This is a genomic window from Phaeobacter sp. JH20_29, from assembly GCF_048056175.1.
Classification (GTDB): Bacteria; Pseudomonadota; Alphaproteobacteria; order Rhodobacterales; family Rhodobacteraceae; genus Phaeobacter; species Phaeobacter bryozoorum.
Genome location: NZ_JAYMWO010000012.1, coordinates 1 through 111,895 on the forward strand (window position 1 = coordinate 1; position 111,895 = coordinate 111,895).

Here is a 111,895-nt window from a genome sequence, read left to right on the forward strand (position 1 = left end):
CGGTTTTTTGACATTTTCATGAAGTTTCCGGCAAAAAGTCATATTATCAAGCAATATCAGACTGTTACACATCCATATTCGACAGATTAACCCAGCTTCCGTGATCCATTCTGCCCGCAACCGCTGGGACGATCACCAAAGATCCCCCCGCTCATATCTATATATAGAGGTACGCACGCCCGGGACCACTAAACGCCTGCCGACTCGCGCTCATCCGACTCGGTGTCTCAGCGCGTCACGCGCCCCGAGCACGGGACTCTCAGCGTAAAAAGTCCACGCAGCGGCCCCCGGCTCGCAAAATCGACCCGCGCCGCGAGGTCACTATAAAGACTATGGCTTGTGTCGTCGCACCATCATAGGCTTTGGTGGAGCCGCAGCCGGGGCGGGGCGGCATCGGTCAGAACACTGGTCAATGTCCTCCTCATCGCCCGCCGACTGCGATGGAAGGCACGACCCGCCCGGGCCCGCTGATGCCTGGGCTGCCACGGAAACAACAGCGCAATCGCGGAACCACGACAAGAGACGATGAGAGACCTTCCCCAACCCCAGTCCGCGCAGCGAGCGGCGGAGAGCCGTGCGTCAGCAGCCCCCCCGGCACCTGCCCCCGGCCAAGACGGAGCGCGTGCGACGAATGACGGTTTCCGCCACATGCTGCGCCGGATCACCCGTATGGAACATGACGCGGCAGAGCGGGCCTTTGCCCCGTTTCACGAAAGCCCCCTGCCCCATCTCGCCTGGTTTCTCAGCTGTCAGCATACTGCGCTCTACGCACTATCGCGGAACAGCGGCGGCCAGACCGGTCGCGCCAGCCCGCTGCTGGCAGCGCTGATCGACGCCCTGCGCGCGGATTGCGCCGCCATCGGGCGACAGCCGGCCGTCATTGCAGAGGATACGCCAGAGCTGCACCCCACAGCCGTCGACTATCTGGTGCTTGGCTCGCGCATGGGCAATGAGGTGCTGCGCCGCCGCCTGAGCGATGCCGCAGGACCGGGGGAGCTGCCTGACTATTTCAGACCGCGCGACCATCTGGCGCCATGGCGGGCAACATGCGATGATCTGGATCATCTCCCCCCCGATGGCGCGCTGGCGCATCGGATCGTGGCGGATACCCGCAAGGGGTTTGACCTTTTCCAGACCGCCGCCCGGCTTACACCGTTCGGCACCACGCCGATTGAATTACCCGCTTGATATATAAGACTGCTGAGAAGACTGCGCGGATCGGACAGCGCGCATGATATTGATAACATCCCAATAAAAAGGGCCTGTATAATGGCTTTGGAACAAACCGTTTCCACCACGACCCTGACCAACTGCGATCGCGAACCCATTCATCAACTGGGCCGGGTGCAATCCTATGGCGGGCTGATCGCCTTATCGACCGATTGGATCGTGCAGCATGCTTCGGAGAACCTGCAGGAAATCCTGGGCATCGCGGCTGAGGAGGCCATCGGCCAATCGCTGGCAGGGCTGATCACCGAGGCGGCCTTCAGCCGCATTCGCCGCAATCTGGGCGCCTTGGAAGCCCCGGACAGCAGCCTGCGCTTTTTTAACATCCCGCTGAAGACCGGCGTTCAGGCCTTTGATATCAGCATCCATCAGAGCGGGCGCCATCTGGTGGTGGAGTTCGAACCGAAGTTCGACCGCAGCGAGCGCGATGTGATGTCGGAGATCTATCCGCATTTCTCGCAGCTGCGCCGCGATGAGGGTATCGCCCGACTGGCGCAGGGGGCGGCACGGGGGCTGCAGGCGCTTTCCGGTTTCGACAGCGTGATGGTCTATCAGTTCCAGCCCGATCAGTCCGGCCAGGTCATTGCCGAGGTGCGCAGCGACCGGACCAAGAAATACGAAAACATGTTCTTTCCCGCCTCCGATATCCCGGTTCAGGCACGCGCGCTCTACAAACGCTCGCTGCTGCGGCTGATTGCGGATGTGGATGATGCCGGATCACCGATCACCCCCGCCTTCAAGATCGACGGCGCCCCGCTGGACCTGTCGCTGGCGGTGACGCGCGCCGTGTCGCCGATCCATCTGGAATATCTGCGCAACATGGGCGTGCGTGCCTCGATGTCGGTGTCGATCATGAAGGATGGCGAGCTTTGGGGGTTGTTTGCCTGCCACCACAATCGCCCGCGCTACATTGATTATGAGCGCCGCACCGCGATCGAGATGTTTGCCCATGTCTTCTCCTATGAGCTGAGCCAGTTCGAGACCAAGCAGCGCAGCCGCGAAGAAAAGAACATGAACCGACTGCAAACGCAGCTGATGGCGATGCTGGCGGATGGCCGCCCGTTCAAGGACAGCCTGATATCGGTGTCCGAGGATATTCAGGACGTGATCCCGCATGACGGGCTGGTGCTCTACTCAGATGGCGACTTCCAGGCCACCGGCCTCACCCCGACCGCCGAGGAAACCCGGTCGCTGGCGCGGATGCTGGATCTGACCATCGGCACAACCGCCTTTTCCACCAACCAGCTGGAGAGCCTTCACGAACCCGCACGCGACTACATCGACCGCTGCGCAGGCATTCTGGCGATCCCGATCTCCAAACGCCCGCGCGACTATCTGATCCTGTGTCGGCGCAAGATCTCGCAGACCGTGGAATGGGCGGGGGATCCGACCAAACCGATGGAGGTCGGCCCCAATGGCGTGCGCCTTACCCCGCGCAAGAGCTTTGAGGCCTGGCAGGAAACCGTGGAATGGCGCAGTGTCCCCTGGGCAGAGGAAGCCCTTCACAGTGCCAATCTGCTGCGCACCGTGCTGCTGGAAATCTTCCTCAAGGTGACCGAGGCCGCCAATGCCGAACGGGCGCGGGCCGAGGAACAGCAGCAATTGCTGATCTCCGAACTCAACCACCGGGTCCGCAATATCCTCAACCTGATGCGCGGGCTGGTCACCCAGACCAAGGGAACGGCGCGCACGCTGACCGAATTTACCGACAATCTTGATGGCCGCATCCATTCTCTGGCACGCGCCCATGACCAGCTGACCAGCGAACAATGGGAGCCCGCCTCTCTGCGCGCCCTTATAACCTGCGAGCTGGAGGCCTATACCACCGGGCGTCCTGATGAGGTGGTGATCAACGGTCCTGACGCGCTGATCTTGCCGACGGCGTTCACCACGCTGGCGCTTGTCCTGCATGAGCTGACCACAAACTCCGTCAAGCACGGCGCGCTCAGCAACGGGGTGGGCCGGGTCATCATCACCCTGAAGGAAGAAGACAGCGGCGCGCTTCTGATCGACTGGGTCGAACGGGGCGGGCCACCGGTTGCCCCTCCCTCGCGGCGCGGATTTGGCTCCTCGATCGTGGAGAATTCCATCCCGCATGAGCTGAAGGGCGATGCCAAGATCCAGTACAAGACCACAGGTCTTGAGGCATCGTTCCGCATTCCCACCCTCTACCTGCACAAGATCGTCGATGAGACAACTGTCGCCAAGACCACCATCACGGTGGATCCGGCCCAACAGGCCGCGCAGCTTCAGGGCAAGGCGCTGGTGGTTGAGGACAGTTTCATCATCGCCATGGATCTTACCGCAATGCTCGAAGATATGGGTTTCTTCGAGGTCGCCAGCGCCTCCTCCGTCGGCAAGGCGCTGGACGCACTGGCGGAGGGCGGCTTTGAATATGCGGTGCTGGACGTCAATCTCGGCTCCGAACAATCGGTGCCGGTGGCCGAGGAGCTGGCCCGGCAGGGCATCCCCTTTGTGCTGACCACCGGCTATGGCGAGGTGCAGGATATCGTCGATATCTACCCGCCCTGCCCGATTGTGCAAAAACCGATCTCCGAAAGCGCGCTGGCCACGGCCCTGATCCGCGCAGGCGAGATGAAGGCCGCAAGGGATAGCTAAACCGCGACCTACCAGCACGATACGGGCCGCGCGATGTCACGCGCGGCCCGTTTTACTTGCGGTCGGCTGACGCCTCCGCGCAGCGCTCAGAGATCCACCTCGATCACGCCGCCCTTTTCTGCGGCCCGTGACTGGCACAGGATCACCGCGCCCTTGCGCTGCGCCTTGGACAGCACGAAATCGCGGTGTTCCACCTCGCCTGAAACCAGCCCGCATTTGCAAACACCACAGATGCCGTCGGAACATTTCACATCAATATGAATGCCGTTCTCCGCCAGCACATCGGTGGCGTTTTTCTCCGCAGGCACCAACACCTCACGCCCCGAGCGCGCCAGCTTCAGCGTGAAGTCGTGGTTTTCATACTCCGGCACCTCCGGCACCGAGAAATACTCAAGATGGCGCGCCTCCTCAGGGAAGCCCTGCCGCTCTGCCGCCTCCATCACCCCACTCATGTAGCGATCCGGCCCGCAGGTGTAGACATGCCAGCCGTCCTGATACCCTGCCAGCAGCTGGTCCAGATCGGCGCGGCTGCCCTCATCCGAGACATGCACCCGCACATTGTCCGCCCAGCGCATCGCTGCAAGATCGTCGAGATAGCCTGCATCCTTGCGCGAGGGGACGGAGTAATGCAGCTCAAACGGCTGTCCCAACTCATGCAGACGATGCGCCATCGCAATCATCGGCGTGACACCAATTCCGCCCCCCATCAGGAAACTGCGGCTGGCCTCCTCCACCAGTGGGAAATGGTTGATCGGTTTGGAGATAAAGACCCGCCGTCCCTTAGTGAAAATCCGGTGCAGCAGCTTCGATCCACCTCGCCCCACATCCTCGCGCAGCACACCGATCTGATATTTCGAGCGGTCCGCCGGGTCACCGGACATGGAATACTGGCGCAGGAACTCCGGTGCCACCACGATGTCCAGATGCGCGCCCGCCGTCCATTCGGGCAGGGGGCTGCCGTCGAGGCTCTTGAATTCGTATTTGGTGACGCCATCGCTCATTACCTCGACATTCGACACCTCCACCCGCAGAACCGGGCTGTCGCTGTCATTGGTATAAATGTGATCCCAATCGCCGGTCTCGCCGCGGGCGCGCCGGGCCTTGTATTCCTCAGCGGTGATCATCGCCTGATAGGCCTCAATCCCCGCCTCCCGGTCCATAGGAAACGGATAGGGCCAGGGATGCGGCGCCAGATGCGCGGGGTAAACCGCCAGCGTCTGATCCTCATAGCGCAGATCCAGATCCTTTTGCAGCGCGCGCGCATTGACCGGGTGGCGCGTCGGGCGATAGCCGCCGTCCTCTTCCAGCTCCAGATCCCACCACCATTTCTTGGCCGGGTTCATCTCGCCATTGCCAACCATATCGTCAAGCTTGGCCAGCGCAGGCGCCGCCGCTGGCAAATTCATCGCCGCCCAGCGGAAGGGTTTTTCCTTGAATATCCCCTCCAGATTCCAGGGGCAGGTTTTCATACACCGCCCGCACATCGCCCCACCGGGCGTGGTGATCCGGTAGGTGGTGCATTTCTGACTGTCCGACTTCCAGATTTCATAGCCATTGAACATCAGCTTCGGCCCAGCCGTGATCGCCCCCGACGGGCATTCGCGCGCACATTTGTTGCAGGCCTCGCAAAACGCCTGCAGGCCAAAATCAATCGGCTTGTCATGCGCCATCGGCATATCGGTGGTCACAACCCCAGACTTCAGGCGCGGTCCGAGGAAGGGATTCAGGATCACCTCACCAATCCGGCTCACCTCCCCCAGCCCCGACAACAGCAGCAGCGGCGGTTGCAACACCTCACCATCCATCACCGTATGGGCCTTCGCCTTGTAGCCGAGGTTGCGGATCTGCCGCGCAATCACGCCGCCCAGCAGCGAAAACCGCAGATAGGCCCGCATGGACTGCGCCACTGCAATCCAGTCGTCCCCCGAGGTGCCCTCGGTGGTGTCAAAGCCTTGATCGACAATCATCGAAATCGCCTGATCATGTTCCGGGTGGATCTCGGCGCCGGTGGCGTCATGGCTGTACCAGGTCCACTCCGGGCAGCGGCTGATCCCCACCGCATCAATCCCCAGCCAATAGCTCGCCGCCTTGATGTTGGCCGCATTGCGCTCCGCATCCGTGGGGCGCGGTGCCTGCGTGGCCGGCGCACCATCCTGCAACAGCACAAAGGCCCCCAGCATCCGCCGCTGCGCCATCGAAGGCGCGGCCTTGCGCACGTAGAACCCGCCGGTTGCGGCCTGCTGGTTGGTCTTGCCCATGTCACCGAACTGGCTGCGGGCAAACATATCGGCGCGTTTTGGCACCCGCGCCACACGGGCCTCGTCGATATAGGTGGTGGGATCCTCCACCCGCTTCAGCGTTTCAAACGGATGCGGGCCATCGCGGAAATCGCGGCGGGCAAAGGGGTCGCCATTCAGCGCTGAGCGTTCCGACCCGATCCCCAGCCACCATTTCGGCCCCTTCACCTGCATCACCGGTTGCAGATCCTGCGGCAACAGCGGCTTGTCCTGCGCCATGTCGAAATCGGTGGTTACAACCGCAACGCCAAACCGTGTCCCCAGATAGGGGTTCACCAGCTTGCCATCCTCAACCGTCGCAAGCCCCGCCGCAACGGTCAGCTGATTGAGATCCACATCCGCCGACGTCCCGGTATGCGCCTTGGCATCCCAGCCCAGCAGACGGATGTAATTCGCCAGCACCACCGCCGTCTCCGAGGCCCGCAGACAGGCGCGGTGCCGCTCGGCCCCCTCCAGCCAGTCGCAGCCCACCTCCTCCGGGCGCGGGTCGCGCGGCATGTCGTACAGGAACACAATCGAATGGGTGTGATCGCCGATGGTGGTCGGCGGCGCCTCCATCGCATCGCGCAGATCCGCCATGATCATGTCGATGCCAGAGGCCAGCGTCTTGGTCTGGCGGGTCTTCAGGTCGTGGGCCAGACGGTCGATATCGGGGTTGCGATAAGGCACGTGCAGCCGGGCAGAGGCAGGCATCGGCCCGATCCCCACCATCGCCGCATCGCTGAAATAGCCAAAGGCCTTGATATGATCGGCCCGCTCCTGCGGATCGCTCGGGCAGTCAGCCTGCGCCTTGTTGACCAGCCCGTCGCGGATCGCATCCATCATCGCCTGATATTCGCCCATCGCATTGACGATAGAGGCAGGCATATCGGGCCGGGCAAAACTCAGCCGTTGAAATGGCGGCACCGCCGTCAGATCCGGCATCACCCCGGGCTGCAACCGCTCCATCGGAAAGGGGCCCAGATGTATGGGGCGTGAGCGGGTCGAGAACAGACGAAGAGGCATGGCAGGGACCTGATACAGGGATGGGCTGCCACAGGTTTACTCCAGAAATCGGAGATTGGAATAGGCTCCAACATCCAATTTATATACTCAGCGGTACAAACTACTGATATACATCAAAATTATTCACATCCAATTTCACATCACCCTGCCTAACCGCGGCGGCCCTCAAAGGCACGGATAGCGATTCCACCGTCAGAGAGCGACTGGCGCACCGAACGGGCCAGCTGCACCGCCGTGGGCGTGTCGCCATGCAGGCAGATGGTGTCGATGGCCGTGGGAATGCGGGCGCCACTCTCCGTGATGATCGCACCTTCCTCGACCATCTTCAGGATCCGCGGTCCCGCAATCTCCGGGTCATGGATCACCGCGCCGGGCAGCGACCGGTCCACCAGCGTGCCATCGTCATTATAGGCCCGGTCGGCAAAGATCTCACCGCACCAGTTGCAGCCCAGCTCGCGCACCACCTCCTCCATGGCGGTGGCGGCCAGCACCATGATGATCAGATCCGGGTCCAGATCCAGCGCCGCCTCATAGCAGGTCCGCGCCATGCCGTGATCGACGCAGGCCATATTCGACAGGGCGCCGTGCAGCTTCAGATGGCGCACCTCGGCGCCCGCTGCCCGCGCCATGCCCTGCGCTGCGCCCAGCTGGTAGCGGATCAGATTGGCCAGCGTATCCTGCGGCACCTGCATCTTGCGGCGGCCAAACCCCTGCAAATCATCGAAACCGGGATGCGCGCCGATCCCGACGCCATGATCCCGCGCCAGTGCCATGGTCGCGGCCATCACATCCGGGTCGCCCGCATGAAACCCGCAGGCAATATTGGCCGAGGAGACCACGTCAAGCAGGGCTGCATCATCGCCCATCGTCCAAGGTCCAAAGCTTTCGCCCATATCGGCGTTCAGATCGACGGTTTTGCTCATGTCTCGGCTCCAGGCTCATCTCGGGGTTCAAAAGGATCCGCTGCGGCGGAAACCATGCCACCAATCAACTGATAGGACAGAAGGTCAGCCATATCAGCCGGATCGCGCAGCAACGGTCGGCAGGCAGAGGGAAGCCGCGCCAGCGCCGCGTCATGCGCCGCCTGCTGCGCCAGCCCTTCGGCCAGCGAGACCCAGCGAAACCGCAGCACAGCCCCAGCCGCCGCCTGAACCGCCCGCGACAGATCGCAGGGCAGAACCGTACCGATCCGGGGATAGCCGCCGGTGGTCTGCGCCTCGCGCAGCAGCAGGAACGGGCGGCCATCGCCGGTCATCTGCACATCGCCCGGCACGATGACCTCCGACAGCACGTTCAGCTGCCCCGCTGCGGCAAATCCCTCGCCCTCGGACATCAGTTGCAGCGCCATGCGGCTGGCGCGCCGCCCCGGCGTGAACGGCGTCTCGGCAAAGCGCCGACGCACCGCCGGGTCAAAAAGATCGGACTGGAAACTCTCGACCAGCCGCAGCTCGCCGCCGGAGAACCGATCCGCCACATCAAGGCAAAGCCCGGTCACCCGCCGCGCCGCCGGCGTCGTCTCCTCGCCAACCGGCAGGATATCGCCCTCGGCCAGCGGCGCGCCAAGGGCTGCCACCAGATGCGTCGACCGTCCGCCCAGCCGCTGTGGTGTGGCCAATCCGCCGCCCAGATGCAGATAGCCATAGACGCCGCGCCGGGCCGCGCCGATCTCCAGCCGCTGCCCCGGTTCAATCCTGTGCGAGCCGTTCCAGACCAGCGGCGCACCATCCAGCGTAGCCTGCATCTCGGCGCCGGTCAGAGCAATCCGCATGGGTTCGGTTGCCTCGAACAGCCCGCCCATGCCGGCCATCTCCAGCGCCGCCAACCCGGCATCCTGCCGCAGCAGCGCCGCGCCCTCGGCGAGCGCCAGCCGATCCGCCGCGCCGCCCTGCGACAGCCCCTGCCCGATATAGCCAACCCGTCCGCCGTCCTGCACCGTGCAGGAGGGACCGATCCGCAGAACCCGCAGCGCTCTCATGATGTGACCTCGCTGACAATGGCCCCGCCCTGCGGCGCACCGGTCTCGCGCAGACGCAGGAACTCGGCCGTTCCGACCGGCTCGAACTGCAACTCATCCCCCGCCCGCAGCGCAAATGGATCGGCGGCTTCGGGTTGAAACAGCGTCAGGCCAGTCTGCCCGACATGGCGCCAGCCGGTCGGTGACGCGGTCGAAAACAGGACGAACTGGCGGATCGCAAGCACCAGCGCCCCGACCGGCACCTGAGGGGTGACTTCGCTCTGGCGCGGGATGTCCCAATGTTCGCCCAAAGTGCCCAGATAGGGCTGCCCGGGGGCAAATCCGATGGTCAGCACCCTGACCCGCGCCGCGCCCAGCTCGTCAATTGCCGCCTGTTCGCTCAGGCCCGCCAGATCCGCCGCCTCGGCCAGCTGCGGCGCAAGCTCGGTCCCATAGACCGTGGGCACCCGCCAGAACCGCCGCCCCTGCGGCAAGGGCGCTTGGCGCCAGTCCCGTGTCTGCAACAGATCCGCCAGCGCCGCGTGCAAACGCTCATGCGGCAGCTCTGCCGGGTCAAACCGCACAAAGACCGAGGCCAGCGATGTCGCGGTTTCCACCACGCCGCTCAGCGCCAGATCGTCGACCGCACCGCGAAACGCCAGCGTGGCGCGATTGGTGGCCTCATCCAGCTGATCGCCAAAGCTGACCAGCATACCGGACAGCCCGACATTTCGGATCAACGGGTAGGTGGGTGATCCCTCACGCGACATGGTTCCTCCGACACAGGTCCGGGCGCCGGACCACCCCTGCCGGGCGGCTCAGCTATCCCCGTCCATTTTCGCCACAGGGTTGCGCTGCATCGTAGGGATAGTCAACCGGCCTCTTCCCGCGATCCCCCTGATATATCGGAGGGCGGGCAGAGGCCCAGTTTAGGGGCCAGTCAATAGCCCGGTCAAAGGCTCAGTTACAGGCAAGATCTGAGACCCGTCAGAGCCCCCGCTCTGACCCGCCCGGATGGCTACGCCGCCAGCGCCGCCGTGAACGGCAGCTCGACAACCCGCCCCCCTTCGACGACCAGCGCACGGTTCGGCTGCACCTCGATCCAGTTCCGGGTGTCGCTGTCCAGCGGCTCGGAGGTGACAATCACCCCCTCATCGTAGATCCGGTAATAGAGGCTCGGTGCGTATTGATCAGAGGCATAGCGCGCCGCAAAAAGCCGGGTGCCATCGGACCAGCAGGCGCCAAACCGCATATGCGGCGTGGTGCCATGATCGCGCGACACCGCTTCGACCTGCTGTACCGCCGCCGCCACCGCGCCAATCGGGTCCTCATCAAGCCCAAGCCCAAGCGCGATCAGGAAAATCGCCTCACTCTCGGTGCCGCCCAGACGGTGATCGTAGAAAGCATCCGGGATCATCGTATCCAGCCGCTTGCGGAACATCATATGCCCACCGGCCTGACCATTGTGCATGAAGCTCCATTTGCCACTGGCAAACGGATGGCAGTTGTTGCGCGAGGTCGCCGTCCCGGTCGAGGCGCGCACATGCGCCAGAAACAGCCCGGTCTTGGTGTGGCGCGAAATCTGCGCCAGATTTGGATCGGACCAGGCCGGATGCGTATCCTTGTACAGACAGGGTTCGGGCCGGTCCGAATACCAGGCCATACCAAACCCATCAGCATTGATCGGCGTCTTGCAGATCAGCGCGTTACGGCACTGATGCACCAGCGAATGTTCCGGTACGAACACCAGATCCTCAAGATAGCGCGGGGCCCCGTTCCAGGCGAGCAGACGGCACATTATGCCACCTTCGGCGCAAAGCGCGCGGTAGAGACATCGACGTTATAGCCCTCGCAGAACCGCTGCGGATCCTGCGCCAGGTCCCGCACCGCATGGATGATCGCGTCGGCTTTCTCATCGCTCAGCGTGGCGGAGAAGTTGAGCCGCGTCCAACCCGGCTTCTCGATCTCCTTGCCACCCAGGATGGCCGCCCGCATGGCGCGGGACTGCACCTGCCCGATGTTCAGCAGCCGATGCGCATAAGGTCCGGCACAGGCGCAGCCGCCGCGGGCCTGAACGCCATAGTGATCCGACAGCATCCGGGTGAACAGCTGCTGGTGGATCGGCGCGCCGGTCTCCGGGTCCTGCACCTGAAACGAAAAGATCGGCAGCTTCTGCTTAGCGTTCGGATTGCCAAGGATTTGCAGATTGGGCAGATCCTGCCAGGCCGCCAGCGCCCGCTGGCGCAGCTCTTCCTGCCGCCGGTCCATAAACGCCTGACCCATCGCCTCCTTGACCAGCAGGCAGAGCGCGACGCGGATATCGCCCACCACATTGGGCGTGCCGGCCTCTTCTCGGGCGGCAAGATCCTCGGCGTAGTCATGCTGCCAGGGCGAAACGAATTTCACCGTGCCGCCACCGGGCAGCGTCGGGCGTGTGCTGGCCACTGCCGCCTTGCGCAGGATCATCACGCCGGATGCCCCCGGCCCGCCCAGGAATTTATGGGCGGAAAATACAATCGCATCCTTCTCGGCATCGGTGCCCGCCGCCATATCCATCGGCAGATAGGGGCCACCGCCCGCATAATCCCAGACCACCCGCGCGCCGTACCGGCGCAGCAACCGGCTGACCGCATCGGTGTCGGTGACAATCCCCGTCACGTTGGAGGCCGCTGAAAACGCCCCCACGATCAGCCGGTCGCCGCCTGCCGCCCCCTGCAAGACCGCCTCCAGCTCCGCCATGTCCGGCCCACCCTCGGCCGCTTCGGCAATCTCCACCACCTCGGCGCCGCTTTCGCGCCAGGGCAGGATGTTTGAGTGATGCTCATAAGGGCCAAGGATCACCAGCGGCCGCTGCCCCGCCGCCACCGCGCCGGACACCCCCAGCAGATGCACCAGCCGGTTCAGACCCGCCGTTGCACCCGATCCGGCAAACACCGTGGCAAAGCGATCATCGGCGCCGCAGATCCGCGCAATCGTCTGCCGTGCCGCGCCACGCAGCCGGGTCATGAAGCTGCCGCAATAAGACGCCTCGGTGTGGCTGTTGGCATAGAACGGCAGCACCTCCGTCAGAACGAAGTCCTCAACCTGCCGCAGGGCGCGGCCAGAGGCGACATAATCGGCGTAGATCATCTTGACCGGCCCATTTGGCCCCGGCAGCTCGGCCCCCTCACCAATGACACCCGCACGCAGGCGCTCCAGACAATCCGCCCCGGCAAGTGATGCGCGAAAGCGATCAAGAAGGTTGGCAGGGGCGATATCTGTGGTCATTTGATCGGTCCTCTTGGAGTTATGCAGAGATACTACCAAGAAGATATGAAGAAACATCACTCATATACTGCGTGAGCACATCATTCTTTTCACATAATGATCTCAAAACCTGCCAGTCCGCCGATCAAAACCTGCGCAATCCGGCTACGACCCACCAACGTGATCGCCAAACGACCGAGTCGCCCGCGATCTCACCTGGTTCCAGAGCCCGAAGCAGGCAGAACCTGCGCCAGCGCAATCTTCAGCTTGTCAGTGATCTCGCCGATCTGATCCTGCGTCAGGATGAAGGGCGGCGCGAGCAGGATATGATCGCCGTTGCGCCCATCCCGCGTGCCCGCCATCGGATAGCAGATCAGCCCGGCCTCGAACGCGGCCTTCTTCAGCTTGCCCGCAATACCGAGGCCGGGATCAAAGGGCGTCTTGCTCTCCCGGTCGGCCACCAGCTCGATCCCGCGGAACAACCCGCGCCCGCGCAGATCGCCAACATGAGGATGCTGGCCAAAGGCCTCGACCAATGCGCCATGCAATGTCTCGCCCATCTCGGCGCTGCGCTGCACCAGCCCGCGATCCAGCAGCGCCCGCACCACTGCCAGCCCCGCCGCCGTTGCCACCGGGTGCCCGATATAGGTGTGGCCATGTTGGAAAAACCCGCTGCCGCCTTCAATGGCGTCATAGATCCGGCGGCTGCACAGCATCGCGCCAATCGGCTGATAGCCAGCGCCCAGCCCCTTGGCGATACAGAGGATATCGGGCGCAACACCATCCGCCTCGCAGGCAAACAGATGCCCGGTGCGCCCCATGCCGCACATCACCTCATCCAGAATGAGCAACACGCCATATTGGTCGCAGATTTCGCGGATACGCTTGAAATAGCCCTCAACCGCAGGCACCGCGCCGGATGTCGCCCCCACCACAGGCTCCGCCATGAAGGCCATGACCGTCTCAGGCCCAAGCCGCAGGATCTCCGCCTCCAGCTCATTGGCGACACGCTGGCCATAGTCATAGCTGCTCTCGCCGTCGCCCCGGTCAACATATTCATAGCAGGGCGCGATATGCGAAATATCAATCAACAGCGGCGCAAACTGCTGGCGTCGCCATTCATTGCCGCCCGCCGCCAGCGCCCCCAGCGTGTTGCCGTGATAGCTCTGCCTGCGCGCGATCACATGACGCCGCGCGCTGTCGCCGCGCTCCAGATGATACTGCCGCGCCAGCTTGATCGCGGCCTCGGTCGCCTCGGATCCGCCAGAGACGAAATAGACCCGGTCCAGATCCCCCGGCGCCTGTGAAATCAACAGATCCGCCAGCGCCTCGGCCGGTTCCGAGGTCATGAACCCGGTATGGGCAAAGGCCAGCTGGCCCACCTGCGCCTGCACGGCGGCAATCACCTCGGCATCGGAATGCCCCAGACAGGACACCGCCGCGCCGCCGGAGCCATCGAAATAGCGTTTGCCATTGGCATCAATCAGATAACAGCCATCGCCCCCAACGGCAGTGGGCAGATTGGCCTTGGTGTGGCGCGGAAAAACATGGCTCATGGCTGAGCTCCTTGATCATTGAAAACAGAGCGCGCACAAGGCAGATGCCCCGCCGCACCGGCACGTTCGACAAAAGCCGCGACAGAGGCCGCGTTGTCAGAATACTCCGAACCGTCCGCAGCCTGGGTATTGTTTTCAAACCCGATCCGCAGCCGCCCCCCGGCCTCAAGCCCCGCCAGCAGGCAATCATGTTCCCTATGGCCAAAAGCGCAGAGCCCCCAGTCCAGATCCAGATCCGCAGTTGCCGCCAGAAACGGGCGCAGCTCCGACGGATGGGCCAGACGCGGCGGCGCGTAGCGTCCCAGAACGAATATCGCTGACCGCATCGCTGCGGGAATCCGCCCCGCAGCATAGCCCGCCCGCAGCAGGGCCACACAGTTCAGGTCATAAAGGATATGCTGCACCTGTGTCCCGGCCTCGGCGCAGATCGCATAGGCCCGCGCCGCCAGATCCGCATCGCGTGCCAGCTCCCGCACCGAGATCGAGGCCGCCGCCGGACGCAGCGCCTCCAGACAGGCCAGCTGATCGGCCACTGCAAAAATGCCGGCACTCTCGGTGGTGATCTGGATCGTCATGCCCGGCGCGGCCTCGGCCACCGCCGCCATCGCCGCGCGGTAGCGCCCGGCATCCAGCGAATGCCCCCCGTCCCGGTCGCGCACATGCAGATGCAGCGCATCCGCCCCGGCGCGCTGACAGGCCGCCGCCGTCGCGGCAATCTCCGCCGTACGCAGTGGCAGACCTGCATGATCCGCCTGCTGCCGCCGTGCCCCATTGGGGGCCACCATCAGATGATATGTCGTCAACGCGTCGCTCCGCCTGTGTCCTGCACCGATCTGGCGCAGAACAACACACGTTCTCAATCCGGCAATTCCAGAACATATGTTTTTTACAGAACTCATCCGCCAGCTCCGCGTCTGGAGCTAAATTGCGCCGACAACTGGACCTAGAGCAAAACGTAAATATAGCGTTTCGTAGTGACAGGGCGAGTCTGGCCAGCCGACCGGTGGCGGATCGCATTTTCGAACAACTTGGAAAGGGCATGTCATGGATGGCACGTTCAATGAAAACGACCTGAGCCGGGTCATCGCCGCCGACAAGGCCAACGTCTGGCATCACCTGATCCAGCACAAACCGTTTGAGGAAAACGACCCCCGCATCATCGTCGAGGGCAAGGGCATGCGGGTCTGGGACCAGAACGGCAAGGAATGGCTCGATGCCGTCTCCGGCGGTGTCTGGACCGTCAACGTCGGCTATGGCCGCGAGGAGATCGCCAAGGCGGTCTACGATCAGCTGATGAAACTCTGCTATTTTGCCCAGTCGGCAGGGTCCATCCCCGGTGCACTGTTCGCCGAGAAGCTGATCTCGAAAATGCCGGGGATGAGCCGGGTTTATTACAACAACTCCGGCTCCGAGGCGAATGAGAAAGCCTTCAAGATGGTGCGCCAGATCGCGCACAAGAAATACGGCGGCAAGAAAACCAAGATCCTCTACCGCGACCGCGACTACCACGGCTCGACCCTCGCGACGATGTCCGCAGGCGGTCAGGAAGAGCGCAATATGCAATACGGCCCCTTCGCGCCCGATTTCGTGAAGGTTCCCCACTGCATGGAATACCGCAAGCACGAGCTGGGTCTGGAGCATCTCTCCGGCAAGGAGTTCGGGATTGCCGCCGCCAACCTGATCGAAGAGGTCATCCTGCGCGAAGGCCCCGACACCGTCGGCGCGCTCTGCCTTGAACCGGTGACCGCAGGCGGCGGCGTCATTGAGGCGCCCGAAGGCTACTGGCCGCGCGTGCAGGAGATCTGCAAACAGTACGACATCCTCTTGCACATCGACGAAGTGGTCTGTGGCGTTGGCCGCACCGGCACCTGGTTCGGCTATCAGCACTACGGCATCCAGCCTGATTTCGTGACCATGGCCAAAGGTGTGGCCTCCGGCTATGCCGCGATTGCCTGCCTTGTCACCACCGAGGAGGTCTTCAACATGTTCAAGGATGACGCCAGTGATCCGATGAACTACTTCCGCGATATCTCCACCTTTGGCGGCTGCACCGCCGGTCCTGCGGCTGCGCTGGTCAATATGCAGATCATCGAGGATGAGAACCTGCTCGACAATTGCACCGCCATGGGCGCGCGGATGAAGGCCAACCTCGAGGCGCTGATGGAGAAACATCAGGTCATCGGCGATGTCCGCGGCAAGGGTCTGTTCCTCGGCGCCGAACTGGTCGCTGACCGCGAGACCAAGGAACCGGTGGACGAGAAACTGGCGCAGGCGGTTGTGGCTGAATGTGGCAATCAGAACGTCATCATCGGCGTGACCAACCGCTCCATTCCGGGCAAGAACAACACCCTGTGCTTCAGCCCCGCGCTGATCGTCACGCCGGAAGACGTGGACAAGATCACCGACGCGGTGGATGTGGCCCTGACCAAGGTGTTTGGCTGATCACCCCCCATCAGGCCTGATAAGTCAGGCCTGACAGACCGGTCCAATCTGGCCTGATCGAAAAATCCAAAGGTGGCCCTTACCACAGGGCCACCTTTTCTGCATCTCTGGGTCGGATGTTTCAGATCAAAGGTGCGCAACCATGTGGGCGTCTCCCCTGCCGCTGACGGGCAAGACCGTCAGCCTCACCCCGCTTCTGCCCGATCACGCCAGCGATCTGGCAGAAGCCGCCGCCGACGGTGACCTGCACCGGCTGTGGTACACGACAGTGCCCGCACCGCAGGATATCGGGGCCGAAATCAGCCGTCGTCTTGCCCTGCAACAGAGCGGCAAAATGGCCCCCTTCGCCGTGCTGGATCAGACAGGTCGCGCGGTCGGCATGACCACCTATATGAACATCGACGCCGCCAACCGCAGGCTGGAAATCGGCTCCACCTGGTATCGCAGATCGGTGCAGCGCAGCGGGATCAACACCGAATGCAAACGGCTGCTGCTCACCCATGCGTTTGAAACGCTCGGGGCCATCGCAGTGGAGTTCCGCACCCATCGTCTCAACCGCCAGAGCCGGGCCGCCATCGAACGGCTCGGCGCACAGCTCGACGGGATCCTTCGGGCGCATATGATACTGGCCAATGGCACCCTGCGCGACACCGCCGTCTATTCCATCACCGCCGCCGAATGGCCCACGATCCGCGCCCACCTGCAACATCTGTCAGACAGGTAACCCGGCCCAGTACGGAAGATCCGCTTTCTCACCATCACCATCATCACGGGCAAGATGCGGCATCACGGGCCAGACGCGGCGGCTGGGTTTTCCTCCGCAAGCGTGCAAAAAACACGTAAGTCCAGATTGCACCCCATTTATGTCCAGCCTACAGTGATTCATGGCTATCTCTGTCGACACCTTCTTTCTGAACCCCGACGCGCAAGGCACCCTGCAGGCGCAAATCCAGGAAATGATTGCCGAGGGCATTCTCTCCGGCCGCCTGCGGGTCGGGGAAAAACTGCCGTCCTCGCGCAAACTCGCCGCGCATCTGGGCATCAGCCGCATCACCGTGACGCTGGCCTACACAGAGCTGCTGGCCAATGATTACCTGATCTCCAGAGGGCGGTCGGGCTATTATGTCTCTGAAAACGCGCCGGTGCCGCCCAGCTATGCGCCCTCGCAGAAATCGGCCGATACGGTCGACTGGGCCTCCACCATCGTCGGCAACTACTGCGGCGGCGATACGCCCCGCAAACCGCAGAACTGGCGCGACTACCGCTATCCCTTCATCTACGGGCAGGCCGATGCCACGCTGTTTGACCACGCCAACTGGCGGCTCTGTGCCCTGCGCGCGCTGGGGCAAAAGGATTTTGCGGCCCTGACCAACGACTATTTCGATCAGGACGACCCGCTTCTGGTGGAATATATCGCCCGCCATACCCTGCCCCGGCGCGGCATCTCTGCCCGGCCCGAGGAGATCCTGATCACCCTTGGCGCCCAGAACGCGCTCTGGCTGGTGACCCAGCTGCTGCTGGGACCGGGCCGCAAGGCCGCGCTTGAGGATCCGACCTATTACACCTTGCGCGATCAGCTGGTCTATCGCGGCTGCCAGATCGACTGCCTGCCGGTGGATCACGACGGGCTGCCCCCGGATGCCATTCGCGATGACACCGATGTCATCTTCACCACCCCCAGCCACCAGAGCCCGACAACCGCCACCATGCCGATGGCGCGGCGCAAGCAGCTGCTGGAACGCGCCCGCGAGATCGACGCGGTGATTGTCGAAGACGATTATGAGTTTGAAATGTCCTTCCTCGGCGCGCCCTCCCCCGCGCTGAAGTCGCTCGATGCCGATGGCCGGGTGGTCTATGTCGGCAGCTTCTCTAAATCGCTCTTTCCGGGGCTGCGCCTTGGCTATCTGGTCGGCTCCGAGCCATTTATCCGTCAGGCCCGCGCGCTGCGCGCCAATGTGCTGCGCCACCCGCCCGGCCATGTGCAGCGCACCGTGGCCTATTTCCTGTCGCTCGGCCATTACGACGCCCAGATCCGCCGCATGGCCAAGGTGCTGCATGACCGCCGCTGCGTGATCGAAACGGCGGTGACCGATCACGGGCTCAGCGTCGCCGGGGTCGGCGTCTACGGCGGCTCTTCCCTCTGGATGCGGGCCGAGGATCACGTGGACACTGCGGTTGTTGCCCGATCGCTGGTTGAAAAAAGCGTCCTGATCGAACCCGGCGCGCCCTTCTTTGCCGCCGAACACCGCAAACAGAACTATTACCGGCTGGGCTATTCCTCGATCCCGTCCAGCCGGATCGAGCCGGGTCTGGCGCTGCTGGCCGATGCCCTGCGCCCCTGCCGCGCAAAGGCAGGCTAGCCCTGCAAGGCAATCCCACCCGGACCGCCCCAAAGCCTGCCCGGTGCCTGCCCCAAGCGTGCCTGAAGCGCCATCAGGCCGCGATCAGAACGCGCTCGGGACGTGCCGTGCCTGCGCCCCGTTTGCCGCCGCAGCGCAGCATTCGGCACGCCCTGGAATACTGGTCTTAATCCAGCCCGCGAACTGGCCCTAACCGCCCCTCGCGCGGCGGAATACACCAGAGTCATCCCGGCCTTTGTGCCGGCCCTATTGGCGTCTCATCAGGAGAACACGCGATGAAAATGACCACCGAGGAAGCATTTGTAAAAACACTGCAAATGCACGGCATCCAACATGCGTTTGGCATCATCGGCTCGGCCATGATGCCGATTTCCGACATCTTCCCCGAAGCCGGCATCACTTTCTGGGACTGCGCCCATGAAGGCTCCGGCGGGATGATGGCCGATGGCTACACCCGCGCCACCGGCAAGATGTCGATGATGATCGCCCAGAACGGCCCCGGCATCACCAACTTCGTAACCGCCGTCAAAACCGCCTACTGGAACCACACGCCGCTGCTGCTGGTCACCCCGCAGGCCGCGAACAAGACCATCGGTCAGGGCGGTTTCCAGGAAATGGAACAAATGCGCATGTTCGCCGACTGCGTGGCCTATCAGGAAGAGGTCCGCGACCCCACCCGCGTGGCCGAAGTGCTGAACCGTGTGATCATGAACGCCAAACGCGCCTCAGCACCTGCGCAGCTGAACATCCCGCGCGACATGTGGACCCAGGTCATCGACATCGAACTGCCCGCCATCGTCGAATTCGAACGCCCCTCCGGTGGCGAAACCGCTGTCAGCGATGCGGCCAAACTGCTCTCCGAAGCCAAGAACCCGGTGATCCTGAACGGTGCCGGTGTTGTCCTGTCCAAGGGCGGCATCGCCGCGTCGAAAGCACTGGCCGAGCGTCTGGATGCTCCGGTCTGCGTGGGCTACCAGCACAACGATGCCTTCCCCGGCAACCACCCGCTGTTTGCAGGTCCGCTGGGCTACAACGGGTCCAAGGCCGGCATGGAGCTGATCAAGGACGCCGACGTCGTCCTCTGCCTCGGCACCCGTCTGAACCCGTTCTCCACCCTGCCGGGGTACGGCATGGAATACTGGCCGGCCAATGCCAAGATCATTCAGGTCGATATCAATCCCGACCGCATCGGCCTGACCAAGAAAGTCTCCGTCGGCATCATCGGCGACGCCGCCAAAGTGGCCAATGGCATTCTGGCGCAGCTGAGCGACACCGCCGGTGACGCGGGCCGCGACGAACGCAGGAACCGCATTGCGGAAACCAAATCCCGCTGGGCGCAGCAGCTGACTGAAATGACCCACGAGGACGACGATCCGGGCACCACCTGGAACCAGCGCGCCCGCGACGACAAACCCGACTGGATGAGCCCGCGCATGGCATGGCGCGCCATCCAGCAGGCCCTCCCCCGTGAGGCGATCATCTCCTCCGACATCGGCAACAACTGTGCCATCGGCAACGCCTACCCCTCCTTTGACGAAGGCCGCAAATACCTCGCCCCCGGCCTGTTCGGCCCCTGCGGCTATGGTCTGCCCGCTGTCATCGGCGCCAAGATCGGCTGCCCGGACACCCCTGTCGTCGGCTTCTCCGGCGACGGCGCATTCGGCATCGCCGTGACCGAGCTGACCGCCATCGGCCGCGAGGAATGGCCCGCCATCACCCATGTCGTGTTCCGCAACTACCAGTGGGGCGCGGAGAAACGGAACTCCACCCTGTGGTTTGACGACAACTTCGTCGGCACCGAGCTGGACGAGCAGGTCTCTTATGCAGGCATCGCCAAGGCCTGTGGTCTCAACGGCGTTGTGGCCCGCACCATGGACGAGCTGACCTCGGCACTGGCGCAGGCCATCGAGGACCAGAAAAACGGCAAGACCACCCTGATCGAAGCCATGATCAACCAGGAACTGGGGGAACCGTTCCGCCGTGACGCCATGAAGAAACCGGTCCGCGTGGCAGGCATCGACAAGGCCGACATGCGCGAACAGCAGGTTTGACGCAAATGCCCCTGCCTTTTGATCTCTCAATGGGCGCGGGCGCCTTTCTGGCCGCCGCATTGTTTGCGGCGGCCTTTATCCGCGGTTACTCCGGCTTTGGCTTTTCCGCGATCTTCATCATCCTTGCCGCTCTCATCACCAACCCGCTGCCGCTGATCCCTGTGGTCTTTGCCTGCGAGATTGCGATGACCGTCTTTCAGGCGCGCGGCATCCGCCCCCATATCGACTGGCGCAGATCGGCGGCCCTCTTGGCAGGTGCCGCCGTTGCCACCCTGCCCGCCGTGGCCGTGATGGCGCGCCTTGGCCCGGATCAGGCCCGGCTGGTGATCTCGGTGCTGATCTTTGCGCTCAGCCTGCTCCTGCTCAGCGGCTGGAGCCTCGCGCGGCCCATCGGCACCACCGGTCATGTCGCCGTGGGTATGGCCTCCGGCATGGCCAATAGCGCAGGTGTCGGCGGTCTGCCCGCCGCCGCCTTCATGACCGCGCAGCCGATCCCGCCTGCGGTGTTTCGCGCCACGATGATCGTGTTTCTCACCGGCATCGACCTGATGGCCCTGCCGGTGATGTCCGCCCATGGGCTGACCGGGCCGGACACGCTCTGGGGGGTTCTCCTTGCCTTTCCGATCCTTGGCGCGGGCGTCTGGGTCGGTTCACGCGGCTTTGCGCTCGCCGCGCCGCATCTGTTTCGTCGCTATGTCGTCACCCTGCTGGCGGCTCTGGCCGCCCTCAATATCGCGAAGGTTGCGCTATGAGCCCCCGATCCGCCGCTGATATCCTGATCCTCAATGCAGGATCCTCCTCGATCAAATTCGCGATCTTCGACGCCGACCTCACTCAGCGGCTCGCCGGTCTGGCCGAGGGGATCGGCACGCCGCAATCGCGCCTGCGCATCGCGGGCGACAGCCGGGACAGCCAGTTCCCCACCCATGCCGAGGCGCTGGCGGCCATTCTGGCAGCGCTGCCGGACCATGGCATTGATCCCACAGATCTGGCCGCCGTGGGCCACCGGGTGGTGCATGGCGGGCGCAAGCTGACCAAGCCGGTGCGGATCACCCCCGATATCCGGGCCGAGATCGCCGACTGCACGCCGCTTGCCCCGCTGCATAACCCCCATAGCCTTGCCGCGATCGACACCATGGCCGCCACCGCACCCGATCTGCCGCAGTTTGCCAGCTTTGACACCTCGTTTCACGCCACCAACCCTGAGGTCGCAACGCGCTATGCGATCCCCCGCGTGGAAGAGACCAAGGGCATCCGCCGCTACGGGTTTCACGGTCTGTCCTACGCCTCGCTGGTGCGGCGCCTGCCGGAGATTTCCGGCGCCGCCCTGCCCTCGCGCCTGCTGGCGTTTCACCTCGGCAATGGCGCGTCGCTCTGTGCGATCCGCAATGGCCAGTCCGTTGCCACCACCATGGGCTATTCGCCCCTGGATGGCCTCACCATGGGCACGCGGTCAGGCGGGATCGACGCCAATGCGGTGCTGCGCCTGGTCGAGGACAACGGCCTCGACCGCACCAAAGCGATCCTCAACAACGAAAGTGGCCTGCTCGGCCTGTCCGGCGGCAAATCCGACATGCGCAACCTGATGCTCGACCCCAGTGCTGACAGCGCCTTTGCCATCGAACATTTCTGCTATTGGAGCCTGCGTCATGCGGGCAGTCTGATTGCCGCAATGGAGGGGCTTGATGCCATCGCCTTCACCGGCGGCATCGGCGAAAACGCGGTGGGTGTGCGCGCCCGCATCCTGCGCGGTCTGGAATGGATCGGCGCGCGGATGGATGTGGATGCCAACCACGCCCGCAAATCGCGCCTACATGCGGCCAGCTCCAAGGTGGCGATCTGGGTGGTCGAGGCCGAGGAAGAGCGCCAGATCGCCATGGATGCCCAGACCCTGATGGGGACGCCATGATCGCCGCCCCCGCCCTCCTGTCATCTCACGCGCCGGATCAGATCTGCGCCACCGTCAGAACGGTCGCCGCCACGATATCCTCGACCGAGGCGCCCCGGCTCAGATCGCAGACCGGCTTGGCAAAGCCCTGCAAGAACGGCCCCAGCGCCTGCGCGCCACCCAATTCCTGGCAGAGTTTGTATCCGATGTTGCCCGCATCCAGCGTCGGGAAGATTAGCACATTGGCCTTAACCGGGGCGATGCCCTTCTTCTCGGCAATCCCAGGGTTCAGCGCCGCATCCGCCTGCACCGGACCTGCAAACCCGCTGGCCTCTGCCGCCGCGCGCACCAGCGCCACACTGTCGCCATCGCCCGAACTGCCGGTGGAAAACGACAGCATCGCAACCCGCGCAGCCCCCAATAGCGCCTCGGCAGAGCGCGCAGAAGCCCGTGCAATATCAGCCAGTTGCGCGGCATCCGGCGCCACGTTGACGGCACAGTCGGCAAACACCAATTCGCGCCCATCGGGAAAGATCATCAGGAAAAACGACGAGGCGGTGCTGACCCCTGCATCCAGCCCGATGCCGATGCTCGCAGCTTCGATCACCCGGCGCGTGGGCACATCCGCACCCGCCACCATCGCATCCGCTTCGCCCGCAGAAACCATCGCGGCCGCGCGGTACAAGGGTTTTGCGAGCATCCGCTTGGCAATCCCCTCTTTCATGCCGCGCGCGGCCACCAGCACCTCCACATGCGCGTCAGACAGCGGCGCCAAAGGCACCGCCTCCACCAGCCCCGCGCGGGTCAGCTGGTCGACGGCGGCCGCCACTCTGGGATCGTCCATTTCGGGGAACACCACCCGCGCCTTGCGGTTGCGGGCCTGCGCATATGCCTTTTCAAGTACAGTCATTTTTATCTCCCTTGCGGGGAAAGGAGCCAGCAATGAGCGATGACGTCAAGATCAACCGGGGCCTCAAGGGGATCTACTTCGAACGCTCCGGGGTCTCCGACATTGATGGCGCCAAGGGCGAGCTGAGCTATCGCGGCTATTCGATTCACGATCTCGCCACCCACTCCACCTTCGAGGAAGTCTGCTACCTGCTGATCCACGGCGAGCTGCCCACTGCCGAGGAACTGGCCGGTTTTGACGCCGCGCTGAAATCCGCGCGGGTGCTGCCGCCGACGGTGCTCGATATCATCCGCGCCACCAAGGATGGCCATCCGATGGACGTGCTGCGCACTGCCGTCTCCGCCCTCGCCGCGCTCGAACCAGATAGCCAGCAGGTGGGCGAAGACGCCTTCGTTGCCAACGGGATCCGGCTGATTTCGCAGGTGCCAATCATCATCGCCGCCCATGACGCGATCCGAAATGACCGCGAAGTGGTCGCGCCCGACATGGATCTCAGCCATGCGGGCAACTGGCTGTGGATGCTGAAGGGTGAAAAACCCACAGCCGAGGCCACCCGGCTGGCGGATGTGGATTTCATCCTGCACGCCGAACATGGCGCCAATGCCTCCAGCTTTGCCGCGCGCGTCACCATCGGGACCGAAACCAATCTGCACGGCGGCATTGTCACCGCGCTCTCCACCCTTGCAGGTCCGGCCCATGGCGGCGCTGCCGAAGACGTGATGAAGATGGTGCATGAGATCGGCACCCCCGACAAAGCCGCCGCCTACGTGAAGGCCAAGCGCGCCGCCAAGGAGGCCGTCACCGGATTTGGCCACCGCGTCTACCGCAAGGAAGACCCCCGCGCGCGGCACATGCGCGACGGCGTGCGCCAGCTGGGTGCGGAAATGGGCGCGCCGGAATGGTATGAAATCCTGCAAGCCGTGGTCGAGGCGATGCAACCCTACGCGCGCCATGGTCTCAACGTGAATGTCGATTTCTACTCCGGCGTGATCTACCAATTGCATGGTATCGCGATGGATCTCTACGTGCCGATCTTTGCCATCGGGCGGATGCCCGGCTGGATCATCCAGTGCATCGAACAGCAGCGCGGCAATATCCTGATCCGCCCGCTGACCCTTTACAACGGGCCGGAACCCCGCGCCTATATTCCGATAAATACGCGCTGATCCGCGACACTCCGCGCCATATCACATAACGCCGCCCGGCCCATGCAGGCCCGGCGCATCATCAAACAGGGACACCATGGCACATACCCAGCCCCAGCTAGACACCTCGCCGCCCGTGTCGGACGAGATCCGCCAGACCACCTGCTACATGTGCGCCTGCCGCTGCGGCATCAACGTCCACATGAAAACCGGCGAGGACGGCCAGAAGAAAGTCGCCTATATCGAAGGCAACCGCGATCACCCGGTGAACAAGGGCGTGCTCTGCGCCAAAGGCTCCGCCGGCATCATGCAGCACAACGCGCCCTCGCGTCTGCGTGCGCCGATGAAACGCGTCGGCCCGCGCGGCTCCGGCGAGTTCGAGGAAATCTCCTGGGACGAGGCGCTGGACATCGCCGCGGGCTGGCTGGAACCGATCCGCGAGGATAACCCCGAAAAGCTGGCGTTTTTCACCGGCCGCGACCAGTCCCAGAGCTTCACCAGCTTTTGGGCGCAGAACTTCGGCACCTGCAACTATGCAGCCCATGGCGGTTTCTGCTCGGTCAATATGGCCACCGCCGGCATCTACACCATGGGCGGCGCGTTCTGGGAATTCGGCCAGCCCGACTGGGACCATACCAAGCTGTTCCTGCTGTTCGGCGTCGCCGAAGACCATGACAGCAACCCCATCAAGATGGGCATCGGCAAGATCAAGGCGCGCGGCGCGCGGGTCATCGGGGTAAACCCGATCCGCTCCGGCTATAATGCCGTGGCCGACGATTGGGTCGGCATCACGCCGGGCACCGACGGGCTGTTCATCCTGTCGCTGGTGCATGTGCTGATGAAGGCTGGCAAGATCGACCTCGACTACCTCGGCCAGTTCACCAATGCGCCGGTGCTGGTCAATCAGGATCCCGCCAGCCCCGACTATGGCCTGTTCCTGCGCGACGATCACGGCGCGCCGCTGGTGATCAATCGCACCACCGGCAAGCTGGCGCCCTTTGACATGCGCGGCGTGCGCCCCGATCTGGGCGGCTCGTTCGAACTCGATGGCATCACCCATGTGTCGGTGTTCCAGCTGATGGCCCAGCGCTATCTCAGCGACGATTACGCCCCCGAAGCGGTGGCTGAGCGCTGCGGCATCCCCGCCAAACGCATCCGTGCCATCGCCGCCGAACTGGCCCGCGTCGCCTTTGACGAGGCGTTTGAGCTGGATCAGGAATGGACCGATTTCCGCGGCGAAACCCATAAAACCATGAAGGGCCGCCCGGTTGCCATGCACTCCATGCGCGGTGTCTCGGCCCATGCCAACGGGTTCCAGACCTGCCGCGCCCTGCATGTGTTGCAGATCCTTCTGGGCACGGTCGAAGCCCCCGGCGGCTTCCGTTTCAAACCACCCTACCCCAAACCGGTAGAGGCGCATCCCGCCCCCCATTGCCGCGTCACGCCGAACAAACCGCTGGATGGCCCGCATCTGGGCTTTGTCCATGGGCCGGAACATCTGGCGCTGAAAACCGACGGCAGCCCGGCGCGCATCGACAAGGCCTTTACCTGGGAAAACCCGATGTCCAGCCACGGGCTGATGCATATGGTGATTTCCAACGCCCATGCCGGCGATCCCTACAAGATCGACACGCTGTTCATGTATATGGCGAATATGTCGTGGAACTCCTCGATGAACACGCGCGGCGTGATGGAGATGCTGACCGATACCGACGACAATGGCGACTATGTGATCCCCCGGATCATCTATTCGGACGCCTATTCCTCTGAGATGGTGGCCTATGCCGATCTGATCCTGCCCGACACCACCTATCTGGAGCGCCACGACTGTATTTCCCTGCTGGACCGCCCGATCTGCGAAGCCGATGGCGCAGCGGATGCGATCCGCTGGCCTGTGGTCGAACCCGACCGCGATGTGCGGGGTTTCCAGAGCGTGCTGGTGCAGCTTGCCAACAAGATGAAACTGCCCGGCTTCACCCATGAGGATGGCACCGCCAAATGGCAGGACTATGCCGATTATATCGTGAACCACGAACGCAAACCCGGCATCGGTCCGCTGGCTGGCTTTCGCGGTGAAAATGGCGACAAGGTTGGCCGGGGCGAGGTGAACCCCGAACAGCTGAACAAATACATCGAAAACGGCGGTTTCTTTGTCGAACATATCCCGGCAGAGGCCAGCTATTTCAAACCCTGGAACATGGCCTATCAGGACTGGGCGGTGAACCTCGGTCTGTTCGACAGCCCGCAGCCCTATCTGTTCCAGCTCTATGTCGAACCGCTGCGCAAATTCCAGCTGGCCGCCGAAGGCCACGGCGAACGTCAGCCGCCCGACCATCTGCGCGACCGCATTCGCCAGACCATGGACCCGCTGCCGATCTGGTACGAGACCGATCAGCAGGGCAACGAAGGCTTCACCGTCAATGCCCTGACCCAGCGTCCAATGGCGATGTATCACTCCTGGGGCACGCAGAACGCCTGGCTGCGCCAGATCCACGGGCGCAACCCGCTTTATGTGCCGACCAAACTGATGCGGCAAAACAATCTCAGCGATGGTGACTGGGCCAAGGTCACCTCCCCCCATGGCGAAATCACCGTTCCGGTGATGGAGATGGCCGCGCTCAATGAAAACACCGTCTGGACCTGGAACGCCATCGGCAAGCGCAAGGGCGCCTGGGCGCTGGAGGAAAACGCCCCCGAAGCCACCAAGGGCTTCCTGCTGAACCATCTGATTCACGAATTGCTGCCGCCCAAGGGCGACGGCCTCCGCTGGGCCAACTCCGACCCGATCACCGGTCAGGCCGCATGGTTCGACCTCAAGGTGAAGATCGAGAAAGCCGCCGCGCCGGACGATCTGAGCGAAAGCCAACCCGCCATCCCAGCGCAGGCCTCGCCGGTGGGCACCGGCCCCAAAGACCTCACATGGAAGGTGGGCAAATGATCGACCCAATTTTCTTCGAGGAAAATTGCCAAGAAAATACCCGTCTTCTTGGTTCCGCAACTTGTACTGAGGGTATGCAATGACCGAGCTTCCCACCAGGACCGACCGCAAGATGGGTCTGGTCATTGACCTTGATACCTGCGTCGGCTGCCATGCCTGTGTGATCTCCTGCAAGGGCTGGAACACCGAAAACTATGGCGCGCCGCTCAGCGATCAGAACGCTTATGGTGCTGATCCCTCGGGTACCTTCCTCAACCGTGTGCATTCCTATGAGGTGCAGCCCTCTCCCTGTGCGAGCCAGCCCAACCCGGCAGCCCAGCTGGTGCATTTCCCGAAATCCTGCCTGCATTGCGAGGACGCTCCCTGCGTCACCGTCTGCCCCACCGGCGCCAGCTACAAGCGGGTGGAAGACGGTATCGTGCTGGTGAACGAGGACAATTGCATCGGCTGTGGCCTATGTGCCTGGTCCTGCCCCTATGGCGCGCGCGAGCTGGATCTGGCCGAAGGGGTGATGAAGAAATGCACCCTCTGCGTCGACCGGATCTACAATGAGAACCTGCCGGAGGTGGACCGTGTGCCGTCTTGCGTGCGCACCTGTCCGGCAGGCGCGCGCCATTTTGGCGATCTGGGGGATCCCGACAGCGATGTCTCCAAACTGGTGGCCGCGCGCGGCGGCATGGATCTGATGCCGGAAATGGGCACCAAACCAGTGAACAAATACCTGCCGCCCCGCCCCAAGGACCAGATCGAGGATCAGATCGACATCCTCGCCCCGCTGCTGGCCCCCGTCGCCGAAGATCCCAAAGGCTTCCTTGGCTGGCTGGACAAGGCGCTTGATAAGCTTCCGGGACAGACCACAGGGGGGGCGAGCTGATGCATCCGGCACCATCCGTTATCATCTTCACCACCCTCTCCGGTCTGGGCTTTGGCCTTCTGGCCTTCCTTGGCCTCGGCAAGCCCGAGGTCACCGGCTGGGTTGCCTTTGTGTTCTATGCCATCGCCTTTGGCTTTGCGGTGGGCGGGCTTCTGGCTTCGACGTTTCACCTCGGCCGACCGGAACGGGCCTGGCGCGCCTTCACCCAGTGGAAAACCAGCTGGCTCAGCCGTGAAGGCATCTGCGCAGTTGCAGCCCTCATCGTGATGGGGCTTTTTGCCTTTGGCGCAGTGTTTCTGGACACCCATTGGCGGGCGCTTGGCTGGCTCGGTGCGGCGCTGTCGCTGGCAACGGTCTTTACCACCTCGATGATCTACACCCAGCTGAAGACCATCCCGCGCTGGAACATGTCCCTGACGCCGGTGATGTTCCTGTCCTTCAGCCTTGCGGGCGGATCGCTGCTGGCGGGGGCCGAGGCGCTGGCGCCCTGGCTTCTGGCCATCGCAGGCTCGGTGCAGCTGGCCTATTGGGCCAAGGGCGATCAGGCCTTTGCCAGCTCCGGCACCAATATGGGCACCGCCACCGGCCTTGGCGATCGCGGCACGGTCCGCGCGTTTGAGCCGCCCCATACCGGCTCCAATTATCTGCTGCGCGAATTCGTGCATGTGGTCGGGCGCAAACACGCGCAGAAACTGCGGGTCATTGCCTTTGCCCTTGGCTTTGCGCTGCCCTTGATCTGCCTGATCCTGCCAGTTGAGGGGCTGATGCTCAAACACCTGCTCGCAGGCGTCGCCGTGCTGCTGCATATCGCCGGTATTGCCGTGTCGCGCTGGCTGTTCTTTGCCCAGGCCGAACATGTGGTCGGGCTTTATTACGGCAAACGCTGATCACCACCAAAGACCACAATCAGGGCGCCCCAGAGGCGCCCTTTTTTCGTTGAATGCGCATCCTTTTTCAAAAAATCGCGCCGGTCATGTCACAAACCCGCCCGCTGCCTCGTCCTGTTTCTGAACCCATCAGAAAGGACCAAACCCATGACCCAACGTCTCGATTATTTCTCCGTCGCCGGTGATCTCTTCAAACCGATGCTGGAGCAGGAGAATCTGTTCAAGAACAGCACATTGGAATTCAGCGTTGTGGAGCTGGTGAAGCTGCGCGCCTCGCAGATCAACGGCTGCGCCTTCTGCATCCACATGCACACCCATGAGATGCGCGCCCACGGCGAGAGCGAGGATCGGATGCATCTGCTGAACGCCTGGCGTGAATCGCCGCTCTACACGCCCCGCGAACGCGCCGCCCTGGCGTGGTGCGAGGCACTAACGCGGGTGGAGGCCACCGCCGCACCGGATGCCGATTATGACGCCATGGCAGACCTGTTTGAGCCGCGCGAACAGGTGATGCTGACCCTGCTGATTGGCGCCATCAACAGCTGGAACCGCATTGCAATCGGCTTTCGCAGCGCCCACCCTGTGAACGAGGACCAGACCACAGGGGCCAACGCCGCGTGACAGCACCGATGAAAGACACCGGAACCAATGCGTTCCTGACCGCGCGGCCGCGATTGTTTGCGGCCGCCTACAGGATGCTCGGCAGTGTGACGGACGCCGAGGACGTCTTGCAGGATGCCTATCTGCGCTGGCAATCCGCACCCCAGGGCGAGATTCTGGATACCACCGGCTATCTGATGCGGATCACCACGCGGCTGTGCCTTGATCAGCTGAAATCGGCCCGCAAACGGCGCGAGACCTACCCCGGTGAATGGCTGCCGGAACCGGTGCTCACCGATGACGCCACAGAGCAGCTGGACCATGACGTCTCGGTTGCGCTGCTCCTGGCGCTGGACGCGCTGTCGCCGCTCGAACGCGCGGCCTTTTTGCTGCATGATATCTTCGACAGCTCTTACGGGGATGTGGCCGCCGCCCTGAACCGCTCGCCCGAGGCCTGCCGCCAGCTCGCCACCCGCGCCCGCCGCAAGGTGCAGGCGCTGCGCCCCCAGCGCCCCGGCAACCCGGATGAGGGGCGCGCGCTGACCGAGGCGTTCTTTCGCGCCTCCAAGACCGGTGACACCGCCGCCCTGACCCGGCTGCTGACCGAAGATGTGCAGCTGATTTCTGATGGCGGTGGCAAGGCGACTGCGGCGCTCAACCCGATCTACGGGCGCGACAAGGTGCTGCGGCTGCTGGCGGGGCTTGCCCGCAAGAGCAATCAGACAGCCCCCGAACAATCGCGGTTGTGCCAGCTGAACGGGTTGCCTGCGATGCTGACCCGGGCCGAGGACGGCATCCTGCAAGCCACCTCTCTGGATATCCGCGACGGCCGGATTGCCCGCATCTATGTCACCCGCAACCCGGACAAGACCCGGCATCTGGCGGCGGCTCTGCCGTGATGGGCAGCCCCCCGTTGCGCGGCGGCGCGCGCAGCGTTTACCGGGCCTGCACGCCGATTGGCTAAGCTGCTGGGGATCGCGATCTGCTCCGGGATTTACGACCCCGGACACCATGGAAACCGACCCTGTTGGCAGTGATGCCGCCAGGGTTCGTGCAAAACAGTTTGGCACCGGGGCAGTGACGCGCCCCGCAGCTTCCAGCCTTTCCCGGGATCCTTCCTCGGGGCGGCGCCGCCTTTTTATTCTCGACGGATCTGGCGCTGGGGATGTGACCCTGAACCGCCAGTTAGAGACAGAAGACAGCCCAAACGAAACAGACCGGAACGCAGCAGCGTCCCGGTCCGAAAAACCATGTCTATGGTCGGTGTTCTGCGCTTACAGCAGGCCCGCGTGTACCATCGCGGCATCAATCGCGGCCTTGGTGCTGTCGGTCAGACCGGTCAGCGGCAGGCGGATCTCCTCGCTGCACAGACCCAGTTTCGACAGGCCGTATTTCGCCCCGACCAAACCCGGCTCAATGAAAATCGCCTCATGCAGCGGCATCAGTTTGTCCTGATACTCCAGCGCCAATGCGTAATCACCCGCCAGCGTCGCCGCCTGGAATTCCGCGCAGAGCTTCGGCGCCACATTGGCCGTCACCGAGATGCAGCCGACGCCGCCATGGGCATTGAACCCCAGCGCCGAGGCATCCTCGCCGGACAGCTGCACAAAATCCGCACCACAGGAGGCGCGCTGCTGCGACACACGGGCGATATCGCCGGTTGCATCCTTCACGCCGATGATGCGCTCCAGCTTGGCCAGTTCCCCCATGGTGGCGGGGGTCATATCGACAACCGAGCGACCGGGGATATTGTAGATCACGATCGGAATATCGGCGCAGTCATGCAGCTCGGTGAAATGCGCAATCAACCCGCGTTGCGTCGGCTTGTTATAATAGGGCGTCACCACCAGCGCGGCATCGGCACCGACCTCGGCGGCGAATTGCACAAACCGCTTGCCCTCAACCGTGTTGTTGGAGCCCGCACCGGCAATCACCGGCACCCGGCCAGCGGCGGTTTTCACCACCTCGGCAATCACGGTTTCATGCTCTTCATGGGTCAGCGTCGGGCTTTCACCGGTGGTCCCGACCGGGACCAGCGCCGTGGAACCCTGGTCAATGTGCCATTCGACCAAGCGTTTGAGCGTATCCAGATCCAGCTCGCCGTTGGAAAACGGGGTGACGAGGGCTGGCATAGAGCCTTTGAACATGGGCACGCTCCCTTTGCTGTTCGTGCAGGCGCGATTGCGCCGCCTTGGGTGATGGACATGCCGGGGATTTGAGTTGATACCGGCAGGTCACGGATTATCGTCATTGGCTCTATCCCCGGAACGTTGGAAAATGCAAGAGATGACACGCATTCTGGCCTTCATTGCCCTCATTTCCGCCAGCCTGAGCGGCCAACCTGCCATGGCGGTCGACCTTGGTCGCGCGCTGGAGCTGATGCGCTCGGAAAAATGGAGCGAGGCGGGGCGCAGTGCCGGGCGCGAAACCACCGTGGCCCGCGACGTCATAGAATGGCACCGCCTGCGGGAGGGCATGGGGTCGATCTCTGATGTTGTGGCCTTTCTGGCGCGGCGTGCCGACTGGCCGGGGCTGGACCTTCTGCGGCGCAAGCACGAGCCGCAGATCGCCGAAGCCAGCCGCGACACCATTCTGGCCTTTTACCGCGACCATCGCCCGCAGACCGCGGAGGGCGCGCTGAGCTATGGGCGTGCGCTGATCGGGGCCGGGCAAAAGGGCGAAGGCGAGGCCGAGCTGGTGCTGGCCTGGCGTACAATGCCGATGGGGTCGGTGATCCAGGACAACTATCTGAAAGACCACGCCAAGCTGCTCTCAGCGCATCACGCGGCCCGGCTCGACCAGATGTTGTGGGACAATCACAAGGTCAGCGCGCGGCAGATGCTGTCCCTGGTCAGCGCCGATCAGCGCAGGCTGGCGGAGGCGCGCCTCGCCCTGCAAGACGCCGAGCCGGGCGTTGACGGCAAAATCGCCGCCGTCCCCGACGCGCTGAAGGATGACGCGGGTCTCGCCTATGACCGCTTTGCCTGGCGCGACCGCAAGCGGCGGCAGGAGGATGCCATCAGCCTGATGATGGACCGCAGCACCTCGGCCAAGAAACTGGGGCAGCCCGAAAAATGGCTGCGCCGCCGCCGGGATCTGGCGCGGCAGGACATGCGCGACGGCAACCACGAACGCGCCTATCAGCTGGCCGCCCATCACTTTGCCACGGCGGATGCAGGCTATGGCTATTCCGACTGCGAATGGCTGGCCGGCTATATCGCCCTGCGCAAGCTCAACGACCCCGAGCTGGCCGCCTATCACTTCGAACGCTTCCTCGCCTCGGTCGAAAGCCCGATCTCAATCGGACGCGGCGGCTATTGGCTGGGTCAGGCCTATGGTGCCCACGGCGATATCGAAAAAGCCCATGCCGCCTATGCCAAGGCGGCAGATTATCAGACGTCTTTCTACGGGTTGCTGGCGGCAGAGGTTCTGGGCCGCCCTTTTGATCCCGATCTGATCACCCCGCCGCAGCTGCCCGACTGGCGCGCGGCCAGCTTTTTGAACTCCACCGTCGCAGAGGCCGGCCTGCTGCTGTTGCAGGCTGGCGATCTGGCCCTGGCGGAACGCTTCCTCACCCATCTGGTTGAGGGGCTGGGCCCGGTCGAGGCGCGGCAGCTGGGCGAGATGGCGGTGGCCATGAACGAACCGCATCTGGCAGTGATGATCGCCAAACGCGCCGCGCAGACCGGCGAAGAGCTGGAAGCGGCCTATTTTCCGCTGCATCCCGTGGCCGAGAAAGATCTGCCAATGGCGCGGGAGATGACCCTTGCCATTGCCCGCCGCGAGAGCGAATTCGACCCCATCGTGATCAGCCATGCCGGCGCGCGCGGATTGATGCAGGTGATGCCCGCCACCGCCAAGCTGGTGGCCTCGAACATGGGTCTTCTGGCCGATCACACCACCGGGCGGCTGATCTCCGACTGGTCCTATAACGCGCTTCTGGGGAGCAATTACCTGGCCGATCTGGCGGGTGATTTTAACGGCAATGTGGTGATGATGGCCGCAGGCTACAACGCCGGCCCCCATCGCCCAAAGGCCTGGATGGAACGCTACGGCGATCCGCGCGATGGCACGCCGGGGATTGTCGACTGGATCGAACACATCCCCTTCAACGAGACCCGCAACTACGTGATGCGCGTCACCGAGAGCCTGCCGGTCTATCGCGCGCGCCTTGGCAAACCGCCGCTGCCGGTGCCGTTTTCCAAGGAACTGGCCGGATCAACTCTTGACGCGTTCGCGCCATAGGGTGAACAGGCCGGCCGCCACGATAATGGACGCACCGATGGCGACATTGGTGCGGATCACCTCGCCAAAGACAACCACCCCAAGTGCCGCGGCCCAGATCAGGTGGAAATAGGCAAAGGGCTGCACCGCGCTGGCCTCGGCCATCTCATAGCATTTGATCAGCAGCCAATGCCCGGTCACACCCGTGAGGCACAGGACGGCCATCCACATCCAGTCGCCCTGGCTCATCGACTCCCAGTACCAGATGCCGACAAGGGTCATCGCCACCATGCCCGCAACCCCGGTCCAGAAGAAACTGGTCGCCGTGCTGTCGCGCCGCGCCGCATAGCGGGTGATCAGACCATAAAGCGCAAACATCAGCGCCGAAACAAACGGGATGATCGCCAGCGGATCAAAGACACCGACGCCCGGTTGCAAGATGATCAGCACGCCAATCAGCCCCACCGAGATCGCCGCCCAGCGCCGCCAGCCGACCTTCTCGCCCAGCACCGGCCCGCTCAGGGCTGCCACCAGCAGCGGATAGCAGATAAACACCGCCACGCTTTCGACCAGCCCAAGCACGGTGAAGGCATAGACAGCCACGCAGATTTCCGCCACCAGCAGCACGCCGCGAAAAACCTGCAACCCCAGCTGATCGGTGCGCGCCGTGGCGCGAATACCTCCCGGTGCGCGCGCCGCAAGTGCAATCACAAACAGCGCAAAGAACCAGTAACGCACCATGATCACCATGAAGGTGTTGTACTGCCCCGCCAGATGCCGCGAGATGCCATCCTGCAAGGCAAACACAATGGTTGCCGCAATCATCAGAAGCACGCCGGCGGTGACGTTGTTCTGCTGGATGATCCGGGGCGGATGAGGCTCCAGCATCTTGGCGTCGGGGCGCATGGTCATCGCAATATTGCCTTTGTCATATGCCGCTTGCGCCCGAAACCGGGCGTGCGTGTTACGTCAAATCCGGCAGCCTCCAGCCCGCGACGGACGAATCCCGCCGCCGTGTAGGTCGCCGCCGTGCCGCCTGCCGCCGTGTGACGGGCAACCTCTTCCAGCAGGTCGTCCTGCCACAGCTCCGGGTTCTTTGCCGGGGAGAACCCGTCCAAGAACCAGGCATCCGCCTTGCCTGTCCACTCCGGCAGCGACACGCGGGCGTCGCCGGTGAGGACAGTGACACGCAGGTTGCCGAGATCGCAGAGGCCCGCCCCGCCCCAGACCGCCAGAAACCGTTCGGCCCAGGGCGCCACCTCGGGAAAGGCCTGAAGCGCACGGGCCATATCGTCCCTGACCATCGGAAAGGCCTCGAAACTGGTGAAATGCAGCACCGCTGCGGCGTCATGTTCAGCCTGCGCCGTCTCCCAGGCCCGCCAGGCAGCCAGCAGGTTCAACCCAGTGCCAAAGCCAAGTTCGGCAATATGGAAATCCGCACCCGCCTCCGCCGCAGCGGCAAAGCGATCAGAAAGACCATTGCCGCCCAGAAACACATGCTCCGTCTCGGCCAGCCCATCATGGATGGAGAAATAGGGATCGTCGAACTGATCCGACACCGGAATGCTGCCATCCCGCCAGCTGAGCCGGGCCTGCTGGTCTGCCATGCGATAATCCCCTAAGTGATGTGGTGAACGACGCGACACTGGCGAAAGGGTGCAGGAATGGCAATGGCGGATATCACCATACGCGGGGCCGGGATCTTTGGCCTGTCGATTGCCTGGGCCTGCGCACGGCGCGGCGCCAAGGTCCAGATCATTGATCCCTTTGGCGCCGGGTCAGGCTCCAGCGGCGGTCTGGTCGGCGCGCTGGCGCCGCATGTGCCGGAGAACTGGAACCCAAAGAAACAATATCAGCTGGAAAGCCTGCTGATGGCCGACGCCTTCTGGGCCGAGGTTGAGGCAACCGGCGGGGTGTCTCCCGGCTATGGGCGCACCGGGCGGCTGCAACCGATCAATGATCAGCGGACATTGGATCTGGCCCATGACCGCGCAGAAAGCGCCCGGACGCTGTGGCGGGGACTGGCGGACTGGTCCGTCATCGCCGCCGCCGACGCAGGGCCTTGGGTGCCGCCCAGCGCCAGCGGATATGTCATCCACGATACGCTGAGCGCCCGGATGCACCCGCGCCGCGCCTGTGCCGCGCTGGTGGCAGGGTTGTCCGTCATGGGGATCGAGGTGCAGGCAGAGGGCGCCGATCAGGGGCAGGTGATCCATGCCAAGGGCTATGCAGGACTGCTGGAGCTGAACGACAGGCTGGCAGGCCCCGGCGGCCCGGCCGAGGGCAAGACGCTGGGCAATGGGGTCAAGGGTCAGGCGGCGCTGCTGCGCTTTGCCGAGGGGGATGTGCCGCAGCTTTATGCCGACGGGCTGCACATCATTCCCCATGCCGATGGCACCCTCGCGATTGGCTCCACCAGTGAACGCACGTTTGACGACCCGACCAGCACCGACAGCCAGCTTGACGATCTGATCGCGCGCGCCTGCGCCGCCTTGCCGGTGCTGCATGGTGCCGAGGTGATCGAACGCTGGGCCGGGGTGCGGCCCCGCGCCCGCTCACGCGCGCCGATGCTGGGCGGCTGGCCCGGCAGGAATGGTCATTTCATTGCCAATGGCGGCTTCAAGATCGGCTTTGGCATGGCGCCAAAGGTGGCCGGGACAATGGCAGATCTGGTTCTGGACGGAAACGACGATATCCCGGACGGGTTCCGGGTCGAAGATAACTTCTGAATGTCAGGCGAAGGGGCAGAGCAATGATCGCCTATATCACCATCGGTGCCAATGACATGGCAAAGGCGAAGGCCTTTTACACCGCGTTTCTGCCGGTGCTTGGCTATGGTCTCAGCGAGGGGCCGGAAGGGCTGAGCTTTGCCCTGCCAGTGCCGGAGGGAGAGCTGCCGACCCTGCCCGATTTCTATGTGAAGCCGCCGTTTGATGGCGCTGCCGCCTCGGCTGGGAATGGCGTGATGGTGGCGTTTCAGGCCCGCGATCAGCAGCAGGTGCGCGACCTGCACGCGGCGGCGGTTGCGGCGGGCGGATCTGATGACGGCCAGCCGGGGTTTCGCGCGGCCTATAGCGCCGGGTTTTATGTCGGCTATCTGCGCGACCCTGACGGCAATAAGATCGCGCTGTTTTCCAACTCTCCCGACGAGCCGGGCCGCGACGGGTGATCAACGCGGCAGACGCCGACACAAAGACAGCCCCGAAGCGGCGGTTGCGCTGCGGGGCTGGTTGATCTCTGGTCTGGGCCAGCTCAGCGCGCGATTTCGGCCCGCAGCGCCGTCATCAGCGTTTCCAGCGTTTTGACATACATCTCGCCTTTCAGGCGGCCGCCTTCGTCGAATTCGGACTGCGATGCCGCCACATGCACCTGCGGTGCGGTCAGCACGCGGGGCTGAAACGGCACCAGGAATGTGCGCAGCAGCATCTGCGACTTCTCCCCACCGGCGCGGCCCGCAGCGGCGGACATGACGGCCACCGGTTTGTCCTGAAACGGTTTGTTGCTGGTGCGGCTGACCCAGTCGAGAGCGTTCTTCAACACGCCAGAGGGCGCGCCGTTATATTCCGGGGTGGAGATGATCACCGCATCCGCCGCCTCGATCTGATCCGCAAGCCGCTGAACCGCTGCGGGAATGCCATTGGCCTGTTCGTCGTCACCGTCATAAAGCGGCAGATTGAGATCGGCCTCGCTCACCTCGGCGGGACCAAACAGGCGCAGGGCCTCGGCCAGCAGTTTACGGTTGGTGGCGCCCGCACGCAGCGAACCGGAGATGGTCAGGATTTTGGGATCGGACATGGTGTGATGCCTCTTTCGGTTTTGAATTTCTGTCTCGGACAAACCTATGCCGGCAGGCCGGTAAGAAAACCCCGACGCCTGCGCAGCCGATGTGCAGTCATCCACACAACGCCACGCAGTCTGGAATAGTTACATAACTGCGCAGAAAAAAGACCGCACCCTGCGGCGCGGTCTTTCTGCTCGGACGGGGCAACACCCCGGATATGGCTGCGTCAGGAGGCTCAGGCGCCCTGCGGGATCACGACGATTTCCACGCGGCGGTTGCGCGCCTTGCCATCGGGTGTGAGGTTCGACGCCACCGGCTGGCTTTCGCCGCGGCCAATGATCTGCACGCGGTTGTAGGGCACACCACCGGCCTGGATCTGATCGGCGACCGCATTGGCGCGACGCTCCGACAGGCCCTGGTTATAGGCGGCATCGCCATCGCTGTCGGTATGGCCGATCACCTGAACCTGACTGTTGGGGTAGCGCACCAGGCTGGCGGCTACCTTGTTCAGGTCAGAGCGCACCGCGGGCGAGATCGCCGCGCTGTCGGTGGCAAAGGTGAGGTCATTGGGCAGCGACACGATCAGACGGTCGCCGGTGTTGACGATGGAGATGCCATCATTGGAGATCGACTGGCGCAGCTCGCGCTCCTGCGCGTCCAGCTGGTTGCCGATGACGCTGCCTGCGGCGGCACCGACCAGCGCGCCGGTGACAGCACCCAGACCCCGGTCGGAATCATTGGCAGCAGCGCCAACGCCCGCGCCGATCAGGCCCCCGATCAGAGCGCCGCTCTGGGTCTTGCTGCCGGGGGTGCCGACGGTTGCGGGATCGGTACAGGCGGTCAGGCCCAGGCCTGCGGCCAGGATGGCTGCGGTGGTAAGTTTCATCTGCATCATCAAAAATCTGCCTTTTGCTTGCTCAATCCGGGCGGGGCCCGTGCTGCGGAGAATATCGTGTTGCGGTGCCGTCATCACAAGGTAACGTCTTTTTGGCTCGGCGAAAACCTGCCCAAGCTCTGCTTTAGGCTGAGGTGATCCGGGCCGCATCCTCCTCAAGTCCGCCGCCCTGCTCCATCCAGAGTTTGCGCAGCAGATCGGCCTCTGCCGCAAAGCTGTCCGCCAGCAGATCGGCGCAGAGCATCCGGTCGGCGCGAAAATGGCGAAAGCCGCCGCGCAGTTCGCACCAGGCCGCCAGCAGCGTGGTTTCGACGTTGTAGATCAGCGCCAGCGGGCGCAGGACCCGCAGGGTTTCGCCGCTGTCGGGACAGAGATAGGTGAGCCGCAGTTTGCGGCTTTCCCGGACCGCCTGTCGCAGCAGCCCCTTTGACACGCAGCCCCGCTCGGGATCATCCAGCGGCGCGCCGCCCCAGGGGGCCACCTGCAACCGATCTCCGGGCGAGCGGCATTCCATGACTTTGCGACAGACCCTTTTGGCCGCCTCCTGCAAGGCGCCGTCGCCGGTTCGCATCAACAGGGACAGGCCGACATAAAGCGCCTCCAGCTCTTCTTCGTCGAAGTTGAGCGGCGGCAGATCATAGCCCTTGCGCAGCACATAGCCGATACCCGCCTCCCCCTCGATCGGGGTGCGCATCCCCTGAAGCGCGGCGATATCGCGGTAGACGGTGCGTTTTGAGACCTCCAGCTTTTCCGCCAGATCCTCCGCCCGGATCGGGGCGGAGGCGGCGCGCAGGATTTGGATGACTTCGAACAGGCGGCCGGTGCGTTCCATGGTCTCTCTCCACTGACAGGCTGCTGACATCATAGCACAGGCCGCTGACAAAGCGTGTCAGCAGCGTTGTGGTGTTCTGACTTCAGACAGAAGGAGAAACACCATGCTGACCTATGACTGGATTGTTCTGATCACGCTGGGCAAAGACAAATGGGAGGCCCAGCGCCAGTTTTCCAAATCCTACGAAGTGGAGCGGGAGGCCGCTCAGATCCGGGGCGCGGCAAAGGCCGCCGCAATGGCCGCAGCGCGGGCCGAGGCCGAGATCGCGCCGGGTGGCAAGCGCCCCGCCCTGCTGCGGCGGCTGTTTGCGCGGCGCGCGGGTCAGGACAGGGTGCGCGCGGATCAGGCCGCGCCGTCCTGCTGCCCCTCCTCCCGCGCCGCCTCATAGGCCAGCATCGCGCGTTTGACCGGCAGCCCCCAGTGGTAGCCGCCAAGAGCGCCGGATTTGCGCAGGGCGCGGTGGCAGGGGATCAGCCAGCTGACCGGGTTGCGCCCCACCGCCGTGCCGACGGCGCGCACCGCACGCGGCGCGCCGATGGATTGGGCGATCTCGGAATAGGTGGTGACCTGCCCGGACGGGATGCGCAGCAGCGCCTCCCAGACCTTGATCTGCAAGGGGGCGCCGATCATATGCAGGGCAGCCTCGCCGCGCTGTGCAAAGATCGCCTCCGCCTGCGGCCGCAACAGCTCCGGGGTTTCGGCAAACGCGGCCTGAGGCCAGCGTGACCGCATATCCGCCATCGCCGCCTCCGGCCCGGTTTCCGCCGCGAAGGCCAGCCCGCAGATGCCTTTCTGCGTGCCCATCACCAGCGCCAGACCGAAGGGGCTGTCAAACCAGCCCCAGTGGATTGTCAGACCGGCCCCCTTGCGGGCGTATTCGCCGGGGCTCATCGCCTCCCAGCGCAGGAACAGATCGTGCAGCCGGCCACTGCCCGAAAGACCCACGGCATGGGCGGCCTCCAGCGTGGTGAAGCGATCCTCCAGCAGGCTCTTGGCATGGCCCAGCCGCAGATATTGCTGGTAGCGTTTGGGGGAGACGCCGACCCAGGCCGAGAACAGCCGCTGGAAATGCGAGGGGCTCATCCCCATCGCGGCAGAGAGTTCGGCCAGCGTCAGATCCTCGCCGCCATCGTCAATCAGCGCAATCGCCCGGCGCATGACGCCGTAATGATAGCTCTCCTCGCGCGTCTGCAATGTCATGGGTCGCACTCCCGCCTGTGGTCCTGTGCTCCAGTATATGGCGCTGGCCGGGCAGTGCGACCCGGATCTTGCGCGATGGGCCTGCGCGAGACCGGCAAGCCGCAGTGTAACGCTTCGCTCACCCTGACCCGCTTTTCTGTTTGCGCCGACTGTTCCTGCGCGGCATTAAGGGCCGCGATGGCAAAGCAACTCGATTATCACACGCTGCGTGAGATCTTCACGCGGTTTCAGGCAGCGGATCCAGAGCCGAAGGGCGAACTGGATCACGTCAACGTCTATACGCTTGTGGTAGCGGTGGCGCTGTCGGCGCAGGCCACCGATGCGGGCGTGAACCGGGCAACACGCGAGCTGTTCAAGATTGCCGACACCCCGCAGAAGATGCTGGATCTGGGCGAAGAAGGTCTGATCGAGCATATCAAGACCATCGGATTATATCGCCAGAAGGCCAAGAACGTGATCAAGATGTCGCGGATTCTGGTCGAGGAGTATGACGGCATCGTGCCCAATTCCCGCGCGGCGCTGCAATCCCTGCCCGGTGTCGGGCGCAAGACCGCAAATGTGGTGCTGAACATGTGGTGGCGCCAGCCCGCACAGGCGGTGGACACCCATATCTTTCGCGTTGGCAACCGGGCGGGCATTGCGCCGGGCAAGGATGTCGATGCGGTCGAACGTGCCATCGAAGACAATATTCCGGCGGATTTCCAGCTTCATGCCCATCATTGGCTGATCCTGCACGGACGATACCATTGCAAGGCTCGCAAGCCGATGTGCCCCACCTGCATCATCCGCGATCTCTGCCAGTTTGAGGACAAGACTCTATGAAAACCTACCAGCTCGTCGGGATCGGCAATGCCGTTGTGGACGTGATCAGCCAATGTGACGACAGCTTTCTGGAGCATATGGGCATCGAGAAAGGCATTATGCAGCTGATCGAACGTGATCGCGGCGAGGTGCTCTATGCGGCGATGCAGGAACGGGTGCAGACGCCCGGCGGTTCGGTGGCGAATACCATTGCGGGCGCGGGTGCACTGGGGCTGGATGCGGCCTTTATCGGGCGGGTGCATGACGATGCGCTGGGGCGGTTCTACGCCAAGGCGATGGCGGATGACGGCGTGGATTTTGTGAACCCGCCGGTTGCGGGCGGCGAGCTGCCGACCTCGCGGTCGATGATCTTTGTCTCCGGCGATGGCGAGCGGTCGATGAACACCTATCTGGGCATCTCCTCCGAGCTGTCCTCGTCGGATGTGCCGGACACGGTGGCCGGCAAGGCGCAGCTGATGTTCCTTGAGGGCTATCTGTTCGACAAAGACAAGGGCAAGAGCGCCTTTATGGAAGCGGCGCGGGACTGCCGCAACGGCGGCGGCAAATGCGGCATCGCGATTTCCGATCCCTTCTGTGTGGAACGCCACCGGGCCGACTTCCTGTCGCTGATCGAACACGACCTCGATTTCGTGATCGGCAATGAGGCCGAGATCAAATCGCTGTTTGAAACCGACGATCTGGAAGAGGCGCTGGCCAAGACAGCCGCCATCTGCCCGCTGGTGGTCTGCACCCGCTCCGGCGATGGCGTCACCGTGGTTGAGGGCGACACCCGCGTGACAGTGCCGGTTGAGCGGGTGGTGCCGGTGGATGCCACCGGGGCCGGCGATCAATTTGCTGCCGGGTTCCTGTTCGGCATGGCCAAGGGGCTGGATATCGAGACCTGCGCCAGGATCGGCAATGTCTGCGCCGCCGAGGTGATCAGCCATATCGGCCCCCGCCCCAAGGCGGTGATGAATCAGGTGCTGCGCCGCGAAGGGCTGATCTGAGCCGGGGCGTGCCCGCGGCCACTATTGCACAGCCGTCCCCGAGCAATCGGGGGCGGCTTTTTTCATCGGTGACCGGCCCTGACGGTCGTGGGGGGCTTCAGGCGGTTTCTGCCGCGTTCAGCGCCTTGGACAGAAGCTGTGTCAGGCTGCGCTGTTCGGTGTCCGACAGATCGCCGAGCAGGCGGGCCTGAGTGGCGACATGGGCCTCGACCACCTCGTTGATCAGCTTCAGCCCCTCTGGCGTCAGCTCAATCAGGAAGCCGCGGCTGTCCTCGGGGTTGACGCTGCGCGCCACCAGACCGGCGTCCACCAGCCGGTCGATGCGGTTGGTCATGGTGCCGGAGGCGACCATGGTGGCCTGCAACAGATCGCCCGGTGACAGCCGATAAGGCGCGCCTGCCCGGCGCAGGGTGGCCAGCACATCGAACTTGGCCGCGTTCAGATCATAGCGCGCCCAGGTTTTCTGCATTTCTTTCTGATAGGCTTGCGCCAATCGTCCGACCCGCCCGATGACGGCCATCGCCGATACATCAAGGTCGGGGCGCTCTCGCTCCCATTGCTGGGTCACAAAATCCACATGGTCCATGTGGGAAGGTTTTATCGCCTGATATCTTGACGTCAAGAAAAACCGATATATCTTGATGTCGAGAAATAAAGGAATCTCTGCCATGCAAAGCCGCGATCTGATCCTTACCGCGCTGGCCCCCGTGATCTGGGGCAGCAGCTATATTGTCACCACCACCCTGCTGCCGGGGCAGTCGCCGCTACTGGTGGCACTGCTGCGCGCGCTGCCTGCGGGGCTGTTGCTGATGCTGATGGTGCGGCAACTGCCGCCGCTGAGCTGGGTGCCGCGGTTGTTGGTGCTGGGGGCGCTGAACTTCTCGATCTTCTGGAGCCTGCTGTTTGTGGCCGCCTATCGCCTGCCCGGCGGGGTTGCTGCGACCCTTGGCGCGGTGCAGCCGCTGGTGGTGGTGTTCCTGTCGGCGCTGATGCTGAAGACGCCGGTGCGCACGGCGGCAGTGCTGGCGGCGGCCCTGAGCATTCTGGGCGTGGCGCTGCTGGTGCTGACGCCGAGTGCGCAGCTGGACGGGATCGGTGTTCTGGCAGGGCTCGCCGGGGCCATTGCGATGGCGGCCGGCGTGGTGCTGAGCCGCAAGTGGCAGCCGCCTGTGTCGCTGCTGACCTTCACCGCCTGGCAGTTGACGGCGGGCGGGCTGCTGCTGATCCCGGCCACCCTGTGGTCGCTGCCATCGCTGCCGCAGCTGAGTGCCGAGAACCTGCTCGGCTTGGCCTATATGAGCCTGATCGGCGGCGCTGCGACCTATGTGTTGTGGTTTCGCGGCATCGCCCGGCTGGAACCATCGGTGGTGTCGCTTCTCGGGGTGCTCAGCCCGCTATCAGCGGTGGTGCTCGGCTGGGTGTTCCTTGGCGAGGTGCTGACGGCGAAACAGGCGATTGGCGCGGGCCTTGCGCTGTTCAGCCTGTGGCTGGGGCAAAGCGGTTTGCGCTGGCGGAGGCGGCGGGTGGCTAGCATCTAGTCTCCCAAACCGGGTCCGGGTTAGCGTTCAGACCAAGGGGTGCAGGATGTGCCCGCGTGGCAGGCCAGCACCTCCTCTCGGGCGGCACCATCGGTGCCCCCGAAGCCAAAGCCGCCACAGGGATCCATACGCAGCACGTAATCGCCTGCGCGCTGCTCCAGAAAGGCCAGATAGTCCACGCCATCCGCAGCGCCAGCACACCACGGCCCAAAGCAGAGGAGTTCCAGCGTGATGTCCAGATCGACGTCTTTTGAAAAGCCGTCCGGGGTCATCACCTTACCGTTGATCCGCGCGGGGATCAGGCTGCGCGGCGGCGCATCATTGGGATTGTCCTGCGGCGGTTTCGGCAGGGCGGTTTCATCAAAGCTGAGCTTACCCTCGACCACGACGTAGTTTTTGTCGGATTTCACCGCCTCCAGATAGGCGTCCGACGGTCCCCAAGGCAGGCAGCTGAGGGCGGATGCGGGACCGGCCAGCGCAGACAGGAGGGCAACGGGCAGAAAAAGCGTGCGAAGCGGCGACATCAGGACATCCTTTGTCAGACGGGGGGCAGTCCGAACCATCATAGATGGTCCTGAAACTCCTGAATAACCCGTTCGTAGACCTCGCGTTTGAATGGCACGATCTTGCCGACCAGCTGATCGACCGGCTGCCAGCACCAGGCGGAGAATTCCGGGTGGTCGGTGGCGATATTGATCTGATCGTCGCGCCCGAGAAAGCGCATCAGATACCATTTCTGTTCCTGCCCGCGATATTTGCCGCCCCAGAAATGCGGCACCACCTCGGCGGGCAGATCATAGGGCAGCCAGCCGTTGCTTTCGGCGATGATCTCGACCAGATCGGCGGTGACGCCGGTTTCTTCCTCCAGTTCGCGCAGCGCCGCCAGCCTGGGATCTTCGTCTGCGTCGATACCACCCTGGGGCATCTGCCAGGCGTCCTTGTGCCGGTCCATGCGCTGGCCGACCCAGACCTCACCCGCTGCATTGACCAGCATCACGCCGACATTGGGCCGGTACGGCAGGGTTGCGATATCTTCGGGGGTCATCCAGTCTCTCCTTGGTTGGATGCACCCCTTGTGCACCTGTGCCCCAGCGTCGTGCAAGAGGTTGACGCCGCGTCCAAAGTGACAATCCCTTTCAGGCCGGGCCATTTTCGCGCAAACGAAGACCAAAGACTTATCAGAGAACTACCAGGGAGAGTGTCATGACTGCGTACCCGAAAATGTTGGCGCCGCTGGATCTCGGCTTTACCACGTTGAAAAACCGCGTGCTGATGGGATCCATGCACACCGGGCTTGAGGAAACCAAGGACTGGAACCGGGTGGCCGAGTTCTATGCCGACCGGGCGCGCGGTGGCGTGGCGCTGATGGTCACCGGTGGCATTGGTCCGAACCTTGAAGGATCGGTTCTGCCAGGGGCGGCGATGATGGCGAGCGAGCAGGATGTGGCCAACCACAGCATCGTCACAAACCGCGTGCATGAGGCCGGGGGCAAGATCGCGATGCAGATCCTGCATGCCGGGCGTTATGCCTATGGTCCGAAATGCGTGGCGCCAAGCCCGATAAAATCGCCGATCTCGCCCTTCCCGCCGCAGGAGCTGGATGAAGAGGGTATCGAGAAGCAGATTTCCGACATCGTGAATGCCGCAGTGCTGGCACAGCAGGCGGGCTACGATGGCGTTGAGATCATGGGGTCGGAGGGCTATTTCCTGAACCAGTTCCTCGTCACCCATACCAACAAGCGCGAGGACCGCTGGGGCGGGTCCTATGAGAACCGGATGCGCCTGCCGATCGAGGTGGTGCGCCGCACCCGTGAGGCGGTGGGGACGAATTTCATCATCATCTACCGCCTGTCGATGATCGATCTTGTGCCCAATGGCTCCACCTATGACGAGGTGGTCGAACTGGCGCAGGAGATCGAGAAGGCCGGTGCCACCATCCTGAACACCGGTATTGGCTGGCATGAAGCGCGTATTCCGACGATTGCCACATCTGTTCCCCGCGCGGCCTTTGCCTGGGTCACCAAAAAGCTGATGGGCAAGGTTGGCATTCCGGTGATCACATCGAACCGGATCAACACGCCGGAGGTTGCCGAGCAGGTGCTGTCCGAGGGCTGCGCCGATATGGTGTCGATGGCGCGGCCAATGCTGGCGGATGCGGATTTTGTCGCCAAGGCGGCGGAGGGCAAGGCCGATCAGATCGCACCCTGCATCGCCTGCAATCAGGCCTGTCTGGACCATACGTTCAGCGGCAAGCTGACCTCCTGCCTGGTGAATCCGCGCGCCTGCCACGAGACCGAACTGGTGCTGACGCCTGCGGAGAGCGTGAAGACCGTCGCCATTGTCGGCGCGGGTCCTGCGGGTCTGTCCACCGCGCTGGCGGCAGCGGAGCGTGGCCACAAGGTGACGCTGTTTGATCGCGCAAGCGAGATCGGCGGCCAGCTGAACATGGCCAAGCAGGTGCCGGGCAAGGAAGAATTCTGGGGGCTGGTCGATTGGTATCGCACCATGCTGGCCCAGAGCGATGTGACGCTGGAGCTGAACCGCGAGGTGTCGGCGGGCGATCTCAAGGGCTTTGACGAGGTGGTGATTGCCACCGGTGTGGTGCCGCGCGATCCGCAGATCCCCGGTCAGGACCGTGACAATGTGGTCGATTACATCGACGTGCTGCGCCACAAGGCCAAGGTGGGCAAGCGGGTGGCGGTGATCGGCGCAGGCGGCATCGGCTTTGATGTGTCGGAATTCCTGCTGCACGAAGGTGAAAGCGCCACCGAGAACCTGCCCCTGTGGATGAAGGAATGGGGCGTTGCGGACCCGGCCGAGCATCGCGCCGGTCTGGCCCCCGAAGGCCCGCAGCCCGAGGCCCCGGCCCGCGAGGTGACGCTGTTGCAGCGCAAGGCGGAGCGCCACGGCAAGCGGCTGGGCAAGACCACCGGCTGGATCCACCGCGCCACGCTGAAGATGAAGGATGTGAATTTCGTCGGCGGCGTGAACTATGAGAAGATCGACGACGACGGGCTGCATGTCAGCTTTGGCGAGGCGCGCGAGAATCCAACCGTGATCGCGGCGGATACCGTCGTGCTGTGCTCTGGCCAGCTGTCGGAGCGGTCGCTGGCGGATGCGCTGGAGGCACAGGGCACATCCTGCCACGTGATCGGCGGCGCCGATCTGGCGGCCGAACTGGACGCCAAACGAGCCATTAATCAGGGCACACGGCTGGCGGCCAGCCTCTGATCCGGCACCGTCTCGCCGCTGTGTAAATCTTGCGACCCTCGCCGCCTGTGGTGGCGGGGGTCGTTTGCGGTTGTGGAACCTCCGGCGCCCAGTGGCGTTTTGTCCGTGAACGGCGTCGCCCCGGTGGCGCGATTACCGCCACGACAGACAGGAGAGTTTCATGCCCCGTATCACCGACGCCAAGATCCTGATGATTGCCACCCATGGGTTCGAGCAGTCCGAACTGGAATTCCCGCGCGATCAGCTGCGGGTCAAGGGCGCTGAGGTCTCTGTCGCCAGCCTCGATGGCAAGGCGATCAAGGGCTGGGAAGGCGATGACTGGGGCCGTGAGGCCAAGGCGGATCTGGCGCTGGAGGCGGTCCGTGTCGAGGAGTACGACGCCCTGGTCCTGCCCGGCGGTCAGATCAACCCGGATCTGCTGCGCATCAATGACGATGTGATCGAGCTGATCAACGGTTTCTACGATCAGGGCAAGGTTGTCGCCGCAATCTGCCATGCGCCCTGGCTGCTGATCGAGGCCGGTCTGGTCAAGGGCCGCACCATGACCTCGTTTCAGTCGATCAAGACCGACATGATCAACGCGGGGGCCGATTGGCAGGATGCGGAGGTCGTCGCGGACAACGGGATCGTGACCAGCCGCAACCCCGATGATCTGAAGGCATTTGTCGGCAAGATCGTGGAAGAGATCGAAGAAGGCCGCCACCCGCGCTGAAGCTGCGACCGGTTAATGTGTCTATTTCCACAACGGCCCCGGTTCGCAACCGGGGTCTTTGACGTAACGATCAAGGGCGGCGCAAACCGCCACAGGCGAGGCAGTTCTTGTCGTCCGGCAAGGTGATCCGGTCAACAAGCACGGTGATAGCCTGACCGCTGACGGCGGCGCCCATCTGGCGCACGTCGAGTTCGTGGACCCCTGTTGGCACATCCAATGTCAGGCGGATGTCGCCCATGGGCAACCCATCAGAACCGACAGGGTCGCCATCGACATAGAGGTGATATGCGCCCTTTGCGGGTACGCGGATACCAACTGTGATGGGCGACGCGACGATATCGCCATCTCGGGGCGACAGGATCGCCGCGCCGGGTATTCGCGCCTCTTCCGCCCCAACAAGAGAGGTGAAGAGGGCCATACCGATCACGGCAAAGCCCCAGAGGTGTAGCCTGCGTCCCTCGTGTTTCACGTGGCAACAGGGTCGTGGGCCGCGCGGGCATCGGCGGGGGCTTCGTCGCGCCGCTCCATGCCGTAGTCGCGCAGCACGCCTGCCACCCGCAGGCGGTAATCCCTGAACACATGGTCCCTGCCCTCTTTCTGCCCCGCGCGGTGGGCGCTGAGCTGGCGCCAGTTGGCCACGGCGTCCTCGCTCTCCCAGAAGGACAGCGACAGGAGTTTGCCCGGCGTGGTGAGGCTCTGGAACCGTTCGACGGAGATGAAGCCTTCGATCTGTTCCAGAAGCGGCTTCAGACTGGCTGCGATCTCAAGATAGCGGTCCTTGGCGCCATCCTTGATTTCAACCTCGAATATGACTGCGATCATCCTGTGGATCCTTCTTGGTCGGAAACTTTTTTCAGCCAGGTGCGATCCTCGCGCAGGATGAAGCGGCGCTCCTGGGCGAAGGCGTAGTTTTTGCGGCCCAGTGGGTCGGCTGCGAGACGCGCGCGGTAGGCTTCGTATTCAGCAAGGTTTGCCACATCATAGATGCCATAGGCCAGCGTTGATGAGCCTTCATGCGGGGCATAATAGCCGATCAGATCGGCGCCGCAGCGGGGGATCGCCTGCCCCCAGTTGCGGGCGTAGGTGGCGAAATCCTCACGTTTGGTGGGGTCGATATGGTAGCGGATGACACAGGTGAGCATATGGGGCGTCCTTCGTTGAGAAATACGCCCCTGATCTAGCAGCCGGCCCGACGGCGATGCTTCGCCCTGCGCCGAAGTATCGCCGCCCGTTGCCTCGCCTATTCGACCGTGATGGTGATCACCTGCGATACCACCGGGGTGGAATGCGGCACATGGCCGTAATCGCCCATCACCAGTTGCAGCGTATGTTCGCCCGGTGCCAGATCCAGCGTGGTTTCGGTCTGGCCGCCGCCAAAATGGATGTGGTTTTCATCCGATGGCAGACCGTAGGACAGCTCATCCGCGCCATCCTCGCCCTCGCCCAGCGGCGGGCGGTCGATCAGCAGGTGATGGTGACCGGTGTTTTCCTTTTCGGTGCCCGCCGGGGCCACCCCCATGCCGCGCAGGCCAAAGACCACGGTGACCGGGGATGAGACGGTATCGCCATCCCTGGGCATCGCGAAGTAGACCTCCGCCCCCTCCGGCGACGGGGTTTCGCCGCCGGCCAGGGCTGCCGAAACCGGCAGGGCACAGGCGATGAGGGCCGCCAGCGCGGTTCTCATCGTGGATCTGATGATCGCAGTCATAAGTTGTCCTCCCATTGATGTAAGCCCTTCTCAACATAGTGGCTTTGACTGCTATTGCGATCTTCGGGCCGAGCCGCAGGTGTTTCCAGCTGGTAAACTATGGGTGAATAACCCTGCAATTATCCCATCCTCGCCCCGTTCTTGCCCGATTTGCCCGCGACATTTGAGGCAACACGGGTAAACAAGGACGCGAGTGCTATGGACCGACTGACCGAAATGGAGGCCTTTGCCAATGTGGTGGACCAGGGCGGATTCACCGATGCGGCAAAGAAGATGGGGATCTCCAAATCGGCGGTGTCCAAACATGTCTCAAGCCTTGAGGCCCGTCTGGGCGCGCGGCTGCTGAACCGGACCACGCGGCGGGTCTCGCCCACAGAAATTGGGCTGGCCTACTATGACCGCGCCCGCCGTGTCCTGAATGATGCCGGTGAGGCGGATGCGCTGGTCACCTCCATGCAATCGGCGCCATCGGGGCTGCTGCGGATTTCAGTGGCGACGGATTTCGGCGTCAATCACCTGTCGCCGGTGCTGTCGGACTTCCTGCGCGACTATCCCGATATCACCGTCAACATGGTGCTGAACAACCGCTATGTGGAGCTGATCTCCGAAGGGTTTGATATGGCGCTGCGGATCGGCGAGCTGGAAGACAGCTCTCTGCGTGCGCGCAAGCTGACCGAAACCACCAAGCGGATGATCGCCTCCCCCGCCTATCTGGAGAAATTCGGTCGTCCACAGAAGATCGACGATCTCAACATGCACAAGCTGCTGCATTATTCGAACCAGTCCAGCGGCAGCATGTGGAAAATCACCGCGCCGTCGGGCGAAAAACGGCAGGTGCGGACCTCTGGCTGGCTGTCGGTGAATGACGGGCAGTCGCTGCTGAATGCGGCCATTTCCGGCCTCGGGATCGCCTATCTGCCAAGCTATCTCTACTCAGATGCCATGGCCGAGGGGCTGGTCGAGGACGTCATGCCCTCGCTGCCGATGGAAACCCAAGGCATCTATGCGGTCTACCCTCCTGGCCGCTTTACCCAGCCCAAGGTGCGGGCGTTCATCGACTTTCTCGCTGAGGCCTTTGCCGATAAGGATGGCATCACCTGGTGAGCCGCGCGCCCCGTTGGAACTGGAGAGGACCCGGCCATTGTGCCGGGTTTTCCCGTTCCGGGCCTCTGGGCGGTGGCCATGGGAGATCTGCGGGCTTCCTGTGGGCTTCCTGAGGGCGACCTGTCAGCGTCCTGTCAGCGGGCGATCAGAACCACCTCGACCCGGCGGTTGGCCTCGCGCCCCTCGGGGCTGAGGTTGCTGGTCAGCGGCGCCATGAAGCCCGCACCTGCCACCGACACGCGACCAGGCTCCAGATCGCCCTCCTCCAGCAGACGGGTCCGCACCGCATCGGCGCGCCGTTCGGAGAGCGCGATATTCTGGCTAAGACTGCCGACGGTATCGGTATGGCCCACCAAGAGCACGGAATAGTCGGGGTTCTGGCTGAGGAACTCTGCCAGCGCCGCCAGACTGGCATAGGGTTTGGCCCCCAGCGCCACCGCGCCGGTTTCAAATTCGAGATCCGCCAGAACCGCGCGCCCATTGCGGCGCAGGCGCTCGATCAGCTCTGCCGCGCCCACCAGCGGCGGTGCCATGATCGGCGCCTCCTCTGGCTGGCTGGCGATGGCGGCGGTGTCGTCGCGCGGTGCCGCGCTGGCGGTTTCCGCGGGGCGAACTTCGATCATCTGCACAAAGGTTGCATTGCCGGAGCGGGAAACCAGCAGGGTGACGATCCGCCCGTCGGGATGTTCGGCAGAGAGGAAGCTGAAGTTGCTGACATCCACCGTCATATCCGGCGCCGGGATCACCTCGATATCAAAGCGGAAATCAAAGCCGCCGCAGCTCCGCGCCGGACATTGAAACAGCAGGTCATAGCCGGCATCGACCAGCTGCGCGCGCAATGGCGCCAGCACCTGCAAAACCGTGGAATCGCCGGAAATCCGCCAGCTGCGGCGCAGAATCTGACCTTCGACCTGGCGTTCGGGCACGCCGTCGTCGCTGGCCGCACCTAGCGGTACCGCGTAGCTGCCAAGGGCGGTTGGCCGTTCGGCCAGCTGGCGCGCGCCGGGCGGCAGCTCGATACCCTGGGCTGCCACAAGGGACGGCAGGGCCGCACAGAGCAGCCCCGCCACCGCAGGCGTCAGCCGCCGGGCGGCAAGGACAGCGCGACGGATCACCGGTGCTGCGCGTGATAGGCGTCGTTGGGGACCATGCCGGTGGCACTGGCAACCCGATTGGACATGTTAAAGAAGCCGGTGACATTGGCGATATCCCAGATATCGCGGTCGCTGAAGCCGTGGTCGCGCAGGGTCTGGCGGTCGGCCTCTTCGATTTCGGCGCTGGCCTTGGTCGCCTTGGCCGCGAAATCCAGCATGGCGCGCTGGCGCGGCTCCAACGGAGCAACCCGGTAGTTCATCACCAGCATTTCGCCCAGCTTGGGATCGCCCGACAGCTGACGCACCGCCGCGCCATGGGCTGCGAGGCAGTAGAAACAGCTGTTGATGGCGGAGACCACCACCGCGATCATCTCGCGCTCCAGCTTTGACAGGCCGCTGTCCGCCAGCATCAGGTCGTTATACATCGCGGTAAAGGCGTTGAGCTTGTCGATATCGAAGGCATTGGCCCGCAACACGTTGGGCACCATGCCGAGTTTGTCCTGGCAGATGTCGAAATATTTCTGCGTCTCTGGCGGCAGCGGGTCCACCATCGGCAGGTCTAATGCGGTTGGGGCATCAGCGTCGCGGGTCATCGGTTACACTCCCTCTGGGTTGTGGCGATAGTGGTAACGCCCGGCGCGCAGCATGCCAAGTGAGGCATATAGACCGTTTGCCCCGGCGTTGGCTTCGGTGCAGAGAACCGCCAGTTCGCGCGCGCCCTGATCGGCGGCCCATTGCGCAGCGCGGTGCATCAGCCAGACGCCCATGCCCTTGCGCCGCTGGTGCGGCAGGATTTCCAGCGCGTGCACCATGGCGGTGCCGTCGTGGATCGCCACAAAGCCGGTGCCCGCGGGGGAATCATCGCAGCGGCCCAGCAGCGAGGTCTTGGACCCCGCCGTGCGCTGCATGACCGCAAAGCGCTCGGGACCGATGCCACCGGCGGCCCAGATTTCATGCTGGATCGCAAGGGGTTCCCAGACGCAGAAGGCGGTCACGGGCGGGATTTCAACATGGCAGAGCTGTTCGACAGGACAGGTCCAGAGCACCACGGGATCCTTGATCACGTAGCCGCGTGCCGCCAGCTGCGCATCAAGGGCGTCCTGACCGTCGCGGATCATGAACAGATGATCCTGCCCCATCTCCGACATGGCCCGTTCGGCGGCGGTGATTTCTGCCTCGCTTGCGTGGCCTGTGATGACGGTTGCTGCGGAGACCCGGCTGCCGCCGCCATCGCCCCGGCGCAGGGTGACCGGACCCAGCTGGCGGACCTCGGCGGCAGGCCAGGTGTGGTCGGTGACGTCATAGTATTTCGGGTCGGTCAGCGACGGCGTGGCAGTCAAAGATCAAGATCCCGCGCCAGCGCGGTAATCGCCGCATCCACCCTCGCGCCATCGGCACCGCGCACCACCACATTGGCGCCAAAGGCACCATTCTGCTGGAACGGGTAACAGCCGATGGAAAGATCATCATAGGCCTCGGCAATGGCGGTCAGGATAGGGGCAATGTCGCCCTCGCCCCGCTGCACTCGCAGGGTCTGCGACAAGAGCGGCGCACCGCCGGTGAGCGTCGGCAGGACCGAGGCGACCATGGCCTGAAACACGCTGGGCACCCCGGCCATCACATGCACGTTGCGCAGGGTGAAACCGGGCGCGGTGGAGACCGGGTTTTCAATCAGCGTCGCACCATCGGGGATCCGGGCCATGCGCAGGCGGGCCGCGTTCAGCTCCTGCCCGGATTTGTCGTAATGGGCCTGCAACAGCGCGCGCGCATCCTCGCGCACGTCCAGATGCACATCAAAGGCCTTGCTGATGCAATCGGCGGTGATGTCGTCATGGGTGGGGCCGATACCGCCGCTGGTAAAGACATGGTCAAAACCATCCGAGAGCGCCCTGACGGCGGCGATGATCGCGGCCTCATTGTCGCTGACGACGCGCACTTCCTGCAGGTCGATGCCATGTTTGCTCAGCTCGCCGGCGAGGTAATACATATTGGCATCGCGGGTGCGCCCGGACAGAATCTCGTCACCGATGACAAGCATCGCTGCGGTTGGCATGGCGCCGGTTGGGGTGGCCATCTGCGCTCCTCCTCTTGAACCAATGATAGCGCAGGTATAGGCCCTGTCACATGCGCTTTCAAACCCCTCTGCTGCCCGCCACGCTGATCCGACGCTACAAGAGGTTTCTGGCGGACTGCCAGTTGCCGGATGGGCGCGAAATAACCGCGCATTGTGCCAATCCCGGCTCGATGATGGGGCTGGCGGAACAGGGCAGCACGGTCTGGCTGGAGCCGAATGACGATCCGAAGAAGAAGCTGAAATACGGCTTGCGGCTGGTCGAGGTTGCCGGTGGCACCCTGGTGGGTGTGGATACATCGGTGCCGAACCGCGCGCTGAAATCGGCGCTGGAGGCGCGCCAGATCGCAGCGCTGTCGGCCTATGAAACGGTCCGGGCCGAGGTGAAATATGCCGAGAAGAGCCGCATTGATTTCCTGCTGAGCCAGCCCGGCCTGCCCGATTGCTATGTTGAGGTCAAAAGCGTGACGCTGTCACGCCAGCCCGGTCTGGCGGAGTTCCCCGACAGCGTAACCGCGCGCGGGGCCAAGCATCTGGGCAACCTGGCCGACATGTGCCGGTCCGGTCACCGGGCGGTGCTGCTCTATCTGGTGCAGCGCAGTGATTGTGAGCGGTTTCAGATCGCCGGCGATATTGACCCGACCTATGCCGCCGCCTGGGATGCGGCGGCGGCTGCGGGGGTGGAGCGGCTGGTGATCGCCACCCGCATCACCCCGGAGGGTGTTGCAATTGCGGGCGCGATTGGCGCAGGCGCGGGCTGAGCGCTGCGGGGCGCCTGTCAGGCTGCTTCGCTCTGCGTGTCGGTGGCGCCACTTTTGCTCTGCTCGGCGCTATCCGAGCTGTCCGAGCTGTCGGGGCTGGCCTGCACCAGCGTCCGGGTCGGGAAAGGAATATCTATTCCGGCCGCGTCCAGTGCTTCCTTCACCCGGCGTTTCATATCCGCCTGATACTGGAAATATTCCGCCGCATCGACCCAGACACGGACCAGGAAATCCACCGAGCTGCTGTTGAGATTATTGACCTGGATGAAGGGTTCCGGCTCTGCGTGCGAGCGGCTGTCGGACATGATGGCGTCGCGGATGACCTGCTCGGCGGTGGCAAGATTGGCCCCGTAGCCGACGCCGAAGGTCCATTCCGCGCGGCGGGTGTCATATTCGGAGTAATTGGTGATCGTGTTGCCCCAGACTTCGGAGTTGGGGATGATCACCTTGAGGTTCGACAGGTCGGCGATCACCGTGTTGTTCAAGGTGATTTCCTTGACCGTGCCCATTTCGCCGTCCACTTCGATGAAATCACCCAGTTTGAACGGGCGGAACAGGATCAGCATGATGCCAGCTGCCACATTGGACAGCGCGCCCTGCATGGCCAGACCGATGGCCAGACCCGCGGCACCGATGGCCGCGATGATCGAGGTGGTCTGAACCCCGAAGGTGTTGAGAACAAAGAGCACCGCAAAGGCAAGGATCACATAGCGTGCCAGATTGCCGAGGAAGTGGAACAGCGTCACATCAAGGCTGGCATGGCTGTCGCCGATCTGAACGATCCGTCGTTTGACCCAGCCCGCGACGATGAAGCCAGCCATCAGGATCAGCATGGCGGCGAGCACGCTGCCCATGGCCTGAGCCAGAAATTCTAGCGTGATCAGATCGGCCAGCGCTTTTCCGTTGTAGATTTCGGTCTGCATCAGGGCGTTCATGCTGTCCATGGCTGCGGGTTCCTCCGTGGTGCGATTGCAATTCGTCAGGGAGGGGAACGCATCCGGGTGGTAAAAAGTTCCCGGCAGGCGGTGGTGCCGGCTCTGGCCCTTTTGGCGCGGAGCGCGTAGATAGCTATGTCAAAGACACCCGATGGAGCCTCATCTGATGAGATCGAAAGACGGCCGCACCACCAAAGACGGCATTCGCATTTATGAGCCCGGCGATTTTGCCGGAATGCACGCTGCCGGGGCGCTGGCGGCACGGATCCTTGACGATATCGCTACCCATGTCGTCCCCGGTCAGACCACCGGCGAGCTGGACCGGCTGATCACCCAGATGGTGGAGGACGCAGGCGCGACCTCAGCCACCATCGGCTACAAGGGCTATCAGCACGCCAGCTGCATCAGCGTGAACCATGTGGTCTGTCACGGGATTCCCGGCGACAAGAAGCTGAAGGATGGCGATATCCTGAATATCGACGTCACCGTCATCGTCGATGGCTGGTTCGGCGACACCAGCCGGATGTATGTGGCAGGCAAGCTGTCGCGCAAGACCGAGCGGCTGATCCAGGTGACCCATGACTCCCTGATGAAAGGGATCGAGGCGGTGAAACCCGGCAATACCTTTGGCGACATTGGCCATGCGATCCAATCCTATGTGGAAGCGCAGCGCATGAGCGTGGTGCGGGATTTCTGCGGCCATGGTCTGGGTCAGGTGTTCCACGCGCCGCCCAACGTGCTGCACTATGGCCGCCCGGGCACCGGCCCGGTGCTGGAGGAAGGCATGTTCTTCACCATTGAACCGATGGTGAACCTTGGCCGCCCGGAAACCAAGATCCTGGCGGATGAATGGACCGCTGTTACCCGCGATAAATCGCTGTCCGCGCAGTTCGAGCATTCGGTTGGCGTTACCGCTGATGGGGCCGAGATCTTTACCCTGTCGCCCGGCGGGAAGTTTCACCCGACCTACGGCTGATACCGTATCATTTAACAAAGAAGGGGCGTGCCTTGTGGCGCGCCCCTTTGTCGTTCTGCGATACGGGTTGCCCCGTACCGGTATCAGAGCTTGCAGCGTTTGCGCTCTGCCAGGGCTACCAGAACCTCGTGACGCTCGTTCGCGGCTTCTAGCGCCTGCTTGGCGTTGGAATGGTTGCCGATAACAGCCGGCCAGAACAATAGCGCGGCGGCGATATTCTCGCCGGACATGCTCTTGCCCTTCTTGGCTTCTTTGCGGATCTCTTCCAGCTGGTTCAGCTGCACCGCGATTTCGGTGCAGGTCAGCTTGGCATCCCCCACCTGCGTTTTGGTGACAACATCAGGCGACACGCAGGCCGACAGGGCCAAGGCGCTGGCGAGCGCCAGGCCAATACGGAGATTGAATTTCATATTGTGTCCTACGTCAATTTTGAGCATCTGAAATGAAGTGCTGAACGAAACGATTGATCGTCCGTTTCACAGGCCGAATATTGCCTGCATCGAACGGTGTAAATCCTGCGGTTGGATCGTGGGGTTTTCGCTGAACAAAGCGTATAGATTGCTGTGAAAATGTCGCACTCTACCTGAGGGTGCCTTTAGGGAATATGTCCAATCAGGCGCGGAACCTCTGACATAGCGGTGATATGTTCGGCATTATGCCGCTTCAGGCGCGTGCCCTTGCCATGGGGGTCAAAGCCAAGGCAGCGCATCCCGGCGCGGGCGGCGGCGAGGGCGCCGTTTTCGCTGTCTTCGATCACCAGACAGTCGCGCGCCTGCACGTCGAAATGACAGGCCGCCGCAAGAAACAGATCGGGATCGGGTTTGCCGGTCTTCAGCGTCTGGGCCGAGAACATGGCATGGGGATGGAACAGGTCCCAGAGGCCGTTCTGACCAAGGGTGATCCGCATCTTTTCCTCGCTGCCGTTGGAGGCGACGCAGAAGGCGATGCCGCGGGCTTGTAACAGCGCCAGCAAATCCGGGATACCCGGCACCAGATCCACACCCTGCCGCAGCCTTGCGTAGGTTTCATCATAGACCTGCGCCACCCAGTTCTCGGGCAGATCCGCACCGCGCGCGATGGCCTTGGTTCGGACATCCGCCATGGTGCCACCAACAAAGAGGTCCATGCACTCCGCCAGCGACAGTTGCAGACCATACCGTCCAAGATTGTCGACCAGCACCTGATTGCTAAGTGTTTCACTATCGACCAGCACACCGTCGCAATCAAAAATCACCAGTTTCGGCGTGGGATATGTAATCGGCATGGTGCTGTCCTTTTGGGCTGATGCTCAGCTCTCGCGCCACAGAAGGGTGACATGGGTGTCCCCGTATTTGCGGCTGTCGTGCAGAGTGAATCCTTCGGGGGGCTGCATGGGGCTGCTTTCTTCCCAGACGACCAGCGCCTCCTCGGCCAGCCAGCCGCCTTTTGTCACCGCCGCCAGCGCCTTTTGCCCCAGCGACTTGCCGTAAGGCGGATCGAGAAAGACCACATCGTAAGGCGCAGCGTCATTGACCGGCAGGCGGGTGGCATCACGGCGGATGAGGCGGGCGCGGTCCTTGATGCGCAGCAGGTCGATGTTCTTGGTGATCAGCCCCTGCGACACCCGGCCATCATCCACAAACACGGCCTCGGCCGCGCCGCGCGACAGCGCCTCAAGCCCCAGGGCACCTGTGCCTGCAAAAAGATCCAGCACCCGCGCGCCGTCGAAATCGACGATATGGCCCAGCACGTTGAACAGGCTTTCGCGCACACGGTCGGTGGTGGGGCGCAGATGCGCGCCCGCGTCGCCCTTGCCTAGGCTGGTGAGCGCGCGGCCACGAAACTCGCCGGCGATGATCCTCATGTGCGCAGCAGCGGCTTCAGATCCGCGTCAGCGTCCGCCACGACGGATTTGTCAGCGGTGCGCCCGGCCTCGATCAGACGTTTGGCAACCATATAGGCGCGCGGATCATTCATTGCGTCCACCGCCACCAGCTGATCGCCGGTATAGTACCAGAACGACATGGTGCCATCGCTGCCGGTGCGGGTGACCACGTTGTCGTAGCCTGTGTTGAGGCCCGCGATCTGCAGTTTGATGTCGTATTGATCGGACCAGAACCAGGGTTTGGCCACATAGGTTTCATTCGCGCCGAGCATATTGCGGGCGGCGACTTCGGCCTGGTCAATGGCGTTGGGCACGCTTTCCAGCCGGATGCGGCTGCCGCGATAGGGGAAGGACGCACAATCGCCCGCCGCCCAGATCGACGGATCCGAGGTGCGGCCCTGTTCATCCACCCGGATGCCATTCTCCAGCGCGAGGCCTGCCGCCTCTGCCAGATCGGTGGCCGGGGTGATGCCGACGCCGACAATGACGAAGTCCACCTCGACCGTGCTGCCATCGCTGAGCACTGCGCGTTTGACGGCGCGGCCCTCGCCTTCCAGCCGCACAAGACCCACGCCTTCGCGCAGATCAACACCGTGGCCTGTGTGAAGCGCGCGGAAATAATCCGAGGTTTCGGGAGCTGCGACCCGTTGCAGGATGCGCTCGGCCATCTCGACCAGCGTCACGGCAACCCCGCGTTTGGCGCAGACGGCTGCGGCCTCCAGCCCGATGTAGCCACCGCCGACGATAAGTGTGCGCGCGCCATCCGTGACCGCCGGGGCCATGGCATCCACATCCGCCAGATCGCGCAGGACGTAGACCCCGCCCAGATCGCCGCCGATGGCCGCAGGCAGGCGGCGGGGGGTGGAGCCGGTGGTGAGCGCCAGCTGATCGTAGTGCAGCACCTCATCCGCCAGCGTCACGGTTTTCGCCGCCGGGTCGATGGCCTGCACCTGCTGGCCAAGTTTCAGGGAGATATTGGCCTCGGCATAAAAACTCTCGGGCCGCAGGAACAGGCGGTCCATCTCCATCTCCCCCAGGAGATAGGCCTTTGACAGAGGCGGGCGCTGATAGGGCACAACGGGTTCGCCGCCAATCAGCGTAATCTCTCCGTCAAAACCCTGCTTGCGCAGCTGCGCCACCAGCGAGGCCCCCGCCTGGCCTGCCCCGATCACGACAAAATGGGTCATTTGCTATTGTGCCTTCTGCTGTCTTTCGGAAATGCCATTGCCAGTTTGCGTGCTGGTCAGGCTGTTGCCGAACCCTATATGTGGGGGAACATAAAACACAATCAGCACGGAGAGGAACACAGCATGATTTCACAAGGGGACAGCCTGCCGGAGGCGACATTGACGCGGATGGGCAAGGACGGGCCGGAGCAGGTCGCGATCAGCGATCTGACAAAGGGGCGCACGGTGGCGATCTTTGCGGTGCCGGGTGCGTTTACGCCGACCTGCCATTCCGCCCATGTGCCCAGTTTCGTGCGCAACGCCGAGGCGCTGGCGGCCAAGGGCGTGGATGAAATCATCTGCATTGCGGGCAACGATCCCTTTGTGATGCAGGCTTGGTCAGAGGCGACCGGTGCCGGTGCAGCGGGGATTACCATGCTGTCGGACGCCGAATGCGGCTTTACCGATGCGATCGGGATGCGGCTGGACGCGCCTGCGGCGGGGCTGGTCGGGCGCTCTCTGCGCTATGCGATGCTGGCCCGCGACGGCAAGGTCGAGATCATGAATGCCGAGGATTCGCCCGGCAAATGTGAGCTGTCGGCAGGCGAGGCCCTGCTGGAGGCGATGGGCTGAGCCCCTGCCCCAGACCAAGATCGGGACACCAGAAGCACCAAGAGAGGCGCGGATACCCGTGCCTCTCTTGTCATTCTACCGCGGATGAAGACGGCGCCTGTCAGACAAGGCTCTCCATCTTGCGCGCCAGCTTGGCGTCCAGCGCGCTGATACCGCCGACATCATGGGTGGTCAGGGTCACTGTAACGGTATTGTAGACATTGCTCCATTCCGGGTGGTGGTCCCATTTTTCGGCCCAGATCGCAGCCCGCGTCATCCAGCCAAAGGCATCGACGAAGCTGGCGAATTTATAGGTCTTGGTGATGGCGTCGCGGCCCTCGACCACCTCCCATCCGGCGCTGAACAGCGGGTCCAGCAGCGGGCCACGGGTGGCTTCAGAAAGTTTCTCGGTCATTGTTGCTCCTCCACATGGGGTTTGCGGAACGGACCGTAGTCCGTCAGGATCTCGATCTCTTCCTCGATGACGCCGCGTTCGGCGTCCAGATAGCGGGCAATTGCATCGGCAAAGCCGGGATCGCCCACCCAATGCAGGCTGTGGGTCTGCCGGGGCAGATAGCCGCGCGCCAGTTTATGTTCACCCTGCGCGCCTGCTTCGACGGCCGTCAGGCCACGCGCAATCGCGTGTTCAATAGCCTGATAGTAGCACAGTTCGAAGTGCAGACAGGGGTGGTGTTCGGTGCACCCCCAGTAGCGACCGTAAAGCGTCTCACGGCCTAGGAAATTCAGTGCACCGGCCACCGGTATCCCGTCGCGTTCGGCAAGAATCAGCAGCATGTCGTCGGCCATGGTGTCATGGGCGATGTCGAAGAACGCCCGGCTGAGATAGGGCGAGCCCCATTTGCGCGCGCCGGTGTCCTGATAGAAGGTCCAGAAGGCATCCCAGTGTTCGCGGCGCAGATCGCTGCCGTGGTAACAGCGGATCTCGCCGCCGAAGCCCTGCGCCTGAGCGCGTTCCTTGCGGATGGTCTTGCGTTTGCGCGACGCTAGCGCGGCGAGGAAATCGTCAAAGCTGCGGTAGCCGTCGTTCAGCCAGTGAAACTGCTGGGTGACCCGCGCCATCAGACCCATTTCCGCGCCAATGGCGGCCTCATCCTCGGTGCAGAAGGTGACATGCAGCGAGGAGACGCGGTTATTGGCGGCAAGCTGCACGGCGCCCTGTACCAGCGCGGACTGGCCCACGCCTTCATACCCGGGCCTGACCAGAAAGCGGCGGCCTGTCGCGGGGGTAAAGGGGGCCGCGATCTGAAGTTTGGGATAGTAATGCCCGCCTGCGCGTTCATAGGCATGGGCCCAGTTGTGGTCGAAGATATATTCGCCCTGGCTGTGGGATTTCACATACATCGGGGCGCAGGCAATCAGCAGGCCGTCGCGCCGCGCGGTCAGATACTGCGGCTGCCAGCCGGTGCCCCGCCCCACCGATCCGCTGTCCTCCAGCGCGGACAGGAACCGGTAGGTGGTAAAGGGGTCGAGCGGTGGGCCGCCATCAGCGGCCTCGGGACAGGCGCAGGCGTCCCATTCCGCAGCCTCCAGCTGCGACAGCGCAGCCAGCACTTCGATTTCGATCTGCGCCTGTTCCATTCAAAGCCTCCGCGACAGACAGTATCTGTGTCCGTCGCGGACGGGTTCAACCCGGAATATCAGAAAGATAGCGCTCGAAGGTGACATTATGCGCAATTTTGCGTGCCTCGGTTTCCATCGCGGCAGAGGTCACCGTCCAGCACAGGATCGGCACACCCTGATCACGCAGCTGCGTGACGCGATCCCGGCCGAGGTCCTGCACTTCGTGACTGATGAAACTGGCTTCGACGCGGTCGAAATCGGGGATCGCGCGCAGGTGGTCGCAGGTCGGCGTGCTCAATTCGCGCCAGCTGACCGGATCATAGGCGCTGGTGGTCAGTCCGCGCGGCACCTCGGGCGCCAGCCGTGCCAGCTCTGCCACGGAATGCGGGTTGAAGGACATCAGGGCGACATCGCCCTTGTAGCCCTGCAACTGGCGCAGGGTGTCTGCCTCCAGCGCGCCGATGTTGGGGCCCATATCGCCGTCCTGATCCTTCAGCTCGATCAGCAGCGGCGCGCGGCCTGCCACCAGATCAAGGATCTCTGCCAGATCGGGGATACATTCACCGTCGCCGCCCTTGAGCGGGATCGCGCGCAGCTGATCGCGGGTGTGATCCGCCACCAGACCGGTGCCTTCGGCCAGCCGGTCCAGGGCGTAATCGTGAAACACCATGGCGCAGCCGTCCGAGGACAGCTGCAAATCCATTTCGATACCATAGCCAGCCTCGATCGCGGCGCGCATGGCGGCGCGGCTGTTTTCCGGGCGGCCATCGCGCACATCATGCAGCGCGCGATGGGTTATGGGCTGGCGCAGGAGTGCGGCAGGCAGGTCAGCTCTCATGAGATCTGGAACACGCCGTCGATTTCCACAGCGACCCCCAGCGGCAGCGAAGGCGAACTGACGGCGGCACGGGCATGACGGCCGGCATCGCCCAGCACTTCGACCATCAGATCGGAAGCGCCGTTCACCACCTGCGGCTGGTCGGTGAAACTGTCGGTGGAATTCACAAAGGCGCCGAGTTTGACGACGCGCTTCAGGCGATTGAGGTCGCCGTCACAGGCGGCTTTCAGCTGCGCCAGCAGCGCGATGGCACATTGGCGGGCGGCTTTCTGACCTGCGGCCACATCCATGTCGGCGCCCAGTTTGCCGGTGATCAGCCCTTCGGGGCCGGCCGAGATCTGGCCGGAGATGTAGACCATATCGCCGACCACGACATAGGGGACGTAATTGGCAGCCGGGGCCGGTGCGCTCGGCAGCTGAATGCCCAGTTCTTTGAGTTTGGCTTCGATATCCATGGGTGCAGTCCTTTGCATCAGGTTTTGCGGAACGCTAACCGGGAAGCGGCAGGGCGGAAAGCAAAAAACCGCCCCGGGTGGGGCGGTTTTGCGACGTGTCCGCGGCTTCGCGCTGCTCGGCCCCGTCAGCTTTCCCTGAAGGCTTTGACGAAGTAGTCGGCAAGGGGTTTCACGAGATAGGCCAGCGGCGTGCGCTCGGCGGTGCGGATGTATCCTTCGACCGGCATACCGGGGATCAGCACCGTGCCCTCGGGCAGGGTTTCCAGCTGGCCGGGATCCAGTTCGATCTCGGTGCGGTAGTAGGAGAGCTTGCTCGCCTGATCCTCAAACGCATCGGCAGAGACCTGTTTCACCGTGCCGAAAAGTTCCGGCGTCAGGCGCTGATCCAGAGCCGGGAAGCGCAGGGTTACCGGCTGACCGACATAGATCTGATCGACATCGGTGGGGGCCACCTGCGCGGCAATCACCAGCGGCCTGTCCTGCGGCACCAGATAAAGCACCGGCTCCGCCGCCCGGATCACCGAGCGCGGCGTATGGACCTGCAGACCATAGACGATGCCGGAGACCGGTGCAGTGATATCGAGCCGCGCCAGACGTTCCTTCAGCGCGCGGCGGGTCTCGGCCAATTCCAGCTCCTGATAGCGCAGATCGCGCAGCCGGGTGATGGCCTGCTCGCGCTGCTGGGTGCCCAGTTTGAGGATTTCGATGTCGATTTCGGTGATGCGCCCCTCGGCCTGGGCCTCGGTGGCAATCAGCTCGCCCAGCGAACCTTGCAGGTCGGCCTCGGTCCGGCGCAGGTTCAGAACCGTGCCGGCCTGCGCCAGCCCGCGATCCAGCAGCGACTGCTGGTTTGCCAGCTCCTCCTCGATCAGCTCGAGCTGGGTGCGGCGCGAGGCCTGCTGCGCCAGAACGCCTTTGATCTGATCCTGTATCTGCGAGCGTCGTTTTTCCAGCTGGTCGATTTCGCGCGCCACCGAATCCTTGCGCGCCTGAAACAGGCGGAGCTGGCCCTGCATCAGATCGGCCACCTCTGGCCGGGTTTCGGCCAGTTCGGAAAGCTCGGCGTCGAACTCAACCGTCTCGGCGCTGTCCCGCTCGGCATCAAGGCGCGCGCGGCGTGCCATCAGTTCAAACAGCTGACCTTCGGTGATGACCAATTGCGAGTGCAGCTCCTTGGCATCCAGCCGCAGCAGCACCGCGCCCTCGGCCACGGTGTCGCCCTCTTCCACCAGAATGTCCTGCACGATGCCGCCGTCGAGGTGCTGCACAACCTGCCGGTTGCGGTCGACCTCAATCCGGCCCGAGGCCACGATGGCACCGGCGATGGAGGTGGCAACCGACCAGGTGCCAAAGCCCCCGAGCAGGATCACAACGCCGAACAGGCCGATCAGCAGCGGACGGCGGGCGGACCAGGATATGGCCCCGGTATCGGTCTGGTTCATCGCACACCTCCTGGCGCTGCCTGTTGAATGCTCTGGTGGTTCGAAACCATTTCCCGCAGGACCTTGTCCTTGGGGCCAAAGGCGGTCTGGATCCCCTGATCAATGACCAGCAAAAGGTCACATTCCTGAATGGCCGCCGGGCGATGGGCCATGATCAGCACCGATCTGCCATCGGCCTTGAGCTGTTTGATCGCCCGGTTGAGCGCCACCGACCCGTCGTTGTCGAGGTTCGAATTCGGCTCATCCAGAATGACGATCACCGGATCGTCATAAAGCGCGCGCGCCAGGGCGACACGCTGCATCTGACCGCCGGAGAGCCGCCCGCCCCCAGCCGTGATCCGGGTGTCATAGCCATCGGGCAGATGCACGATCATATCATGGGCCGCAGCCTTTTTCGCGGCGGCGACGACTTTTTCGGAATCCGGGTTGGACGACAGCCGGGCGATGTTCTGGGCAATGGTGCCCTCGAACAGCTGCACGCGCTGCGGCAGGTAGCCGATGTTCTGGCCCAGCACCTCGGGGGCGTATTGCTCCAGCGAGGCGCCATCCAGCCGCACCGTGCCCGCCGCCGGGCGCCAGGCGCCGGTCAGTGCCCGCGCGAGGGTGGATTTGCCGGAGCCTGAGGGGCCGATCACGCCGATGGCCTGACCCGGCTGCACCCGGAAGCTGACATTGCGCAGCTGCGGACGGCTGTCCCCCGGCGGCACCACCGCCAGCGCCTGTACTTCGAGATTGGCGGAGGGTTTGGGCAATTCGGTGCGCTGCGGCTCTTCCGGGACTTTCTCCAGCAGCTCGGCGAGATTGCGCCAGCCCTTCAGCGCGCGCTGCACCATCGCCCATTGACCAAGCGCCAGTTCGATAGGCGCCAGCGCCCGGCCCATCAGGATCGAGCCTGCGATCATCGCGCCGGCGGTCACCTCGTTCTGCAGCACCAGATAGGCGCCCAGACCCAGCATCGCCGACTGCAGGAACAGACGCAGGGTTTTGGTCAATGTGGTGAAGCCGCCGCCGACGTCGCTGGCGGCGACACTGTCCACCAGTGCGGCATCGCGGCCCGCTTTCCAGCGCTGAAACGCGGCGCGGCGCATACCCATAGACTGGATCATCTCCGCTTCGGTGCGGATTTCCTCGGACATCAGATTGGCCCGGTGGCCGGAAATGCCCGCCTGCATCTGCGGGCGGCGCGACAGGAACTGGTTCAGCACCGCGATGGCGATGAGAACCGCACCACCACCAAGCGCCAGCAGCCCGAGCCAGGGGTGGAACAGAGCGATGCCAAACAGGAAGATCGGCGTCCAGGGCAGATCGAATGCGGCACCGAGCACCGGCGAGGCGATCAGACGTTGCACCGATTCCAAATCGCTGAGACCGGTCTGCGCCACCGGATCCTGAGCCACCGCGGAACGGCGGATCATGGCATCAAACACGCGCTGGTCCAGCCCGGCCTGAAACCGCGCGCCGGCCCGCGACAGAATGCGCCCGCGCGCATAATCCAGAATACCCATTGTGCCGTAGAGAAACACCACCAGCAGTGACAGCGCGATCAGCGTCGCCACCGACCGGCTGCCCAGCACCCGGTCATAGACCTGCATCATGTATAGCGGTCCCGTCAGCATCAGCATATTCACGAAGAAGCTGAAGATACCGACCGACCAATAGAGACCACGACTGCGGCGACGATGCGCACGCAGCTCATCGAAGCCGGATTTATTAGTAGTTTTCGTCATGAGAGGTCTGCAATTCCCTGTCAATATGCCCTATGTATCAGCCACGCGCGCAGAAAACCGGACCACATATGTTCCAAATCTGCCACAACTGTGTAAACAAGCCCAGTCTCTGACTAGGCAGAGCTGAGAAACACCCTAAGTGGGTCCAACGCGCCCACAGCAGACAGATTGGACACCGAAGCGAATGACCTTCCCGCTGCGACCTTTTTTGATTATGGCCCTGGTAACTGTTACGTCGACACTGGCAGGCTGCGCAACCCAAGATAGTGTCTCGCGCGCGTCGGGTGAGGTGTTCGATCCTTACGAGAACACCAACCGGTCCATTCACAATTTCAACCGTGGTGTTGACCGCTTTGCCTTTCGCCCCGCTGCCAAGGGTTATGTCGCGATTGTGCCGCCGGATATGGTGACCAGTTTCAACAACTTTGCCGAGAACCTGTCGATGCCGGGTCAGGCGGTGAATGCGCTGTTGCAGGGCAATTTCAAGGAATCGGGCATCGCTGTATCGCGCTTTGTGATCAATACGATCTTTGGCATCGGCGGCCTTGGCGATCCGGCCTCTGACTTCAACGTGCCGCGTGTGGACACCAATTTCGGCGAGACGCTGCATGTCTGGGGTGTTGGCGAAGGCGCCTATGTCGAGCTGCCGTTCTTTGGCCCCTCCACCGCCCGCGACGGGGCTGGCATCGTGGTGGATTTCTTCACCAATCCGATCAGCTACGCTCGGCATAATCCAGCCGACAACATCGGCATCTATGCCGAGGTGGTGCGTCGTCTGGGGGATCGTGGCACATATTCCGACACCATCGACTCGATTTTGTATGAGAGCGCCGACAGCTACGCGCAGGCGCGGCTGATCTACCTTCAGAACCGCCGCTTCGAGTTGGGCGGCGATCAAAGTGAATACGAAGGGGTCTATGGCGATCCCTATTCAGATCCGTATGAGGACATCTATGCCGAGTAATTTTCTGACCCGCCGCAGTTTCCTGGCCACTGGCGTTGCCTTTCTCGGGCTGGCCGCCCTGCCCGGTAAAGTGCTTGCCCTGAGTGAAGCCGCCGCGCGCAGCCTTGTCGGCAGCGTCGTTGGCGACATCAACAAGGTCATCGCCTCCGGCAAGTCCGAAGGTGCGATGATCCGCGATTTCGAGAAGATTTTCGTGCGCTATGCGGATGTGAACATCATGGCGCGCTATGCGCTGGGTGTGGATGCCCGCCGCGCCTCGGGCGCGCAGATGAACGCTTTTGCCGATGCGTTCCAGGGCTATATCTCCCGCAAATACGGCAAACGGTTCCGCGAGTTCATCGGCGGTTCGGTCGAGGTGCAATCCGCGCGCAAGATCAAGGCGGGTTATGAGATCAAATCGCTGGCCAAGCTGAAAGGTCAGGCGCCGTTTGAGGTGACCTTCCTCGTGTCCGATAAATCCGGTCGCGACAAATTCTACAACATGTTCATCGAAGGCGTGAACCTGCTGTTGACCGAACGCACCGAGATCGGGGCCATCCTTGACCGCAACAAGGGTGATATCAACAAGCTGATCGCCGAGCTGAAGCGGCTGAGCTGAGTTCAGCCACCGCAGCGTCAGACAGATCACGAAGAAGGGGCCAGACGGCCCCTTTTTCTATTTCAGGATTGCAGTTTGTGCGCCGCGCCCGGTCAGCGCGCATAAGGTCGCGCGATGATCCCCAGCGCGGTGCGACACCAAACGGGGCTACCGGCGGTCACCAAACGGAGTGACTGAACGCCACCGCCCGCGCCGGAACGCTGCACGGTGACAGCGCAGAGACATGCGGGACATATGACCCATATTGGCCCGGCTTGGTCCGGCGTGATGCGCTATCGGTTGCCGAAGATGTCACGCAGCAGACCGTCCACCGCGCGCCCCAGTTCCTGCCCGACGTTGGGCCGCTGGCGACGCTGTGGCTGCGGTTGTGGCGGTGGTGCGATGGGCTGCGGTGCGATCATCGGCAGCGGTTTGGGTGTCAGACCGTCATGCACCCGCACCATGACCTCGCGCCAGATATCGGCGGGCAGACCGCCACCGGTCACGCCGGAGAGCGGCGTGTTGTCATCATAACCCATCCAGACGCCCGCGACATAATCGGCAGTGAAGCCCACAAACCAGGCATCACGGGCCGCCTGTGTCGTGCCGGTCTTGCCGGCCGCCTGCCAGCCGGGGATCTGCGCCCGCCGACCGCTGCCCTGCGACACCACCTGTTCCATCATCCAGATCAGTTCCCGTGCCGCCTTGGTCTGGATCACCCGCTCGCCCAGACCGCCGCTGGCGCCCATCAGAGGGGTGTTGTCGCCAATGATCGTCAGCTCCGTCACGCCATATGGGGTCACCGAGGAGCCACCATTGAGAATGCCCGCATAGGCTCCGGTCATATCAAGCAGCGTGCTTTCCGATGCGCCAAGCGCCAGCGCCGGGCCGGCGGCCAGTTCACTGTCCAGTCCGAAATCACCGGCCACGCGACGCACCAGATCGCGACCCACCGCCTCGGACACTTTCACAGCCGGGACGTTCAGCGAATCCCGCAGGGCCTGCGCCAGGGTGACCTCGCCATAGAATTTCCGCGTATAGTTCTTTGGACACCACTGGCCGGACCCCGGAACATCAAGGCAATATTGCGCGTCCAGCACCCGGTCGAGCGGCGAATACCCCAGTTCAAGCGCCGTGGCATAGACAAAGGGTTTGAAGGCCGAGCCGGTCTGACGCTTGGCCTGGGTCGCGCGGTTGAACACACCGGAGACACGGGATTTGCGCCCACCCACCATGGCCCGGACCGCGCCATCCGCGCTCATCACCACAATGGCGGCCTGCGCCTTGGAGCCTTCGCGGACCTTGGTGTCAAAGACATGGTTCAGTGCATCTTCGGCTGCGCGTTGCAGGCGCTGGTCGATGGTGGTGCGGATCACCACATCCTCGGTTGTCTCATTGCCAAAGAAATCCGGGATGGTGTCCATCACCCAATCGGCGAAATAGCCACCGGCGCGGGCGGCGGCGGCCTCGCTCAGGACCGCAGGCGTATTCTGCGCCGCGCGCATTTCAGCGGTGGTCAGATACCCCTGCTCCTGCATCAGGCGCAGCACGGTGGCGGCGCGATCCTGCGAGCGTTGCAGATTATTGGTCGGTGCCAGCGTTGAAGGGGCTGTCAGCAGACCCGCCAGCATCGCCGCCTCTGCGGCATCCACCTGATTGGCGGATTTGCCGAAATAGCGCTGCGCTGCGGCCTCGGCCCCATAGGCGCCACCGCCCAGATAGGCGCGGTTCATATAGATCGAGAGGATTTCATCCTTGGTGTATTTGGCCTCCATCGCCATCGCGAAGATGGCTTCCTTGGCCTTGCGCCACAGCGACCCCTGGCGGCAGTCGCGTTCATAGGCGCGCTCGCTCTCCCATTCGGTCGGATCATAGACCACGCCGAGGCACAGCAGCTTGGCGGTCTGCTGCGTGATGGTGGAGCCGCCATGGCCGGACAGCGGGCCGCGCCCTTCGCTCAGGTTGATGCGGACAGCGCTGGCAACGCCGCGCGGCGATACACCGAAGTGGCGGTAGAACCGTTTATCCTCGGTCGCGACGATGGCGTTCTTCAGGTAGGGCGAGACGGTTTCGCTGGTGACCACGCCGCCGAATTGATCCCCCCGCCAGGCAAAGACCTCGCCGTTGCGATCGGTGAGCGTGACAGAGCCGCGCGCGCGCCCGTCCAACAGTTCAGCAACCTCGGGCAGTTTCATGTAGTGGTAGCCCACCGCCAGCGCCACCAGCGCGGTCGAGATCATGCCGATCCGCCAGGCAAATCCCCAGGCCAGCCGGAACGCCCAGCGAAATGGTGCCAGCAGCAGCGCGAGGATCTTGCCCAGCAGGGTCTTTGGTTTCTGCGGTTTGCGCGGGCCTCTGCCGCCGCCCCCGGTGCCAGCCGTTTTGCGACCGCCGCCGAACAGGCCAAGCCAGCCCGATTTACGCGGCCTTGCGGTTGATTTCGGCCGTGGTTTGGCCTTGCGCGCGGGCGCTTTGCCCTGCGTGCCGCGCCCCGCTGTCGCGTAGCGCTTGTCTGCGACCAGAGGTCGGCGCCGCGGTCCTTGTGCCATCTTCCAGATCCTGCCCGGTTTGCCCGTTTTGCGGACCATACCGTGTCTGCGACGGTTTGTTGAGGGGCAGTTTCACGACATTTCCCCTCTGAAAGTCGGGTGTTTTTTAGGCGGACTGGCAAAAGATCGCCTATTTTTTAGCCGTCCCGCCGCAACCGCCCTCAAAACCCGGCCCCGAACGTTCCACCGACTCGGCTCTGCGGATTTGCTGCACCTGCAAACAGTTCAGGCGCTGTCACCACGCGCCGCCATCATCACAGGGGGTCGGGCATGAAAATGATCATAGCAACCATCAAGCCGTTCAAGCTGGAGGAGGTCCGCGAGGCGCTGACATCCATCGGCGTGTCCGGGCTGATGGTCACGGAAATCAAGGGGTTCGGCGCCCAGTCCGGCCATACGGAGATCTATCGTGGGGCGGAATATGAGGTGAATTTCGTGCCCAAGATGCGGCTGGATCTGGTGGTGCCCTCCGGGCTGGCCGATCAGGTCGTCGACACCATCACCCAGACCGCCCGCACCGGCAAGATCGGTGACGGTAAGATTTTTGTTCTCGACGTTGAGCAGGCGATCCGCGTGCGCACCGGCGAAACCAATCACGACGCGCTGTGAAAACGCGCAAAGGAAGGAAATCAGTTATGCGTAAATCAACCCTTTCCCTTGCAGCGGTGGCGACGCTGGCCCTGCCCGGCCTCGCCCTCGCCCAAGAGACCGCCGCTGCGGCCCCGGCGCCCGGAGCGGCGGCCACTGACACGGTGTTTATCCTCAACTCGCTGCTGTTTCTGGTCGGCGGCTTCCTCGTGTTCTGGATGGCGGCCGGTTTTGCCATGCTGGAAGCGGGTCTGGTGCGGTCGAAAAACGTCACCATGCAGCTGACAAAAAACGTTGCGCTGTTCTCTCTGGCGGCCATCTTCTATTACCTGATCGGCTATAACCTGATGTATCCGCTGGGCACCTGGTCGATTGAGGGCGTCCTCTCCGGTGTCTGGGGTCCGGGCGTTCTGGAGGCGGTGGGCATCACCGCCGAGCAGGCGGATGATTACTCCTATGCCGCCACCGGATCGGATTTCTTCTTCCAGCTGATGTTCTGTGCAACCACGGCCTCCATTGTCTCCGGCACCCTCGCCGAGCGCGTGAAACTCTGGCCCTTTCTCGCCTTTACCATCGTGCTGACCGCAGTGATCTACCCGCTGCAGGCCAGCTGGAAATGGGGCGGCGGCTTCCTGGACGAAATGGGGTTCCTCGACTTTGCAGGCTCCACCGTGGTGCATTCCGTTGGGGGCTGGGCGGCTCTGACCGGCGCGCTGATCCTTGGCCCGCGCATTGGCAAGTACAAGAACGGCAAGACCGTCCCGATGCCCGGATCCAACCTGGCGCTGGCCACCATTGGGACGTTCATCCTGTGGCTGGGCTGGTTCGGCTTTAACGGTGGCTCGCAGCTGGCGATGGGCACTGTCGGGGATGTCGCGGACGTGAGCCGGATCTTTGCCAATACCAACGCAGCCGCAGCTGGCGGCGCCGTGGCCGCGCTGATCCTGACGCAGCTGCTGTTCAAGAAGCCCGATCTTACCATGATCCTGAACGGCGCGCTGGCGGGTCTGGTGTCGATCACCGCAGAACCGCTGACGCCCGGTCTGGGCATGGCAACGCTGATCGGGGCTGCTGGCGGCATAATCGTGGTCTTTGTGGTGCCACTGCTGGACAAGCTGAAAATCGACGATGTGGTCGGCGCCATCCCGGTTCACCTGGTGGCCGGTATCTGGGGCACCATCGCGGTTGTGCTGACCAACCCCGAAGCCAGCCTGATCACACAGCTGACCGGGATCGTGGTTGTCGCGCTCTTCGTCATTATCTCTTCCGCCGTGGTCTGGCTGATCCTGCGGGCGGTGACCGGTATCCGGGTTGGCGAAGAGGACGAAGTCAACGGTCTGGACATGGCGGAACTGGGTATGGAAGCCTATCCCGAATTTTCCCCCAGCTGATCCGAACCCGGCTTGAAACTGAACGCGGTTCCCGGTGCCTCCGGGGGCCGCGTTTTCATTTGGGTGCCCCCCGGGCGGCAGCCAAAAGTCTTTGAAGGCTTTTGCCCAGACGAATTGAGAAAGTCTGGTGAGCCGTCGCAAAAACGCCCCGCCGAAGCGGGGCGTGATCATCGGTTCTGACAGCCTGAATCAGACAGGCGGGATCAGACGCCAGCGTCGACAATCGCCTGGGCGAGGATCGGCACCGTCTGGGTGTTCAGACCTGCGATATTCATGCGGCTGTCGCCGACCATGTAGATGCCGCTGTCGGCGCGCATCTTCTCGACCATTTCAGGCGTGGTGCCGAGCAGTGAGAACATGCCGCGATGCTGGGCCAGAAAGGCAAAGCGGTCAGACCCGGTCAGGCGCTGCAGCTCATCCGCGAGCTGCTGGCGGAGTTTCAGCATGCCAAGGCGGGTCTCTTCCAGTTCCGCCGCCCAATCGGCGCGCAGCGCGTCGTCATTCAGGATCATGGTCACCAGACGCGCGCCATGATCCGGCGGGAAGGAATAGTTCTGCCGGTTCAGGAACGCCAGCGTGCCCTGGTTCAGCCCCTGTGCGCCTGCATCCTGCGATACTGCCATCAGCAGGCCGGTGCGTTCGCGGTAGATGCCGAAGTTCTTTGAACAGCTGGCCGCGATCAGACATTCCGGCGTGTTGGCCGCCACGTAGCGCACGCCCTGCGCGTCCTCTTCCAGACCATCGCCAAAGCCCTGATAGGCAATGTCGATCATCGGAATGAGACCGCGTTCGTTCAGCAGCGCCACCACTTCCTGCCACTGCACGATGTTGAGGTTGGCACCGGTCGGGTTGTGGCAGCAGCCATGCAGCAGCACCACGTCGCCTTTGTTGGCGGTTTTCAGATCTTCAATCATGCCATCGAAATCAACGCCGCAGGTCTCGCGGTCGAAATAGCGATAGGCGACGGTTTCGATGTGCAGATAGTTCAGGATCGAGATGTGGTTGGGCCAGGTCGGGTTCGACACGAACACCCGCGCGCCGGGGTTGGCCATCTTGATCAGCTCAAACGCCTGACGCACGGCACCGGTGCCACCGGGGGTGGCGGCTGCCGCGACATTGCCCCGCTCGACGCTATCCGCAAGGATCAGCTTGATCATCGCGTCGGAATAGGCCGGATCACCGGCCAGGCCGACGTAGGATTTGGAGGTCTGCTCTTCCCACAGTTTATGTTCTGCCGCCTTGATGGCGCGCATCACCGGGGTCACCCCTTCGGCGTTCTTGTAGACGCCGACGCCAAGGTCGATCTTGTCATCGCGCGGGTCGTCGCGATACGTCTGCATCAGCATCAGGATCTTGTCCGCCGGCTGGGGTTTCAGGGTTTCGAACATCAGGTCTCTCCGGTTGCAACGGGAAGGGTTGGGAAGGCGCCCCACTCAGTCCAGGAGCCGTCATAAAGCGAATGATCGGTCTTGCCGATCCGCTCCATGGCGAGGCTGAGGACTGCGGCGGTCACGCCTGACCCACAGGTGGTGATGGCAGGCTTGCTGAGATCGACACCAGCCCGTTCAAAGGCGGCACGCAGCGCGTCCGGCGCTTTCATCGTCTGGTCAGCGTTCAGCAGTTCGGTATAGGGCAGGTTCTTGGAGCCGGGGATATGACCCGACCGCAGACCCTCGCGGGGTTCGGCAACCGTGCCCTGAAACCGCGCGGCCGCACGGGCGTCGATGATCTCGTGATCGCCGAGCTTGGCGGCGGAGGACACTTGCGTCACATCACGCAGCAGATGGTTCTGCACCCGCACGGTCATATGGCGGTCGCGGATGACCGGCGGCAGATCTTCGACCGGGTTGCCCTCGGCCTGCCATTTCGGCAGACCACCGTCCAGCACCGCAACATTGGTCTGCCCCATCAGGCGGAACAGCCACCACACCCGCGCCGCCGACCGCAGCCCAGTGCCGTCATAGACCACGACCTGATGGCCGTCACCGACCCCCATCGCGCGCAGGCGGGACATAAATTTCTCCACCGGGGGAACCATATGCGGCAGCTCGGAGCGATTGTCGGCGATATCGTCGATATCAAAGAAGCGCGCGCCGGGAATATGAGCTGCGTCATACTCCGCCTTGGCGTCTCGCCCTTCGTGCGGCATGTACCACGAGGCATCAAGGAGCCGCAGATCAGGGTCCTTCAGATGCGCAGCAAGCCAGTCTGTCGACACAAGCGTTTTAGGATCATCCAACGTTACCGCCTCCCCTCATATGTGCTGAGGCATCCGTACAACCGCGCGGACAGAGTCGCAAGGGAGGCCAGGCCTGCAGCGCAACAATCTGTCCCACCGGGCCGGATCGGAGGCGCTGCGCCGGGCATCTGCACTCCCTGTCAGCGGACAACCCGCAGCCGAGGGCGCGCGGATTCGGTGGCAGGTTGTGACCGAGGGGCCGGATCCGCCTTGCCCGCCGGGAAGCGATGGGCAAAGGACAGCGCCGCGCGGATCACATGCGGGTCCATCCAGCCGCCGGTCAGATCGGCCACGGCGTCGCGGGCCGCTGGGGTGTTGTCGCGGCGCATGTGATGCAGCATCCGCAGACAGGCCGCTTCATCCGCGGTGACACTGGCTCGGGTCGAGAGGGTCAGCGCGTCATGCCCCTGATAAAGCTCGCCGCGCAGGTCATGCAGGCAGCGCACCACCTTGAACAGCGCATGCGCGACCCCCAGGCCGAAACTCTCACCCCAGCGCTCAGCCGCGCTGCAACAGGCGTGCTGCCAGGCCTGGCTCTGCGGCTCTCGCAGGCAGGTGGTGAAATGGCGCAGCTGTGGCAGCAGCGCGACCTCAAACGGATCAAGCCCCAGTTCCGCAAGCGCGGTTTCTGCGGGCATAGTTGGCATGTCAGCGGCGGGCGCAGGGGTCAGAGGTCGCGAATCAGAAAGGGCCTCAGGCATCGGCATCATCCTTGTCACAGGGAGGAAAACAGAAGATGCCGGGCCTGACCGAGGGATGTGTCTGCTGGGTTGGGCTTATCTGACTTATTCAGTCAGTTATTGCAATGGCCGCGCGTTACCCGGTGCCACTGCCGGGCAGGATAGGGTGGCCGGGAAGCGACGGTCGTAGGTCCGACGCAGGCCCGGCGGCAGATCCAGACGTGGCCCTGTCCCACCGCAGCTGCAATGCGTCGCACTCAGCTGTGGTCTTTCAGCAGGCGTTGCTTCTGGCGCGACCAATCGCGTTTGGCCTCGGTCTCGCGCTTGTCGTGGTTCTTCTTTCCCTTGGCGATGCCGATCTTCACCTTGGCCAGACCGCGATGGTTGAAATACATCACCAGCGGCACCAGGGTCATCCCCTTGCGCTGGGTTGCATTCCAAAGGTTCGACAACTCCTTGCGCGACACCAGCAGCTTGCGGCGACGACGCTCCTCATGCTTGAACATCTTCGCCTGCTCGTAAGGCGCGATATAGGAGTTCACCAACCAGAGTTCGCCATCATCCACCGTCGCGTAGCTCTCGGCGATATTGGTACCGCCGGCGCGCAGGGATTTGACCTCGGATCCTTCCAGCAGGATCCCGCATTCCAGATCGTCCTCGATCGCATAGTCAAACCGCGCGCGGCGGTTCTCTGCGATCACTTTGTAATTCAGGTCTGATTTTTGCTTGGCCATGGGCGCAGATGTAAGCTGCCGGGGGGAGAGGTGCAAGATGGTGATGCAGCGGAGGATTGGCCCCCGCCCCACCGACCGGATTCAGGTAGGCTGACGGCGACGGCTGCGCATCAGGGTAAAGCCGCCACTGATCACGATGACCGCGCTGCCCATCAGGGTCCAGAGGTCGGGGCGCTCGTGGAAGACCACCACCCCAAGCACCATCGCAAACACCAGCCGGGTGTAGCGGAAGGGAGCGATGACCGAAATCTCGCCGCTCCGCATGGCGCCGGTCAGGGCGTGATAGGCCACCACCCCTACCACTGTTGCAGCCACCAGACCGGCCCCGGTGGCGAGATCCGGCATCACCATCGGCGCGCCAAAGGGCTGCGCCATGACCCCCGCAACGATCAGCATGGCAAATCCGGCCAGCCCGAGATGCGCGTTCGACAGCCCGGCCGGAGCCGCGCGGGTGGCCAGATCGCGGCCTGCAAAGCCAAGCGTTCCCGCCACCGCAAAGAGCGAGGCCAGCTCAAACCCGCTGGCCCCCGGGCGCAGGATCATCAAGACGCCGACAAAACCCGCCGCAATCGCCAGCCAGCGGCGCAGGCCCACATGCTCGTTAAAGAAGACCACCGCGCCGGCAGCAACCACCAGCGGCGTCGCCTGCAGGATTGCGGAGGCCGAAGAAAGCGGCGTCAGCGCAATTGCCAGCGTGTAGCACAGCCGCCCTGCAACCTCGGCGACAGAGCGCAGCACAAGCGCGCGCGTGCAGAACACCGGGGTCCACAGGCGGTGCCCCTGTGCACGCGCCATGATGGCAAAGATCACCATGCCCCCGGCCCCGAACAGGATCAGGATCTGCCCGACCGGCAGGCTTCGGGCCGCGGATTTGATGAACATATCCTCCAGCGCAAAGGCGGCCATAGCGAGCACCATCAGGAGACTGCCGCGCAGAGTGTCCATGGATCAGATCGCTTTCGTAATAAGGCCGGTGGAAAACTCTCCGGCAATAGGTCAATGGAAACAGGGGCAAGACGCGCGCACCCCGGAGGGTCTGGCGCCTCGTCATCAATGCCACCAGCATTAGGCATCCTCTGCCCCGGCGACAAGCCGCGCCGCTGCGGCCAATTGATCCGGCTGCCGCTAGCCGCGAGAGGCCACGCGGCGGTAGTGGTGCATGTTCAAGAACGCAGCACCGCTGTCGCCACAGCGATAGCCGTGTGGCTGATCCGCCGCAAAGCGCAGCCCCTGCCCGGTATCCAGCGCCACCCAATCGTCGCCCCGCAACACCTCCATCGCGCCCTCCAGCACGAAGACCTCTTCAGTCACGCCGCTGTCGTGGGGCTGGGACAGGTGGCATTGGCCGGGACGCAGGCTCACGTGAAAGGTCTCGGCCGCAAGCGCAGGATCAAAGGGAAACACCATCTTCACCGCGATCGAACCGGGAAACTGGACCGAGCGGAACACCCGCTCGCCGCTGGCGGCCAGATCAGGGGCTGCCGCCTCGCCGATCAGCGCGCTGAGCGGCAGATGAAACCCCTTGGCAATTTTCCACAGGGTGGCAATCGTCGGGCTTGATTCGCCGCGCTCGATCTGGCCCAGCATCGCCTTGCTGACGCCGGTGACCTCGGCAGCCCGTGACAGGCTTAGCCCTGCGCCCTGGCGAATGTCCCGCAAATTCAGAGTGATGCTATCTTCGCTCATGCCTGCTGCCCGTTGCTGGTCCGCCTGATGCGGATTGGTTCATGCCGCGCTTCAAAAACCTCTTGTGCGTTATAACGCACAAACGCTACTGTGCGCTATAACGCACAGACCTGCGATCTCTAGCGGATCCGCCAGCTCAGGAAAACCCGGATGCTCAGCCCCTTGAAACTGTCGCATAGTGTTGCCGGCGCTGTTGCCGTGCTGCTGGGCTACACCGGATCTGTCGTGATCATCGCTCAGGCCTGCCGCGCCCCCGGCGCCAATCTGGCGCAGGCCGACAGCTGGATTCTGGTCTTGGTTATGGGCATGGGCATAGGGCTCAACAGCCTCGGCCTGTCGCTGATGTCCCGGATGCCGATCCTGACCGCCCGGTTCGCCACTCCGCCCCGCCAAAGCCTGCGAAAACCGGCAGAAACCACCAGATAATTACCGAAGACCGCCCCGACATGTTGCCTTTGTTGCGCAAATCGTGTCCCTGAGGGGCAAAGACAAGGGAACCAGCCAGATGCCAATGTACCGATCCAGAACTTCCACCCATGGCCGCAATATGGCGGGCGCACGCGGATTGTGGCGCGCCACAGGGATGAAGGACGATGATTTCGGCAAGCCGATCATCGCCATCGTCAACTCCTTTACCCAGTTCGTACCCGGCCACGTCCACCTCAAGGATCTGGGCCAGATGGTCGCCCGCGAGGTCGAGGCGGCCGGCGGCGTCGCCAAGGAATTCAACACCATCGCGGTGGATGACGGTATCGCCATGGGCCATGACGGGATGCTCTACTCGCTGCCCTCGCGCGAGGTGATCGCGGATTCCGTCGAATATATGGTCAACGCCCATTGTGCCGATGCCATGGTCTGCATCTCCAACTGCGACAAGATCACTCCCGGCATGCTGATGGCAGCGATGCGGCTGAATATCCCGGCGATCTTCGTTTCCGGTGGACCGATGGAAGCGGGCAAGATCGACATTGCCGATCTCGACGCCAAGAAGATCGACCTCGTCGATGCGATGGTTGCGGCGGCCAACGAGAACCTCACCGATGAGCAGGTGCAGCATATCGAGGAAAACGCCTGCCCCACCTGCGGCTCCTGCTCCGGGATGTTCACCGCCAACTCGATGAACTGTCTGGCCGAGGCGCTGGGTCTGGCGCTGCCGGGCAATGGCTCGACACTGGCCACCCACGCCGACCGCAAACACCTGTTCCTTGAGGCGGGCCGCAAGATCGTCGACATCACCAAGCGCCACTACGTGGGCGAGGAGAAAGGCCTGCTGCCGCGCGAAATCGCCACCTTTGATGCGTTTGAAAACGCCATGAGCCTCGATATCGCCATGGGCGGGTCGACCAATACGGTGCTGCACCTCTTGGCCATCGCCAATGAAGGCAAGGTCGATTTCACCATGACCGATATGGACCGCCTGTCGCGCAAGGTGCCGTGCCTGTGCAAGGTCGCACCGAACACCGAAAACGTTCATATGGAAGACGTCCACCGCGCCGGTGGCATCTTCTCCATCCTGGGTGAACTCAGCCGCGCGGGACTGTTGCATGACCATTGCGCCACCGTCCACTCCAGCTCCATGGGCGAGGCAATCGCCAAATGGGACATCAAGGTTGCCAACAACCCCGAGGCCGAAGAGCTGTTCAAGGCCGCCCCCGGCGGCGTGCGCACCACCGAAGCGTTTTCGCAGTCCAACCGCTACAAGGAGCTGGACACCGACCGTGCAGGCGGGGTGATCCGCTCCAAGGAACATGCCTTCAGCCAGGACGGCGGACTGGCGGTGCTGTTTGGCAATATCGCCCGCGACGGCTGCATCGTGAAAACCGCAGGGGTGGATGAAAACATCCTGAAATTCACCGGTTCGGCCTATGTCTGCGAAAGTCAGGATCAGGCGGTGAACGACATCCTGACCGGCAAGGTCAAGGAGGGTGACGTGGTGGTGATCCGCTATGAAGGCCCGCGCGGCGGTCCGGGGATGCAGGAAATGCTCTACCCGACCTCCTATCTGAAATCAAAAGGGCTGGGCAAAGCCTGCGCGCTTCTGACCGACGGGCGTTTTTCCGGCGGCACCTCCGGGCTGTCGATCGGCCATGTCTCGCCTGAGGCAGCTGAAGGCGGCACCATCGGCCTGGTTCAGCAGGGGGATACCATCGAGATCGACATCCCCAACCGCACCATCCACCTGGCGGTCTCCGACGAGGAGCTGGCGACACGGCGCGCCGCCCAGGACGCAGCAGGCTGGAAACCGGTGAAGCCGCGCAAGCGCAAGGTCTCCACCGCGCTCAAAGCCTATGCCCTGCTGGCCACCTCCGCCGCAAAAGGCGCCGTGCGCGCCCTGCCCGACGACGAATAATCAGCGCTGTCAGTGAGTCCGCTTTTGAAGACCCCGGCATCTTGGATGTCGGGGCTTTTTCTTTCATAGAGATCCAGCCCTACTCGACCCACCGCGGCACCGCAGGAGATCCGACATGACCATTTGGCGCCCGGCCCAGTCCATTCGCGTGAAAACCATTGGTCTGCCCTGGCGCGATGGCCGTTTCCTCGCGGCGGAGGTGCCCGATGACAGCGGCCGGACCAAAGGCGTCCGCCCCTTGGGTGGCACCGTTGAATTTGGTGAAACCTGGCAACAGGCGCTGCGACGGGAGTTTCAGGAGGAGCTCGCTGTGGAAATCACCATCATCGGCGCGCCGGTGGTGCTGGAAAACATCTATCGGCACGAAGGCCAGACCGGCCATGAAATCATCTTCGCCGCGCAGATCACCTGGCCAGAGACCCGGCATCTGGCAGGCGATACGATTGAGTTCTACGAAGACAACGGCCTGAAATCTATTGCCAGATGGGTGCATCCCGATGCGCTGGAGACTGGCGGGATTGAGTTGTTTCCAACCGGATTGCAAGCCCAGCTGCAAGATCTGGGGTCCCCGACCCGCGCATAAGGCACAAAACCCCTCACCTTTCCCGAAATACTCCCGCCGGAGGCGCGCCGCGCCAGCGGCGCCACGCCCAACCGGGACAAGATCATGTCAATGATTGCAGCCCGGGCGGGAGCTGATGGTCGGGTGTGACCTACTCGCCCAGTTTGGCATGCACCTCATCGAGGTCGATCTCGCCGATGGGCATCTTGTTGGCGGGGTTTTCAAAATCGTATTTGAACACCTCGAAATCGCGCTTGTAGATCTCATAGACCAGATGCATCGACAGATCGTCAAAGTACTCCTCGACCGGATGCGCCCGCTTGGGACCGTGACCTTCGCTTTCGTTGAAGCGCGGGATCTGCGCCAGATCGACCCGATGCGGCGTCTCGATGGCGTCCAGTACATCCTGCATGCCCTCATTGAAGGCTTCGGTCCAGATCACCTTGTCGTAGCGCCCGCCGTTGCAGATGAAGGTGGAAACATGGCCCGAGGTTGCGGACCAGTGGATATCGGGATCCATCGGGCGGCGAAACTTCACCGTGTCGCGGACAAACAGCAGGAAACGGCGAAAGCTCTTGATCTGGTCAAAGGGCTGCTTGCCATCGTCACCGCCCACTTCGATCCCGTAGTCATAGGTGAGCCGCGGCACCAGATTGCCCCGGTAGCGTTTGCCATTGCGCTGGATGCCGCAAATCTTGTCGAAGAAGGAACTCAGCACGCGCGTGTAAGGGTTGCGCACGCAGGTGAACGCATAGGATTTCTGCGACTGCACATTGCCGGTAATCAGCGGCTGGCTGTCCGGCAGAGCCCATTTATGCAGCCCGCTGGTGGCATCATGGATATCGCCATCGAAGAACCGGCCATGATCTGAGTAATACATGATCTGACCAATGGTCGAGCAGGCACATTTGGGCACCACGCGGTAGACCACGCTTTCGCTCTCTGTCATCCAAGTGCCCGGAAATCCCATTCTTGCTCTCCCAGTCCGATGCGCTGCAATAGGCGCCATCTGCCAGCCTAGTCGTTAAAAGCTAAATAATGCGGTTTATTCAGTGAGAATTCGTCAGTATCAAGGAAACAATCAATCAAAATAAGACCCCGGGGCGTCGCCATGGCAAAAATCGCATATGTTCTGCTGTGCCATAAGGACCCAGAGGCGATTATCCAGCAGGCAGAGCAACTGACTGCCGCCGGGGATTACATGGCGATCCACTTCGATGGCCGGTCTCCTGCGCGTGATTTCCAGCAAATCCGAGCCGCGCTGAAGGACAACCCGAATGTCTGCTTTGCCCGCAAGCGGGTCAAATGCGGCTGGGGCGAATGGTCTCTGGTTCAGGCGACGCTCCACGCGCTGGAAAGCGCCGTCGCCACCTTCCCTCGGGCGACGCATTTCTACATGGTGTCCGGCGACTGCATGGCGATCAAGACGGCCGAATACGCGCGCCAGCTGCTGGACGCGCAGGATTGCGATTACATCGAGAGCTTCGATTTTTTTGAAAGCGACTGGATCAAGACCGGCATGAAGGAAGACCGGCTGATCTATCGCCATATCTTCAACGAACGCAGGAACAAACGCCTCTTTGATCTGACCCACATGGTGCAGAAACGGCTGGGCCTGACGCGCGTCCTGCCCGAGGATATGCAGATCCAGATCGGCAGCCAGTGGTGGTGCCTGCGCCGCCGCACCGTGGAATGGATCCTGGCGTTCCTGAAGGACCGCCGCGATGTGCTGCGGTTCTTTCGCACCACCTGGATCCCGGATGAGACCTTCTTTCAGACCCTGGTGCGCCATCTGGTTCCCGCCAGGGAGATCGAGAGCCGCACGCTGACATTGCTGATGTTCTCTGACTACGGAATGCCGGTCCAGTTCTACAACGACCATTACGACATGCTGATGGGGCAGGATTTTCTCTTTGCCCGCAAGATCAGCCCCGAGGCACAGGAGCTGAAATCCCGGCTCGGCGCGCTTTATGCAGCACAGGGGGTTGAGTTTCAGATCTCCAACGAGGGTCGTAACCTCTATGAGTTTCTGACCAAACGCGGACGCAACGGGCTGCGCTTTGCCCCCCGTTTCTGGGAAACCGAAAGCACGCTCGGGCGCAACCGCGAATTGCTGATCATCACCTGCAAGAAATGGCATGTGGCCAAACGTCTGATCGAGCGGCTGCGTGAGGTGAGCAACATCCCGGCGCTCGCCTATCTGTTTGACGAAGAAGGCACCGAGATGCCCGACCTCGGCGGTATCGAGGCGACGTTATGGAAACGCACCCGCCACCGCCGCGCGCTGGTTCGGATGCTGTTTGACTATTATGAGACCGACCGGCTGGTGATCTGCCTTGACCCTTCGGCATTGGAGCTGATGCAGGATTTCTGCGCGGACCGGGCCGTGACACGTCTGCTACAGATCGAATGCAACCTGAGCGACGATTATCTCACCGGTCATGCCGAACGCATTGGTCTGGCCGGTCAACAAACCTCAGCCGCCGCACTGGAGCGGCTGCTGCCGACGATCCGCAACGATATCCAGCATGAATCCGACCGCATCCGCGATGTGGGATTTGATCACCTCAGCCTGATCCGCGAAAGCGACAGTGACGAGCAGATCGCCGAACAGCTGATGCCGTTTCTGGCGCTGGACCATGACGCCGCATTGAGCCTTGCCCGGACCGAGCATCTGTTCTCTGACTAGGGGGCCATCTGGGGCTGCGCAGTCGGCAGCCCCGCTTGTCCTGCGCTATTTCTGCTTCCAGCTGTCCAGCCAGCGGCGCAACCGGCCACGGCGTTCCGACAGCGCATCGCCGGCAGCATAAAGGCTGTCTTCGACATTCTCGACCATCGGGTCGATGCGCGCCCGGCGGAAACGGCGCCAGCGCACATATATCGCCCAGACCACCGCTGCCAGCAGCGTGAGGAAGATGATGTTGAACCAGTTCACCTGGGTATGATCCGGGCCGTCAACCGGTTTGACCGCAACCGCGTTGGGAAAGATCGACAGGAATTCATTGCGCCAGCCATAGTGGCGGACCAGCACCCACTGCGGGTCTGATTTGGTGGACGCGAGATCGGTCAGCTCGGCCTGAAGATTGGAGCTATCCAGCTTGAAATACGGCGGCCAGCCCCAGCCGGTGTCCTCGTTGCGATAGACGATGGGGCGACCATTGGGAAAGAAAGCCTCGACAAAACGCACGTCGCGGTTGACGCTGGTCGCGCTTTCCTGCGCGGTATCCTGCTGTGCCCAGAAGATCGAGTTTTCACCAAAATCGACCCGGCGGACCTCGGTCTTGACCACGCGCACCACGTCGTTCTGCGGCAGCGTGTAATGCAGAAAGGCCCCCGCCAGCAGCCAGAAGGTGAGAATGAACACCCATTTTACGTAACGCATCAGCGACCTCACATGAAATTCATGACATAAACCAGAAGCGCAATGGCCCCCAGCGGCACGATATAGACCAGCAGGATCAGCCTGCGCCGCAGCGAGCGGTCATATTGGTGCAGCCCGCGCTGGATGAAGGCGGAACGGTCTCCGGTCAACCCCTTCTCGGTCCAGCGGCGTTTCAGCTTGGCCCGGCGTACCTCGCGCGAGTAGAGCGACACCAGGGCATAGATCACCGTCAGCACCACAAGAAGGATCGCCATCAGGCGAATGAAGGCAAACATCAGCGCCGCCCCCGCGTATTGCCCCGGCGACCTACCACCCCCCAGGGGCCGACCCGCTCGACCAGACGATCCGGGGAATGCGCCTGCTCGGCCCCCCGACGGCGGGCCTCGACCGCAGGGCTGCGACCGCTCATATCCGGCTCATGGCCAAAGAGAGCAGCCCGCGCGCCGGCCTTGTCCACGGCATATTCCCGCGCAAGGAAGGTCACGACGTGATCCTTCTTGTTCTCTGGCCAGCCGCGATACTGCTGATAGAACGCCTCCTTGTGGCAGATGAACAGCTGGCGGAAATCCAGCGGGGTCAGCTCTGCCAGCAGCATGTTGACCAGATCGCGATCCGGCGTATTGGTTGCCCGCAGGCAATAGAAATAGGCGGGATGGTCCGATTTGATCTGGGGCCATGCGCCGCCGCTATCTGCCCAGCGGACCATGGCCGCCATACCCTCGAACTCCGCCGGCAGATCACTGGCGTGACGCGCTGCCAGCCGCCGCAGATCGCTGCGCGACAGGCCGGAGAGGTCCATGCCCTTATCCGCCAGAACACTGATCGCCAGAAATCCCATCTTCTGGCGCAGGATGGCCGCGCCATCGACACCGCGTGCACGGATGATCGGCTCCACCAGCCCGTTCAGCTCCAGAAACTTGGCAATGGCGTTCTTCTGGCCAAGGTCGAACACATGGTCCAGCGGCACGCCCTCGGGCTTGGCGCCGCTGGCGATCACCGCCGGGCGCTCCACCTTCTGAAACACGTAAAGCCCGCCGAAATGCGCGGTCCAGAAATTCTGCTGCTCAAACACCTCATGCTTCAGCCGCACCGGGTTGCGGGTGACATCGCCGGTTTTTTCCGCCGTCTCGATCATCTCGGCGATCAGCGCGTCATCGAACCAGCCGTCTTCCTCACTCTTGAACCGCTCCACCAGCTCCGCCAGCCGATCCGCCTGCCGCAGCGTGGCCCGCGTGGTGTCGGCCTCGATCCGCACCTGACGGATATCGAACAATTTGGCCGGGGTCGTGACCTCGAAGACCGAATTCACCAGCTCGCCCGCCACCGCATCCGTGGCCGTCAGCGCAAAAAGCTGGCTTTCATTGTCGGCAATGAACCGGCGCAGAATGTCCCGGCTGGTGGAGAATTTCACATTCAGGAGCGGGCAGCGTTTCTGTTCAGTGCTGAGCAGGATGAACTGCCGGTTCACGCCCGCATGGTTCAGATAGTGATCATCCCCCAGCTCATCGCCCACCTCCGGCGAGTAGCCAGAGATATCGACGTGGAAATCCGTCAAAGCCGTTGTCTTGCCGGTCAGATGCTTCAGCGCGCGGTTATAGCGCTCCACCAGCGCGGGCGAGGCCACTTGGAAGAGATTGCCGAACATCAGGCCATGCTGGATGAGGCGTTTCATTACTAAATTGTCCCGAACCAGTTGGGATCAATCTTCACACTTTCGATCATCTCAGTCGCGACACCCAACTTGTTGTCTTTCAAGAGCTCGCACAGTCTCGAGCCATCAATCAAATCGATGGCGGTTGCGCCATCTCTCGTCGCCTCATCCGATGCCTGCGCGGTAAAATTACCTGTCGTGATAAATAGGCCCTTGTCCGCCCTTCCCATCATCGCACCTCGAAAATCCCGAATTTCTGAGGACCCCACACTTCCTTTCCAACGCTTGCATTGGAAAAACACTTGAAAAGACACAAGATTTACCCGTAGGACGCCGACGCCATCTATCCCGCCGTCGCCCGATTTACCGCGAACCTCAACTTTGGTGAACCCAGCCTCGCGCAAAAGGCGCTGAGCGAGGCGCTCGAACGCCGCGGGATCCATCGCCTTTAGCACTTCGAGAAGTGTTTCTCTCCAGCTTTCGGTACTAGGATCTGTAGCCTCTCCATCATTTTCTGAGCTTAAACGCTCCAGATTTTCTCCTGAAGTTGCAGCAGGTTTCGACTGACGGCGCCGTTCGCGAGCACGCGCTTTCTCCTCTTCATTTACGAGGTCTACAATCTTCTTGGTCTCGTCATAACTATGAATGTCGTAACCCGCCTCGGTCAACGCCCAGACACCTCGCGCTGAATTTTCAAGGGCACCTCCACGTTTTAGAAACGTGCGAGACCACGCTAGGTAATAGTTCAATCGCGGCTGACTACTATTGGAGCCGGTCATCATGAATGACTGCTCTGCCTCTGACACGCCCTCAAGTTCAGCGACTTTTTCGTCCAACTCGTGAATTGAGGCAGAACCGCCCATTGATTTCAAAGCGTCTACAGTCGCAAGCATCATCCCCGGGAGATCAGGAAAGCCCTCAGCCTCAATAATGAAACGCCTACTATTCACCCCTGCCCCTCCAGATACCGCCGCTTGGCCTCTTCCTGCCGCCCAAAGTCACGCACCATGTTCTCAATCGCCACCTCATCCGACTTGTCAGCATAGCGGAACTCGCTGTCGGCGTAGCGGTTGATCTCCTGCACCACCATGTCGACTGTGATCGGCACCCGCAGTTCACCAATCATCGCGGATTTGGTCTCGTAATCCTTGAACAGGAACAGCTCCGGGTTCTCCATCCAGTCATCCGGCAGCTCGAAATCCATCGCCCGCACCTTGACCGCATCGGTGATGTTCTTGATGGCACGGCCGGTGAACCGCTCATCCGCCTGCTGAATGGCCTTCAGATAGGTGCCCAGCTTGGCAAGGCTGTCCAATTCGCCGATCTGGTCATGCACCCGGCCAAAGACCTCCATCAGCCCCGGCTCCTGCGGGCGGTTGTGCGCCTCGAACGACCGTGCAACGGCCTGTTTGATCTCCTGCGCGCCGTAAAGGTCATGGTCGCCCAGCGGAATGCTGTGGTTCTTGCCCATCAGGAGCGTCAGGATGTCGATGTAATCCTCCCGCGTCTGCGGCCCGTCCACCAGGAACCGCGCGCCGGCCCGCTGCCGCAGGGCGTCGTCCACATTTTCCGGGTAGTTGGAGAACATGCCAAAGGTGCAGTTGCCGCGTACCACGGTGTTGGCGCCGGCAAAGGCCTCCATGAACACCGCCGTCACCTCCTGCTGGCCCGCGCTGGACTGTCGGTCGCCGCGTTTCCCTGCGATCTGGTCGATGTCGTCGATGGTGCCAAAGCCGATGACATGCGGGTCAATCACATTCTGGATGAAGGACTTAGCGTTCTGCCCCGACTTGCCCTGATAGCTGTCGATATTGTCGATGCCGAAATTCTGGTAGCGGAAGGCATAGCCTGCGTTCTGGCAATAATCATGGATGAGGCCGGCCATCATCTGAATGAGCGTCGTCTTACCCGTCCCGGGCTTGCCATCCCCCATGAAGGTGAAGATGAAGCCGCCCATCTCGGCAAAGGGGTTCAAACGGCGGTCGAAATCATAGGCCATCAGCATCTTGGAAAGCCGCAGTGCCTGGTATTTGGCGATATGGTTGCCGACCACCTCATGCGGTTTCTTGAACGCCATGGTGAGCGTGGTGGACTTTGCCTTCGCCGCCGGTTCAAAACCGCTGATGGTCAGATCATCTGCCTCCACCCGCCAGTCCGCAGCGGTGAACGCTTCCAGCCGCGGCGCGTTCTGGGCGCGCAAGGCCGCCTTTTCCATCAGCTGCTCGGCATAGGCGGCCGTGGCCGCGATCAGATGCGCATCATCGGGGGCATGCAGCGCCAGTTTCTGGTCCAGCTCCCACAGCGCCCCGTGCAGGGCCAGCGGCGCGTTGTCCGTCAACAGCTCCTCCGCCTCGCCCACCTCGGCCTGTGCCTCGGACCCGTGCGGTGCCAGCAGATAGGCCGCGGCATTGGCAAAGACATGCGCCGCAATCAGCGCCTCGGCGGCCAGCAGTTCGGTGAACTCCCCCTTGCGCGCCGCGTCCAAGGACCCCGCCAGATTGGCCCGTTTCAGATCCGCCAGGCCGGAAGCCTCTGCAAAAGCCTCCCCCATCGCCAGGGAGACCGCCAAGGCCCGGCGCAGGCAATGCTGCAAGGTCGCCTGCAAGGGTGAAGTCAGCGGATCATCTTCATCCGCCGCCTCGATGCGGGCAATCAGATGCACGCCCTCGGGCCGCGCGGTGGAGCGTGTGACAAGCCCCGGTGTCGTCGAGCGGAACCGCCGCCGCGTGCCAATGCCAGAGGACCGCTCCGGCGCCTTGCCTTCCGCCTGCGGCTTGGCAATGCGCGGGGTGTGGTCAAACCCCTCCAGCAGCGCCGCCGCAGCCGCGTAATGCTTGCGGATATCCTCTTCCCGCAGCTCCATCTGGTTGCCTGAAATGCTCATTTTTTCTCCTTCAGAGGCCCGCGACCAGCTGATAAATTTCAATTTCTTCAATTATCCCCGCATCGGCACGGTAGCACACCAAACGGCTTCCTCCCGCCCAGAATCCATAGGTCAGCCCCTTTCGCATACAATGCGGCAAGGGCTTGGGCCGGTGCGGCGCTGGTTTGAAAGCAGAGCCACTTTCTTTGAAACCGCGCCCCTTAAGTCCGCGTAGCAGGTCCTCAACATTGCTGCCGACGGGATAACGGCTCAAAGTCTCCGATTTGAACTCATCCAGGTCCTGAGCCAAGTACCCGCTGCAACCCGCTGTCAAAGCCAGCAGCAAAAGCATTCTCTCAATGCGCATTACCCCTCCATCCCGACCAAACTTCTTCTGGCTTAAAATATCCCCGCCGGAGGCTCCCGCACTCACGGCTCGCGCAGCCGCTCAATACCTCAGCACCTGCCCGGCATCGCTCACCACAAACTTCTGCACATCGCCGAACCCCGGCGGGTCCAGCTCTGCCAGCACCTGGAACGGGCGCTGCGGCAGGATGATGGCCCGCTGGGTGCGGGTCGCGCCGGTATCGGCGCCACGGCCGCCAAAGGGGTCGAGCGCAAAGATTTCCCGCTCCACGGTGCCGAACCAGCCCGCGCGCTCCTCGCGCACCTCTTCGCTTTCCAGCTCCTCCAGTGTCCAGGCCAGCGCCCAGTCCTGGCCCGCAGGCGCCTCCGCCTCCTCCAGCACCCGGTGCAGCGGGCCTGACTGCTCGGTATAGGCAGAGGAATACATCGGCCCGACGTGGTAGCGGCGCAGATGCTTGGGGTGGAGGTCGTCGAAATCCTCATCAAACCCCTTGGCAATGGTCACCAGCTTCAGCCCCGCCAAGGCCTGCGCCATCAGATGCGCCTGCACCTCGGGCCAGCGCCGTTCGTCCTTCGGCAGGGCCACCTTGCCGCTGTCCTCCAGCTCCAACAGGTAGATCACCGGCAGGTTCACCTGGCTGTCATAGGCCGCCCAGTGCAGCAGGAAGCGCCGCCGCCGCTCGCCGATGTTTTCAAGCCATTCGCAGACCGGATCATTCTGGACCCAGAACAGCTGCCCCTTCAGCAGCTCCTGATAGTAAAGCCGCTGCGACAGCGCGAATTGCAGTTTCGCAGGCACCGTGCGGTCCGAAATGATGGTGCGCACCATATCGTCCTTCAGCTGCGCCTCGCTGGCCATATTGGCCAGATGCCGCTCCGCCTGCTGGGCGTCATTGGCCATGGTCATCAGCTCGGCGGCGACCGGAAAGCCGCTGTCGCGCTTGTCCATCGCCAGGCTACCAAAGAAGCGGCCCGTGTCGCGCCCCGCCATCAGGTATTTCATCGACAGCGCGCGGAAGGTGAAGTTCAGCCGCATCAGGTAAGCAGTCAGCACCTTCACATCGGATTTCGACAGCCGCCCCTCCGCCGGCATCGCCGCCGCCACCCGGGTTAGGTGCCGGATGATGGTCTCGAACTTCTTGAAATACCGGCGTGAGGCGAAGGTATCGCTGAGGCCGGCGTGATCATGCGAGGGATCGGTCATGACAACCCTCCGGGATGCACAGCAGCCCAGATTGCGCCCGACCCGCCCCCCAGAGCGGGCGCGGAGTACGCCCACCCTCGGGCCGGGCGTGACCCTCTGTTGAATTTTCTGAACATCTCAATTCCAATACTGAGTGACACCAAGTGCCTAGCCATCCCGCTCCTTACGCAGATCCCAGGCAAATGCCGCAAACATCCCAGCCACTGCAACTAAAACCCAGCCCGCATAAGGGCCGCCAACAGCGAAGTAGAGAACAGCCAAAGTCCCAAAAATGACCGCCAGCACGCTCCACCAGAACCAATTCGGCGGCCACGGGACATTCAGGAACTCCAGCCAGTCCAAGCTCACCCCCCATACAGGTTCTTATCGTGCTTCTCGACAATCGCCGCGAACCGGCGGGCAAAGCGTTCATCGGCCTTGGCCTTCTTCTCCAGCACGTCGCGGGCGAACACCATGTTGTCCTCGTGGCTTTCCAGCATGTCGGCCATCTTCTGGTTGGTCGCAGTACCGATTGCGGCCATTGCGGTCTGGGCTTCCTTGTCGGTCTGCACGCCGATCTCGTTGATCCGGTGCGCCACATCCTGCTGCTGTGCGGTCTTCAGCGATTTGGTCAGCGCGTCATACAGCACCACCCGCTGCTGGGTGTCCGTCTGCAGCTTGTTGATCAGCACCATCTGCGTCGCCGCCTGGTTTTGCAGGGAGTCGACCCAGGTCTTGCCCTTCTCGATATAGCGCTCCAGCGTCTGGGATTTCGCCAGTTTTACCTGCTCGTCCTGCACCATCGCGTTGTATTTTGCGTTGATCTCCGCCAGCTCTGTCTCCAGCTTGGTGCGTGCCGCCGCGTCCTGCTCGACAGAGATTTTGTTCTCGAGCTCGATGATCTGCGGGTCCAGCGCCACAATCTCTGCACGCACGCCTTCCAGCTCCTGCACCGTCAACTCGCGGTCGTCCAGAGTGGCCGAGAGGTTCACCTGTACCTTCTCGCGCTGCTCTTCCAGAGTGGCCAGCTGGCCCTCCAAGAGTTTCACGATGACGTCGGATTTGGCGATCAGATCCTGAAGCTTGTCGTCGATACTGGCGGTGCGCATCCGCTCCTGGCGCATCGAGTCCGATTTGCCCTTGGAGAAGAAGCCGACAAAGCTCTCCCAGCCGGTTTTCGAGCGCATCTCGTCGAAATCTCTGGAGAAGGCTGTTGTCACATCGTCGAGGCCCATGATCAGCTCGGCGATATTGGCGTTCATCACCTCGGTGTGGGCGTGAACATCCTCCAGCGTCGCGTTTTCGATGTCGATGCTGCCATCCTCGCCCGCCTCGATCTTGCTACGCGCCACCTCGATGCGCGAGGTCAGCGCCTCGATCTTGGATTGCGACTCACGCACCTTGTCCTGGGAGGCGCGTACCATCTCGTCAAATTGTGATTGGCTCATAAAGTGCCCTTTCTGCAATGTCTTATGTGTCATATGGGGAATGTGAACATAATTTACATCCCCCGGATAAAGAAAACCCGACTGCCGTGCCGTCATCAGGCACCAGACATCAGGCCGGTTGGCGATAGTTTTGCAGAGCCACCCCGCAATGAAAAGACCGACCGGCTCCCCGATCGGTCTTTGACGTCAGATGACGCCCCTACCGTGCGGCATGGCGGCTCAGACGGACTGAATTTTGGACAGCACCAGAAACGTCATCAGGCCAAAGGGCGGCAAGGGCTGATGATGCTCCACGGACAGATGATCTTCACCGAGGATCGTGTCGAGTTCAAAATCCGAATGCCAGCCCAGCACATTGGCAAAGGGCGCCGAAACCCGTTCAATGAAGGCCAGCACCCCCTGTTCGCGCAGAAAATGATTGGTGATGACAACCTTGCCCCCGGGCTTGAGGACACGGGCAATCTCGCCCATCACCTTCTCTGGATCGGGCACAACCGACAGGACATGCATGGCAGAAACGGTGTCGAAGGTGGCATCGGGGAAATCGAGCGCGCGCGCATCCATCTGGCGCAGTGCCTCGACATGATGCAGCTTGTTTTCGGCGACACGTTTTTTCGCCTTGCGCAGCATGTCTTCGCTGAAGTCGATACCGGTGACTTTCAGGTGGGATTTGTAGAGCGGCAGAGAGAGGCCGGTGCCAACGCCCACCTCCAGAACCCGACCGCTGCGATGTTCATTGACGTACCCAACAGCGCGGCGGCGGCCGACATTGGTGATCGCCCCGAAGGTCTTGTCATAAACGGGCGCCCAACGGGCATACGACGTTTCAACAGCCTTTATATCCAATTCTCCACCCTTACTCTTTTATGCGCCGGTCTCCGGCGTTTTCCTCTTAACCAATCCCCAGGCCACCATCGCGGCATACCCAAGGCACAGGATCACCAACGTAATCCATGCGTAAATCAGGACGGCTGCCCCCGCAAAGGCAAAACCGACCAAGAAGTACTTCACGTTTTCGCGCGAAATTTTGACAGCCTTCAGCGACCAGGTTGGCACATGGCTGATCATAAGCAATCCAATGACAACCATGTGAAGGCAAATCAGAATGTCCGGGACCACCGGCGCGTCGGCGAAGGCAAATGAGATGAACATCGGCAGCATGGCCAGGAGCGCCCCCGCCGGAGATGGGACGCCTTCGAAATAGACGCTTTTTGCGGTGACTTTCTGCTCGGACTTGGTGGAGACATTAAAGCGCGCCAGACGCACCACGCAGCAGACCGAGAACACCAGCACCGCGAGCCAGCCGAGGCCGCGCATATCCTGCAATGCCCAATAGTAGATCACCAGCGGTGAGGCGACGCCGAAGTTGAGGAAATCCGCCAGCGAATCGAGCTCAGCGCCCATCTTGCTGTCGCTGCGCAGGATACGCGCCAGACGCCCGTCAAACCCGTCAAGGATCGCAGCCGCCAGGATCAGCTGAACCGCCAGCGTGTAATTGCCCTGCACCCCAAAGCGGATCGCAGACAGCCCCGCACAGATGGCCGCGATGGTCATCATGTTCGGCAACAGCTGGATCAGCGCATATTCGGATTTTCGCTTCTCCGGGGGGTGGTGCATGGCTGTGATATGTCCTTGTTCACGACCGGGATCCACCGCAGCCCCGCATAAGCCGGGAACCGGGCGTGATCGCTGGATCAGATGTCGCCTTAGCGCACATATGCCTCATGCCGGACGCCAGCGCAATCTTTGCGACACACCGGTCCGGTCTGACGGCAGGATCATCCGACACCCGCAGCGAAGACGCGCGGCACCCCGCCGCTCGCAGATCGGGGGAGACCTTCGGAAGTGCGATGTGGCACCGTGCCTTGCACGGTGCCACGCCCAACTGGGACGGCCTCCCTTCGGGAGGCGGGGAGCAGGCGGGAGCACTCGCCTGCCGACAATATTTCAGCCCATCCAGCGCCGGGGTCAGCCGACGACGTTGAACTCCGGCCCGTAGGGGTATTTGGTGATGTTCTCGTTGCCGTCCTCGTGGATGATCAGGATGTCATGCTCACGGTAGCCGCCGGCGCCGGGCTGGCCGTCGGCGATGGTCAGCATCGGCTCCATAGAAATCACCATGCCCGGCTCCAGCACCGTGTCGATGTCCTCGCGCAACTCCAGCCCGGCCTCGCGGCCATAGTAGTGCGACAGGACGCCGAACGAGTGACCATAGCCGAAGGTGCGGTATTGCAGCAGGTCCTGTTCCTCAAAGAAGGCATTGATCTGATGAGTGATCTCCGCACAGCTTGCCCCCGGTTTCAAGAGCGAGATGCCCAGCTCATGAGCCGCCACATTGGCCTCCCAGATGCGCAGCGAGTCGGCATCCACCTCCTTTACAAACATGGTCCGCTCCAGCGCGGTGTAATATCCTGAAATCATGGGGAAAGTATTCAGGGAAAGGATATCTCCGCGCTGCAGGGTGCGACCGGTCACCGGGTTATGGGCGCCATCGGTGTTGATGCCGGACTGGAACCAGACCCAGGTATCGCGGTATTCGGCATCCGGGAAACGCTTGGCAATCTCCAGCTCCATCGCGTCACGGCCCGCCATCGCCACGTCAATCTCCCGCGCGCCTTCCCTGACCGCGTCGCGGATGGCAAAGCCGCCGACGTCCGCCACCGCAGCACCGGCCCGGATCATCTCCAGTTCAGCTGCGGATTTGCCCATCCGCTGGCGCATGGTCGGCTCATAAAGGTCCACCAGCTGTGACGGCTTCAGGAAGCCCTCCAGCTTGGCCTTCTGCAGCAGGGTCAGGTGGTCGCTCTCATAGCCGACAACCGCGCCCTCGCCCGATACCGACTTGATTGCACGCCAGAAATTGTCACGCTGCCAGTCGGTATAGGTGATGTTGTCGCAGAACGAACGGCGCCAGGGCTGGCCCGCGTCGATACCTGCCGAGATGGTCACGGCTTCGCTTGCGGTCACCACCAGACCGTAGGGGCGGCCAAAGGCGCAATAGGTGAAGCCCGAATAATAAGAGATGTTGTGCATCGAGGTGAAGACCGCGGCGGACACACCGGTGTCTGCCATGATCTTGCGCAGGCCTGCGATCCGCGTCTCATATTCGGAGACGGCAAATTGCAGCGGTGCCTTTTCACCATTGTGAAAACGATACATTTCAGGACGTGAAGTCATAGTCGACCCTTCCATCTTACAAGAAAGGTCCCGGCGTTCAGGACGTGTTTTTTGAGATCAATCATGGGCAATATGCTGTGCATGCGGCGACGCCATCGCCTTACCCGTGACACCACGATAGGCCGAGCGCCACCACGGCGCTGGTTCGAAATCACCAGCTATCGCCCAAAAGCGACCTCGACACGGGCTGCCGAAACGCCCCCTGGAAAGATAAGGGCCGCAAATTTCTGCGGCCCGGTTATCGCGATCTTTCGGATCGGCTACCTGGTCAGCAGCTTCACCAGATCGCTTTCAGGATCGGCCAGCGGTTCGACCACGTTGAAATGGTGCTTGCCAAAGGCGATCACGTGATCTGCGTCCCAGGCTTCGGTGAGCCAGACCGCCTGATCCAGAAACGCCGGGCGTTCTTCACCGCCAACCCAGACGGTGACCTCCGCCGGATAGCGGTCCTGCATATCCACCGGGCTTTCCGCCGCCGCACTGGCTGCCTCCATCTTGAACTTGTCGTTCATTGAGGTCCGCAGAAGCGGTCTCAGATCCGCAAGAGGCGAAATCGGCACAACCGTCTGGATGCGCTCCCCCACCTCGGCGGGCAGCAGCGCCCTGTCCAGCATCCGCGCCACCAGATGCCCCCCGGCCGAATGCCCGGCCAGCGAGATCGGGCCGGGCACCTCTGCTGCAATGGCCGTCACCGCCGCCGCAATCTGGCGGGTGATATCGGCAATGCGCACCTCGGGGCAGAGGTCATAAGAGGGCATGGCGACAGCGTAGCCATGGGCCAGCGCCCCGACCGCAAGATGGGACCAGCTGGATTTGTCAAAGGCGAGCCAATAGCCGCCATGGACAAAGACAAGGAGACCCCTGCTCTCTCCTTTCGGGAAGAACAGGTCATATTTCTGGCGTTCGCTGTCCCCATAGGAGACGTCAATACGCGACCGCTCCCGCATGGCGTTGCGGAAATCCTCGGCCGAGGCCGCCCAGCGTGGCGGATAGCTTTCAGCGTTCTCAATATAGGCCCCGTTGGAATATGCGTCGTCCAGTTCCATGCCGGACCTCCCCTTTTTTGGTATTTGCCCTACCTGACTACCTTGGGTCGGACATGTCAAACAGCCCACGGCAACCGGCGGCGCAATAGCGAGCCACATACCGCCGGTATATTTGATCAAATTCTGGACTCATCACTCTTTCTGGACATATCAAGTGACAGCTGATTTCCATTCCCAGCAAACGACATCCGGGAGGCAAGCCATGCTTGACGCGACTACAGATCTGAAATCCCTGCTCAAAGACCCCAGCCTGCTGGAAAGCCGGGCCTATATCGGCGGCCAGTTCGTTGATGGCGACGACGGCACCTTTGACGTGATCAACCCGGCCCGTGGCGATGTGATCGCGCAGGTGGCCGATGTCAGCCGCAGCCAGGTGGCAGGCGCCATCGCCCAGGCAGAGGCGGCGCAGAAGGACTGGGCCAAATGGACCGGCAAGGAGCGCGCGGGCGGGCTGCGCAAATGGTTCGACCTGATGATGGCAAACCAGGAGGATCTGGCGGTGATCCTGACCGCCGAGATGGGCAAGCCTCTGGCGGAATCGCGCGGCGAAATCGCCTATGGCGCATCGTTCATCGAGTTTTTCGCCGAGGAAGCCAAACGCATCTATGGCGAGACTATTCCGGGCCACCAGCGTGACAAGCGCATCACCGTTCTGAAACAGCCGATCGGCGTTGCAGCCTCCATCACGCCGTGGAATTTTCCCAATGCGATGATCACCCGCAAGGCGGGCCCGGCGCTGGCGGCTGGCTGCGCCTTTGTCTCCCGCCCCGCCGAGCTGACCCCGCTGTCGGCGACCGCTCTGGCGGTTCTGGCGGAGCGCGCCGGCATTCCTGCTGGTGTGTTCAATGTCGTCCCCTCCTCGAATGCGTCTGAGACCGGCAAGGAGTTCTGCGAGAACAAAGCCGTGCGCAAGCTGACCTTTACCGGCTCCACCGAGGTTGGTCGTATCCTGATGCGGCAGGCGGCAGATACCGTCATGAAATGTTCGATGGAACTGGGCGGCAACGCGCCATTTATCGTGTTTGACGATGCCGATCTGGACGCGGCTGTCGAAGGCGCGATCATGTGCAAATTCCGCAACAACGGCCAGACCTGTGTCTGTGCCAACCGGATCTACGTGCAGGCCGGTGTCTATGACGCCTTTGCTGCCAAGCTGAAGGAGGCCGTGGCCAAGATGACGGTTGGTGATGGCCTGACTGAGGGCACACAGTTCGGGCCGCTGATCAACCAGAAAGCTGTTGAAAAAGTGCAGGCACATATTGCCGATGCCAAGGAGAAAGGCGCAGAGGTGATCCTGGGCGGCAATCCTTCTGAGCTGGGCGGCACCTTCTTTGAGCCGACGATCATCACCGGCGCCACACAGGATATGGTGTTCTCTCAGGACGAAACCTTTGGCCCGATGGCACCTCTGTTCAAATTCGAGACCGAGGACGACGTGATCGAGATGGCCAATGATACCATCTTTGGCCTTGCCTCCTATTTCTATGCCAAGGATCTGAGCCGGGTCTACAAGGTGGCCGAAGCGCTCGAATACGGGATTGTCGGCGTTAATACCGGCATCATCTCGACCGAGGTGGCGCCGTTTGGCGGCGTCAAGCAATCGGGACTGGGCCGAGAGGGCAGTCACCATGGCATTGAGGACTATCTGGAGATGAAATACATCTGCATGTCGGTCTGATCCGCGACATAGGGCCCCGGCAGATCGCTGTCGGGGCCTTCTTGCATCATCAAAACTACATCGAACCGTCACATTCCCGTTAGGCAGAACGGGCAGGAGCATGGGCAGTCAATTGTCCAACTTTCGGAGTAGCCGATGTTTCCGCGTCTCATGTGCCTGACTTCTGTGCTGGCCCTCACCGCTGGTGTCGCCCAGGCAGAGAAATCCTTTAACCGCGTCGCCGCCTTTCCCGTTGTCCAGAATATGGCCGCCGGTGAGGATCAGACGCGCGAGACCTCGCCCGAGATCATCGACGCCACAGCGGATGGCATGACGCTGGCCTATACCGACAGCCCGCTGGGCGCGCTGGGGCTGATTGATATCACCGACCCGGCCAATCCGTCCCCCAAGGGCAATATCGCCCTGCCGGGTGAGCCGACATCGGTCGCGGTTGTTGGCAGCACGGCCTATGTGGGCGTGAACACCTCTGAGAGCTACACGCAGCCCTCGGGTCTGCTGACATCCTTTGACACGGAAACAGGCGCTGAAACCGGATCCTGCGACCTGGGTGGTCAGCCGGATTCACTCGCCAAGTCCAAGGATGGCGCCTTCCTCGCCGTGGCGATCGAAAACGAGCGGGACGAGGATCTGAATGATGGCATGCTGCCGCAGATGCCTGCGGGCAATCTGGTGCTGGTGAATACCACCGAGGGAGGCCTTGATTGCGCGTCGATGAAGATGGTGAACCTGACAGGCCTTGCTGACATCGCAGGCGAGGACCCGGAACCAGAGTATGTCTCTGTGAATGGGCTGGGGGAAACCGTCGTCACCCTTCAGGAGAACAATCATCTGGTGATCGTCTCCAGGGACGGCGAGATCGTGAACCATTTCTCGGCAGGGGCTGTCGATCTGGAGGGTATCGACGCCACGGACGAACGCGGTGCACTGATTTTTGAGGAGAACCAGACGGGTCGCCTGCGCGAACCGGATGCGGTGACCTGGATTGATGACGCCCATTTCGCCACCGCAAACGAAGGCGACTATCAGGGCGGATCGCGCGGCTGGACGATCTTTAACAAGGACGGCACCGTCGTCTATGACAGTGGCACTTCCTTCGAACATGCAATCGTGCAGATCGGCCACTACCCTGACAAACGCTCTGACGCCAAAGGAGTGGAACCCGAAAGCGTGATCTTCGCGGAGTTCGACGGCACACCCTATGTATTTGTCGGGGCTGAGCGGGCGTCTGTTGTCGGCGTCTACGATGTCAGCGATATGGCCAACCCGGTGCTGACACAGCTCTTGCCCTCGGGCGTCGGCCCGGAAGGCTACGCTGTACTGCCTGAGCGCAATCTGCTGGTCTCCGCCAATGAAAAGGACCTGATCGACGACAAGGGCCCCCGCGCCCACGTGATGATGTACGCGCTACAGGATGGCGCGCCGGTCTATCCGCATCTGACCTCTGCCGGGGCGGATGAACTGATCGGCTGGGGCGCGCTATCGGGCATGGTCGCGGATGCCGATGGCATGATCTACGCGGTCAACGACAGTTTCTATGGCTTCCAGCCCTCGATCTTCAAGATTGACCCCAGCCAGACACCGGCCCGCATCGTCGATGTGATCCGCATCCATCGGCAGGACGGCAACCCCGCCCAGAAACTGGATCTGGAAGGCATTACGCTTGACGGCGCAGGCGGCTTTTACGTGGCCTCCGAAGGCCGCAGCGATCGCGTCATCCCGCACGCGATCTATCACGTTTCCAAGGATGGTCTGATAAAGGCAAAGACGGGTGAAATCGGTCTGCCCGCCGAACTGATGGCGGTTGAAAAACGCTTTGGCTTTGAAGGCATCACCAGGATCGGCGAGACGCTCTGGATGGCGGTTCAGCGCGAGTGGAAAGACGATCCCAAGAACCACGTCAAACTTGTGGCCTACAATCTGGAAACCAAGGAATGGGGGGCGGTCCATTATCCCAAGGCTGAGCCGCAGACCGGCTGGACCGGCCTGTCGGAGATCGTGGCGCATGGCGATTATGTCTATGTGATCGAACGCGACAACCAGCATGATTTCCGCGCCATCACCAAGAAGATCTACCGCATTCCGCTGGCTGAGATGCGGCCTGCACCGCTGGGCGGCGATCTGCCGGTTGTCAGCAAGGAGCTGGTCCGCGATCTGCTGCCCGATCTGACCGCAACCGGTGGCTACGTGCTGGACAAGGTCGAAGGCCTCGCGATCACTGCCGAGGGAGAAGGCTTTGTCGTGACGGACAACGACGGCGTCGATGATGCCTCCGGCGAGACGATGTTCTTCTCCATCGGGATGGTCAGCCAGCTCAAGGTGAACTGAGCCGACTCCCGACACAAAATCAAACAGCCCCCCGGCGGATCCGGGGGGCTGTTGCGTTTCTGGATTGACCGAACTCAGCGATCAGCGCGGATCAGTTGACCGGTTTGGCGTCCAATTCGCGGGTCTTGTTTGAGGTGATCTCGATCCGGCGCGGTTTCAGCGCCTCGGGCACCTCGCGCTGCAGGTCGATATGCAGCATCCCGTCGGAGTGGCTGGCACCGGTGACACGCACGTGGTCGGCCAAGGTGAACCGGCGCTCAAACGCGCGGGTCGCGATACCGCGATGCAGGTAGGTGCGGTCGCTGTCATCCTCGGATTTCTTGGCCGAAACGACGAGCGCGTTTTCCTTCACCTCGACACCCAGATCGGCTTCGGAGAAGCCCGCAACGGCAATCGAGATCCGATAGGCATCAGCGGCGGTTTTTTCGATATTGTAAGGGGGATAGCTCGGCTGCGCGACATCAGAGCTGAGTGCACGATCCATCAGGTCGGCGATCTGGTCAAAGCCAATGGTGGCCCGGTGCAGCGGTGCAAAATCAAAACTACGCATGTGTCATCCTCATCAGTGAGCGATTTCAACCTGCCCTCCCAATCGGGACGGGCGTCTGAAGCGTCGGACCCCGTTCATCGGCGATCCGAACAGCACTGAGATAAGGACTGGAATTGCCGGTTCAAGAGGGCGTCCACCCTCTGGGGCGCACAAATTTCTCAGCTTTCATCCGGTTGCCGACAGCCGCCGAAATGCGCCTGAACCGCCGATCTACCGACCGGCTGCGGCCAGCGGCGCGAAATCTCATTGCTTGATGAACTTGGCCCCTGAGGTCGTACCCCGTTCGCCCACGGTCACACGCCCGACACCGGGCGGCATCTGGCCACCGATCCGGCTTCCGGCCAGCTGCGCGCGCAACAGCGCCAGCTCCTCAGCCAGGGCGGCCCCGAGCGCAACCTGCTGGCCTGAGACCTTGGCCTTGGCAGAGACGACCGACACGATCTTGGGCCGACCGGCATCAAAGGAAAACACCGGCGCACCGGAGGAGCCGTAGTCCACATCGCAGGACATCACCAGCACCCCCTCCTGCCGGGCCATGACGGCACAGACATCCTGAAGCGACGGCGCCTCCGATCGGTCATGCGCATAAGAGACAACGCCAATCCGGGCGCCTTTCTCCGGGCGCTGGTCGGTTTCAAACGGGGTCACTGTGGTGTTGCGGATCGGTCGTTGCAGCTGCAGGAGTGCGATATCGTTGCGCACCCTGTCGGTCGACACCTTGCCATCGTAGATGTAGCTTGGATGGATTACCGCCTGACGCACGCTGCGGTAGGCCGAGGCCCGACCATTGCGCCACCCGGCGAGAAATTCGATAGTCTGCGGCTCGATCCGGGTGCGGCTGTCGCGATCATAGAGGCAATGCGCTGCCGTCAGCACCAGATCCGGCGCGATCAGCGCACCGGTACAGAACCCTTCGCCATTGACGTCCAGCCGACCAACCGCCTGCCAGTCACGGCCCGCCTCTGTGGTTTCGAGGCGCTGGAGACGGCTGTCATCGGCAAGCGTTGCCGAGGGCACAGCAACGCTCGACAGCGCAGCTGCCAGCGACAGCACCAGCTGCCTGATCCGTATTCCCGCGCTCATCATTTCGCCGCCCCATGTCCCAATCGCTCGCCTCCGAGGGTAAGCACTGCTTGGGGCAAAATTACGGCAAGCTGACGTGGAATGCACCCGGGCAGTTTAGCGCCTGCGGCGGCTTCTTGCCGACCGCGTCAGCGCAAGATCGGAATCTCACCGGCCCGTGTGTCAGTGACGCTACCGCCCAGCTGGAGCGCGCGCGGCTTGGGCCCGCCTGTCGCCCAGTCCAACAGCTCAACAGTGTGCACGATAGGCAGCTCGGTACCCGATCCGATCTGCATCATGCAGCCAATATTCCCGGCCGCGATGAGATCCGGTTTCTTCGCCTCAAGCGTCTTGACCTTGCGCGCCTTCAGCTCTGCCGAAATTTCCGGCTGCATCAGATTGTAGGTTCCGGCCGACCCGCAGCACAGATGTGGATCCGCCGGTTCAACAATAGAGAAACCTGCCCGTTTCAGAAGGGTCTTGGGGTGGGTTTTGATCTGCTGGCCATGTTGCAGTGAACAGGCCGCGTGATAGGCCACGGTCAGCTGCTTGTCCTCACCTTCTGGCAGTTCCAGCTGCATCAGCAGTTCCGATATGTCCATGGCAATGGCCGACACCCGCGCCGCATCTGCCGCCAGAGGATCATTTCGGAACATATGCCCGTAGTCCTTCACCGTCGTGCCGCAACCGGAGGTGTTGATCACAATCGCATCGAGGCCCTTCCAGTCCATCTCTGTGCACCAGGCGCGGATGTTCTTGGCAGCGGAGGCATGGCTTTCGTCTTCGCGACCCATGTGATGTGTCAGCGCCCCGCAGCACCCCGCCCCTTCGGCGACGACAACCTCGCAGCCGAGACGGCGTAACAGGCGGATCGTGGCATCATTGATATCGGTGTTGAGCGCCTTCTGCGCGCACCCGGTCATCAGGGCCACGCGTTTCTTGCGCGGTCCAATTGGTGCAAATCGCTGCGGATCATCGTTGCGGCTGACCGGCGGAATGCGCTTCGGCGCCATGTCCAGCATCGCCCGCAATCGCGCGTCGGGCACCAATGCACGAAACGGCCGTGCCAGCTTCGCCCCGACGAGCGCCAGCCGGAAGCGGCCGGGATAGGGCAGGATCCGCGCCAGCAGCCAGCGCAGGGCACGATCGCTCCAGGGCCGGTCATAGTGTTTTTCGATATAGGCACGGGCGTGATCGACGAGATGCATGTAATGCACACCCGACGGGCAGGTCGACATGCAGGCGAGGCAGGACAGGCAGCGGTCGATGTGCTTCACCGTCTTGGCGTCGGGCTTGCGCTCGTTCTCCAGCATGTCCTTGATCAGATAGATCCGTCCGCGCGGGCTGTCCAACTCATCGCCGAGAACCTGATAGGTCGGGCAGGTCGCCGTGCAAAAGCCGCAGTGCACACAGGTCCGCAGAATCTCATTGGCCCGCTGGGTGCCGGGATCGCGCAGTTGCTCTTCGGTAAACGTGGTTTGCATGATCTACCCCATCAGTCCCGGATTAAGAATGCCGCGCGGATCGAACTGCTGGCGCAGCCCCGCAGATATCGCACCAAGCGTGGCAGGTTGCGGATGAAATTGTCCCAGCTGCTGCCGGGTTTGAGCAGACGCCCGCACCAGCGTTGCATGGCCCGGCACGCCGATCCGCGCCCGCAGGTCAGTCCCCTCGGGCACCAGCGCCCAGATCAGCCCGCCGCCCCAGTCAAACTGCAAAGCCTCCGCCCGCAGCGCGGGCGCCAGCGCCACCGCGTCGGAGGGTTTCACCGAAATACGCCAGACATCGCCCGGTTTGTCGTGGAAAGCTGCCACATCGCGAACCCCCTCCCACAATGCGGTGCTCTCACCAAGAGAGATCTCCGGGGCGCCAAATCCAGCCAACTCCTTCGCCAGGGCTTCGGCACGGTAGGCAACGGAGGCCTCAAACCCCTCAAGCCGGATATAGGCCCTTCGCGCATCCGGATCATAGGCGGCCCCGGTCACATCATAAGGAGAGCCCAGCGCAACCGACATGGCCGCCACTGCTGTTGCCAGATCGACGACGTCAACCGCCACGGTTCCGCAGGCTTCAGCCTTGGGCAAGACTTTCAACGACAGCTCACTCAACACACCCAGGGTGCCATGGGCACCGGCCATCAGCTTGACCAGATCATAGCCGGTGACATTCTTCATGACCCGGCCACCATTGCTCAGCACGTCACCGCGGCCGTCCACAAACCGCACCCCCAACAGGAAATCGCGCGCCGCACCACATTGGATGCGGCGGGGACCGGAGATATTGGCGGCAAACACACCGCCCATAGTGGGCGTGCCATCGGTCCCAAGCAGTCCGCGATGGTCCATCGGCTCAAAGGCAAGGCGCTGGTTTTCACCTGCCAGTATCTGCTTTACCTCCTCAACCGGTGTGCCCGCCTGCACAACAAGCGTCAACGCTCCCGGCTCGTAAAGGGTGACACCGCTCAACCCCGCGACCGACAGCGGCGCGCCGTTGTCGGCGATACCGCGGGTGCCGCCGCCTCGGATACTCAAAGGCCCCTTGGCCCCCGCAATAATCTCGGCCAGTTCGGCCTCACTCTGAGGTGTCATGATTTCACCTTTTCAAAAATACTCTGGGGGTGTGGGGGCAAGGCCCCCGCAACAGACCCACATCGGGGCCTGTCGACTACCATCTGTTACTGAGCCGCGATTGCGGGCGCGCGTCTGCTTTGCGTCGTGGACAGCGGGAACACTTTCGCCGGGTTGAGCAGCCATTTCGGATCGAACACATCTTTCACCCGCAGCTGCGCCTCGATATCGGCGGGCCGGTATTGATGCAGCATCAGATCGCGCTTTTCGATCCCCACGCCATGCTCTCCGGTGAGGCATCCGCCCACCTCCACACAGAGCTTCAGGATTTCGGCGCCAAAGGCTTCGCAGGTCTCCAGATCGCCGGGCTTGTTGGCATCGAACAGGATCAGCGGGTGCATATTGCCATCGCCCGCATGGAACACATTGGCGACGTCCAGTCCGAACTCCCGGCTCATTTCCCCAATGCGGCGCAGGACAAGCGGCAGCGCGGTGACAGGGATCGTGCCATCCAGACACATATAGTCGTTGATCTGCCCCATCGCCCCGAAGGCCGATTTTCGGCCCAGCCAGATCCGCGCGGCCTCGTCGCTGTCACGCGCCTCGCGCAGCTCCACCGGATTGTGCGAACGGGCTATCTCGGTGATCAGGCTCAGCTGGAGGTCAATTTCCGCATCGCTGCCTTCGACCTCGATGATCAACAGCGCCTCGCACATCGGGTAACCCGCCTTGGCAAAGGCCTCGCAGGCCTCGATGCAGGGCCGGTCCATGAATTCGATCGCAACCGGCAGAACCCCTGCCCTGATGATATCGCTGACGCAGGCCCCTGCCACCTCGTTGCTGTCATAACCGATCAGCACCGGGCGCGCGCCTTCGGGTTTGCGCAGGATCCGCAGGGTCGCCTCGGTCACCACGCCCAGCTGCCCTTCACTGCCGCAGATCACCCCCAGCAGATCCAGCCCGCCCGCATCCAGATGGGCGCCGCCGATCTCGACCACCGTGCCATCCATCATCACCATGGTGACACCCATGAGGTTGTTGGTGGTCACACCGTATTTGAGACAATGCGCGCCACCGGAGTTCATCGCGATATTGCCGGCGATGGCGCAGGCCAGCTGCGAGGACGGATCAGGAGCATAGAAGAAATCCTGTTCCTCCACCGCGCCCGAAACACTCAGGTTGGTGCGACCGGTTTGCACCCGGATAATGCGGTTGTCGTAATCCGTTTCCAGCACCGCGTTCATCCGCGCGACGCCCAGAAGGACACAATCGGCCGTTGGCAGCGCCCCGCCGGCCAGCGACGTCCCGGCCCCGCGCGGGACCACCGGCACGCCTGCCTCGTGGCAGATCCGCAGCACATCCGAGACCTCTTGCGTGCTCCGCGGCAGCACCACCAGCATCGGCGGGCATTTGTAGGCGGTCAGCGCATCACATTCGTAGGCCCGCGTCTCTGCGGGATCTTCGACCAGCGCATCCGCAGGCAGCACGGCAGAAAGACGCGAAACAAGTTCAGCCTTGCGCGACAGGACGGTCTGATCCGGGGCTGGCATCTCCATGGGGCTCTCCTGTGGATTGCTAAATTTGGTAAACTAATATTACCAATTATCCGATCTGGCAAGCCCCGAGTTCCGGAGGTAGGGTCGAGCCATGACACTGCTTGACCGTATCGCCCTGTTTTCGCCCCTAGATCTGGCGGCCTGCCTGTTGTTGATGCTCTGCTGGATCGGCATCGGCTGGCGCATTGAACACGCCACTTCGGAGCATCCCTCGGTCTCTGGCCTGATGGCCGAGTTCCGCCATGCCTGGATGATTCAGATGGTGCAGCGTGATCCCCGCATCTTTGACGCCCAGCTGATCGCAAATCTGCGACAAGGCAGCGCGTTCTTTGCCTCTGCCTCGATGATCGCCATCGGCGGAGGGCTGGCACTGATCGGCAATACCGATCAACTGGCCGGTGTGGCGCAGGATCTCAGTCTGGAGAGCGCGCCTGCCTTTGTCTGGGATGTCAAAATCCTTTTGGTGCTGTTGCTGTTGTCCAATGCGTTCCTGAAATATGTCTGGGCGCATCGGCTGTTCGGCTATTGTTTTGTGCTGATGGCCGCTGTGCCCAATACCGACGCCGACCCCCGTGCCTATCCCCGCGCGCGACAGGCAGCAGACCTGAGCATCACGGCCGCGCGCAGTTTCAACCGCGCCATGCGGTCCACCTATTTCGCGCTCGCCGCCGTCGCATGGCTGATCGGACCATGGGCGCTGGTTGCGGCGACAATCGTGACCTTTGCGGTGCTTTATCGGCGGGAATTTGCCTCGCAGTCCCGCCAGATTCTGCAGCGGGTCCCAGCAAACGCGACCCCACCCTTAAACGAACCCTCAGGATCCGCTGTCAACACAGAGTTGTGACGTTACCGCGGCAGGCTTCGGACCTATACTTGCGCCATGACAAAACTCTTCGCCTTGCTCGTGGCGGTAAGCCTGCCTGCGGCGGCGCTGGCCGATGATCCGCAAATAACTGATGCTGCCGCGCAGCAGACAGCTGACAGCTGGCGCATCAGCGTCACCCTGCGCCATCCCGATACCGGCTGGGGTCACTATGCCGACGGCTGGCGGGTGCTCGATATAGACGGGAATGTGCTTGGCCTGAGGGAACTGGCGCATCCGCATGTCAACGAACAGCCATTCACCAGATCACTGGCCGGTGTGGCGATACCAGACGGGCTGGACAGCGTCCTCATTCAGGCGCGCTGCAATGTCGACGGCTGGGCTGAGACAACATATACGCTCCGCCTGACCTGCACCTCATGCTGAACACCGCGCGGTGGCCGGTGCCTGCGCACCAGACGCTCTGCGCCTGCTAAACCCGGTGATAGGGGCTGCCCGCCAGTATGGTTGCGGCACGATAGACTTGTTCTGCCAGCAGCACCCGCACCAGCATATGCGGCCAGACCATCTTGCCCAATGAAATTGAAAAATCGGCTTCGGCGCGCAGGCTCGGATCAATGCCGTCCGCCCCGCCGATCACAAAGGCAACATCCTGACGGCCGGTATCGCGCCAATCAGACAGACGTTTGGAGAAATCCGGCGAGCTGAGCAGCTTGCCACGCTCGTCCAACACGCAGATGACAGCCCCCTTGGGGATTGCCTTGCGCAGCAGTTCCGCCTCAGCGGCCATGCCTGCGTTTTTCTTGTCCTCAACTTCGACGATCCGGCAGGGACCCAGACCCAGCGCACGGCCAGTACGGTCAAAACGCTCGATATAATCGTCGATCAGCTGCTTTTCCGGGCTGGCCCTGAGGCGCCCGACCACACAGAAATGGAGTCGCATGAGGAACTTTCGATACGGGTCCGCGCCAGACGCAAAGGACGAGCTGCGCGGACCGATCTCTTGGAACCGGATCCCGTCGCTGGATCAGTTCTCGCTCTGGGCTGGTGACGTGCCTGCGGGCAGCCACATTTTTTCGAGCTGATAGAATTCGCGCACTTCCGGGCGGAACAGATGGACGATGATATCGCCGGTATCGATCAGCACCCAGTCGCCGGTGTCCTTGCCTTCGACCTTGCAGACCATGCCATAGTCTTGCTTCAGGCGGTCGGCCAGCTTTTCAGCCATCGACGCCACCTGACGGGTCGAGCGACCCGAGGCGATGACCATATGGTCGCCAATAGCCGTTTTGCCGCGCAGGTCGATCTGCACAACATCTTCGGCCTTGTCGTCATTCAGCGAGGAAAGAACACGCGCCAGCAGCTCGTCGCTGGTTGGCTGTGATGTGGTAGCCATTACGGCCACTCCGCGACCAGCATCTGGGGCCGCCTGAGGTTCGGGTGACAGGACATTGTCCTCCTTGTAGCGCGCCGCCGGTCCCCCGGCGCTGGGGTTGAGTTAATGTAGCAAGCTACAAGCGGTTTTTCAATGAAGCTTGATGGTCGGCGGCTATGCGTCTTGTGCAGGCGTGAAAGCAGCGCGAAACGCATGGTCGTGCGGCCGGGTGATGTCAGTCCTGAATTGGCCGCGCGGCGGCTTCTGGGCCTGCCCCCGAACCATCCACTGTGCCGCCGCCCCGCCGTGCCTCCGTATCCTGCATTGCGACCGGCAGTGCGTCGTTCAGGACGCGCACTTCCCGTTGTGGGAAAGGTATGGAGATTCCGGCGCCTTTAAAGGCGTCCCAGAGCGCCAGATAGACATTGCCGCGAATATTCGTCAGACCGCCGGTCGGATCGCTGATCCAGAAACGCAGGACGTAATCCACGCTGCTGTCGCCAAAGCCGACGATGTGGCAGACGGGGGCACGCTTGCCACCGCTGAGCACCCGACCCACCGTTTTTGTGGCCTCGATGGCGACGCGGCGCACCTCATGCGGGTCATCATTGTAACCGGTGCCAAAATTCAGATCGAGCCGTACGAATCGGTCCGAATGGGACCAGTTGACCACCTGGCTGGTGATAAAATCCTCGTTCGGGATCAGATATTCACGCCCGTCGCGGGTCACCACGGATACGTAACGGGCGCCAAGCGCATTGATCCAGCCAAAGGTCTCGCCCAGCGAAATCACATCACCCGGTTTGATCGACCGGTCCATCAGGATGATGATTCCCGAGACCAGGTTCGACACCACTTTTTGCAGGCCGAAACCGATACCGACACCGATCGCGCCAGACAGGACTGCAAGCCCGGTAAGATCGAATCCGATGGCGCGAATGCTGAACAGCAAAGCCAAACCATAGAGCACAACCTGCACAGCCTTGCCCATCAGGACCTGCATCGACGGCGAGATATCCTCGTTCCGGCGCAAGCCACCGGCTGCGGCCTGCGTCCCGAGCCGCGCCATCGTCAGCAGCACCGCCCCCAGAACACAGGCTTTCAGGACCGCAAGCAACGACAGGTGCATGGAACCGATATCCAGCGCGACCCCATCGAGGAACTGCGCCACGTCATCGACAAGGTTGAGCGCGACCAGCGTGGCGTAGATCCACAGCGACCATGTCACCAGGCGGCGCAATGTCCGGTTATGCACGAATCGGGCCAGAAACCCGATCATCAGCCAGGCCACCCCCAGCGTTGCCGCAACACCGATCAGGTAACTTCGCGAAGGCCAGGTCATCTGCTGCATGACGACATAGGTGCCCCAGCAAAGAATAACGAAGTAAATCAGGGTGATGCGCCGCAGTACCTGCACCAGAACCCGCAAGCGCCACTTGGGCCAGCCGCTTCTGGATCTGGCCCAGCGGTCCCAGCCCGGCTGCGTCACGAGCCTCAGAACATAGGCGACGATGAAGAGACATATGATGATGGCGATCTGATACTGCCGCCAGCCGGGCGTCAGCCCCAACTCCACGACATGCAGGATCTGATCCCAAAGCGTGACCACCGTTACTGGCAGTTCCAGTTCTTCCATGACGCGCCTCCTGCTTTTCAGGATGCCGATAGAGACCTGCCAAAAGCAAGGGGTCGCGGCCAGGCCTGTCAAAGATTTGGTTGTTTTTGCAACGCGGTAGGTCCCCCACCCGGCGACAGGAGCTTCATTGACCGCCATTGGCACGACGCGCGCCGGGCGAATGGCACGGTCATGACGGGCTGGCCGCTCAGAACGAATCTTGATTGCCGTGGCGTAGCGCGGTATCCCAGCGCTCATGACGCTCGTTTTGGCCCATCATATCGAACTGCAAGACCGCGCGCGCCTGCGCGAACGGTTCTTTGGCGCCGCCCGCACGGTCCTGGCGCGGCTATAAGGCTGCCGCCAAGCCCTTTTGCCAGCTACATTCCAAAAACTACGGGAGAGGACTCATGTCCCCCAAGACGCTCTACGATAAAATCTGGGATGCGCATGTCGCGCATGAAGCAGAGGATGGCACCTGCCTGCTCTATATCGACCGCCACCTGGTTCACGAAGTGACCAGCCCGCAGGCGTTCGAAGGCCTGCGCATGGCGGGTCGCAAGGTGCACGCGCCCGAGAAGACCATCGCGGTGCCGGACCACAACGTGCCGACCACGCTCGACCGCGCCAAAGGCATCGAGAACGAGGAAAGCCGCATCCAGGTCGAGGCGCTCGACAAGAACGCCAAGGAATTCGGCGTGCACTACTATCCGGTGGATGACGTCCGCCAGGGCATCGTGCATATCGTTGGCCCGGAACAGGGTTGGACCCTGCCCGGCATGACCGTGGTCTGCGGCGACAGCCACACCGCCACCCACGGTGCCTTCGGCGCGCTGGCACATGGCATCGGCACCTCCGAGGTGGAGCATGTGCTGGCCACCCAGACGCTGATCCAGAAAAAGTCCAAGAACATGAAGGTGGAGATCACCGGCAAGCTGAAGCCGGGTGTGACTGCCAAGGACATCACCCTGGCGGTGATCGGCGAGACCGGCACCGCCGGCGGCACCGGCTATGTCATCGAATACTGCGGTGAAGCGATCCGCGACCTGTCGATGGAAGGCCGCATGACCGTCTGCAACATGGCAATCGAAGGCGGCGCTCGCGCAGGCCTCATCGCACCGGACGAGACCACCTTTGACTATGTCAAAGGTCGCCCGCACGCCCCGAAGGGCGCCCAGTGGGAAGCGGCGCTCAACTGGTGGAAGACGCTTTACACCGACGAGGGCGCTCATTTCGACAAGGTCGTCACCCTGAAGGGCGAAGATATCGAGCCGGTTGTGACCTGGGGCACCAGCCCTGAGGACGTGTTGCCGATCACCGGCGTGGTGCCGAACCCCGAGGATTTCGAGGGCGGCAAGGTTGAAGCCGCGCGCCGCTCGATCGAATACATGGGGCTGACCCCCGGCCAGAAGCTCACTGACATCGAAATCGACACCGTGTTCATCGGCTCCTGCACCAACGGCCGCATCGAAGATCTGCGCGCTGTTGCCGAGGTGGTGAAGGGCAAGAAGATCAAGGAAGGCATGCGTGCGATGATCGTACCGGGGTCCGGTCTGGTCCGCGCTCAGGCCGAGGAGGAAGGCCTGGCCGAGATCTTTGCCGAGGCCGGGTTTGAATGGCGCCTTGCGGGGTGTTCCATGTGTCTGGCTATGAACCCCGATCAGCTGTCCGAGGGCGAGCGTTGCGCCGCCACTTCGAACCGCAATTTCGAGGGGCGTCAGGGCTACAAGGGCCGCACCCATCTGGTGTCGCCTGCCATGGCTGCCGCTGCCGCGCTGACCGGCAAGCTGACCGATATTCGCGAGCTGATGTAAGGAATACGCCCAATGGATAAGTTTCAAAAACTCACCGGCGTCGCCGCACCGATGCCGCTCGTCAATATCGACACCGACATGATCATCCCGAAGGTGTTTCTGAAGTCCATTCAGCGCACCGGGTTTGGCAAGAATCTGTTCGATGAGATGCGCTACAATCGCGATGGGTCTGAGATTGCGGATTTCGTGCTGAACAAGCCGCAGTATCGCAACGCCGAGATTCTGGTTGCAGGCGACAACTTTGGATGTGGTTCCTCGCGCGAACATGCGCCCTGGGCGATCAAGGATTTCGGTATCAAATGCGTGATCTCGACCTCCTTTGCGGACATCTTCTACAACAACTGCTTCAAAAACGGGATCCTGCCCATCGTATTGCCGCAGGAGCAGGTTGATCTGCTGATGAAGGACGCGGAGAAGGGTGAGAATGCCCGTATGACCGTGGATCTGGAAGCACAGGAAATCACCACCTCCGACGGCGAAGTCGTCGCATTTGAAGTCGACGGTCACCGCAAGCACTGTCTGCTGAACGGGCTGGATGAT

Annotated in this window: 109 protein-coding genes (1 of these 109 cut by a window edge); 42 read left to right on the top strand and 67 right to left on the bottom strand. The window is 62.6% G+C overall.

Annotated elements, in window-relative coordinates; translation table 11 throughout:
- Positions 1–525 precede the first annotated feature (525 nt).
- Positions 526–1,188, top strand: coding sequence for a hypothetical protein (locus VWZ85_RS08800; protein WP_416587880.1), 663 nt, complete (start codon positions 526–528; stop codon positions 1,186–1,188).
- 81 nt (positions 1,189–1,269) lie between these two features.
- Positions 1,270–3,846 (top strand): HWE histidine kinase domain-containing protein, encoded by a 2,577-nt coding sequence (locus VWZ85_RS08805; RefSeq protein WP_416535239.1) that lies wholly within the window; start codon positions 1,270–1,272, stop codon positions 3,844–3,846.
- A gap of 86 nt (positions 3,847–3,932) precedes the next feature.
- Here the strand turns inward: VWZ85_RS08805 and VWZ85_RS08810 are convergent, their stop codons facing one another.
- The 8 genes from VWZ85_RS08810 to VWZ85_RS08845 form a co-directional block, all read right to left on the bottom strand.
- Complete coding sequence (locus VWZ85_RS08810) at positions 3,933–7,148, bottom strand: 2Fe-2S iron-sulfur cluster-binding protein (protein ID WP_416587882.1); 3,216 nt, start codon at positions 7,146–7,148, stop codon at positions 3,933–3,935.
- Between the two features lie 149 nt (positions 7,149–7,297).
- Positions 7,298–8,071, bottom strand: coding sequence for a LamB/YcsF family protein (locus VWZ85_RS08815; RefSeq protein ID WP_416587885.1), 774 nt, complete (start codon positions 8,069–8,071; stop codon positions 7,298–7,300).
- Positions 8,068–9,123: a biotin-dependent carboxyltransferase family protein gene (locus VWZ85_RS08820; protein ID WP_416587887.1), complete on the bottom strand. Its 1,056-nt coding sequence runs from the start codon at positions 9,121–9,123 to the stop codon at positions 8,068–8,070. Before VWZ85_RS08820 ends, VWZ85_RS08815 begins: the two co-directional genes overlap by 4 nt.
- Positions 9,120–9,872, bottom strand: a complete 753-nt coding sequence (locus VWZ85_RS08825; protein ID WP_416587890.1) for a 5-oxoprolinase subunit B family protein — start codon at positions 9,870–9,872, stop codon at positions 9,120–9,122. The genes VWZ85_RS08820 and VWZ85_RS08825 overlap by 4 nt, the downstream gene beginning before the upstream one ends.
- A 248-nt stretch (positions 9,873–10,120) precedes the next feature.
- Entirely contained in the window at positions 10,121–10,900 is a 780-nt protein-coding gene (locus VWZ85_RS08830) for a class II glutamine amidotransferase (protein WP_340546834.1), read from the bottom strand.
- The gene (locus VWZ85_RS08835) at positions 10,900–12,369 is read right to left on the bottom strand and encodes an aminotransferase class V-fold PLP-dependent enzyme (RefSeq protein WP_416587892.1); all 1,470 of its coding nucleotides are present in this window, start codon (positions 12,367–12,369) and stop codon (positions 10,900–10,902) included. Before VWZ85_RS08835 ends, VWZ85_RS08830 begins: the two co-directional genes overlap by 1 nt.
- Positions 12,370–12,560: 191 nt before the next feature.
- Positions 12,561–13,904 carry an aspartate aminotransferase family protein gene (locus VWZ85_RS08840; RefSeq protein WP_416587894.1) on the bottom strand — a complete coding sequence of 448 codons (1,344 nt, stop codon included), beginning with the start codon at positions 13,902–13,904 and terminating at the stop codon, positions 12,561–12,563.
- A complete protein-coding gene (locus VWZ85_RS08845) occupies positions 13,901–14,707 on the bottom strand; it encodes a 3-keto-5-aminohexanoate cleavage protein (RefSeq protein WP_416587897.1) in 807 nt (268 codons plus the stop codon). Before VWZ85_RS08845 ends, VWZ85_RS08840 begins: the two co-directional genes overlap by 4 nt.
- Positions 14,708–14,948: 241 nt before the next feature.
- Between VWZ85_RS08845 and VWZ85_RS08850 the strand changes: the two genes are divergently transcribed.
- The 6 genes from VWZ85_RS08850 to VWZ85_RS08875 all read left to right on the top strand — a co-directional run bounded on the left by VWZ85_RS08850 (position 14,949) and on the right by VWZ85_RS08875 (position 22,666).
- Positions 14,949–16,346 carry an aspartate aminotransferase family protein gene (locus VWZ85_RS08850; RefSeq protein WP_340546830.1) on the top strand — a complete coding sequence of 466 codons (1,398 nt, stop codon included), beginning with the start codon at positions 14,949–14,951 and terminating at the stop codon, positions 16,344–16,346.
- 142 nt (positions 16,347–16,488) lie between these two features.
- Positions 16,489–17,070, top strand: a complete 582-nt coding sequence (locus VWZ85_RS08855) for a GNAT family N-acetyltransferase (RefSeq protein WP_416541217.1) — start codon at positions 16,489–16,491, stop codon at positions 17,068–17,070.
- Positions 17,071–17,230: 160 nt separating this feature from the next.
- Positions 17,231–18,706, top strand: a complete 1,476-nt coding sequence (locus tag VWZ85_RS08860; protein ID WP_340546828.1) for a PLP-dependent aminotransferase family protein — start codon at positions 17,231–17,233, stop codon at positions 18,704–18,706.
- A 275-nt stretch (positions 18,707–18,981) separates the two neighbouring features.
- A complete protein-coding gene (gene xsc / locus VWZ85_RS08865) occupies positions 18,982–20,757 on the top strand; it encodes a sulfoacetaldehyde acetyltransferase (RefSeq protein WP_416545313.1) in 1,776 nt (591 codons plus the stop codon).
- Between the two features lie 5 nt (positions 20,758–20,762).
- Positions 20,763–21,509 (top strand): TSUP family transporter, encoded by a 747-nt coding sequence (locus VWZ85_RS08870; RefSeq protein ID WP_416535248.1) that lies wholly within the window; start codon positions 20,763–20,765, stop codon positions 21,507–21,509.
- Positions 21,506–22,666 (top strand): acetate/propionate family kinase, encoded by a 1,161-nt coding sequence (locus VWZ85_RS08875; RefSeq protein ID WP_416587900.1) that lies wholly within the window; start codon positions 21,506–21,508, stop codon positions 22,664–22,666. The genes VWZ85_RS08870 and VWZ85_RS08875 overlap by 4 nt, the downstream gene beginning before the upstream one ends.
- Before the next feature lie 37 nt (positions 22,667–22,703).
- On the opposite strand, the gene VWZ85_RS08880 is transcribed toward VWZ85_RS08875, so the two are convergent.
- Entirely contained in the window at positions 22,704–23,555 is an 852-nt protein-coding gene (locus tag VWZ85_RS08880) for a phosphate acyltransferase (RefSeq protein ID WP_416537390.1), read from the bottom strand.
- A gap of 32 nt (positions 23,556–23,587) precedes the next feature.
- Here VWZ85_RS08880 and VWZ85_RS08885 point away from each other — a divergent pair, with 32 nt between their 5' ends.
- The 6 genes from VWZ85_RS08885 to sigJ all read left to right on the top strand — a co-directional run bounded on the left by VWZ85_RS08885 (position 23,588) and on the right by sigJ (position 30,898).
- Positions 23,588–24,721: a citrate synthase gene (locus VWZ85_RS08885; RefSeq protein ID WP_416587903.1), complete on the top strand. Its 1,134-nt coding sequence runs from the start codon at positions 23,588–23,590 to the stop codon at positions 24,719–24,721.
- Positions 24,722–24,797: 76 nt separating this feature from the next.
- Positions 24,798–27,638, top strand: coding sequence for a molybdopterin oxidoreductase family protein (locus VWZ85_RS08890; RefSeq protein WP_416587907.1), 2,841 nt, complete (start codon positions 24,798–24,800; stop codon positions 27,636–27,638).
- A gap of 79 nt (positions 27,639–27,717) precedes the next feature.
- Entirely contained in the window at positions 27,718–28,512 is a 795-nt protein-coding gene (locus VWZ85_RS08895) for a 4Fe-4S dicluster domain-containing protein (RefSeq protein WP_260099133.1), read from the top strand.
- Positions 28,512–29,399 (top strand): dimethyl sulfoxide reductase anchor subunit family protein, encoded by an 888-nt coding sequence (locus tag VWZ85_RS08900; RefSeq protein ID WP_416587909.1) that lies wholly within the window; start codon positions 28,512–28,514, stop codon positions 29,397–29,399. The genes VWZ85_RS08895 and VWZ85_RS08900 overlap by 1 nt, the downstream gene beginning before the upstream one ends.
- A 147-nt stretch (positions 29,400–29,546) precedes the next feature.
- Positions 29,547–30,020 (top strand): carboxymuconolactone decarboxylase family protein, encoded by a 474-nt coding sequence (locus VWZ85_RS08905; protein WP_416587911.1) that lies wholly within the window; start codon positions 29,547–29,549, stop codon positions 30,018–30,020.
- Between the two features lie 8 nt (positions 30,021–30,028).
- Entirely contained in the window at positions 30,029–30,898 is an 870-nt protein-coding gene (gene sigJ / locus VWZ85_RS08910; RefSeq protein WP_416587913.1) for an RNA polymerase sigma factor SigJ, read from the top strand.
- Between the two features lie 375 nt (positions 30,899–31,273).
- On the opposite strand, the gene dapA is transcribed toward sigJ, so the two are convergent.
- Positions 31,274–32,146 carry a 4-hydroxy-tetrahydrodipicolinate synthase gene (gene dapA / locus VWZ85_RS08915; RefSeq protein ID WP_416537397.1) on the bottom strand — a complete coding sequence of 291 codons (873 nt, stop codon included), beginning with the start codon at positions 32,144–32,146 and terminating at the stop codon, positions 31,274–31,276.
- A gap of 139 nt (positions 32,147–32,285) precedes the next feature.
- On the opposite strand from dapA, the gene VWZ85_RS08920 reads away from it, so the two are divergent.
- Positions 32,286–34,244, top strand: coding sequence for a lytic transglycosylase domain-containing protein (locus VWZ85_RS08920; protein ID WP_416587916.1), 1,959 nt, complete (start codon positions 32,286–32,288; stop codon positions 34,242–34,244).
- Here the strand turns inward: VWZ85_RS08920 and VWZ85_RS08925 are convergent.
- A complete protein-coding gene (locus VWZ85_RS08925; protein WP_416587919.1) occupies positions 34,218–35,135 on the bottom strand; it encodes a DMT family transporter in 918 nt (305 codons plus the stop codon). The two genes, VWZ85_RS08920 and VWZ85_RS08925, sit on opposite strands and share 27 nt — an antisense overlap.
- Positions 35,132–35,830, bottom strand: a complete 699-nt coding sequence (gene mnmD, locus VWZ85_RS08930) for a tRNA (5-methylaminomethyl-2-thiouridine)(34)-methyltransferase MnmD (protein WP_416587921.1) — start codon at positions 35,828–35,830, stop codon at positions 35,132–35,134. The genes VWZ85_RS08925 and mnmD overlap by 4 nt, the downstream gene beginning before the upstream one ends.
- 57 nt (positions 35,831–35,887) lie before the next feature.
- On the opposite strand from mnmD, the gene VWZ85_RS08935 reads away from it, so the two are divergent.
- Together VWZ85_RS08935 and VWZ85_RS08940 are read left to right on the top strand one after the other, a co-directional pair.
- Complete coding sequence (locus VWZ85_RS08935) at positions 35,888–36,952, top strand: NAD(P)/FAD-dependent oxidoreductase (protein ID WP_416587924.1); 1,065 nt, start codon at positions 35,888–35,890, stop codon at positions 36,950–36,952.
- A 23-nt stretch (positions 36,953–36,975) separates the two neighbouring features.
- Positions 36,976–37,392 (top strand): VOC family protein, encoded by a 417-nt coding sequence (locus VWZ85_RS08940; RefSeq protein ID WP_260101075.1) that lies wholly within the window; start codon positions 36,976–36,978, stop codon positions 37,390–37,392.
- Positions 37,393–37,475: 83 nt separating this feature from the next.
- Here the strand turns inward: VWZ85_RS08940 and VWZ85_RS08945 are convergent, their stop codons facing one another.
- The 3 genes from VWZ85_RS08945 to VWZ85_RS08955 all read right to left on the bottom strand — a co-directional run bounded on the left by VWZ85_RS08945 (position 37,476) and on the right by VWZ85_RS08955 (position 39,731).
- Positions 37,476–38,018, bottom strand: a complete 543-nt coding sequence (locus VWZ85_RS08945; protein WP_416535257.1) for an NADPH-dependent FMN reductase — start codon at positions 38,016–38,018, stop codon at positions 37,476–37,478.
- A gap of 221 nt (positions 38,019–38,239) precedes the next feature.
- A complete protein-coding gene (locus VWZ85_RS08950) occupies positions 38,240–38,899 on the bottom strand; it encodes an OmpA family protein (RefSeq protein WP_340546814.1) in 660 nt (219 codons plus the stop codon).
- Between the two features lie 124 nt (positions 38,900–39,023).
- Positions 39,024–39,731: a helix-turn-helix transcriptional regulator gene (locus VWZ85_RS08955; protein ID WP_340546813.1), complete on the bottom strand. Its 708-nt coding sequence runs from the start codon at positions 39,729–39,731 to the stop codon at positions 39,024–39,026.
- A gap of 103 nt (positions 39,732–39,834) precedes the next feature.
- On the opposite strand from VWZ85_RS08955, the gene VWZ85_RS08960 reads away from it, so the two are divergent.
- On the top strand, positions 39,835–40,119 hold the full coding sequence (locus tag VWZ85_RS08960; protein ID WP_416587927.1) for a hypothetical protein: 285 nt from the start codon (positions 39,835–39,837) through the stop codon (positions 40,117–40,119).
- Here VWZ85_RS08960 and VWZ85_RS08965 read toward each other — a convergent pair.
- A complete protein-coding gene (locus VWZ85_RS08965) occupies positions 40,074–40,931 on the bottom strand; it encodes a methylated-DNA--[protein]-cysteine S-methyltransferase (protein ID WP_416537402.1) in 858 nt (285 codons plus the stop codon). The two genes, VWZ85_RS08960 and VWZ85_RS08965, sit on opposite strands and share 46 nt — an antisense overlap.
- Before the next feature lie 177 nt (positions 40,932–41,108).
- On the opposite strand from VWZ85_RS08965, the gene nth reads away from it, so the two are divergent.
- Together nth and VWZ85_RS08975 are read left to right on the top strand one after the other, a co-directional pair.
- Positions 41,109–41,753 (top strand): endonuclease III, encoded by a 645-nt coding sequence (gene nth / locus VWZ85_RS08970; protein ID WP_416541203.1) that lies wholly within the window; start codon positions 41,109–41,111, stop codon positions 41,751–41,753.
- The gene (locus VWZ85_RS08975; protein ID WP_416535260.1) at positions 41,750–42,739 is read left to right on the top strand and encodes an adenosine kinase; all 990 of its coding nucleotides are present in this window, start codon (positions 41,750–41,752) and stop codon (positions 42,737–42,739) included. The genes nth and VWZ85_RS08975 overlap by 4 nt, the downstream gene beginning before the upstream one ends.
- Before the next feature lie 97 nt (positions 42,740–42,836).
- Here the strand turns inward: VWZ85_RS08975 and VWZ85_RS08980 are convergent, their stop codons facing one another.
- Positions 42,837–43,325 carry a MarR family winged helix-turn-helix transcriptional regulator gene (locus tag VWZ85_RS08980; RefSeq protein ID WP_260082048.1) on the bottom strand — a complete coding sequence of 163 codons (489 nt, stop codon included), beginning with the start codon at positions 43,323–43,325 and terminating at the stop codon, positions 42,837–42,839.
- A gap of 82 nt (positions 43,326–43,407) precedes the next feature.
- Between VWZ85_RS08980 and VWZ85_RS08985 the strand changes: the two genes are divergently transcribed.
- Positions 43,408–44,277: an EamA family transporter gene (locus tag VWZ85_RS08985; RefSeq protein WP_416587929.1), complete on the top strand. Its 870-nt coding sequence runs from the start codon at positions 43,408–43,410 to the stop codon at positions 44,275–44,277.
- Between the two features lie 20 nt (positions 44,278–44,297).
- Here the strand turns inward: VWZ85_RS08985 and VWZ85_RS08990 are convergent, their stop codons facing one another.
- Entirely contained in the window at positions 44,298–44,801 is a 504-nt protein-coding gene (locus tag VWZ85_RS08990) for a hypothetical protein (RefSeq protein WP_416545282.1), read from the bottom strand.
- A gap of 38 nt (positions 44,802–44,839) precedes the next feature.
- Positions 44,840–45,322: an RNA pyrophosphohydrolase gene (locus VWZ85_RS08995; protein ID WP_340546806.1), complete on the bottom strand. Its 483-nt coding sequence runs from the start codon at positions 45,320–45,322 to the stop codon at positions 44,840–44,842.
- Positions 45,323–45,480: 158 nt separating this feature from the next.
- Between VWZ85_RS08995 and VWZ85_RS09000 the strand changes: the two genes are divergently transcribed.
- Both VWZ85_RS09000 and VWZ85_RS09005 read left to right on the top strand, forming a co-directional pair.
- The gene (locus VWZ85_RS09000; RefSeq protein WP_416537406.1) at positions 45,481–47,508 is read left to right on the top strand and encodes an FAD-dependent oxidoreductase; all 2,028 of its coding nucleotides are present in this window, start codon (positions 45,481–45,483) and stop codon (positions 47,506–47,508) included.
- 160 nt (positions 47,509–47,668) lie between these two features.
- A complete protein-coding gene (locus VWZ85_RS09005; RefSeq protein WP_416535264.1) occupies positions 47,669–48,220 on the top strand; it encodes a type 1 glutamine amidotransferase domain-containing protein in 552 nt (183 codons plus the stop codon).
- A gap of 70 nt (positions 48,221–48,290) precedes the next feature.
- Here VWZ85_RS09005 and VWZ85_RS09010 read toward each other — a convergent pair whose 3' ends face one another.
- The 4 genes from VWZ85_RS09010 to VWZ85_RS09025 form a co-directional block, all read right to left on the bottom strand.
- Positions 48,291–48,689, bottom strand: a complete 399-nt coding sequence (locus VWZ85_RS09010; protein WP_416543268.1) for a hypothetical protein — start codon at positions 48,687–48,689, stop codon at positions 48,291–48,293.
- Complete coding sequence (locus tag VWZ85_RS09015) at positions 48,686–49,042, bottom strand: antibiotic biosynthesis monooxygenase family protein (protein ID WP_416535266.1); 357 nt, start codon at positions 49,040–49,042, stop codon at positions 48,686–48,688. Before VWZ85_RS09015 ends, VWZ85_RS09010 begins: the two co-directional genes overlap by 4 nt.
- Positions 49,039–49,362 carry an NIPSNAP family protein gene (locus VWZ85_RS09020; RefSeq protein ID WP_416587932.1) on the bottom strand — a complete coding sequence of 108 codons (324 nt, stop codon included), beginning with the start codon at positions 49,360–49,362 and terminating at the stop codon, positions 49,039–49,041. Before VWZ85_RS09020 ends, VWZ85_RS09015 begins: the two co-directional genes overlap by 4 nt.
- A gap of 98 nt (positions 49,363–49,460) precedes the next feature.
- On the bottom strand, positions 49,461–49,904 hold the full coding sequence (locus tag VWZ85_RS09025) for a DUF4399 domain-containing protein (protein WP_416588067.1): 444 nt from the start codon (positions 49,902–49,904) through the stop codon (positions 49,461–49,463).
- Between the two features lie 222 nt (positions 49,905–50,126).
- Between VWZ85_RS09025 and VWZ85_RS09030 the strand changes: the two genes are divergently transcribed.
- Positions 50,127–51,032: a LysR family transcriptional regulator gene (locus tag VWZ85_RS09030; protein WP_340546801.1), complete on the top strand. Its 906-nt coding sequence runs from the start codon at positions 50,127–50,129 to the stop codon at positions 51,030–51,032.
- A 134-nt stretch (positions 51,033–51,166) separates the two neighbouring features.
- Here VWZ85_RS09030 and VWZ85_RS09035 read toward each other — a convergent pair whose 3' ends face one another.
- From VWZ85_RS09035 to VWZ85_RS09050, 4 genes are read right to left on the bottom strand one after another with little or no spacing between them, the layout of a single operon-like run.
- Entirely contained in the window at positions 51,167–52,147 is a 981-nt protein-coding gene (locus tag VWZ85_RS09035) for an OmpA family protein (protein WP_416587935.1), read from the bottom strand.
- A complete protein-coding gene (locus tag VWZ85_RS09040) occupies positions 52,144–52,719 on the bottom strand; it encodes a peroxidase-related enzyme (RefSeq protein WP_340546799.1) in 576 nt (191 codons plus the stop codon). The genes VWZ85_RS09035 and VWZ85_RS09040 overlap by 4 nt, the downstream gene beginning before the upstream one ends.
- A gap of 3 nt (positions 52,720–52,722) precedes the next feature.
- Entirely contained in the window at positions 52,723–53,466 is a 744-nt protein-coding gene (locus VWZ85_RS09045; protein ID WP_416587937.1) for a GNAT family N-acetyltransferase, read from the bottom strand.
- Positions 53,463–54,200, bottom strand: a complete 738-nt coding sequence (locus VWZ85_RS09050; protein WP_340546797.1) for a competence/damage-inducible protein A — start codon at positions 54,198–54,200, stop codon at positions 53,463–53,465. The genes VWZ85_RS09045 and VWZ85_RS09050 overlap by 4 nt, the downstream gene beginning before the upstream one ends.
- Before the next feature lie 50 nt (positions 54,201–54,250).
- On the opposite strand from VWZ85_RS09050, the gene sfsA reads away from it, so the two are divergent.
- Positions 54,251–54,958, top strand: coding sequence for a DNA/RNA nuclease SfsA (gene sfsA / locus VWZ85_RS09055; protein ID WP_416587939.1), 708 nt, complete (start codon positions 54,251–54,253; stop codon positions 54,956–54,958).
- A 17-nt stretch (positions 54,959–54,975) separates the two neighbouring features.
- On the opposite strand, the gene VWZ85_RS09060 is transcribed toward sfsA, so the two are convergent.
- A complete protein-coding gene (locus tag VWZ85_RS09060) occupies positions 54,976–55,902 on the bottom strand; it encodes a mechanosensitive ion channel family protein (protein ID WP_340546795.1) in 927 nt (308 codons plus the stop codon).
- 157 nt (positions 55,903–56,059) lie between these two features.
- Between VWZ85_RS09060 and map the strand changes: the two genes are divergently transcribed.
- Positions 56,060–56,869, top strand: coding sequence for a type I methionyl aminopeptidase (map, locus tag VWZ85_RS09065; protein ID WP_416587942.1), 810 nt, complete (start codon positions 56,060–56,062; stop codon positions 56,867–56,869).
- Between the two features lie 83 nt (positions 56,870–56,952).
- On the opposite strand, the gene VWZ85_RS09070 is transcribed toward map, so the two are convergent.
- The 4 genes from VWZ85_RS09070 to VWZ85_RS09085 form a co-directional block, all read right to left on the bottom strand.
- Positions 56,953–57,279, bottom strand: coding sequence for a hypothetical protein (locus VWZ85_RS09070; RefSeq protein WP_040181163.1), 327 nt, complete (start codon positions 57,277–57,279; stop codon positions 56,953–56,955).
- Between the two features lie 185 nt (positions 57,280–57,464).
- Positions 57,465–58,133 (bottom strand): HAD family hydrolase, encoded by a 669-nt coding sequence (locus VWZ85_RS09075; protein ID WP_416545262.1) that lies wholly within the window; start codon positions 58,131–58,133, stop codon positions 57,465–57,467.
- A gap of 24 nt (positions 58,134–58,157) precedes the next feature.
- Entirely contained in the window at positions 58,158–58,712 is a 555-nt protein-coding gene (gene rsmD, locus VWZ85_RS09080; RefSeq protein WP_340546792.1) for a 16S rRNA (guanine(966)-N(2))-methyltransferase RsmD, read from the bottom strand.
- Positions 58,709–59,920, bottom strand: coding sequence for an NAD(P)/FAD-dependent oxidoreductase (locus VWZ85_RS09085; RefSeq protein ID WP_416587945.1), 1,212 nt, complete (start codon positions 59,918–59,920; stop codon positions 58,709–58,711). Before VWZ85_RS09085 ends, rsmD begins: the two co-directional genes overlap by 4 nt.
- 123 nt (positions 59,921–60,043) lie before the next feature.
- On the opposite strand from VWZ85_RS09085, the gene VWZ85_RS09090 reads away from it, so the two are divergent.
- On the top strand, positions 60,044–60,532 hold the full coding sequence (locus tag VWZ85_RS09090) for a peroxiredoxin (protein WP_340546790.1): 489 nt from the start codon (positions 60,044–60,046) through the stop codon (positions 60,530–60,532).
- A gap of 100 nt (positions 60,533–60,632) precedes the next feature.
- Here VWZ85_RS09090 and VWZ85_RS09095 read toward each other — a convergent pair whose 3' ends face one another.
- From VWZ85_RS09095 to VWZ85_RS09120, 6 genes are all read right to left on the bottom strand, one after another.
- Positions 60,633–60,926 carry a 4a-hydroxytetrahydrobiopterin dehydratase gene (locus VWZ85_RS09095; RefSeq protein WP_340546789.1) on the bottom strand — a complete coding sequence of 98 codons (294 nt, stop codon included), beginning with the start codon at positions 60,924–60,926 and terminating at the stop codon, positions 60,633–60,635.
- Entirely contained in the window at positions 60,923–62,110 is a 1,188-nt protein-coding gene (locus VWZ85_RS09100) for a GNAT family N-acetyltransferase (protein ID WP_416587948.1), read from the bottom strand. The genes VWZ85_RS09095 and VWZ85_RS09100 overlap by 4 nt, the downstream gene beginning before the upstream one ends.
- A gap of 46 nt (positions 62,111–62,156) precedes the next feature.
- Positions 62,157–62,930, bottom strand: coding sequence for a glycerophosphodiester phosphodiesterase family protein (locus tag VWZ85_RS09105; RefSeq protein ID WP_340546787.1), 774 nt, complete (start codon positions 62,928–62,930; stop codon positions 62,157–62,159).
- Entirely contained in the window at positions 62,927–63,385 is a 459-nt protein-coding gene (locus tag VWZ85_RS09110) for a RidA family protein (protein ID WP_340546786.1), read from the bottom strand. The genes VWZ85_RS09105 and VWZ85_RS09110 overlap by 4 nt, the downstream gene beginning before the upstream one ends.
- A gap of 125 nt (positions 63,386–63,510) precedes the next feature.
- Positions 63,511–64,827: an HlyD family type I secretion periplasmic adaptor subunit gene (locus VWZ85_RS09115; protein ID WP_416587952.1), complete on the bottom strand. Its 1,317-nt coding sequence runs from the start codon at positions 64,825–64,827 to the stop codon at positions 63,511–63,513.
- The gene (locus tag VWZ85_RS09120; RefSeq protein ID WP_416535282.1) at positions 64,824–66,554 is read right to left on the bottom strand and encodes a type I secretion system permease/ATPase; all 1,731 of its coding nucleotides are present in this window, start codon (positions 66,552–66,554) and stop codon (positions 64,824–64,826) included. The genes VWZ85_RS09115 and VWZ85_RS09120 overlap by 4 nt, the downstream gene beginning before the upstream one ends.
- 184 nt (positions 66,555–66,738) lie before the next feature.
- Here VWZ85_RS09120 and VWZ85_RS09125 point away from each other — a divergent pair, with 184 nt between their 5' ends.
- Complete coding sequence (locus tag VWZ85_RS09125) at positions 66,739–67,518, top strand: VacJ family lipoprotein (RefSeq protein ID WP_374015516.1); 780 nt, start codon at positions 66,739–66,741, stop codon at positions 67,516–67,518.
- Entirely contained in the window at positions 67,508–68,116 is a 609-nt protein-coding gene (locus VWZ85_RS09130) for an MlaC/ttg2D family ABC transporter substrate-binding protein (protein ID WP_340546782.1), read from the top strand. The genes VWZ85_RS09125 and VWZ85_RS09130 overlap by 11 nt, the downstream gene beginning before the upstream one ends.
- 272 nt (positions 68,117–68,388) lie before the next feature.
- On the opposite strand, the gene VWZ85_RS09135 is transcribed toward VWZ85_RS09130, so the two are convergent.
- Positions 68,389–70,644, bottom strand: a complete 2,256-nt coding sequence (locus VWZ85_RS09135; RefSeq protein WP_416587955.1) for a transglycosylase domain-containing protein — start codon at positions 70,642–70,644, stop codon at positions 68,389–68,391.
- Positions 70,645–70,914: 270 nt separating this feature from the next.
- On the opposite strand from VWZ85_RS09135, the gene VWZ85_RS09140 reads away from it, so the two are divergent.
- Both VWZ85_RS09140 and VWZ85_RS09145 read left to right on the top strand, forming a co-directional pair.
- Positions 70,915–71,253: a P-II family nitrogen regulator gene (locus VWZ85_RS09140; RefSeq protein ID WP_024095995.1), complete on the top strand. Its 339-nt coding sequence runs from the start codon at positions 70,915–70,917 to the stop codon at positions 71,251–71,253.
- Between the two features lie 26 nt (positions 71,254–71,279).
- On the top strand, positions 71,280–72,623 hold the full coding sequence (locus VWZ85_RS09145; RefSeq protein ID WP_416595458.1) for an ammonium transporter: 1,344 nt from the start codon (positions 71,280–71,282) through the stop codon (positions 72,621–72,623).
- A gap of 203 nt (positions 72,624–72,826) precedes the next feature.
- Here VWZ85_RS09145 and VWZ85_RS09150 read toward each other — a convergent pair whose 3' ends face one another.
- The 6 genes from VWZ85_RS09150 to VWZ85_RS09175 form a co-directional block, all read right to left on the bottom strand.
- Entirely contained in the window at positions 72,827–74,011 is a 1,185-nt protein-coding gene (locus tag VWZ85_RS09150) for an aromatic amino acid transaminase (RefSeq protein ID WP_416587961.1), read from the bottom strand.
- Entirely contained in the window at positions 74,011–74,862 is an 852-nt protein-coding gene (gene sseA, locus VWZ85_RS09155; RefSeq protein ID WP_340546778.1) for a 3-mercaptopyruvate sulfurtransferase, read from the bottom strand. The genes VWZ85_RS09150 and sseA overlap by 1 nt, the downstream gene beginning before the upstream one ends.
- A gap of 140 nt (positions 74,863–75,002) precedes the next feature.
- Complete coding sequence (locus VWZ85_RS09160) at positions 75,003–75,563, bottom strand: hypothetical protein (RefSeq protein ID WP_416535284.1); 561 nt, start codon at positions 75,561–75,563, stop codon at positions 75,003–75,005.
- A 236-nt stretch (positions 75,564–75,799) separates the two neighbouring features.
- On the bottom strand, positions 75,800–76,276 hold the full coding sequence (gene smpB, locus VWZ85_RS09165; RefSeq protein ID WP_416587964.1) for an SsrA-binding protein SmpB: 477 nt from the start codon (positions 76,274–76,276) through the stop codon (positions 75,800–75,802).
- 81 nt (positions 76,277–76,357) lie between these two features.
- Entirely contained in the window at positions 76,358–77,221 is an 864-nt protein-coding gene (locus tag VWZ85_RS09170) for a DMT family transporter (RefSeq protein WP_416541191.1), read from the bottom strand.
- 180 nt (positions 77,222–77,401) lie between these two features.
- Positions 77,402–77,962, bottom strand: a complete 561-nt coding sequence (locus VWZ85_RS09175; RefSeq protein ID WP_416535285.1) for a helix-turn-helix domain-containing protein — start codon at positions 77,960–77,962, stop codon at positions 77,402–77,404.
- Positions 77,963–78,112: 150 nt separating this feature from the next.
- Here VWZ85_RS09175 and VWZ85_RS09180 point away from each other — a divergent pair, with 150 nt between their 5' ends.
- The 3 genes from VWZ85_RS09180 to VWZ85_RS09190 all read left to right on the top strand — a co-directional run bounded on the left by VWZ85_RS09180 (position 78,113) and on the right by VWZ85_RS09190 (position 80,895).
- Positions 78,113–78,388, top strand: coding sequence for a benzoate/H(+) symporter BenE family transporter (locus VWZ85_RS09180; protein ID WP_416587968.1), 276 nt, complete (start codon positions 78,113–78,115; stop codon positions 78,386–78,388).
- A 79-nt stretch (positions 78,389–78,467) separates the two neighbouring features.
- Positions 78,468–80,312 (top strand): dihydroxy-acid dehydratase, encoded by a 1,845-nt coding sequence (gene ilvD, locus VWZ85_RS09185; protein ID WP_416587970.1) that lies wholly within the window; start codon positions 78,468–78,470, stop codon positions 80,310–80,312.
- Between the two features lie 115 nt (positions 80,313–80,427).
- Entirely contained in the window at positions 80,428–80,895 is a 468-nt protein-coding gene (locus VWZ85_RS09190) for an NUDIX hydrolase (protein WP_416554719.1), read from the top strand.
- 130 nt (positions 80,896–81,025) lie between these two features.
- Here VWZ85_RS09190 and VWZ85_RS09195 read toward each other — a convergent pair whose 3' ends face one another.
- The gene (locus VWZ85_RS09195) at positions 81,026–81,844 is read right to left on the bottom strand and encodes a sulfotransferase family protein (RefSeq protein ID WP_416545252.1); all 819 of its coding nucleotides are present in this window, start codon (positions 81,842–81,844) and stop codon (positions 81,026–81,028) included.
- Between the two features lie 141 nt (positions 81,845–81,985).
- Between VWZ85_RS09195 and VWZ85_RS09200 the strand changes: the two genes are divergently transcribed.
- A complete protein-coding gene (locus tag VWZ85_RS09200) occupies positions 81,986–83,563 on the top strand; it encodes a DUF5928 domain-containing protein (RefSeq protein WP_416587973.1) in 1,578 nt (525 codons plus the stop codon).
- Between the two features lie 45 nt (positions 83,564–83,608).
- On the opposite strand, the gene VWZ85_RS09205 is transcribed toward VWZ85_RS09200, so the two are convergent.
- From VWZ85_RS09205 to VWZ85_RS09265, 13 genes are all read right to left on the bottom strand, one after another.
- Positions 83,609–84,256 (bottom strand): DUF1523 family protein, encoded by a 648-nt coding sequence (locus VWZ85_RS09205; RefSeq protein WP_340546769.1) that lies wholly within the window; start codon positions 84,254–84,256, stop codon positions 83,609–83,611.
- Between the two features lie 8 nt (positions 84,257–84,264).
- Positions 84,265–84,531 (bottom strand): hypothetical protein, encoded by a 267-nt coding sequence (locus tag VWZ85_RS09210; RefSeq protein ID WP_416535291.1) that lies wholly within the window; start codon positions 84,529–84,531, stop codon positions 84,265–84,267.
- Positions 84,531–85,928: a DUF6638 family protein gene (locus VWZ85_RS09215; RefSeq protein ID WP_416587974.1), complete on the bottom strand. Its 1,398-nt coding sequence runs from the start codon at positions 85,926–85,928 to the stop codon at positions 84,531–84,533. The genes VWZ85_RS09210 and VWZ85_RS09215 overlap by 1 nt, the downstream gene beginning before the upstream one ends.
- 2 nt (positions 85,929–85,930) lie before the next feature.
- Entirely contained in the window at positions 85,931–86,857 is a 927-nt protein-coding gene (locus tag VWZ85_RS09220; protein WP_217621346.1) for a restriction endonuclease, read from the bottom strand.
- Positions 86,854–88,791, bottom strand: coding sequence for an ATP-binding protein (locus VWZ85_RS09225; RefSeq protein WP_416587977.1), 1,938 nt, complete (start codon positions 88,789–88,791; stop codon positions 86,854–86,856). Before VWZ85_RS09225 ends, VWZ85_RS09220 begins: the two co-directional genes overlap by 4 nt.
- Positions 88,792–88,801: 10 nt before the next feature.
- The gene (locus VWZ85_RS09230; RefSeq protein WP_416587980.1) at positions 88,802–89,137 is read right to left on the bottom strand and encodes a hypothetical protein; all 336 of its coding nucleotides are present in this window, start codon (positions 89,135–89,137) and stop codon (positions 88,802–88,804) included.
- Positions 89,138–89,218: 81 nt separating this feature from the next.
- A complete protein-coding gene (locus tag VWZ85_RS09235) occupies positions 89,219–90,340 on the bottom strand; it encodes a hypothetical protein (protein WP_416587983.1) in 1,122 nt (373 codons plus the stop codon).
- Positions 90,341–90,487: 147 nt separating this feature from the next.
- Positions 90,488–90,682, bottom strand: coding sequence for a hypothetical protein (locus tag VWZ85_RS09240; RefSeq protein ID WP_416545240.1), 195 nt, complete (start codon positions 90,680–90,682; stop codon positions 90,488–90,490).
- A 2-nt stretch (positions 90,683–90,684) separates the two neighbouring features.
- Positions 90,685–91,767, bottom strand: coding sequence for a hypothetical protein (locus VWZ85_RS09245; protein WP_416587986.1), 1,083 nt, complete (start codon positions 91,765–91,767; stop codon positions 90,685–90,687).
- 219 nt (positions 91,768–91,986) lie between these two features.
- Positions 91,987–92,613, bottom strand: a complete 627-nt coding sequence (locus VWZ85_RS09250; RefSeq protein ID WP_340546762.1) for a class I SAM-dependent methyltransferase — start codon at positions 92,611–92,613, stop codon at positions 91,987–91,989.
- 18 nt (positions 92,614–92,631) lie between these two features.
- Complete coding sequence (locus VWZ85_RS09255) at positions 92,632–93,384, bottom strand: CDP-alcohol phosphatidyltransferase family protein (protein ID WP_260079953.1); 753 nt, start codon at positions 93,382–93,384, stop codon at positions 92,632–92,634.
- A 351-nt stretch (positions 93,385–93,735) separates the two neighbouring features.
- A complete protein-coding gene (locus VWZ85_RS09260) occupies positions 93,736–94,944 on the bottom strand; it encodes an aminopeptidase P family protein (RefSeq protein ID WP_416541182.1) in 1,209 nt (402 codons plus the stop codon).
- Positions 94,945–95,204: 260 nt separating this feature from the next.
- On the bottom strand, positions 95,205–95,990 hold the full coding sequence (locus VWZ85_RS09265; RefSeq protein ID WP_416541181.1) for an alpha/beta hydrolase: 786 nt from the start codon (positions 95,988–95,990) through the stop codon (positions 95,205–95,207).
- 202 nt (positions 95,991–96,192) lie between these two features.
- Here VWZ85_RS09265 and VWZ85_RS09270 point away from each other — a divergent pair, with 202 nt between their 5' ends.
- Together VWZ85_RS09270 and VWZ85_RS09275 are read left to right on the top strand one after the other, a co-directional pair.
- Positions 96,193–97,668 carry an NAD-dependent succinate-semialdehyde dehydrogenase gene (locus tag VWZ85_RS09270; protein WP_416587988.1) on the top strand — a complete coding sequence of 492 codons (1,476 nt, stop codon included), beginning with the start codon at positions 96,193–96,195 and terminating at the stop codon, positions 97,666–97,668.
- A gap of 135 nt (positions 97,669–97,803) precedes the next feature.
- Complete coding sequence (locus tag VWZ85_RS09275) at positions 97,804–99,993, top strand: esterase-like activity of phytase family protein (protein WP_416587990.1); 2,190 nt, start codon at positions 97,804–97,806, stop codon at positions 99,991–99,993.
- 91 nt (positions 99,994–100,084) lie between these two features.
- Here VWZ85_RS09275 and VWZ85_RS09280 read toward each other — a convergent pair whose 3' ends face one another.
- The 5 genes from VWZ85_RS09280 to VWZ85_RS09300 form a co-directional block, all read right to left on the bottom strand.
- A complete protein-coding gene (locus tag VWZ85_RS09280; protein WP_340546757.1) occupies positions 100,085–100,543 on the bottom strand; it encodes an Hsp20 family protein in 459 nt (152 codons plus the stop codon).
- Between the two features lie 243 nt (positions 100,544–100,786).
- Positions 100,787–101,626, bottom strand: a complete 840-nt coding sequence (locus tag VWZ85_RS09285) for a trypsin-like serine peptidase (RefSeq protein ID WP_416587992.1) — start codon at positions 101,624–101,626, stop codon at positions 100,787–100,789.
- Positions 101,627–101,754: 128 nt separating this feature from the next.
- Positions 101,755–103,089 carry a glycolate oxidase subunit GlcF gene (gene glcF, locus VWZ85_RS09290; RefSeq protein WP_416587995.1) on the bottom strand — a complete coding sequence of 445 codons (1,335 nt, stop codon included), beginning with the start codon at positions 103,087–103,089 and terminating at the stop codon, positions 101,755–101,757.
- Positions 103,090–103,092: 3 nt separating this feature from the next.
- Positions 103,093–104,193 carry an FAD-binding protein gene (locus VWZ85_RS09295; RefSeq protein ID WP_416587997.1) on the bottom strand — a complete coding sequence of 367 codons (1,101 nt, stop codon included), beginning with the start codon at positions 104,191–104,193 and terminating at the stop codon, positions 103,093–103,095.
- A gap of 86 nt (positions 104,194–104,279) precedes the next feature.
- Positions 104,280–105,728 carry an FAD-linked oxidase C-terminal domain-containing protein gene (locus tag VWZ85_RS09300; RefSeq protein WP_340546754.1) on the bottom strand — a complete coding sequence of 483 codons (1,449 nt, stop codon included), beginning with the start codon at positions 105,726–105,728 and terminating at the stop codon, positions 104,280–104,282.
- A gap of 91 nt (positions 105,729–105,819) precedes the next feature.
- On the opposite strand from VWZ85_RS09300, the gene VWZ85_RS09305 reads away from it, so the two are divergent.
- Complete coding sequence (locus VWZ85_RS09305; RefSeq protein WP_416587998.1) at positions 105,820–106,572, top strand: DUF599 domain-containing protein; 753 nt, start codon at positions 105,820–105,822, stop codon at positions 106,570–106,572.
- Between the two features lie 36 nt (positions 106,573–106,608).
- Positions 106,609–106,977 carry a hypothetical protein gene (locus VWZ85_RS09310; protein WP_416588001.1) on the top strand — a complete coding sequence of 123 codons (369 nt, stop codon included), beginning with the start codon at positions 106,609–106,611 and terminating at the stop codon, positions 106,975–106,977.
- Positions 106,978–107,023: 46 nt separating this feature from the next.
- Here the strand turns inward: VWZ85_RS09310 and rlmH are convergent, their stop codons facing one another.
- The 3 genes from rlmH to VWZ85_RS09325 form a co-directional block, all read right to left on the bottom strand.
- A complete protein-coding gene (rlmH, locus tag VWZ85_RS09315; RefSeq protein WP_416538235.1) occupies positions 107,024–107,494 on the bottom strand; it encodes a 23S rRNA (pseudouridine(1915)-N(3))-methyltransferase RlmH in 471 nt (156 codons plus the stop codon).
- A gap of 84 nt (positions 107,495–107,578) precedes the next feature.
- The gene (rsfS, locus tag VWZ85_RS09320; RefSeq protein WP_340546750.1) at positions 107,579–107,947 is read right to left on the bottom strand and encodes a ribosome silencing factor; all 369 of its coding nucleotides are present in this window, start codon (positions 107,945–107,947) and stop codon (positions 107,579–107,581) included.
- Positions 107,948–108,161: 214 nt separating this feature from the next.
- Positions 108,162–109,562 (bottom strand): mechanosensitive ion channel family protein, encoded by a 1,401-nt coding sequence (locus VWZ85_RS09325; protein ID WP_416588003.1) that lies wholly within the window; start codon positions 109,560–109,562, stop codon positions 108,162–108,164.
- 235 nt (positions 109,563–109,797) lie between these two features.
- Here VWZ85_RS09325 and VWZ85_RS09330 point away from each other — a divergent pair, with 235 nt between their 5' ends.
- The 3 genes in view from VWZ85_RS09330 to leuD are tightly spaced (at most 55 nt apart) and all read left to right on the top strand, a layout consistent with a single transcriptional unit that may run on beyond the window.
- Positions 109,798–109,896, top strand: a complete 99-nt coding sequence (locus tag VWZ85_RS09330) for an isopropylmalate isomerase (RefSeq protein ID WP_241770621.1) — start codon at positions 109,798–109,800, stop codon at positions 109,894–109,896.
- Between the two features lie 55 nt (positions 109,897–109,951).
- Entirely contained in the window at positions 109,952–111,355 is a 1,404-nt protein-coding gene (gene leuC, locus VWZ85_RS09335; RefSeq protein WP_416588005.1) for a 3-isopropylmalate dehydratase large subunit, read from the top strand.
- 12 nt (positions 111,356–111,367) lie between these two features.
- Positions 111,368–111,895, top strand: the 5' portion of a protein-coding gene (gene leuD / locus VWZ85_RS09340) for a 3-isopropylmalate dehydratase small subunit (RefSeq protein ID WP_340546747.1). Its footprint extends 78 nt past the window's final position; the window shows 528 of its 606 coding nt (coding positions 1–528); it begins with the start codon at positions 111,368–111,370; its stop codon lies off the right edge, out of view.

Bases quoted from the DNA above. Each gene is read 5' to 3' on its own strand.
- VWZ85_RS08800 (WP_416587880.1), top strand. From the start codon at position 526: ATGAGAGACCTTCCCCAACCCCAGTCCGCGCAGCGAGCGGCGGAGAGC.
- VWZ85_RS08805 (WP_416535239.1), top strand. From the start codon at position 1,270: ATGGCTTTGGAACAAACCGTTTCCACCACGACCCTGACCAACTGCGAT.
- VWZ85_RS08810 (WP_416587882.1), bottom strand. From the start codon at position 7,148: ATGCCTCTTCGTCTGTTCTCGACCCGCTCACGCCCCATACATCTGGGC.
- VWZ85_RS08815 (WP_416587885.1), bottom strand. From the start codon at position 8,071: ATGAGCAAAACCGTCGATCTGAACGCCGATATGGGCGAAAGCTTTGGA.
- VWZ85_RS08820 (WP_416587887.1), bottom strand. From the start codon at position 9,123: ATGAGAGCGCTGCGGGTTCTGCGGATCGGTCCCTCCTGCACGGTGCAG.
- VWZ85_RS08825 (WP_416587890.1), bottom strand. From the start codon at position 9,872: ATGTCGCGTGAGGGATCACCCACCTACCCGTTGATCCGAAATGTCGGG.
- VWZ85_RS08830 (WP_340546834.1), bottom strand. From the start codon at position 10,900: ATGTGCCGTCTGCTCGCCTGGAACGGGGCCCCGCGCTATCTTGAGGAT.
- VWZ85_RS08835 (WP_416587892.1), bottom strand. From the start codon at position 12,369: ATGACCACAGATATCGCCCCTGCCAACCTTCTTGATCGCTTTCGCGCA.
- VWZ85_RS08840 (WP_416587894.1), bottom strand. From the start codon at position 13,904: ATGAGCCATGTTTTTCCGCGCCACACCAAGGCCAATCTGCCCACTGCC.
- VWZ85_RS08850 (WP_340546830.1), top strand. From the start codon at position 14,949: ATGGATGGCACGTTCAATGAAAACGACCTGAGCCGGGTCATCGCCGCC.
- VWZ85_RS08855 (WP_416541217.1), top strand. From the start codon at position 16,489: ATGTGGGCGTCTCCCCTGCCGCTGACGGGCAAGACCGTCAGCCTCACC.
- VWZ85_RS08860 (WP_340546828.1), top strand. From the start codon at position 17,231: ATGGCTATCTCTGTCGACACCTTCTTTCTGAACCCCGACGCGCAAGGC.
- xsc (WP_416545313.1), top strand. From the start codon at position 18,982: ATGAAAATGACCACCGAGGAAGCATTTGTAAAAACACTGCAAATGCAC.
- VWZ85_RS08870 (WP_416535248.1), top strand. From the start codon at position 20,763: ATGCCCCTGCCTTTTGATCTCTCAATGGGCGCGGGCGCCTTTCTGGCC.
- VWZ85_RS08875 (WP_416587900.1), top strand. From the start codon at position 21,506: ATGAGCCCCCGATCCGCCGCTGATATCCTGATCCTCAATGCAGGATCC.
- VWZ85_RS08880 (WP_416537390.1), bottom strand. From the start codon at position 23,555: ATGACTGTACTTGAAAAGGCATATGCGCAGGCCCGCAACCGCAAGGCG.
- VWZ85_RS08885 (WP_416587903.1), top strand. From the start codon at position 23,588: ATGAGCGATGACGTCAAGATCAACCGGGGCCTCAAGGGGATCTACTTC.
- VWZ85_RS08890 (WP_416587907.1), top strand. From the start codon at position 24,798: ATGGCACATACCCAGCCCCAGCTAGACACCTCGCCGCCCGTGTCGGAC.
- VWZ85_RS08895 (WP_260099133.1), top strand. From the start codon at position 27,718: ATGACCGAGCTTCCCACCAGGACCGACCGCAAGATGGGTCTGGTCATT.
- VWZ85_RS08900 (WP_416587909.1), top strand. From the start codon at position 28,512: ATGCATCCGGCACCATCCGTTATCATCTTCACCACCCTCTCCGGTCTG.
- VWZ85_RS08905 (WP_416587911.1), top strand. From the start codon at position 29,547: ATGACCCAACGTCTCGATTATTTCTCCGTCGCCGGTGATCTCTTCAAA.
- sigJ (WP_416587913.1), top strand. From the start codon at position 30,029: ATGAAAGACACCGGAACCAATGCGTTCCTGACCGCGCGGCCGCGATTG.
- dapA (WP_416537397.1), bottom strand. From the start codon at position 32,146: ATGTTCAAAGGCTCTATGCCAGCCCTCGTCACCCCGTTTTCCAACGGC.
- VWZ85_RS08920 (WP_416587916.1), top strand. From the start codon at position 32,286: ATGACACGCATTCTGGCCTTCATTGCCCTCATTTCCGCCAGCCTGAGC.
- VWZ85_RS08925 (WP_416587919.1), bottom strand. From the start codon at position 35,135: ATGACCATGCGCCCCGACGCCAAGATGCTGGAGCCTCATCCGCCCCGG.
- mnmD (WP_416587921.1), bottom strand. From the start codon at position 35,830: ATGGCAGACCAGCAGGCCCGGCTCAGCTGGCGGGATGGCAGCATTCCG.
- VWZ85_RS08935 (WP_416587924.1), top strand. From the start codon at position 35,888: ATGGCAATGGCGGATATCACCATACGCGGGGCCGGGATCTTTGGCCTG.
- VWZ85_RS08940 (WP_260101075.1), top strand. From the start codon at position 36,976: ATGATCGCCTATATCACCATCGGTGCCAATGACATGGCAAAGGCGAAG.
- VWZ85_RS08945 (WP_416535257.1), bottom strand. From the start codon at position 38,018: ATGTCCGATCCCAAAATCCTGACCATCTCCGGTTCGCTGCGTGCGGGC.
- VWZ85_RS08950 (WP_340546814.1), bottom strand. From the start codon at position 38,899: ATGATGCAGATGAAACTTACCACCGCAGCCATCCTGGCCGCAGGCCTG.
- VWZ85_RS08955 (WP_340546813.1), bottom strand. From the start codon at position 39,731: ATGGAACGCACCGGCCGCCTGTTCGAAGTCATCCAAATCCTGCGCGCC.
- VWZ85_RS08960 (WP_416587927.1), top strand. From the start codon at position 39,835: ATGCTGACCTATGACTGGATTGTTCTGATCACGCTGGGCAAAGACAAA.
- VWZ85_RS08965 (WP_416537402.1), bottom strand. From the start codon at position 40,931: ATGACATTGCAGACGCGCGAGGAGAGCTATCATTACGGCGTCATGCGC.
- nth (WP_416541203.1), top strand. From the start codon at position 41,109: ATGGCAAAGCAACTCGATTATCACACGCTGCGTGAGATCTTCACGCGG.
- VWZ85_RS08975 (WP_416535260.1), top strand. From the start codon at position 41,750: ATGAAAACCTACCAGCTCGTCGGGATCGGCAATGCCGTTGTGGACGTG.
- VWZ85_RS08980 (WP_260082048.1), bottom strand. From the start codon at position 43,325: ATGGACCATGTGGATTTTGTGACCCAGCAATGGGAGCGAGAGCGCCCC.
- VWZ85_RS08985 (WP_416587929.1), top strand. From the start codon at position 43,408: ATGCAAAGCCGCGATCTGATCCTTACCGCGCTGGCCCCCGTGATCTGG.
- VWZ85_RS08990 (WP_416545282.1), bottom strand. From the start codon at position 44,801: ATGTCGCCGCTTCGCACGCTTTTTCTGCCCGTTGCCCTCCTGTCTGCG.
- VWZ85_RS08995 (WP_340546806.1), bottom strand. From the start codon at position 45,322: ATGACCCCCGAAGATATCGCAACCCTGCCGTACCGGCCCAATGTCGGC.
- VWZ85_RS09000 (WP_416537406.1), top strand. From the start codon at position 45,481: ATGACTGCGTACCCGAAAATGTTGGCGCCGCTGGATCTCGGCTTTACC.
- VWZ85_RS09005 (WP_416535264.1), top strand. From the start codon at position 47,669: ATGCCCCGTATCACCGACGCCAAGATCCTGATGATTGCCACCCATGGG.
- VWZ85_RS09015 (WP_416535266.1), bottom strand. From the start codon at position 49,042: ATGATCGCAGTCATATTCGAGGTTGAAATCAAGGATGGCGCCAAGGAC.
- VWZ85_RS09020 (WP_416587932.1), bottom strand. From the start codon at position 49,362: ATGCTCACCTGTGTCATCCGCTACCATATCGACCCCACCAAACGTGAG.
- VWZ85_RS09025 (WP_416588067.1), bottom strand. From the start codon at position 49,904: ATGAGAACCGCGCTGGCGGCCCTCATCGCCTGTGCCCTGCCGGTTTCG.
- VWZ85_RS09030 (WP_340546801.1), top strand. From the start codon at position 50,127: ATGGACCGACTGACCGAAATGGAGGCCTTTGCCAATGTGGTGGACCAG.
- VWZ85_RS09040 (WP_340546799.1), bottom strand. From the start codon at position 52,719: ATGACCCGCGACGCTGATGCCCCAACCGCATTAGACCTGCCGATGGTG.
- VWZ85_RS09050 (WP_340546797.1), bottom strand. From the start codon at position 54,200: ATGGCCACCCCAACCGGCGCCATGCCAACCGCAGCGATGCTTGTCATC.
- sfsA (WP_416587939.1), top strand. From the start codon at position 54,251: ATGCGCTTTCAAACCCCTCTGCTGCCCGCCACGCTGATCCGACGCTAC.
- VWZ85_RS09060 (WP_340546795.1), bottom strand. From the start codon at position 55,902: ATGGACAGCATGAACGCCCTGATGCAGACCGAAATCTACAACGGAAAA.
- map (WP_416587942.1), top strand. From the start codon at position 56,060: ATGAGATCGAAAGACGGCCGCACCACCAAAGACGGCATTCGCATTTAT.
- VWZ85_RS09070 (WP_040181163.1), bottom strand. From the start codon at position 57,279: ATGAAATTCAATCTCCGTATTGGCCTGGCGCTCGCCAGCGCCTTGGCC.
- VWZ85_RS09075 (WP_416545262.1), bottom strand. From the start codon at position 58,133: ATGCCGATTACATATCCCACGCCGAAACTGGTGATTTTTGATTGCGAC.
- rsmD (WP_340546792.1), bottom strand. From the start codon at position 58,712: ATGAGGATCATCGCCGGCGAGTTTCGTGGCCGCGCGCTCACCAGCCTA.
- VWZ85_RS09085 (WP_416587945.1), bottom strand. From the start codon at position 59,920: ATGACCCATTTTGTCGTGATCGGGGCAGGCCAGGCGGGGGCCTCGCTG.
- VWZ85_RS09090 (WP_340546790.1), top strand. From the start codon at position 60,044: ATGATTTCACAAGGGGACAGCCTGCCGGAGGCGACATTGACGCGGATG.
- VWZ85_RS09095 (WP_340546789.1), bottom strand. From the start codon at position 60,926: ATGACCGAGAAACTTTCTGAAGCCACCCGTGGCCCGCTGCTGGACCCG.
- VWZ85_RS09100 (WP_416587948.1), bottom strand. From the start codon at position 62,110: ATGGAACAGGCGCAGATCGAAATCGAAGTGCTGGCTGCGCTGTCGCAG.
- VWZ85_RS09105 (WP_340546787.1), bottom strand. From the start codon at position 62,930: ATGAGAGCTGACCTGCCTGCCGCACTCCTGCGCCAGCCCATAACCCAT.
- VWZ85_RS09110 (WP_340546786.1), bottom strand. From the start codon at position 63,385: ATGGATATCGAAGCCAAACTCAAAGAACTGGGCATTCAGCTGCCGAGC.
- VWZ85_RS09115 (WP_416587952.1), bottom strand. From the start codon at position 64,827: ATGAACCAGACCGATACCGGGGCCATATCCTGGTCCGCCCGCCGTCCG.
- VWZ85_RS09120 (WP_416535282.1), bottom strand. From the start codon at position 66,554: ATGACGAAAACTACTAATAAATCCGGCTTCGATGAGCTGCGTGCGCAT.
- VWZ85_RS09125 (WP_374015516.1), top strand. From the start codon at position 66,739: ATGACCTTCCCGCTGCGACCTTTTTTGATTATGGCCCTGGTAACTGTT.
- VWZ85_RS09130 (WP_340546782.1), top strand. From the start codon at position 67,508: ATGCCGAGTAATTTTCTGACCCGCCGCAGTTTCCTGGCCACTGGCGTT.
- VWZ85_RS09135 (WP_416587955.1), bottom strand. From the start codon at position 70,644: ATGGCACAAGGACCGCGGCGCCGACCTCTGGTCGCAGACAAGCGCTAC.
- VWZ85_RS09140 (WP_024095995.1), top strand. From the start codon at position 70,915: ATGAAAATGATCATAGCAACCATCAAGCCGTTCAAGCTGGAGGAGGTC.
- VWZ85_RS09145 (WP_416595458.1), top strand. From the start codon at position 71,280: ATGCGTAAATCAACCCTTTCCCTTGCAGCGGTGGCGACGCTGGCCCTG.
- VWZ85_RS09150 (WP_416587961.1), bottom strand. From the start codon at position 74,011: ATGTTCGAAACCCTGAAACCCCAGCCGGCGGACAAGATCCTGATGCTG.
- VWZ85_RS09160 (WP_416535284.1), bottom strand. From the start codon at position 75,563: ATGCCTGAGGCCCTTTCTGATTCGCGACCTCTGACCCCTGCGCCCGCC.
- smpB (WP_416587964.1), bottom strand. From the start codon at position 76,276: ATGGCCAAGCAAAAATCAGACCTGAATTACAAAGTGATCGCAGAGAAC.
- VWZ85_RS09170 (WP_416541191.1), bottom strand. From the start codon at position 77,221: ATGGACACTCTGCGCGGCAGTCTCCTGATGGTGCTCGCTATGGCCGCC.
- VWZ85_RS09175 (WP_416535285.1), bottom strand. From the start codon at position 77,962: ATGAGCGAAGATAGCATCACTCTGAATTTGCGGGACATTCGCCAGGGC.
- VWZ85_RS09180 (WP_416587968.1), top strand. From the start codon at position 78,113: ATGCTCAGCCCCTTGAAACTGTCGCATAGTGTTGCCGGCGCTGTTGCC.
- ilvD (WP_416587970.1), top strand. From the start codon at position 78,468: ATGCCAATGTACCGATCCAGAACTTCCACCCATGGCCGCAATATGGCG.
- VWZ85_RS09190 (WP_416554719.1), top strand. From the start codon at position 80,428: ATGACCATTTGGCGCCCGGCCCAGTCCATTCGCGTGAAAACCATTGGT.
- VWZ85_RS09195 (WP_416545252.1), bottom strand. From the start codon at position 81,844: ATGGGATTTCCGGGCACTTGGATGACAGAGAGCGAAAGCGTGGTCTAC.
- VWZ85_RS09200 (WP_416587973.1), top strand. From the start codon at position 81,986: ATGGCAAAAATCGCATATGTTCTGCTGTGCCATAAGGACCCAGAGGCG.
- VWZ85_RS09205 (WP_340546769.1), bottom strand. From the start codon at position 84,256: ATGCGTTACGTAAAATGGGTGTTCATTCTCACCTTCTGGCTGCTGGCG.
- VWZ85_RS09210 (WP_416535291.1), bottom strand. From the start codon at position 84,531: ATGTTTGCCTTCATTCGCCTGATGGCGATCCTTCTTGTGGTGCTGACG.
- VWZ85_RS09215 (WP_416587974.1), bottom strand. From the start codon at position 85,928: ATGAAACGCCTCATCCAGCATGGCCTGATGTTCGGCAATCTCTTCCAA.
- VWZ85_RS09225 (WP_416587977.1), bottom strand. From the start codon at position 88,791: ATGAGCATTTCAGGCAACCAGATGGAGCTGCGGGAAGAGGATATCCGC.
- VWZ85_RS09230 (WP_416587980.1), bottom strand. From the start codon at position 89,137: ATGCGCATTGAGAGAATGCTTTTGCTGCTGGCTTTGACAGCGGGTTGC.
- VWZ85_RS09235 (WP_416587983.1), bottom strand. From the start codon at position 90,340: ATGACCGATCCCTCGCATGATCACGCCGGCCTCAGCGATACCTTCGCC.
- VWZ85_RS09245 (WP_416587986.1), bottom strand. From the start codon at position 91,767: ATGAGCCAATCACAATTTGACGAGATGGTACGCGCCTCCCAGGACAAG.
- VWZ85_RS09255 (WP_260079953.1), bottom strand. From the start codon at position 93,384: ATGCACCACCCCCCGGAGAAGCGAAAATCCGAATATGCGCTGATCCAG.
- VWZ85_RS09260 (WP_416541182.1), bottom strand. From the start codon at position 94,944: ATGACTTCACGTCCTGAAATGTATCGTTTTCACAATGGTGAAAAGGCA.
- VWZ85_RS09265 (WP_416541181.1), bottom strand. From the start codon at position 95,990: ATGGAACTGGACGACGCATATTCCAACGGGGCCTATATTGAGAACGCT.
- VWZ85_RS09270 (WP_416587988.1), top strand. From the start codon at position 96,193: ATGCTTGACGCGACTACAGATCTGAAATCCCTGCTCAAAGACCCCAGC.
- VWZ85_RS09275 (WP_416587990.1), top strand. From the start codon at position 97,804: ATGTTTCCGCGTCTCATGTGCCTGACTTCTGTGCTGGCCCTCACCGCT.
- VWZ85_RS09280 (WP_340546757.1), bottom strand. From the start codon at position 100,543: ATGCGTAGTTTTGATTTTGCACCGCTGCACCGGGCCACCATTGGCTTT.
- VWZ85_RS09285 (WP_416587992.1), bottom strand. From the start codon at position 101,626: ATGAGCGCGGGAATACGGATCAGGCAGCTGGTGCTGTCGCTGGCAGCT.
- glcF (WP_416587995.1), bottom strand. From the start codon at position 103,089: ATGCAAACCACGTTTACCGAAGAGCAACTGCGCGATCCCGGCACCCAG.
- VWZ85_RS09295 (WP_416587997.1), bottom strand. From the start codon at position 104,193: ATGACACCTCAGAGTGAGGCCGAACTGGCCGAGATTATTGCGGGGGCC.
- VWZ85_RS09300 (WP_340546754.1), bottom strand. From the start codon at position 105,728: ATGGAGATGCCAGCCCCGGATCAGACCGTCCTGTCGCGCAAGGCTGAA.
- VWZ85_RS09305 (WP_416587998.1), top strand. From the start codon at position 105,820: ATGACACTGCTTGACCGTATCGCCCTGTTTTCGCCCCTAGATCTGGCG.
- VWZ85_RS09310 (WP_416588001.1), top strand. From the start codon at position 106,609: ATGACAAAACTCTTCGCCTTGCTCGTGGCGGTAAGCCTGCCTGCGGCG.
- rlmH (WP_416538235.1), bottom strand. From the start codon at position 107,494: ATGCGACTCCATTTCTGTGTGGTCGGGCGCCTCAGGGCCAGCCCGGAA.
- rsfS (WP_340546750.1), bottom strand. From the start codon at position 107,947: ATGGCTACCACATCACAGCCAACCAGCGACGAGCTGCTGGCGCGTGTT.
- VWZ85_RS09325 (WP_416588003.1), bottom strand. From the start codon at position 109,562: ATGGAAGAACTGGAACTGCCAGTAACGGTGGTCACGCTTTGGGATCAG.
- VWZ85_RS09330 (WP_241770621.1), top strand. From the start codon at position 109,798: ATGACGCTCGTTTTGGCCCATCATATCGAACTGCAAGACCGCGCGCGC.
- leuC (WP_416588005.1), top strand. From the start codon at position 109,952: ATGTCCCCCAAGACGCTCTACGATAAAATCTGGGATGCGCATGTCGCG.